We start from the raw sequence: 97,949 nt of genomic DNA on the forward strand, positions 1-97,949 counted from the left end.
TCAAACCGACCTTGGCGTCACTCACTTGGCTGTAGCGAGGCTTCGGTTGCGCGCCGCGCGGCATGACGATCACGTCCATATTCAGCTTTAGGCGGTGTGGGGCATGAGTTGCCCGAGGGGCAGAGGCCATAAAAAGGGGGCGAAAATCGCACCCTGGTCTGATTTCCGACGAGTTGCTTACTGGTCGAGGAAGCTGCGCAGCTTGCGGGACCGGCTCGGATGTTTCAGCTTTCTCAGCGCCTTGGCTTCGATCTGACGGATCCGCTCGCGGGTGACCGAGAATTGCTGACCAACCTCTTCCAGCGTGTGGTCGGTGTTCATGCCGATGCCGAAGCGCATCCTGAGAACCCGCTCTTCGCGCGGCGTCAGCGAGGCGAGAACCCGGGTCGTGGTCTCTTTCAGGTTTTCCTGAATCGCCGAATCCAGCGGCAGGACCGCATTCTTATCCTCGATGAAATCGCCAAGCTGGCTGTCTTCCTCGTCGCCGATGGGCGTTTCAAGGCTGATCGGCTCCTTGGCGATCTTCATCACCTTGCGGACCTTCTCAAGCGGCATTTGCAGCTTTTCGGCCAGCTCTTCCGGCGTCGGCTCGCGGCCGATTTCGTGCAGCATCTGGCGGCCGGTCCGGACCAGCTTGTTGATCGTCTCGATCATATGGACCGGGATCCGGATCGTGCGGGCCTGGTCGGCAATCGAGCGGGTGATCGCCTGACGGATCCACCAGGTCGCATAGGTCGAGAATTTATAGCCACGGCGATATTCGAACTTATCGACCGCCTTCATCAGACCGATATTGCCTTCCTGAATAAGATCAAGGAATTGCAGGCCCCGGTTGGTGTATTTCTTGGCAATCGAGATCACCAGGCGCAGGTTGGCCTCGACCATTTCCTTCTTGGCCTGGCGGGCTTCTTTCTCGCCCTTCTGCACCTGGTTCACGATGCGGCGGAATTCGCCGATATCGACGCCGATATACTGGCCGACCTGGGCCATATCGGCGCGCAGCTCCTCGACCTTGTCGCGGCTCTTTTCGATCAGCGTCTGCCAGCCACGGCCGGCTTTTTCCGCCATCCGCTCGACCCAGGACGGGTCCAGCTCATAGCCCTGATATTCTGCGATGAATTCCTGGCGGTTGATCCGCGCGCCATCGGCCAGTTTCACCATGCCGGAATTGATCGACATGATGCGCTTGTTGATGCCGTAAAGCTGGTCGATCAGCGCTTCGATCCGGGAATTGTTCAGATGCAGCTCATTGACCAGCAGCACCATCTCGCCGCGCAGTTTCTGATAGGCACCCTCTTCCGAAGTGGTGAAGCGGGTCGAGGACGACATGGTTGCCGCCATCCGCTGTTCCTGCATCCCCGAAAGCTCGGCGTAATTGGCGGCGATCTGCTCAAGGATCTCCAGCACTTTGGGACGAAGCGTCGCCTCCATCGCGGCCAGCGACATATTCGAGCCGTCATCATCCTCGTCGTCATTGTCTTCACGCGAAAGCGGATTGCCATCGGCATCCAGCTCGGGTTCGTTCGCCGAACGGCGCGGCGCGGCATCGGCCGAGACCACGCCCATCTCATCCAGCGGCGGGCCTTCGAGGTCCTCGTCGCCGTCGAGATTGCGCCCGAAGGTCGCCTCAAGGTCGATCACGTCGCGCAGGAGGATCTCTTCGGACAGAAGTTCGTCGCGCCAGATGGTGATCGCCTGGAAGGTCAGCGGGCTTTCGCAAAGCCCGGCGATCATCGTATTGCGGCCGGCCTCGATCCGTTTCGCGATGGCGATCTCGCCCTCGCGCGACAACAGCTCGACCGAACCCATTTCACGCAGATACATCCGGACCGGGTCATCGGTGCGATCCAGCGTTTCCGTTGCCGGGCCGGCCAGGGCGACCTCGCGCGAGCCGGAGCCGGAATTCGGATCGACCAGCTCGGAGCCGGTGCCACCGTCCTCGCCTTCCTCGGCCTCGTCGTCTTCGACAACGTTGATGCCCATCTCCGAGAGCATCGACATCACATCCTCGATCTGGTCGCCAGAGACCTGATCGGGGGGCATGACGGCGTTCAGCTGTTCCATCGTGATATAGCCGCGCTCACGAGCGTCGGCGATCATCTTCTTGACGGCAGCCTGCGACATGTCGAGCGAGATATCGGCCTCGTCGCCATCCTGCTTAACGTCGTCTTGTTCCTTGAGGGCCATGGATGCTCCTGTGGGGATGGTGCGAATCGCGATTGTATCAGTTCGAATCAATAACGCGAATCACAGCGGGGGAAAGGGCGAATCATACGAATCAACCGGGGCGGGCCTTACCGCCCGCACTGAAATCAATCGAATCGAACAATTTTCGGCGTCTTTCAAGTTCATCGCGGTCCAGTTCGACGCCATTGGGCGCAATGACCGATTCGGTTTTCTGGTCCTGCGGGCCCCGGCTGGCGCTGGCCTTTGCCTCGGCCGCTTTCGACAGCCGCCAGGTCAGACCCTCATCCACAAGGCCCGAGAGGTCCTCGACCGCCTCGGCAAGTTCGACCCGGTGACCGCGATCGGCCTGAAGACGCGCCAGCGCCTCCTCGACACAGGCGGCGGCGAAGTCCTCATCGGCTTTCGGCTGCAATCCGGGATTGGAGCGGACATGGTTACTGCGGGTCAGTTCGTCAAGAAGGCCGGGGCTGTCGGTCTCGATCAGGTCGCGGCAATCGGGGGCGTGGAAATGCGTCAGGATCAGATTGCGCAGGCGGAAATGGGTCTCATTGCTCAGCTCAAGCCGTTCCAGATCATGTTCGAACCGGGCAATCAGGCCCGGAAACCGCATCAGGATCGCCAGCGCCACCGCTTCGCGGATCCCCTCCGAGACGCGGCTGGGGTAGAGCAGGTCGGCTTCCGTCCCGGCCAGCGCCGAGTTCTTGGCCGCATCGCTTGCCGGCAGCGGCGGCGGCACGAATTTGCCGTTCCGCATCTGCCCGCGCGGACCCGGCTGCCAGGGCCGGCCGGGAATACGGGTGGCCGGGCGGCGGCCCTGGCGGAACAGCTCCCAGCGAAGCTCCTTGATATCCTCGCCGTAATGCGCGCGGATCGAGGGATCCTGGATGCGTTTCAGTGCGGCGCGCAGTTTCTTGTCCAGCGCCGCCTTGCGCTCGGGGCTGTCGAAGACCTGGCCCTCGGTCTCGCGGTTCCACAACAGCCGCACCATCGGCTGCGCGGCATCAAGCACCTCCTGCACTGCGGGGGCGCCGCGCGCCCGGATCAGATCATCCGGGTCCATGCCCTCGGGCATCATGGCAAAGCGCAGCCCCTTGCCGGCCTCCAGCAAGGGCAGCGCGAGGTCGATCACCCGCAAAGCCGCCCTTACCCCCGCCTTGTCGCCATCCAGCGCGATCACCGGTTCATCCGCGATCCGCCACAGCAGCCGCAGCTGATCCTCGGTGACGGCGGTGCCCAAAGGCGCCACGGCGGCCCCGAACCCGGCCTCGGACAGCGCGATCACATCCATATAGCCTTCGGCCACGATCAGGCGCTGACCCTTGCCGGCGGCCTCGCGCGCGGGGCCGTGATTGAAGAGGTTACGGCCCTTGTCGAACAGTTCGGTCTCGGGGCCGTTGAGATATTTTGCCTGGTCATTCGGGTCCATCGCCCGGCCACCAAGGCTGATCGCCCGGCCGCGCCCGTCGCGGATCGGGAAGATGATACGATTGCGGAACCGGTCATAGGGCTCTTTCCCCCTGGCCGAGGCCGCACAAAGCCCGGCATCGACCAGCAGCTCTTTCGCGATGCCCTTGCCGGTCATGGCGGTGAAAAGCGTTGACCAGCCATCTGGGGCGAAGCCGATCTCCCACCGCTCCTGCGCGGCTTCCGACAGGCCCCGTTTCGCGAGATAGGCGCGGGCATCCGATGCCGCCTGCGTCTTCAGCTGCAGGCGGAACCATTTCACCGCCTCTTCCACAATCTGGGTCAGTTCGGTGCGGCGATCGGCTTTTTCCGCCGCGCGCGGGTCGCGCTCGGGCATCTGCATCCCGGCCTCGGCGGCCAGCACCTGCACTGCCTCCATAAAGCCGAGATTCTCGCTTTCCTTGATAAAGGTCAGCGCGTCGCCCTTCGCATGGCAGCCGAAGCAATAGTAAAATCCCTTGCGGTCATCGACATGGAAGCTTGCGGATTTTTCCTGATGGAAGGGGCAGGGCGACCACCAGTCCCCTTTGGCCATATTGGATTTGCGTAAATCCCAGGTGACCTTCCGCCCGACAACGGCGGAAAGCGAGACGCGGTTGCGCAATTCATCAAGGAAACCGGGGGGCAGGCTCATGGATGCGAATATGGGACGAGAGGCGTCCGGATGCCAGCCCCAACCGCAGGCGCGCGCGAGGCGGTAAGGTCTTGTTAATCACCCTGCACAGCAAGCGCCCGATCCTGCGGGATTTCCCTGTCGGGGCCGGAATGCGGGTTTCCCGCCGAGGGAGGTGCGCGCCCACCGTGCCGATGCGGGCTTCCCCTCAGCCGCGCATCCTGCGAAACCAGAGGGCCTCGCCCCTGATCCGGGCGGCGCAGGGGGACAGGGGGAGGCTATGGCGGATCTGCCGGGGGCTGGTTTTACGATCGGCGACGTGATCCGCGACCGCGGCTCGCGTTATGCGGTTTCGGGCGGAGAGGTGGCGGATAAAGCCGCAGCGCTGGCCTTTCTTGCCGTGCTGAGACGCGACAAGAAATTCGCCAGAGCCACGCATAATTCCTGGGCCGCCGATACGGTCAGTGATGGGCCCTTGCGCAATGATGATGGTGAAAGCGGCGCGGCGGCGATCATCCTGAGGATGCTGGAACGCGAGGGGCTGAAGGATCATATCATCGTCGTCACCCGCTGGTATGGCGGCGTGCATCTGGGCGGCGACCGTTTTTCGCATGTCACCGCCTGTGTCCGCGCCTGGCTGGAGGCGCGGAGGGATCGGGGGCGGGATCAGGGCTGATCCGGCGCCGGCCCGCTCTCTGCAACCTTATAGGCCACCACGCTCCAGACCACGCTTTGCAGGTCGATATTGTCGCGCGGACCCAGCTCTGCGAGATGGTCGCCAAGCTCGGCCATCATATCCAGCAGTGCCGCATAGCTGCCGGCATTCGGCTTTGGGTCATAGCTGTGCAGGAAGGAATGGCCCACCCGTTCGGCGAAAAGCTTCGAGACCTCGGGCTTGAGGAACATATGCTGCTCTGGCCGCCAGAAATAGGGCAGGTAGGTGACAGCCACCCAGGAGGCGCCGCCATCGCCGTGAAAGCCCGCATTCAGGCCGCGACAGGCGCCGTCGATATCGCCAAGCGCGAAATCGCGTATATATTGCAGCCAGTCACCCGCCCGGGGGCCGCGCAACAGATCGGCAAGCCGGGCTTTGCTGTGCGGGTCGACGAGGTTGGTCTTCTGAAAGGCCTTCAGCGCAAGCTGGCCCTGACCCTCTGACCCATCCACCTGTTCAGGCGGCAATTCCCGGGCGAGGAAATCGCGGGCGATATCCTTATAGGCGCGCTCGCCGGTTTTCGTGTGGCCGATATAGGCGGGGTCAGCGAAGCCTTGCGGGAACAGCGTCAGAAAGCGGCTGCGGGCGCCGGCATAGCCGATAAAGCCGCTGTTGCTCCCGGCCAGTTTGCGGCGGAGCGCCGCCTCGACCTCGCCGGCGGTGGCGCCGCTGACCGGCTCGTTCGAGCGGCCGAGAATGATGCCGCGCCAGCTGCCATCCTTCTGCGCCAGGATGCGGAGCAGATGTTTGCCGACCTGGATCTCGCCCCGCAGCAGCCGGCTCATACCAGCCGGCCCCAGAGGTCATATTCGCCGGCCTCGTCCACCTCGACCGTGACGATATCACCGGGGGCGAGGCTCTCGAAACCCTCGTCGATAAAGAGATTGCCGTCGATTTCCGGTGCATCGGCTTTGGTGCGGCAGGTGGCACCGTCTTCGTCGACCTCATCGACGATCACCTCGATGCGGCTGCCGATCTTTGCCGCCAGCTTCGCCTCGGAAATCGCCTGGGCTTTCTCCATGAACCGCGCGAACCGCTCTTCCTTGACCTCATCGGGGACATGGTCAGGCAGGGCGTTCGAGCGCGCGCCGCTCACATTCTCATATTTAAACGCGCCCACCCGGTCGAGCTGCGCCTCATCCAGCCAGTCGAGCAGCGTCTGGAACTCTGCCTCGGTCTCGCCGGGATATCCCACGATAAAGGTCGAGCGCAGCACGATATCAGGGCAGGCGGCCCGCCAGGCGGCGATTTCATCCAGCGTCCTTGATGCCGCCGCCGGCCGCGCCATGCGTTTCAGCACCTCGGGATGGGCATGCTGGAAGGGGATGTCGAGATAGGGCAGGATCAGGCCCCCCGAAGCGTCTGACTGGGCCACCATGGCGGGGATCAACTCGCGCACATGCGGATAGGGGTAGACGTAATGCATCCGGACCCAGGCGCCCAAAGACCCAAGATCGCGCGCCAGCGACAGGATCGGGAATTTCTCATCACGCCCCTTCCAGTCGGTGCCGTAAGCCGAGGTGTCCTGGCTGATCACCAGCAGTTCCTTCACCCCGGCCTGAACCAGCTTTTCCGCCTCGCGCAAGACCGCTTTCGCCGGACGTGACTGCAGCTTTCCGCGCATGTCCGGGATAATGCAGAACTTGCACTTATGGTCACAACCCTCTGAAATCTTGAGATAAGAAAAGTGTCGGGGCGTCAGGCGGATGCCGCTTGCCGGCAGCAGGTCTATAAACGGATCGGGCGAGGGCGGCACCACGCCATGCACCGCATCCAGCACCTGCTCATATTGATGGGGGCCCGTCACCGCCATGACCTTGGGATGCGCGCCGGTGATGTAATCGGGCTCGGCTCCCAGGCAGCCGGTGACGATCACCCGGCCATTCTCGCGCAAAGCCTCGCCAATCGCATCGAGGCTTTCGGCCTTCGCGGAATCCAGAAAGCCGCAGGTATTGACGATCACCGCATCGGCGCCCTTGTAATCGGGCGAGATCGCATAGCCCTCGGCTCTGAGCCGCGTCAGGATCCGCTCGGAATCCACCAGCGCCTTGGGACAGCCAAGCGAGACCATGCCAATCGTGGGTTGCCCTTCGCGCCGCGCCATTTCAGGAACGGTTGCACGGGCAAGATCAGGGCGGAGGAGGGGCGGATTTTGCGACATTCGCGCGCATATAGGCCATTCGCGCCCCTTCGGATAGAGGGATCAGAGACCTGCGGCCTGCAAAGCGACAAAGACCTGTGCCGGCTTCCTCCTGACAAAAATACTCCCGCCGGAGGCTCCCGCAGCCAGGCAGGCGCGCGTCCCGCCCCCCGGCCGCCCCGCCCCCCGGCCGCCCCGCCTCCCGCCCCGCCTCCCGCCCCGGCCGCTCCTGGCAATTTGATGCCAGAGCCATCCGCCGCCCTGTCGCGCGTCTTGCTCCGGGAACCGCTCCGCTCCTAAACTCGTTACCAGAGCATAAAAACAAAAGCTGGAGGCGGTGATGCGGTGGATCTGGCGGGCGCTGGCGGGGCTGATGGTCCTCGTGGTGATCCTGGTGATCGGGGTGATGATGATCCCGGCAGAGCGGATTGCCCGGCTGGCTGCGGATCAGTTCGAGAAAGCGACCGGCCGCAGAATGCAGATCGAGGGCGAGATTTCGCCGCGCTTCTGGCCGGTGCTTGGTGTGAAGACCGGCAAGGTCACCATTGCCAATGCCGCCTGGTCCGACAGCGGCACGCCGCTTTTTGCCGCCGACAGCGTGATGATCGAAATCAACACCTCGGCGCTTCTGGGGGGCGAGGTGAAGATCCTCGGCCTCGAATCCGAGCGCCCGCGCCTTTTGCTTGAACGCAGCAAAGAAGGGGCGGCGAACTGGGAATTCACCCCGCCGGCCCCCGCCGAAGCCGATGCCGTTCCGGGTGCCGGAGAAGCGGGCCCTGATGCCCCCTCTGGCCCAACCGTCTTCTCGCTGGAAAACGGCATCATCACCGGCGCAACGCTGCGCTATATCGACCATGCCTCGGGTCAGGATCTTGTGCTGGACGGGGTTGATGCCGAAATTGCCATTCCCGATTTCACCGGCCCCTTCACCCTGAATGCCAGTGCGGTAACCTCCGGTCAGAGGCTTTCTCTCAAGGCCGAAGGCGGCGTGTTTTCGGCTTTCTCCGAGGGGCGCGTGGTGCCGCTGAAGCTGGACCTTGCCATCGGGAACAGCCGGATCGGTTTTGACGGGCGCGGCGGCTGGGATCCTGCTGCGGCCGAGGGCGCGTTGACCGCCGATCTCTCGGATCTGGCCGCCATCGGCGCCGCTTTCGGGGCGACGGTCTCACCGCCTCCGGCGGGTTTCGGCGCGAAAACACTGACCATTGCCGGCCAGGTCGTGCTGGATGAAAGCGGTGCGCTCTATCTGCGCGGGGCCGAGATCACCGCCGACAGCAACCGGCTGCTTGGCGATCTCGACCTCAGCCCGGGCGGGCCGCGCCCGAAACTCTCGGGCAATCTGCGCGCCGATGCGCTTGATTTCCGGGGGTTGTCGGGGGGCGGCGCCGGTGAGCCATCGCTGGGCGGCGGCGCGGGCGGGGGCATGGAGGCCGCAGGCTGGCCCAAAGACCTTATCGACGTCTCCGCCCTTGGCCTGGCCGATGCCAATATCAGCCTCGCCGCCAATTCGGTCGATCTGGGCGTGGTGAAATTCGGCGAGACCCGCTTCATGCTGACCATAGACCGCGCGCGCGCGGTGTTCGATCTGCGCCAGCTTGCGGCCTATGGCGGCGCGATCAGCGGAGAATTCGTGGTCAACGGGCGCGGCGGGCTGTCTGTCGGCGGCACGCTCGCGCTGGTCGGGCTCGATTCCGCGCCGCTGATGATGGATCTTGCCGGCTGGGACCGTCTGGTCACCAAAGCCAGCCTCAATCTGAAATTCCTCGGCATCGGCAATTCCATCGACGAGATCATGCGCTCCCTGAAAGGCGATGGCAGTCTGACGCTGGGCAAGGGCGAGCTGCGGGGGCTGGACATTGCGGGGATGCTGCGCCGGCTCGACACCTCTTATGTCGGCGAGGGGCAGAAGACGATTTTCGACGGTATCGCCGGCACCTTCACCATTCTGGACGGCGATCTGACCACCGGCGACCTGCGCCTCGTCGCCCCCTATCTGACCGCCAGCGGCGCCGGGCGGATCGGGCTTGGCGGTCGCGATCTTGACATGCGGCTGCGCCCGACCGCTTTCCCGGGCGACAGCGAGGGCACCGGTGGCGTGATGGTGCCTTTGCGGATCACCGGCTCCTGGGCCGATCCGACCTATCGGCTGGACCTTGAATCCATCGCCCGCGAGAAGATGGAGGCAGAGGCGAAGGCCGCCGAAGAGCGGCTGAAACAGGAGGCGAAAGAGGCCGAGGCCCGCGCAAAGGCCGAGCTGGAGGCAAAACTGAAATCCGAGCTGGGGGTAGAGGCGGCGACAGGCGAAAGCCTGGAAGACGCCGCCAAACGCCGCGCCCGCGAGGCGGTGTCGGAAGAGGCGGGGCGCTTGCTGGAGGGTATTCTCGGCGGCAACTGAGGCGCCATCCGCCCTGGGGCTGCCAGGGCGCGGCCCCGGTCGGGGGGGCGCCGGGGCGGGCCTTTCCCTGCCGGGAAATCAGCGGCCTGGCGACCAGGCGCCCGGTCAGGCACCCGGCTTGGCATTTTGCGCGAATGAACGGAAATCCTCTTATCTGGCTGAATTTCATGCGGTTTCGGAAACTGTTCGCAAAATGGGTCTCTGTTGGCCCGGTTCCTGCCAGCTCCCGGCCATGGTCCTGCCGCGCTCTGCCGGACACTCGATCCGGGGTGTTTTGTGGAGCGCGTGAAAGAGTATGTGTGAGATTTGTGAGGAGCCGCCGAAGAAACGACTGGGCCGGCGCGAATTTTTTGGAGTAGCCGCGTTGCTGGCGGGCAGTGGTGCCTTTGCGATTGCCAGCAATGCCATGGATAACGGTGCGCGCCAATGTGCGCCCCTTCTGGCCGATGCCCGGAAAGCGATCAGTCCTGACCGGGCGATCTCGATGCTGGCCGAGGGCAATGCCCGCTATATTGCCGGCAAGCCATTGAATTGCGACAATCTCGGCGCGATGCGCGCGACTGCCGAAAAGCAGACCCCCTTTGCCTGCGTGCTGGGCTGCATCGATTCCCGCGCCGCGCCCGAGCTGGTTTTCGACCAGAAGATCGGCGATGTCTTTGTCGGCCGCGTCGCCGGCAATATCGCAACGCCCGAGATCATCGGCAGCCTGGAATTCGCCACGGCGGTTGCGGGGACAAAGGCGATTGTCGTCCTGGGCCATACCCATTGCGGTGCCATCAAAGGGGCGATCGACCAGGCCGATCTCAGCCCGAACCTGACCGCTTTGCTGGACGGGATCGAGCCGGCGGTACAGGCGACCCCGCGCGAGGGCGCGCGCTCCTCGGCCGATCAGGGCCTTGTCGAGGCGGTGGCGCTCACCAATATCCGGCTGACCGTCGCTGCGTTGACGCAACGCAGCGCGGTGCTGCAGGGGCTGGTATCCGAAGGGAAGCTGCGCATCATCGGCGCGCTTTATGATGTCGGGACCGGCCGGACTCATTTCCTGGCCTGATCCCGGGCAGACGTCACAAGGGCGGCGCTCAAATGAAAAGGGCCGGGAAAGACCCGGCCCTTTCGCGATCTTACCCGGCTCAGTTGGTCGGGCGGATATAGATCTCGACGCGGCGGTTCTGCGCGCGGCCTTCGGGGGTGAGGTTCGACGCCACCGGGACATCCTCGCCCCGGCCCATGGCCGAGATGCGGCCCGCCGGCACGCTGTTGTTGCGCAGCACTGCGGCGACCGAATTGGCGCGACGCTGCGACAGGTCGAGGTTATAGGCGGCGGCCCCGGTCGAATCGGTATGGCCGATGATCTGGATCTGGCTGTTCGGATAGCGGATCAGGCTTTGGGCGACGGCGCGCAGATCGCCTTGCAGCGAACCCGAAAGCGTCGCGCTGTCGGTTGCGAACAAGAGATCCTGCGGCATGTTCACCAGCAGGTAATCGCCGTAATTGGTGACATTGACGCCCGGGGACATCTGCGAACGCAGCTCTGCCGCCTGCTGATCCAGCGTCGCGCCAATGGCGCCGCCGGCCAGAGCGCCGATCACGCCGCCAACTGCGGCCTTGGCCAGCCGGTTGTCGCCGCCCGAGCTTGCACCCGCCGCCGCGCCGACAAGACCGCCCATGATCGCGCCCTGCTGGGTGCGCGCATTGGGATTGTCGGGATAGGCATTCGGGTCGACGCAGCCCGAAAGGGCGATGGCGCAAACCGATGCGAGAAGAATGGAAATCCTGGTCATGTTTCTGCTCTTGTCTGACAGAGGTGCGGCCCGCAAGTGCCGGGCTTGCGGTATCCTATACCACCTGGACCGGATGGGTGACAGTAGGGTGACGCTTATATGTCTGATGCGCGGCTCTGCGCCGATAGCCCGCGAAGAGCACCCGCTGCCGCTTTCATCCCGGCAATAATACGTCCGCGCGCGCGCATCCGCCGGCAGCCAGAACCATTTACTTCGGCAGGGGGCGCAAAACGCTTGTTTCCCGCCCACGCCCCATGGCAAAGCGATCCGCATGGTACGCCAGCTCGATTATACCGCGATGCAAGCCGTCTTCACCCGCTTTCGGGAAACCGAGGCCGAGCCGAAAGGCGAGCTTGACCACACCAACGCCTTCACGCTGCTGGTGGCGGTGGCGCTGTCGGCCCAGGCGACGGATAAGGGCGTGAACCGTGCGACCCAGGGTCTGTTCCCCATCGCCGATACGCCGGAAAAGATGCTGGCGCTTGGCGAAGAGCGCCTGATCGACCATATCAAAACCATCGGGCTCTACCGCAACAAGGCGAAGAACGTGATCCGCCTCAGCCAGCGCCTGATCGAAGAATATGGCGGCGAGGTTCCGTCGTCGCGCGCCGCGCTGATGACGCTGCCGGGGGTGGGCCGCAAGACGGCCAATGTGGTGCTGAATATGTGGTTCCGCATTCCCGCCCAGGCGGTCGATACCCATATCTTCCGCATCGGCAACCGCAGCGGCATCTGCCCGGGCCGTGACGAGGCCGCCGTCGAGCGCGCCATCGAGGATAATGTTCCCTCCGAATTCCAGCAACACGCGCATCACTGGCTCATCCTGCACGGGCGGTATATCTGTGTCGCGCGAAAACCCAAATGCGGCATCTGCCCGATCAGCGAATGGTGCCTTTTCGAGGAGAAGACATGAAGAATTACCAGGTTGTGGGCATCGGCAATGCCATCGTGGATGTGCTTTCCACTGCCGATGACAGTTTTCTCACCCGCACCGGCATCGAGAAGGGCATCATGCAGCTTGTCGAGCGCGAGCGCGGCGAGTTTCTCTATGACGCGATGGACAATCGCCGCGAGGCGCCGGGCGGCTCGGTCGCCAATACCATCGCGGGGCTTGGAAGCCTCGGCCTCTCGACCGGTTTCATCGGCCGGGTGCGGGAGGACGAGCTGGGGCGCTTCTATGCGAAAAGCATGGCGGATGAGGGCACCGATTTCGTGAACCCGCCGGTGGCGGGGGGCGAGCTTCCGACCTCGCGCTCGATGATCTTCGTCTCGCCCGATGGCGAGCGTTCGATGAACACCTATCTGGGGATCTCCTCGGAACTGGGGCCGGAGGATGTGTCGGATTCGGTGGCGGGCGGCGCCGGGATCCTGTTCCTCGAAGGGTATCTCTACGACAAGGACAAGGGCAAAGCCGCGTTCGAGCGCGCCGCGAAACTGACCCGCCAGGGCGGCGGCAAGGCCGGGATCGCGCTCTCGGACCCGTTCTGCGTGGATCGCCACCGTGACAGCTTCCGCGGGCTGGTGAAGGATCTCGATTACGTCATCGGCAATGAACATGAATGGGCATCGCTTTATCAGACCGATCTGTCGGCGGCGCTGGAGCAGGCAGCGCAGGACGCCGGGCTGGTGGTCTGCACACGCTCGGGATCCGAAGTGATCCTGATCCGCGGTGATGAGCAGGCAGTGGTGCCAGTGACCCGGGTGGTGCCGGTGGATGCGACCGGGGCAGGGGACCAGTTCGCGGCAGGTTTCCTTTACGGGCTTGCGACCGGCGCCTCGCTGGAGGTTTCCGGCCGCATGGGCTGCGTTGCCGCCGCCGAGGTGATCAGCCATTTCGGCGCCCGCCCCGAGGCGGATGTTAAGGCGCTGTTCCGCGCAGCCGGTCTGATCGCCGGTTGAGCAGAGCGGGATCGGGCGCGCCCTTGCGCCCGATTTCTGACCAGAAATCGGTCCGGAGCCTTGAAGGCTCCGTGCCGGAGTTTTGAGAAAAACTCCGGCTGCCAGTGGTTACGGTTGCGGGACCGGGCCGGCTGAAAGGCAATCTGAGATGGTTTGCGCGGTCGAGATCAGCAGCAGCGGATAGAGGTCGGCACCCGGCTCCATTGCGGTGCCGACCGGATTCAGCGCCTTGCCGAGTCTGACGCCGGTATTCTCGGCCACGCGTTCCGCCAGGGCGGGGTCCTGGCCAGTCTCGGGGAAGAGGCAGACCACTTCTCCTGCCGCGACCTTCGCCCTGAGTTCCGTGAGATGTTTCGCACCTGGCGCGCTGGCATCGCCGGGCGAGATTGCTCCGACGGGGTTCAGGCCGTAATGCGCGGTGAAATAACCATAGGACTCGTGAAAACTCACAAAGGGCTGGTTGCTGACGGGCGCCAGCAGCATCCTGGCATCGCTATCGGCCTTGTGGATGGTTTCGGCTGCCGCATCCGCATTGGCCGCATAGGTCGCCGCGTTGTCCGGGTCCAGCCGCGCCAGCTCTGCTGCGATCAACTCCAGCCACAATGCGCCATTCGCCGGGTCGAGCCAGGCATGGGGATCGGTGCCCTCATGCGAATGGCCGTGTTCGTCCTGGTCGTCACCTTCTTCCTGCCCATGATCGGGTTCCTGCCCGTCCTCATGGGCTTGTTCATGGTCGTGCTCTTTGCCCTCGTCATGCCCCCCTTTGGGATAGGCCTGCAGATGGGTGCCCCTGGCCGCCAGCAGCCCCAGCACCGCCGCGCCTTCAGGCCGCATCGCCAGAGGCTGGTCAATCCAGGGCGTCAGTTCCGGCCCGATCATCACCACCAGATCGGCGGCAGACAGCGCCTGGGCCTGCGAGGGGCGCAGCTGGAAATGATGCTCGGACGCGCCCGGCTCCAGCAAAAGCTCCGGCGCCCCCAGATCGCCCATCACCATCGCCACCAGCGAATGTACCGGCGGTACATCGGTCACCACTGTCGGGACTTCGGCAAAGGCGGCAGAGCCCAGCAGCATGGCGGCGCTGGAAAGCGTTGTTGATATGATATAACGCATGGATCAGGTCTTTCGCTTGAGGGGCGCATGATCTATGTATGTAATACCATAACACGTCAAGGGGCCGATATGGCACATGATCATGCCTCGGATTGTCCTTCCTGCCAGGAACCGGCAGCGGCGTTCTCCCGCCATGACCATGCCCATTGCGCCCAGGATGTGCTGGAGCGCGCCGATGGGCTGGTGGCGCAAAGCGGGGCGCGGCTGACGCCGGTGCGGCGGCGGGTGCTGGAGATCCTGCTGGAGGAACACCGCGCCATGGGGGCCTATGATGTGTTGAAACGTCTTGCGGCCGAGGGCTATGGCAATCAGCCCCCCGTTGCTTACCGCGCGCTGGAATTCCTTGTGGAACAGGGTCTTGCCCACCGCATTCGCCGGCTGAACGCATTCGCCGCCTGCATGCATCCGGGCGAGGCCCATGCGCCGGCCTTTCTGATCTGCCGCAATTGCAACATCGTGGCCGAGGCTCCGGCGGCAGCCGTGCGCAAGGCGCTGGATGCGGCGGCGGATATGCTTGGCTTCCTGGTCGAGCGCTCCACCGTCGAGGCGCTGGGCCTTTGCCCCGCCTGCCGGGATCAGGCAGCGTGATGGCGCGGGCAAACGCGGGTGCGAAGGGGGATCCGGCCGTCCCCTTGCTGCGCGCCGTCGGCATCTGCATCCGCTTTGGCGGCGATGAGGTTTTGCATGACATCTCTCTGGCCATCGAGCCGGGCGAGATTGTCACCATTCTCGGCCCGAACGGCTCGGGGAAATCGACGCTGCTCAGGGCGTTGCTGGGGATCCTGCCGCTCAGCAAGGGCAGCATCGCGCGCGCGCCGGGGCTCAGCATCGGCTATGTGCCGCAACGGCTGGTGATCGAGCGGACGATGCCGATCAGCCTGCGCCGCTTCCTGTCGCTTCCCGCGCGGGTCAGCGACGGTCGCGCGGCGGCGGCGCTGCAGCGCGTCGGGCTTGAGGGCAAGGGCGGTCTGCAGATGGCAGCGCTGTCGGGTGGCCAGATGCAACGGGCGCTGCTGGCGCGGGCGCTCTTGTCCGGGCCGCAGCTTTTGATCCTTGACGAACCGACGCAAGGGCTGGACCAGCCCGGCGAGGCGGGTTTTTACCGGCTGATCGGGGAGGTCCGGTCAGAGACCGGCGCCGCGATCCTGATGGTCAGCCATGATCTGCATGTGGTGATGGCGGCAAGCGACCGGGTGATCTGCCTGAACGGTCATATCTGTTGCCAGGGCACCCCTCAGGTGGTCTCGACCGCGCCGGAATACCGGGCGCTTTTTGGCATGGGCACCAGCGGCGCGCTGGCGCTTTACCGCCATGACCATGATCACGACCATAACGGGTCGCAGGATCACCATTGCGGCCATGACCATGATCACCACCATCATCACGGAAATCCCCCGCATGTTTGACGATCTGGTAACCCGCGCCACGCTGGCGGGGGCGGGGCTTTCGCTGGCGACTGGCCCTTTGGGCTGTTTCGTGATCTGGCGGCGGATGGCCTATTTCGGTGATGCCACCGCCCATGCGGCGATCCTTGGTGTCGCGCTGGCGCTTGCGACCGATCTGCCGGTGAGCCTTGGCACCCTCGTGGTGGCGCTGGCGATGGCGGTGACGGTTGCCGCGCTGGCTGCAAAGGGCTGGGCGATGGATACGGTGCTGGGGGTGCTGTCGCATTCGGCGCTGGCCTTTGGGCTTGTCGCGGTCAGCTATTTCCCGACGGTGCGCAGCGATCTGTCCTCCTGGCTCTTCGGCGATATCCTCGCGGTCGGGCGCGGTGATCTGACCTGGATCTGGCTGGGATCGGGGCTTGTGGCCGCGCTGATCGCCTGGCGCTGGCAGGCGCTTTTGACCGCCACGCTGAGCGAGGATCTTGCCCAAGCCTCGGGCCTGAACCCCGCGCGTGAGCGGCTGGTCCTCGTGGTCGCCCTGGCCGTGGTGGTGGCGGTGGCGCTGAAAGTGGTGGGTGCGCTTTTGATCGCCGCTATGCTGATCATCCCCGCCGCCAGCGCGCGCTGGCTGGCGCGCGGGCCCGAGCGGATGGCGGTGCTGGCGGTGGGGTTTGGCCTCGTGTCGGTGGTGCTTGGGCTACAGCTCTCGCTCTGGCAGGATACGCCGGCCGGGCCTTCGGTCATTGTGGCCGCTGCAGGGCTTTTCGCGCTGTCCGGGCTCTGGGCGGCATTGCGGGACCGCTGAGGGGCCACAGAAAGGAACACAGAAAGGACCACAGAAAAGGGTCACCAAAGGGCCAGCAAAGGGGCACTGACGGGCCACCTGGGGGGCACAGGCGGGGGCAACAGGGGCGAATGCGGCAGAAAACTGCCGCGCCTTCGCCCGAGACCTGCCCGATTCCTTCGGTAACAGCTGAACGGGCAAGGCGTTGTGCCGGACGGCTCTGAAGGTGTGGAATGCGTTTTATCAATATATTGGTCGGGATCATCCTGCCGGCGGCGGCGCTGGCCGCCTGGCTCTGGTTCGGCTTTCAAAAGACCAACCAGGCCAATCTGGAAGAGGGGCTCGACCAGGTCACCTTTGATCAATATGTGATCGCCTGGGTATCGGATTTCGGCAAACCCGACACGTCGCATCTGCCCGGCGGTGGCGTGACCGATCTGGCCGAAATGCTGCCGGTGGCGCCCGAGGGCTGGACGCGGCGCGCGGTTGGCAAACCGGACAGCCGCGCGCTTGGTATCAAGGGGCTGGATGACCGGCGCCAGGCGCTTTTGCGCGATGCGGCCGTTGCAGACAGCGGCGAGGGGATCGAGCAGGGCAATGCGGCCTGGGATACGCCCGATGGCACGCTGGTTGCAGAGCTTGTGCGCTATCCCGACACGCTTTTCGCCACCCCGGCCGGCGAGGAGTTGCGGGCAAGGAACAGCGCGCCCTTCGGCTCGGTCGGCAATGACCCTTTCCTGAACATCGCGGGGCTGGAAATCCGCGAGGCGCAGCTGGCGCCGCATATCCCGGCGCGGGTGCTGCGGGCGACGCTGGGAGATCAGATCGTGCTGCGCGTCACGGCTCCGAAATCCATGTCGGATGAGGTGCTGCGCGGCTTCTTCTCGACGCTGAATGTCGCGGCGATGAATGGCCGCCTCGCGGCGCCGATCGCGGGCATGGGCGAGGTGAGGGTCGATAAAAAACGCCTTGCCGTGCTGGTGGATCAGATGACCGATTCCGAGCGCGCCCTGCTGGAAGAGGCCGGCGCCGGTTTCAGCAATGAACGTGCCCGGATCGAAGCGGGGCGCGAGGCACTCTGGGCCGGGCTGAGCAGCGAGGATCTCGCCGCAGGCGCCGCAGCGGCGGCGGCAACCGGCGGGGCCGTGGCCGCCGATCCGGTCGCGGTGCGGCGCGGGGTCGGAAAGACCGATCCGGGCCGCAGCAGTTTCAAGACCGGGGGCAAAGGAAACCGAATGCAGGATGACTGCAAGAAGGTCGACGGACGCAAGACCTGCGGCGTGGCGGCGCCCCAGGAGGAATAGCGCCCGTCGCCGCCGGCTGGCCCGGCAAGGCCCGCGCTTCCCGACCGGGGGGCAGCCGGGCGGGGCCGGCCGGCGGAACACTCAATCGTCCTGAACCCCGGGTTTCCTGATGCCAGGAATTCCTGAGGACCCCGAATGGGAGGTCCCGGAGCGTGACGCCCCCGAACGAGAGACCCCCAACGAGAGACCCCCGAACGAGAGACCCCGGAGCGTGAGATCCAGGGCACGCGAGACCCGGGGCGGGGCGGATAACCCCCTGCTGCCCGCTGCGACCTCTTTCGCGCGAAGTGAGGCGATGTCGCTTTTTGACGCTATGGGTCGCGCGGTGCAGCCCTGTCCCCTGTCGCTCTGGCAGAAATGAACCTGTACTGACGCCAGGATCATCCCGCTGGAGACGCGCCCTATGAAAACCCATGTCAAAGCTCTCGTCGTCGGCGGCGGTGCCGTTGGCACTTCGATCGCCTATCACCTGCAAAAGGCCGGATGGGAGACGATGCTGGTTGAACGCGACGAGCTGACCTCCGGCTCGACCTGGCACGCTGCGGGGCTTTTGCCGCTGTTCAACATGGGCTATGCCACCACCCATATCCACAAATATTCGGTCGATTTCTATAAGGGGCTTGAGGCCGAGACGGGCCTCAATGCCGGCTTTTCCGTCTGCGGCAACCTGCGCATGGCGCAGACCGATGCGCGGATGGATGAGTATATGCTCTATTCCTCCGTGGCCGAAACCGCCAACGTCTATCACGAATTCCTGACGCCCGCGCAGATCAAAGAGCGCTGGCCGCTTTTGCGCACCGAGGATCTGAAAGGCGCGCTCTTCCACCCGCAGGATGGCTATATCAACCCCGCCGATGTGACCCAGGCCATGGCCAAGGGCGCGCGCCAGCTTGGCGTGACCATCGAGCGCAAGATCCAGGTCGACGGCTATCGCTGGACGGGCTCGGAATGGATCGTCTCGGTCACCCGCATGGCCGATGTCGGCGGCAACCTGGTGCCTACGGAGGAGAAATTCGAGATCCATGCCGAACATGTCGTCACCGCGACCGGCAACCATTCGCAGCGCACCGCGAAGCTGCTGGGCATCAAAATCCCCGCGATCCCGGTGGAACACCAGTTCATCGTGACCGAACCCGACCCTGCCCTGGTCGCCTACCGCGCGGCCGGCAACCCGGAACACCCGGTTCTGCGCGATGCCGATGCGAAATGGTATGTCCGCGAAGAACGCGGCGGCTGGATCCTTGGCCCCTATGAGCGCGGCGCGCCCGCGCGTTTCCCCTACGGCGTGCCCGACAGCTTCCGCGCCGACCTCTTCCCGCTGGATCTGGAGCGGATCGAGGCGGAATATATGTCGATGATCCACCGGATCCCGACCTCGGAAGTTGTTGGTCTGAAAGACGATTTCAACGGTCCGATCTGCTATACGCCCGACGGCAACCCGCTGGTCGGCCCGGCGCCGGGCCTGCGCAATATGTGGCTGGCGGAAGGCTTCAGCTTCGGCATCACTGCCGCTGGCGGCACCGGCTATTACCTCGCCCAGATGATGGTGAATGGCGAGGCTGAGATCGACATGGCGTCCCTTGACCCGAAACGCTACGGCTCCTGGATGACGACCGAATATGCGGTGAAGAAGAATGAGGAATGCTATGAGCATGTCTTCATCCTGCACCACCCGGATGAGGAACGCGAAGCGGCCCGCCCCTTGCGCACCGCGCCCGCCTATGACCGCCAGCTGGCGCTTGGCGCACAGATGGGCCAGGTGAATGGCTGGGAACGTCCGAACTATTACGGCCCGGTCGATGCGCCCGCTGATTTCGACCACAACTCGCGCAGCTTCCGCCGTGGTGCCTGGTGGGATTATGCCGAACGCGAGGCGAAAGCCGTGCGCGAAACCTGCGGCATCATCGACGCCTCAGCCTTCACCAAGCACCGGGTAGCGGGGCCCGGCGCTACCGCTTTCCTGGACCATTTCACCTGCAACAAGCTGCCGAAGATCGGCCGCATCAACCTGACCTATGCCCTCACGGATGCTGGCACCACCCGCACCGAATATACCATCGTGCGGCTGGCCGAGAACGAATATTACCTGATCTCCGCTGGTGCCTGGACCGCCTATGACGCTGATTTCCTGCACAAAGCGGCGGAAGATTTCATCGCAGCCGGCGGCGGTCACCTCGACATCCATGACATCACCACGCAATGGGGGGTCTTTGCGCTTGCCGGCCCGACCGCACGGGCAATCCTGAATGAGATCGTCAAAGACGCGAACCCGGAAACGGTTTTGTCCAACAAGCGCTTCCCCTGGCTCTCTTACCGGGACATCGAACTGGGTATGTGTCCGGTCCGCGCGATCCGGGTTGCCTATACTGGCGAGCTTGGCTGGGAACTCCACTACCCGATCGAATTCGGCCGCTACCTCTGGGACCTGCTGATCGAAGCCGGAAGGAAACATGGCCTCGCCCCGGTCGGAGCCCGCGCGCAGAACTGGCTGCGGCAGGAGAAGAGCTACCGGGCCTTCGGCACCGAGCTTGGCCGCGACGCGACGCCGCTGGAGGCCGCGCTGGACCGCTTTGTCGATCTGGAGAAAGACTTCCTGGGCAAACAGGCAATGCTTGATACCGGCATCCGCGCGAAATGCGTGACCGTGCTGATTGACGGCCCGTCGGACACGGATCCCTGGGGCAAGGAGGCGCTGCTGCTGAACGGTGAAAAGATCGGGCGCCTGACCTCGGGCGGCTGGTCGGTGGTGTTCGGCAAACAGATCGGCATGGGCTATGTGCGCCCCGATCTGGCAGAGGTCGGCACGAAGCTGAAAGTAAAGATGCTCCTGAAAGAATGGGATGCGGTTGTGGTTGAGGACAGCCCGCATGATCCGACCAATATCCGTATTCGCGTCGACGGCTGAGCCCTCTGCGCGCCGGGTCCTGCGGAATTTGGGTCCGGAGGAAGTATTAAGGCCGGTATCCGCTGCGGATACCGGCCTTCTCTTTTGGTTTCCTCTTGATGCAAATACTCCGGGGGCGCGGGGGCTGGCCCCCGCCTGCCGGTGCTTAAGGCGCGCGCGCCGCCAGCCAGGCGTTCCACTGCGCGGCATTGCCTTCATAGACGTTGATATCGACCTGGCCTTTGATGCCGGGGATCAGCCCGGTTGAAGTATATTGCCAGAACAGCCAGCGATGCCCGTCATAGAGGTCTTGCGGATGTTTCGCGACCGCACGCAGCCAGAAATCGGCGCCGGTGACTTTCCACATCTGATTGTCCTCGAAGAAATCAATCGAGGTATAGAGGATCGGCTTTTGCCCGTAATGGCGGGCGATGATGTCGATGAAGATGCGGGCATCCTCGCGGATCACCGATGCCTCTCGCCGGATGGTGCAGGTCGGAGAGAACGGCGTCCATTCCATATCGAGCACCGGCGGCAGCCCGCCTGCCACTTTCGGCACATTGCGGATGAACCAGCGCGCCTGTTCTTCGGCCGAGCGGCAGTGATAGTAGAAGTGATAAGCACCGCGCCGCACTCCTGCGCGACCGGCGCCGCGCCAGTGTTCCTCAAACATCGGATCAACGCGGTCGGCGCCCTCGGTCGCTTTGATGAAGGCGAAATTCACCCCATTCGCCCGCGCGGTCTCCCAGTCCACATCGGTCTGGTAGCGGGCAAGGTCGATCCCGTGCACCGCGTAATTCTGCGGCGGCTTGCCGCCCCAGCCAGTGACCGGCTTCGCATCGCCGAAATTCGGCGCGGTCACGACGGTGGGCGCCACGGGGCCGGCCGGTCGGGCATCGGGTTTCTCTCGCGACCCGCCGCCCCCACAGGCGGCGAGGGTCAGGCTCAGGGCGATGGCGGTCAGGATACGATTCATGGTGCGGATCGTCGCCGATCCGGGCCTGGCTGTCACGGGCTGATTTTGGCTCCACCGAGCCGCGCCGGGGCAAGCGCCGCGACAAGGTCGGCGGAAAGCGCCGGCGCCTCGCCGAGGATCAGGCTTGCGGCCAGCCGGCTTGCAGCGGGGCAGGTCTGGAACCCATAGCCGCCCTGGCCCGCCAGCCAGAAGAACCCTTCCGCGCCGGTGTCAAAGCCGATCACCGGCTGGCGGTCTGGCGAGAAGGTGCGCAGGCCCGCCCAGTTCGACAACAGCCGCGTAACCGGCTCGGTCACGCATTCCTCATAGCGCGCGAGGCCCTCGGCCAGCACCATATCATCGGCCCAGGCGTCATGCGGGCCATCGACCGGGTCCTCCTCGGCCGGCGAGACGATCAGCGCGCCGGCATCGGGTTTCATATACCAGGCCTCATCAGGGCCGAAGACCATCGGCCAACCCGCCACATCCATGCCGGCGGGTGCCGGGATTCGCGCCATCGAGCGGCGCAGCGGGGTGAAACCGAGACGGGGGAGGCCGGCCAGCGCGGCCACCTCATCCACCCAGGCCCCGGCGGCATTCACCAGAACACCCGCCCGGGCCTCATTCCCGGCCCATGTGACGCGCCAGCCGGTGCCGTCGCGATGGATTGCCTCCACCCGCGATCTGACGCGGATATCAGCCCCTCCCGCCCGCGCCTCGCGCGCGAAATGCTGCAGCAGCAGATCGGTGTCGATATCTTCGGCCGAGGGCGAAAAACCCGCGAGGGTGATCCGGTCGGGACGCAGGATAGGCACCCTTTGCCGCGCCTCGTCCGGAGAGATCAGCGCCAGCTCCATGGCGGCGGCATCAGTCGCGAAGGTCTCTTCCTCGCCAGGACCCGCCACCAGCAGCAGGCCGCGCGGGCTGAGGATACCGGGCGTGGCGCGGAACTCCGCCTCCGAGGCTTTCGAGAGCGCCACCACCGCCGGGGGGCCGTAATTCGGCTCATAAAGCGCGGCTGACCGGCCAGAGGCGTGATGGGCCAGATGTTCCTCGGCTTCGAGCACCAGAACCCGTCCCGCCGGAGCAAGCCGTGCTGCAAGCGAAATACCCGCAATACCGCCCCCGATGATGATGAAATCGTGATCCAGCGCCGCCTCCCATGCTTTGCCTGCCTGCGGGATATGCCCATTGTTTCGGCTGCGTCGCAAGTGGCCGGGGGCTGAGGGCTCTGTAGCACAGCCAGTGGGGAAATTAACCAGCCCTGCAATCAGGAGTCAGCACGGCGCCCGGATTGCGTTAATCTTTTGTTAACCTTTGCGATTCGCCGAGGGGTTTTATGCGTCCTGTTCCGTGGCGGTTTTCTCCCGCTGTACCCCGTAACCAGTTCCGCTCCTGTTGTGAGTATCGTGCCAGCATCGCCCGCATCTGCCGCGCAATCCGCGCTGATCATCCATATAGGCCCGCATAAGACCGGATCCACTGCGATCCAGAATATGCTGACGCAAAACACCGGGCTGCTGCTTTCAGCCGGGGTTTCCTCGGTTACCGGGCCGCTACCCTCGAAAGCCGCAATGGCGCTTGCCGGGAAGGATTTCGACCAGGCAAAGGCGCTTCTGACCCGGCTGGAGCATGAAATCAGCCGCAGCCCGACGCCGGTGACCATCCTCTCGCAAGAGGATTTCTGCGGCGAATTGCCGGGCCGGCGCAATACGGCGCAGATCTACCCCACCCTGGTCAAGAATATCCGCATCATGTCGCGCATCTTCGCGCGCCACCGCCCGATCTTTGTCCTTTTCCGCCGCGACGAAGAGGAATGGCTGCGCAGTTGCTATGCCCAGAACCTGCGCTATCGGCCGAAATTCTGGCGTTTCGAGGATTTCAGCGACGGGCTGCTGGATTTCCGCTGGGAGGATCTGACCGACAAGCTGCGCGAGACCTTTCCCGATACGGTCTTTGTCGAGGATTATCGCCGCGAGCCGGAACATGGGGTGACGCGGCTGTTATCCTATGCGGGGTTTCAGGCGCTGCCGCAGGGTTTCGACTGTTCCGCCATGGTGCAGAATGTCTCGCTGCCCGCCGATATGCTGCGCCGGCTGGAGCGGCTGAATCGCTTTGCCGATAATCCCAAGCTGTTGCCGGTCTATAAGGACAGGCTGCTGGCCGCACCGCGCGATCCCGTGCCCGAAGGCCGTGATCCGGCCTGGCCGCCCGCGCCGCAGCCCGATGTTCCCGGGCTTTCGGCGCTGGCCCGCCGCGCGGCAGAGCGGGTGGGGGAGCCCTCGGTCGTTGCCGATATCCTGCCCGATCCGGATGTCGATCTGGCTGGCTTAGGCGCGCGGATGATGCCGGCCGATGCCGAGATGCCCGAGGCCAGCCGGGTCGATATGCGCAACCAGGCCGATATTCTGCGCTATCACTTCCGGGGCCGCAGCGAGCTGGCCTGGACGCTGGGTCTGGTGATCTCCTGCTTGCGCCGCGACACGCAGCTGACCGAAAAGGCGCGCAACCTCTTTCACCGCATCTGGCGCGAAGAGGGGCAAAACCTCGTGGCGGAACTCAGCACACGCTGGCTGATCTCGACCCTGCAAACCTTCCTTGATCACGGAAGGGGCGAGGCGCAGCGGCTGATCGGCGGTATCGGCTATTTCTACGCCAATATGATGAAGATCTATGAGGGCGAACGCGCCATTGAAGGGCTGGAGACTGATGCGGTCTATCCCGGCAGCGAGGCGCAGACGAAGAACGGCTTTCGCGGCATGGACCGCTATACCCTTGGCGGCACGGATCTTTTGCTCAACACCAATGCGCTGGCGCTGAGCTATGCGGCGGCCGATCCGGTGGCGGGGCTGATCCTCGAAGAGCTGCTTTTGCGGGTGAAGCACAGCCATTCGGTCTTTTCCCGCAATGACCTGAGCCGCGCCGGGCTGGGGGTGTCGCAGCCCGGGTTCAGCAATACCTGGACCTTTTTCGAGGAAGTGGCGCCAGGGGGCGATGACGCGGCGCGGGTGCCGGGTCAGGCATAGGCCTCCCCCGGTGACAGGGGGCGCTCAGGCGCTATACTCCGGCACAGGATTTGCAGGAGCATGCAAGGATGAGATGGGGATTTTCCTCGACCCCGCTGCGCTGGATCATCGTCTGGGTCTTTGTGGCGCTGATCATTATCGGGGCGGCCATGGGCTGGCTGAGCTGAGGGCCGGCTGAGCTGGCAGGCTGCGGGGCTGCAAGCCGGCTTGCTGCCGGTCCGGGCCATTGCTAACAACGGCGCGTCCTGACGGGAGAGCCCTGATGCCGCTATCCGACCCGATTTCCGCAACCGCCGCGCGCTTGCGCGCCGCAGCCGGCTGAGCGATGTTCGCCGCCGCCCTTGTCGCCGCGCTGATCGGCTTTGGCTCCAGCATCGCGATCGTGTTGTCGGCTGCGGCTGCGGTGGGCGCAAGCCCGGCCCAGACCACCAGCTGGATCCTGGCTTTGTGTCTGGCGAAAGCGGCGGGATCTGCCTTCCTGTCCTGGCGCTACCGGGTGCCGGTGGTGCTGGCCTGGTCAACACCGGGCGCGGCACTGATTGCGGCCAGCGCGGGTGTGGGCATGGCCGAGGCTGCGGGGGCCTTCATCGTCGCGGGGCTTCTGGTGGCGCTGACCGGGGTGATCGGGCCGCTGGGAAGGCTGGTCCGCGCGATACCCGACGGCATCGCCGGTGCCATGCTGGCGGGGGTTTTGCTGCCCTTTTCGATGGCGGGGGCAAAAAGTGCCGGGCAGGATCCCGGGCTGGTTCTGCCGATGGTCGCGGTCTTTGCGCTGGTCAGGCTGGTCAATGCGCCGATGGCTGTGCTGGCGGCGCTGCTTACAGGGCTGATTGCAGCATTCGTGACCGGCGCGGCGGGCTGGCCGGGCCTGACCCTCACTCTGCCGGGCCTGGTCCTCGTCGCGCCGGAGTTTTCGCCCGGGGTGATGATCGGCCTCGCCGTGCCCTTATATCTGGTGAATATGGCGTCGCAGAACCTGCCGGGCTTCGCGACGATGCGGGCGGCGGGCTATGAGCCGCCGGTCTCGCCGGCGCTTGGGGTGACCGGGGGGCTTTCGGTGCTGTCGGGGGTCTTCGGCGCGCATAGCACAACGATGGCAGCGATCACGGCGGCGATCTGTATGGGGCCGGATGTGCATCCCGATCCGGCGCAGCGCTGGAAGGTCGGGTTCTTCTATGCGGCGATCTGGGTGTGCCTTGGGCTGGCAAGCCCGGTCATCCTTGTGTTGCTGACCGCTTTGCCGCCTGCGGTGATGGTGACCCTGGTGGCGCTGGCGCTGCTTGGCCCGCTGACCGGGGCGCTGACAACCGCCTGCGCAGCACCCGACCAGCGTTTTGCGGCGACGCTGACCCTTACGGTCAGTGCCTCCGGAATGGTGGCTTTCGGAATCGGCGCGGCGTTCTGGGGGCTGATGGCGGGCATTGCCGTCTTTACGCTGGAAAGGCTGTACGCCACCCGCCAGAGGTGAGCACCGATTTCTTCAAAGAAATCGGGCCAGAATTTTGAAAAATTCTGGTTCCGTCTCTGGTCAGGGGCGCTCAGAAGGGGATTTCGTCATCCGCTTTGGCGGGGGTCACGAAACCGGCTTTCACATGTTTCACCCCGGCCTTCTCAAAGGCGATCTCGACCGTATCCACCTCTATATCAATGATCCGGCCATAGCCGAATTTCTGATTGAACACCCGGTCCCCGATCTCGAAACCGGCGCCGGCCTCCGGATCAATCGTCATCGTCCGGCGCGGGGTTGCCGGGCGCGGACCGGCATTGTTCTGCAGCCGCCGCCAGCCTGGTGAGTTATAGACATCGGCCTTTGTCGCCCGCGCCTCGATATCCGAGCCAAAGCTGCCCATGGCCGCCCCATAGCCACCGCCCATCAGACCCGGTGGTGTCAGGATCTCGACATCCGCCACCGGCAGTTCATCAACGAAACGCGAGGCCATCTGGCTTTGCCATTGCCCGTAAACCCGGCGGTTCGAGGCGAAAGAGATGTAGCAAAGCTCCTCGGCCCGGGTGATGCCGACATAGGCGAGGCGGCGTTCCTCCTCGATGCCCTTTTGCCCGGCCTCATCCATGGCTCTTTGACTGGGGAATAGCCCTTCCTCCCATCCCGGCAGGAAGACCGCCGGGAATTCCAGCCCTTTGGCGGCATGCAGCGTCATAATCGAGACCTTCTCGGCGGCCTCTTCGCTGTCATTCTCCATCACAAGCGCGACATGTTCCAGAAAGCCCTGGAGGCTGTCGAACTGCTCCAGCGCCTTCACCAGTTCCTTGAGGTTTTCCAGCCGGCCCTCGGCCTCAGGGTTTTTGTCCTTTTCGGCATTCTGCCACATCGAGACATAGCCGGATTCTTCAAGGATGGTTTCGGCGAGCCGGACATGGCCCGATTGCGTCGCGGGTGGCGTGTCGGGCAAAAGCGGCTCGATCAGCTGATCGGCGGTATCGGGACGCGCGCCCAGCACGGCCGCATGCCAGCGGTCGATCCCCTCGACGAATTGCCGCAGCTGTCCCGCCCCCTTGCCGCCGATGCCGCCGGTTGCAACAAGGCTCCTCGCGCCCTCATGCTGGCTCATCGAAATCCGCCGCGCCTCGGTCCGGATCGACGCGGTCGCCCTGTCGCCAAGCCCGCGTTTGGGCAGGTTCACCACCCGTTCAAACGCCAGATCGTCATCGGGCGAGACCGCCAGCCGGAAATAGGCCATGGCGTCGCGGATCTCTTGTCGCTCGTAGAAACGCGGGCCGCCGATCACGCGGTAAGGCAGGCCGATGGTCAGGAAGCGGTCCTCAAAGGCGCGCATCTGATGCGAGGCGCGGACAAGGATCGCCTGCGCGTTCAGCCCGACCGGCAACCGGCCGCGGGTTCCGCGCGCGAGCGATTCGATCTCTTCGCCAATGGCGCGCGCCTCTTCCTCACCATCCCAATAGCCGGTGAGGCGGACCTTCTCGCCCTCTTCCACATCGGTCCAGAGCGTCTTGCCCAGCCGGTCCGCATTGCCCCGGATCACCCCGGAGGCCGCCGCCAGAATATGCGGGGTGGAGCGGTAATTCTGTTCAAGCCGGATCACCTTCGCGCCGGGGAAATCCTTCTCGAATTTGAGGATGTTCCCGACCTCGGCGCCGCGCCAGCCATAGATCGACTGGTCGTCATCGCCGACGCAGCAGATATTCTGATGACCCTGGGCCAAAAGCCGCAGCCAGAGATACTGGCAGACATTGGTATCCTGATATTCATCGACCAGGATATACTTGAACCAGCGCTGATACTGCGCCAGCACATCCGGGTGTGCGCGGAAGATCGTCACGCAATGCAACAGGAGATCGCCGAAATCGCAGGCGTTCAGCGCACGCAGCCGCTCCTGATACTGCGCGTAAAGCTCGGTCCCTTTGTTGTCATAGGCGCCGGCCTCGGAAGAGGGCACCTTTTCAGGCGTCCAGGCGCGGTTTTTCCAGGTGTCGATCAGCCCGGCCAGCATCCGGGGCGGCCAGCGCTTGTCATCCATATTCGCGGCCTGGATCAGCTGTTTCAGAAGCCGGAGCTGATCATCGGTGTCGAGAATGGTGAATGAGGGCTTCAGCCCCGCAAGTTCGGCATGACGGCGCAGGATCCTGACGCTCAGCGAATGGAACGTGCCCATCCAGGGCATGCCGCCCTCAGAGCCGCTCATGGCCTCGACCCGCGACTTCATCTCGCGCGCGGCCTTATTGGTGAAGGTCACCGCAAGGATCTCATTCGCCCGCGCGCGCCCCTCGCGCATCAGATGCACGATTCGCGCGGTCAAAGCCTTGGTCTTGCCGGTGCCGGCCCCTGCCAGCATCAGCACAGGCCCCTCCAGCGTCAGCACCGCCTCCAGCTGCGCGGGGTTCAGCCCATCCAGATAGGGCTTCGGCCGCGCTGCCAGCGCGCGCTGCGAAAGCGGCACCGGAGCAGAGGCGGCGGCCTCGAAAGCGTCATTTTCATCCCAGGGATCCATGGCCGGAACTTAGCGTGACCTGTAGCCGTGTTCAAGGAATGTTCCTGCCTTTTGCGCCATATTGCCCGTCATCCTGGCGAAAATACTCCGGGGCGAACCAATAGGGAGGTGCAACACCTGCGGTATTGCACCGGGGGCGGGGGCCCCGGTTTTGTGACGCTTATTTCACAACTGCCTGCAATCCGACGTAACGAATTTGCAACTGCAAAGCCCTGTTGAATATTTCGCAAAATTTGCAGGTTTTCCCGGATGCGGCCTTGCGCTGCAGTGCAGCGCCCATAGAGTGCCCGCAAAAGCAACAGTTCCGGGGAGGTCTGCCATGCCCGAATTCCGCAAAATCCTGATAGCCAACCGGGGTGAGATCGCCATCCGGGCGATGCGTGCCGCCAATGAAATGGGCAAGAAGACGGTCGCCGTCTATGCCGAGGAAGACAAGCTCTCGCTGCACCGGTTCAAGGCGGATGAGGCCTATCTGATCGGCCAGGGGCTCTCGCCGGTCGGTGCCTATCTCTCGATCCCGGAAATCATCCGCGTGGCGCGGCTTTCGGGTGCGGATGCGATCCATCCGGGCTATGGGCTGCTCTCTGAGAACCCCGATTTCGTCGAGGCCTGCGACGCCGCCGGCATTACCTTCATCGGCCCGCGCGCTGAAACCATGCGCGCGCTTGGCGACAAGGCCTCGGCCCGCAAGGTCGCGATTGAGGCGGGCGTTCCCGTCATCCCGGCGACCGAGGTGCTGGGCGATGACATGGCAGTGATCCGCAAACAGGCGAAAGAAGTCGGCTATCCGCTGATGCTGAAAGCCTCCTGGGGCGGCGGCGGTCGCGGCATGCGGCCGATCAATTCCGAGGACGAGCTGGAAGCCAAGGTGCTGGAAGGCCGCCGCGAGGCCGAGGCCGCTTTCGGCAATGGCGAGGGCTATCTGGAGAAGATGATTCTCCGCGCCCGCCATGTCGAGGTGCAGATCCTTGGCGATAAAGAAGGCAATGTCTGGCATCTGTGGGAGCGGGACTGCACCGTGCAGCGCCGCAACCAGAAAGTGGTCGAGCGCGCGCCGGCGCCGTATCTGTCGCAGGAACAGCGCGAAGCGGTCTGCGAAATGGCCCGCCGCATCTGCGCCCATGTGAATTACGAATGCGCCGGCACTGTCGAATTCCTGATGGATATGGACAGCCAGGACTTCTACTTCATCGAAGTGAATCCCCGCGTCCAGGTCGAACATACCGTCACCGAGGAAGTCACCGGCATCGACATCGTTCAGGCACAGATCCTGATCGAAGAGGGCAAGAGCCTGCCTGAGGCGACCGGCGTGGCCTCCCAGGCCGAGGTCAAACTCAACGGCCATGCGCTGCAATGCCGGGTGACGACCGAAGACCCGCTGAACAACTTCATCCCCGATTATGGCCGCCTGACCGCTTACCGCTCGGCGACCGGCAACGGCATCCGTCTCGATGGCGGCACGGCTTACGCGGGCGGCGTGATCACGCGCTATTATGACAGCTTGCTGGTCAAGGTCACCGCCCATGCGCAGACGCCGGAAAAGGCGCTGTCCAGGATGGACCGGGCTTTGCGGGAATTCCGGATCCGGGGGCTTGCGACGAATATCGAATTCGTCATCAACCTGCTGAAACACCCGACCTTCCTCGACTATTCCTATACGACCAAATTCATCGACACGACGCCGGATCTGTTCAGCTTCAAAAAGCGCCAGGACCGGGCGACCAAGATCCTGACCTATCTGGCGGATATCTCGGTCAATGGTCACCCCGAGACCAATGGCCGCGCCAAACCGGCCGAGGCAAAGGCGCCGAAAGCCCCGGTCGCGCAGCCCGGTCAGCCCGCTTACGGCACCCGCAATTTGCTGGAGCAAAAGGGCCCGCAGGCGGTTGCCGACTGGATGAAGGCGCAGACCCGGGTTCTGATCACCGATACCACCATGCGCGACGGCCACCAGTCGCTGCTCGCGACGCGGATGCGCTCGATCGACATGATCAAGGCGGCACCGGCCTATGCCGCCAACCTGCCGCAGCTTTTCTCGGTTGAATGCTGGGGTGGGGCTACCTTCGATGTGGCCTACCGCTTCTTGCAGGAATGCCCCTGGCAGCGGCTGCGCGACCTGAGGGCGGCGATGCCGAACCTGATGACGCAGATGCTGCTCAGGGCGTCGAACGGCGTCGGCTATACCAATTATCCCGATAATGTCGTGCAGGCCTTTGTGAAGCGGGCGGCCCTGACCGGGGTGGATGTGTTCCGCGTGTTCGACAGCCTCAACTGGGTTGAGAATATGCGCGTCGCGATGGATGCGGTGCTGGAGGCGAACAAGCTTTGCGAAGGCACCATCTGCTATACCGGCGATATGCTCGACCCGGATCGCTCGAAATACGATCTGAAATACTATGTCGAGCGCGCGAATGAACTGAAGGCGGCCGGCGCGCATGTGCTGGGGCTGAAGGACATGGCGGGGCTGCTGAAGCCCGCAGCGGCCCGGGTGCTGATCAAAACGCTGAAGCAGGAAATCGGCCTGCCGGTGCATTTCCACACCCATGACACCTCCGGCGCTTCGGCGGCGACGGTGCTGGCGGCCTGCGACGCGGGCGTCGATGCGGTCGATGCGGCGATGGATGCGTTTTCGGGCGGCACCTCGCAGCCCTGCCTCGGTTCCATCGTCGAGGCGCTGCGCCACACCGACCGCGATACCGGTCTCGATATTGGTGCCGTGCGCGAGATGTCGAATTACTGGGAGCATGTCCGCGCGCAATATGCGGCCTTTGAATCCGGCACCGCCGCGCCGGCCTCCGAGGTCTGGCTGCATGAAATGCCGGGGGGCCAGTTCACCAATCTCAAGGCCCAGGCCCGCAGCCTTGGCCTCGAAGAGCGCTGGCCCGAGGTCGCCCAGGCCTATGCCGATGCGAACCGGATGTTCGGCGATATCGTCAAGGTGACGCCGTCCTCCAAGGTCGTCGGTGACATGGCGCTGATGATGGTGGCCCAGGGGCTGAGCCGCGCCCAGGTCGAGGACCCCGCAACCGATGTGGCCTTCCCCGACTCGGTCGTCGATATGCTCAGGGGCAATCTGGGGCAGCCCTATCAGGGCTGGCCGCAAGGTATCCTGAAAAAGGTCCTGAAAGGCGACAAGCCGAATTCCGAGCGCCCCGGCGCCCATCTGCCCCCCGTCGATCTGGAAGAGACCCGCGCGAAAGTCTCGGCAGAACTCGGCGGCATGAGGATCGACGATGAAGACCTGAACGGCTACCTGATGTATCCCAAGGTCTTCCTTGATTACATGGGCCGCCACCGGGTTTACGGCCCCGTCCGCACCCTGCCGACCCGCGCGTTTTTCTACGGGATGGAAGCCGGCGAAGAGATTGCGGTCGAAATCGACCCGGGCAAGACGCTGGAGATCCGCTTCCTGACGCTGGGCGAGGTGGATGATGCGGGCGAGGTCAAGGTCTTCTTTGAGCTGAACGGCCAGCCCCGGACCATCCGGGTGCCAAACCGCGCGGTGAAGGCCAAGACGGCCGCACGGCCCAAGGCCGTTGACGGCAACCCCGCCCATATCGGGGCGCCGATGCCGGGCTCTGTCGCGAGCCTCGCGGTGACGGTCGGGCAGATGGTCAGGGCAGGGGATCTCCTGCTGACGATCGAGGCGATGAAGATGGAAACCGGGCTTCACGCTGACCGCGAGGCGGTGGTGAAAGGGGTCCATGTCAGCCCCGGCTCGCAGATCGAGGCCAAGGATCTCCTGATCGAGCTGGAGTGAGGCAATGGCCCATGCTGAGGGGGATGGGCGAGCGGCAATCAAGGGCGTGATGACCGCGCGCTACACGCTGGAAAACCGGAAGTTCGAAAGCACGATCCGGGTGCGGCGCGAGGATATCGAGGATGATCGGCTTGGCGTCTATTCGCCCCAGATCAGCATGATGGCACATGCCGCGGCCTCGCATCCAGACGAGCTGGTCTTCGAGGTGCTGAAGAAGGGCTTCACTGCCGAGAGCTATGACGGTCACGGCGAAGGAAATGGCGTCCAGCTAAATGAAGCTGCTGACCGAGCTTCATGACGACAAGGTGGAATCCGCCCTTGAGCGCGCCCGCGCATCGGGCAAACTCATTCCTGCTATGGAGGGCTGGGCGCAGGAACTGGCTTCCAGCAACCTTGCCTCCTTCGAGGCATGGGCGGATTGCGCCCGCCCTGCCGTCCATCTTGGCCCGCCCTTGCTGGCGGGCCGGACACCGCCGCCCGAATTGCTGGAACGCGGGCGCTTCCGGGGCAGCAATGAGCGGATGGCAATCTGTTCGCAACTCGGTCTCGACCCCGACCAGATCGAGGACAAGGAATGAGGCGCGCGGTTCTGGCGAGTTGACGCGCAGCCTCCGGCCCATGGCGGTGTTTGACGGCGCTGCCATGGGCCACCCCATCGGAAAGAAGGCAACCATGGCACCCGGCACCGGCGATCACCTTATCCAGGCACTGGCCGAAATGCGCGCCAGCCATGCCGCGCAGGGCCGGGCAATCACGGCCCTTGAAACCGCCATTGAAGCCAGCCTTCAACGGGGCTTGAACGCGCTGCCGCTGCCCTCCGCGCCGATCAGCGCTCACCGCCGTGAACACCGATTAGGCCCGCCGCCCAAGATTGCAGGGGATGCCGAACTTCAAGCATTCATCATGGCGCGCCTTGACCGGCTGACCTTCGAAGGAATCGCTGCCGAAGTCGCGCAGCACTTCCCGGCCAACCGCCGCGTTGGCAAGACAGCCATCTGGGAATGGTGGCGCAAAAGCCATGGTTCTGATCGCCGGAAACGGCGTTGACGCCGGACCATACGGGATAGCCTGCGGACCCACGTCCTCTTCCGTCATTGCGGCCCAATTGGTGACATTGCGGTATAATTAGTTACACAACAACACGCAGCGAAATCCGGCGCCTTCCGGGAAAAGATCCGGGGGCGCTGTCTGATTTACCTGTCACTGTCTCCCCTGGTGGCGGGGGGCAGAGCTGGCCGCGCTGCGGCTTGCAGGCAACCCATTGATTTTGTCCGGAGCCATTGTTCCGGTGAAAGCTGCTTCAAAACCTCTGCGGCCTCTCTGCCGGGGTTCTTTCTCCGGGAATGGGGCGATCCCGACCTGCCGGATCGCGGCTTCCGGCTGCGAAGCCTGTCCCGGTACGTCACTTTCCACAGGGACTTGTTCCCGGGCCAATGCCACAGACAGCGCTTCGGTTCTTTAGGGCCGATCCGTCAGATTGAACGGCGGATCGGGAGGGGACTGGCTTCACCAGCGAGCGGAATCGCGCCGGCCTGAGGCCGGCAAGGGAAACAAACGGCATTCGCGGGCGGGCGGATCATCGACATCCTTGCCGGGAATGATCGGGCATATCCGCGACAGGGATCACTGCGGCGAGATGCAACATTTTCCCCGGCCAGCTTCTCTGGCCAGTGGCTTTCTCTGGCCCGCCTCACGGCGTGTGACGAGGGCTTTGCGCGTCGGACGATTGTTTATCCCGGTAGCGGGCACGGCAACAGACCGGCCGGGATCAGGTCGTCACGACATAAACAATGGCAGATCCCCCAGAGCTTCACTCAGCCGGCAGAGGCGGCGTTTGGACGGCTCCGGGCGGCGCAGCCTGACCGGCTGATCCAGGAAACAGCCGCAGATTTCCGGCCGCCAACGGCAAAAATTCCGGGCGACGGAGAAACTGGTTACACGACATCAGGATGAAATGAGAACCCGGAGCGGCGGGCGCGGATTTTTCGCTTGCGGTGACCGGGCGCCTGGACTAAATCCGCGCTCACCGAAACGGTGCGGGCGTAGCTCAGGGGTAGAGCATAACCTTGCCAAGGTTAGGGTCGGGCGTTCGAATCGCCTCGCCCGCTCCAGATCGGATCCGCAAAGGGCGCCACCACGGCGCCCTTTTGCATTTCACACCCTTGCCGCGCGGGGGAGGGGCGTTTAATGCCTCGCCCTGCAAGTCCGGAGGCAGATGAGATGCGCAAAGCCACAGTAAGCCGCAAGACGGCAGAGACGGGGATCGAGGTTGAGATCGGTCTCGACGGCAGCGGTCGCTATGACTGCCAGACCGGGATTGGCTTTTTTGATCATATGCTGGACCAGCTGGCACGCCATTCGCTGATTGATATTACGGTGCGCGCTGCGGGCGATCTGCATGTCGACGACCATCACACGGTCGAGGATACCGGCATAGCACTTGGTCAGGCGCTGGTGCAGGCGCTTGGCGACAAGAAGGGGATCCGGCGCTACGGCCATTTCCGGCTCGCGATGGATGACACCCAGGTGGCGGCGGCGCTGGACCTGTCGGCGCGACCATATCTTGTCTGGAATGTGGACTTCCCGAGCGCGAAGATCGGCACTTTCGACACCGAACTGGTGCGCGAGTTTTTCCAGGCGCTTTCGACCCATGGCGGCATCACGCTGCATGTGGACCGCATCCATGGCATCAACAGCCATCATATCGCCGAAGCGAGCTTCAAGGCGGTTGCCCGGGCCCTGCGCGAGGCGGTCGAGCCCGATCCCCGCATGGCAGGGGTGCTGCCATCGACCAAGGGTGCCCTGTGAAGGAGCGCTCCGTAAACGCCGCAAATTTCTTGCAAGAAATTTGCCCGGAATTTTCGAAAATTCCGGGTTGGCGCCTGTGACAAAGGGAATGCCCCGATGAGCCTGACAGTCCTTGTGGATTACGACAGCGGCAATCTTCATTCCGCCGCCAAGGCTTTTCAGCGCATGGCCGATGAGACCGGAGCGGGTGAGGTGATTGTCTCGGCGCGACCGGAAGATGTCGCGCGGGCCTCGCGCATCGTTTTGCCGGGGGATGGCGCCTTCCCCGCCTGCCGCAGGGCGCTGGCTGACCGCGAGGGTCTCTGTGATGCGATTGAAGAGGCGGTCATCCGCAAGGCGCGCCCCTTTTTTGGCATCTGTATCGGGATGCAGATGCTGGCGTCGCGCGGGCTGGAACATGGCGATACACCCGGTTTCGGCTGGATCCCGGGCGAGGTTGACCGTATTTCCCCGGCTGATCCGGTGCTGAAAGTTCCGCATATGGGGTGGAATGATCTGCAGATCGGGTGCAGCCATCCGGTGCTGTCCGGGGTGAAATCCGGTGATCACGCCTATTTCGTGCATTCCTACCATTTCCGCACGGCATCCGCTGAGACCCGTATCGCCTGGGTCGATTACTCGGGTGAGGTGACGGCGATCGTCGGGCGCGACACTATTTTCGGGACACAGTTTCATCCCGAGAAAAGTGCGGCGACCGGGCTCAGGATCATTGCGAATTTCCTCAGCTGGAAACCCTGATCCGCAGCCCCTTCGGGTCTCTGCTGCGATGGTGGAATTTTCCGTCCGCCGTTTCGCGATGAGCATCGTATTGCCGCAAAAACTTCTCCCCGGCCCGAAAGCCCCCGGCCTGATACAGAGTTTCCCGAACGGCCCAGCACTGTGTTGCCTGGCGGTGATCGGTCACGGCATTGCTGCCAACGGGCCGCTTCAACACCCGCGCCGCAAAGCTTGTGCCGTTGATCCCGCCGCCCCGGCAGCTTAGCCCTGACCTCCGATCCGGGCGCTGCTGCTGCCGCGCGGTGTATTCCCTTCCGGTTCTCCGATCCGGTGTCAACACCCCCCCATTTGCGCCTTGCCGGGGCGCCACCGGCGCAACCGGGCTGCCTTTGCCCCGTCAAGCGGCAGGGGCATGCTCTGCAACGGATAACGGGACTTGCATGCTCCCGCCCCCTGGGGTCTGGTTCGTGCCGGGCGCGGAAGGCGCGGGGAGAATGTCCGGATGAAGATTCTCATCCTTGGCGGTTATGGGGTTTTCGGGGGCAGGCTGGCGGAGTTGCTGGCGGATTGCCCGGGACTGGAGCTGCTGATCTGCGGTCGCGATGCTGCGAAGGCCCGGCAATTCTGCGCCCGGCAGCGGGGCGGCACGGTGATGACGCCACTGGCGCTGGATCGCAGCCGGATTGCGGAGGCTTTGCGCATGCAGGCGCCAGACATGGTGGTCGATGCCTCGGGCCCGTTCCAGAGCTACGCTGCACAAAATGCCGGCCACGATCCCTGGCTGGTGATCCGCGCCTGTATCGCGGCGCGGATCGACTATATGGATTTCGCCGACAGCGCCGATTTCGTCTTTGCTGTGCCCGAATTCGACCAGGCCGCGCGTGAGGCGGGCATCTTCGTGCTGGCCGGGGTCAGCAGCTTTCCCGTCCTGACCGCCGCCGTGCTGCGGCGCCTGTCGCAGGGGATGGAGCTGCGCAGCGTCGAAGGCGGCATAGCGCCTTCACCCTATGCCGGGATCGGGCTCAATGTCATGCGCGCGGTGGTGAGTTACGCTGGCGCGCCGGTAAAGCTGACCCGGGGCGGGCAGGCGGTCACGGCCCGGGGCCTGACCGAAAGCCGGCGCTACACGATCACGGTGCCGGGGCGGGTGCCTTTGCGCAATCTGCGCTTTTCGCTGGTGGATGTGCCGGATCTGCAGGTGCTGCCGCCGGAATTCCCCGGGCTGCAAGAGATCTGGATGGGCGCCGGGCCGGTGCCTGAAAGCCTGCACCGCATCCTCAATCTGCTGGCAAAGCTGCGCGCGGCGCTGTCGTTGCCCTCGCTGGTGCCGCTGGCGGGGCTGTTTTACCGCGTGCTGAACCTGATGAAATTCGGAGAGCATCGCGGCGGCATGTATGTCGCGGTGACGGGACGCGCAGACGGGCGGGAGGTCAGCCGCTCCTGGCATCTGCTGGCCGAGGGGGATGACGGCCCCTATATCCCCTCGATGGCGATCGAGGCACTGGTGCGGCGGCTCTTGCAGGGAGAGCGGCCGGCGCCGGGCGCCCGGGCGGCGACGGCAGAGCTGGAGCTGGAGGATTACGACCGGCTCTTTGCCGGGCGCACCATCTATACCGGCCTGCGCGACAGGCCAGGCCCTGAGGCACCGCTTTACGAGCGTATCCTTGGCCCGGCGCTGGCCGGATTGCCGGACCCGATCCGCCGGCTGCATGACCTGCACCGCCCGGCCAGCTGGTCGGGAGAGGCCAGTGTCCGGCGCGGCCGGGGGCTGATTGCGCGGCTTTTATGCCGGGTTTTCGGTTTTCCGCCCGAGACCGCGCAGGTGCCGGTCACCGTGCGCTTCACCCCCGGCCCGGAGGGCGAGGTCTGGGAACGCGACTTCGGCGGGCGGCGGTTCCGCTCGCATCAATCCGAGGGCAGGGGGCGCAATTCCCGCCTTATCGTCGAGCGCTTTGGCCCGTTCTCATTCGGAATTGCGCTGGTGGTGGAAAAGGGGCAGCTTATTCTGCGCCCGCGCCGCTGGTCGTTTCTGGGAATTCCGATGCCGAAATTCCTGTTGCCCAATGGGCATACATTCGAACAGGAAAGCGACGGGCAATTCCAGTTCAATGTGGAAATTGCCGCGCCGCTGATTGGTCTGATTGTCGCCTATAAAGGCCATCTGCAACCCGGTCAGGGATCAGATCCGGGCTGACCGGGGTGCAGTTTTTATCGGATCAGAACCGGAAACCGGCCAGCAGCTGAGTGCTTTCGCCAGTGGCCCTGACGCCAAGAGACAACCGGTCGAACGAGAAATTCACCACGGCGCCGATATTGGCCTTATATTCTGTATCCGGATCGGTATTGGCATAGCACTGGTAACCAAGATAAGAGGCGGGGCAATCGCTGGTATTCTCACGCACCCCCAGCAGAAGGGCGGCATCTGTCCGGAAACGCTCGGATTCAACGATATTCGCCCCGACCAGAAGATTATACGAGGTCGCCTGTTTCACCGCCTGGTTCTGGCCCCAGGTCGAATCCAGCAGCGTGCCCTCGCGACCGATATCGGCGCCGAGGATCAGCTTGCGGCCCTGCAGCTGATGCATAAGGCCAATAGAAAATGGCGTACGGTCGGATTCATTCGGACCATCGGCATCACCCGATCCGATTCCAATATAAAATGTGGTTCGCGCCAGGCTGACGGATTGATCCTGTGCCAATGCGGGGAGGCCGGCAATACAAAACGAAGCGGCAAGAAGCGCTGTTTTAAACATGATTATATTACTTTCCAAATTACTGCTCTTCTCCGGACTATAATCTTCCCGTGAATGCGACAAGCCAATGGGATGCAACGCCCGGATTGTTGTTGCAGCAAAGTGACAGGGATTGTCGGGATATCGCAGACCGCTACAGTTTCCCGGATTGTAGCCTGGCATTCGGCATCGGAAATCCTTTGAGCAAGTTACAACTTTGCGAAACCGCCCATTCCGCCTTAGCCTTCCTGTGTCTGGAGGGAGGACGGGATGACAGCAACCAGTGAGACCGGAGCTGAGGCCGGAGTTGAGACCGGGGCTGAAACCGGGGCCGGGATGGCGGCAAAGGGGGCAAGGCGCCCCGGTGGCAGGCCCGAAATCCTGCGGCTTGACCAGAGCGATCTGCGTTATGCGCTGGCAAAGGGCTGGCAGGATTTCCGTCATGCGCCGGCCTGGGGGCTGTTCTTTGCGCTGATCTATGTGCTGGGCGGCTGGCTTGTCTTCTGGGCGCTGACCACCCAGGGGCAATTCTGGTGGACCTTGCCCGCCGCCGCCGGCTTTCCGATCCTTGGCCCCTTTATCGTCTGCGGCCTTTACGAGGTCAGCCGCCGGCTGGAAACCGGTGAGCCGTTGCGGGGAGGCGCGATTCTGGGTGTTATCTTCGCGCAAAAGGACGGGCAGATCCCGTCAATGGCGGCGATGATCGTCTTTTATTTCCTGTTCTGGAACTTCTTTGCCCATATGACTTTCGCGCTGTTCATGGGCAATGTGACCATGACCAATGTGTCGCAATCGCTGGCGATCTTTGCGACGCCTGCCGGCATTGCGCTGCTGGTTTTCGGCACGATCACCGGGGCGGCGATTGCGGCGCTTCTCTTCGCGCTGACGGTGGTGAGCCTGCCGATGCTGCTGGACCGCGATATCGACTATGTCACCGCCATGCTGACAAGCCTCGGGCTGGTGCGCGAGAACCCGGTGCTGATGCTGGGTTGGGGGGCGTTTATCGCGCTTGTGCTGTTTCTGGCGATGCTGCCGGGGTTTCTGGGTCTGTTTCTTGTGCTGCCTCTTTTTGGGCATGCAAGCTGGCATCTCTATCGCCGGGCCATCGACTGGCCGGACGAGGCCGCAGCCGGTGTCACAGCGGCGTGACCGGCAACGGCCGGTTGCGCGCCAATGTTGCCGCCCGCCCGATCAGTCTGTAGAGACGGGGGGCAGACCCGGAGAGAGGACAGCCCCATGCGCATGATCGACACTTTCGTCAAGCCGATGCATCGCGAAGGGATCCCCTTCGTGGCGATTTTCGCGCTGATTACCGCAGGCCTGTTCTTCCTGTGGGAGCCGCTGGGCTGGCTGGGGGTGGGCCTCACCATCTGGTGCTATTATTTCTTCCGCGACCCGAAACGGGCGGTGCCGGAAAACAAGGGGCTGCTGGTCAGCCCCGCTGATGGCGTCGTCTCGATGATCACCCCGGCCGTGCCGCCGGTGGAGCTTGGGCTGGGGAATGAGCCCCTGACCCGGGTGTCGGTCTTCATGTCGGTGTTCAACTGCCATGTGAACCGCACGCCGATCACCGGCAAGGTCACCGCCGTGGCCTATCGGCCGGGGAAATTCTTCAACGCCTCGCTGGACAAGGCCTCGGTCGATAATGAGCGCAATGCGCTGGCGATCCGGCTGGAGGATGGCCGCCATATCGCGGTGGTGCAGATCGCGGGGCTTGTGGCGCGCCGCATCGTCTGCTGGACGAAGCCGGGCGATACGCTGCGCACCGGCGAGCGGTTCGGCCTGATCCGCTTTGGCTCGCGCCTTGATGTCTATCTGCCCGAAGGGGTAGAGCCGCAGGTCACCCTTGGCCAGACCGCCGTGGCCGGCGAGACGGTGATCGCGCTGATCGGAACCGACGCCCCCGCGCGCCATGCCCGGATCGAATGATGGGCGAGGATGACCACGACCCGCTGTCTGAAGAGGGCGCGCCCGAAGCGCGCCGCAGCAGGGGAGAGCGCGGGCTGCTTTTGCTGCGGCTGTTGCCGAACCTGGTCTCGATCCTCGGTCTCTGTGCCGGGCTGACCGCGATCCGCTTCGCGATCACCGGCAATGTGAATATCGCGGTGCTGCTGATCGTGCTGGCGGCGTTTCTGGACGGGCTTGACGGGCGGCTGGCGCGGATGCTGCGTTCGGAAAGCGCCATCGGCGCCGAGCTGGACAGCCTGTGCGATTTCGTCAATTTCGGCGTGGTGCCGGCGATGGTTCTGTGGATCTGGGGCCTCAGGGCCGAGGCCTCGATGGGCTGGATCGCGGTGCTGATCTATGCGGTCTGCTGCATGCTGCGGCTTGCGCGGTTCAATGTCGGCAATCGCGAGGAAGTGCCGAAGGAGAAAACCGGTTTCATCGGCGTGCCGTCCCCCGCCGGTGCCATGCTGGCGCTGACGCCGATTTATGTCGCGCATGTGACCGGCTACCGGCTGCATGAGGCGGTGATCACCTTCTGGATGGTGGTGGTGGGAGCGATGATGATTTCGCGCCTGCCAACGCCGAGTCTCAAACGCGTGCGCATCCCGGCCTCTTCGGCGCCTTTCGCGCTGGTGGCCGCAGTGGCGGCGGTGGCGCTGGTGCTGACCTATCCCTGGGTGATGCTGCTCTTGTTTTCCATCTTCTACGCCACGGCTCTGGCCTGGCACGCGCTGCGGCATCTGCGCCGGCGTGAGGTCTGAGCAAGACGGGCAACTTTGCGGGACGGAGCGGACATAAAAACGCCTGAGTGCCGCAATAAGCTCTGCGCGTTAAGCGTCACCAAGAGACATACTGCCATGCACCTAACTAGTGCCTACCCTCATATTGTCGGGATTCCGAGAGTCGTGGTCTTGATCCTAGTTGGGCTCGGCGTTGCCAACTATGCAATAAGGCTTGGCGGGGCATATTTTCCAGACATTTCAGCATCGCTTTCGCCCGAGAGAGGGGACATCGTCATCCCGGAACTTTACCCGTGGATAGAGTTCAGACTGTTCAACTATGCCCTTTCAGCAGCAGCATTTTTCCTGTGGAGTACCATAATGCTGCGCGAAATCGGGAGGTTCTTCCGTTACGGGAAAACAGGCTGGCGGCTACGGGGCAGCCGCTGCGCTTGTCTGGGCCAGAAGCTCGCAGACGATGCGGTGCAGCGCAGCACCTCTGTTGCGCTCCTGATCCCAACCGGCATCGGGGAACGACCGGCCAACCGCGCCGCGAAGTCGCTCGAAAACCTCGCCTATCGGCAGGATGAGGCCATGCGCCGGATGGTCAATTGGGCTGACAGTCTGGGCTAGGTTCGCTCCTGCCCGGGTGTGGGGGCGGAGGGTGTCGGTGTCTTCCGGGGAGATCAGCTCAACGCTTGCTGCACCGGGAATCAGCCGAGCCTGATACTTCTGTGTCAGTGTTCCCGTGGTGTCGAGTTGGGCCAGTTCTTCACCGTTGACCACCTTGATCCGCGCGATCTGGTCTGCCTCATCCACGCGCAGGATGACATAGCGCCGCGTCGGGGAAAGCTCCTCATTACAGACTTGGAGGTTGTTGGCTTCGCGGAATCGGAACGGTTCGCCCTGAATCGTTTGGCATGGCTGCTGCCGAAGCTGGTGCAGATGGAAGCCAGCCCGAAGAAGCTGCCACCGATACTGGGAAAGCCGACCCTTCCGACCCCTGAGGATATGGAACTGCTGCGGAGGGTGACGCGGTTACTCAATCCCGAGGGATAGATGACTCTGCGCCGATAGCCTGCTACTGGTATGGATCAATTTATATCAGAAGGAACTCCCATGCCTTCCCCATTCAGGCTGACATTTTTGGACAACGGAGGAACAGGGTTTCTCGTCACGAATGATACCGATACTTGGCTCTTAACCTGTCTGCACCTCGTAACTGAACTTATCGACACACCGCTTACCCATCCGATGCCCCTTCAAGGCGTATTCGGCATTCCAGATTTGGGATTGTCCATCACCGTCAACTTTGAGGTCGGACGAGTTCTGCTCGTCCCAAGGGGCGATGACCTCCATGATATTCTAAGGATTACGCTCACCGAAGCCGAACGAGCAGCCTTCGCGCCGTTCGGAGCTTACAGGGTTGCGGATATTTCGCTCGCCCAAGTCGGTGAAAGCTTGGAGATGCGAGGCTTCCCGATCATTGCTGGGCACCAAGGCGCTATGAGAACTGCACCTGTCACTGTTGAGCAAATCGAGGGGGTCAGCATTAAGATGCACCAACCTGCTGTCGGCGGCGGCATGTCCGGCGGTCCATTGGTGAGGGGGAATGCTCTGATCGGCATTGTGCATGGTTCAGTTGGACCGGCACCCGGATACGAGAATGCACTTGCAAACTCGTTTGCAGTCCTCGGGCCAACGCTCTTTGGTCAGCCTGCGGATAACTGATGCCCATGAACAATGGTGTGGCTGGATGGCCAGATACGATTCCAGCCGCCCCGTCCTGCTTGCGCAGTGCTTACACCGCAAAAGAAGAAGGGGTCAGCTTTTCAGCTAACCCCTTGATCTTATTGGCTCCGGCGGTAGGGGGCGCAGCCGGAGCCAAATTCAAGCGCAAGTTATTGATAGTAAACGTGAATCCGATATGCGTCCCTGCGCTTTGTATGGCAGTTTTGTATGGCACTTGTATGGCAGTAGTTTCGGCGGGTTAGATGTCTCCTGTCTCCTATTACGATGGCTTCTGCTCCACGGGATCGTCAAGCCGTTCCGTGGCGAGACATTCGTTGGCACAGCACCCCCAACGGCCTATGGTTCCGCTACGAGCATGGGAGATAGGCGGATGGCCAGCGAGCTGCGTGACACCGATGGGTTTTCCGAGCTGAAGAAGGTCTTGGCTGACTTTCCGCTCCGCAACGGCGAACAGGAGTTCGCGTGTGTCGCCGCCGCGTTCCTGAGGCGCCATGGCGACCGCTTCCGGCTGCTGGCCGTCCCCGAGCCGCTGTCGGGGGCCGAGGCCGAAGCGCTCCGTTCTGTGGGGGTCGCGCCTAACTTGGGGAGTGCGGAAGCGGCACCACTGCTCCAGTCCAAGGCCAATCATGCGGCCCTGGTCGTCACCGCCCTACCTATCGCCGAGGTTGCCGGGCGGCTCGGGGTGACGGAAGCCCACCTGCGTCGACGGATTGGCGAGCGCACGCTGTTGGCCGTTCGCGGACCTGACGGGCGCGGCCTGCGCGTGCCGGCGTTCCAGCTGACCGGGACCGGGGAACTGCCTGGCCTCAGGGTGGTTCTGCGCGCAATCCGGCCCGGCCTGCGTCCATTGCAGGTGACCGCTTTTTTCGCCACACCGCAGCCCGATCTCGAGGATGCCCAAGGAAAACCGATGGCGCCGGTCACTTGGCTTCTGGCCGGGCATGATCCAGAATCCGTGCGGGATCTGGCTAGGGACCTTTGACGGCCAAGCACCCGAACCAGCATCGGTCGCCGCCTGCGGGCGGGTCTGGCAGCGGAGACGCTCCTGTAGAATAAGGTATCATATTTTATCCCTATATTGTCAGATGAGCATATAAGGGATAATATGTGATCCGCATTTAATTTGGACAGCCGATGATCCCCGTTCTCGACACCGCGCCCGATCTCCGCGAACACGTCCGGCAGGCCGCCCGCAACCGGCGCATCGCGCTCGGTCTCACGCAGGCCGATCTGGCGGGACGTTCGGGCGTTCCGCTCGGCAGTCTCAAGCGGTTTGAGAGGCTCGGCGAGGTCTCGCTGTCCGCGCTTCTGGCCATCGCCGAGGCGCTGGACGCGTTTGAGGGGTTCCGCGCGTTGTTTCCGCTCCCTGAGGCGCGCAGCCTCGATGAGGTGGAACATCAGGCCAGCCTGCCGAAGCGGGCCCGGCGGAGGGCGCGTGGATGACGGTGCGGCGGCTCCATGTCTCGCTCGATTTCGGCAATGGCGAAGAAGTGCCGGTCGCGCGGCTCGGCTGGGACGGGGCTGCGCGCCAGGCGGTGGCCGAATGGGATCCCGGCTTTGCGGCGGCTCCGCTGCCGGTCAGTCCGCTGCTGATCAGGCAACCGGTCGGCCTGCTGCGGGCCAAAGCACGGGCCTTCGGCGATCTTCCTGGATTGTTCGGCGACAGCCTGCCCGATGGCTGGGGCCGGTTGCTGATCGACCGCGAACTGGCAGCGCGCGGGCGCGCGGTTATCGACATCACCGATCTCGACCGGCTCGCCATGGTCGGGCGCGATGGCATGGGCGCGCTGACCTATCGCCCCGAGGACGGCGGTGGCACAGCTTCAGTTGATGGGGGAGGCGCGGACAAAGGTGTCGTCGCAACAGTCGCCGGCGGAAACGCGCCCTGAGTGGCATGTGCCGAGTCCGGCTGGTCCTGCAGGAACTCCTCGAAGATGGCGGCGGCCAGCGCATCCGCCTCGTCCATGTCGGTGCTGGCACGGTCTGCCATGAGGTGGTGGGCCGCACCTCGCGCGCGAAGCATGATCTGTCGGGCCTGGATCAGGTCTGTCGCGGAGGGCGATGCCAAAGAGAACTGATCGCGCAACACCCCGGCGATGCGCCGCATCCGCGTGTCGGACCAATAGTCCTGCCGGAAGAGCTCAAGAAAATTGTCTAGGCGGGCGAGGTCCGTATCTGTCAGATCTGCGGCCCTCATCGCTTCAAGCTCGGCTGCGGACAGGCTGGCTGACCGGCCACGTTCGGCAAGCAAGCGGTAGGCCTTTGCCGCCATCTGATCGCGGCTCTGGTTGGCGGCCCAGGCATTTTCTTCCCGGTCGTCGCTCTCAACGACTCTGCGGCGCTGGATTCGCTCAATCTCGTCCCGGATCACCTGATCGAGCAGTTTGCGGGCATTTTCACGTGTAAGGCCGGTATTGATCATGTGTTCGAACAGGTTGTTGCTTGCAACGGTGACCTTCGCCGCAATGCTGCGCGCGAGCAACGGCTCATTGGTGCGAAGGCTTACCTGCAGGAGGGCACCGCCCAAAGCGGTGGGGAGCCGACGACGCCAGACATATGTGGCACCGCGTCTGAATACGAAGTCTGTGATACCCATTTGCTTCCGATTTCCGGAACGCGGGGATTTCACTCCGGTGCATCGTGTATGGCACCTTGGTATGTCACTTCCAGAAATTATCTGGAAAATGCCAATCCTATCAATGACTTGATGTAGGATTTGGCTCCGGCGGTAGGGATCGAACCTACGACCAATTGATTAACAGTCACAAAATCCGATATTTGCGAGGCGTTGCGAGGGGTGCCGAGGGTATCCATCTAGTATATTGAAAACACGCTATTTTCATTGTCTGACACATTGCATTGCGTTATCGTACGTTGCAAGCGAAAGCGATGCGTGAGACGTAAAATTGTCTGCTATATGTCTGACGGCAGACACCGGAGCGAGGTGGCCCATGTCGCGTGTGAGATTGACGGATAGAGCGGTGGCGGCATTGCAGCCGCAGGAGAAGCGGTATGATGTGTCCGACGCCTTGCGGGTCGGGCTGCGGGTCCGTGTCGCGCCGACAGGGATCAAGACATGGGTGTTCGAGAAGCGCATCCGGGGCGAAAGCAAGCTGCGTAGCCACACGCTCGGGCGGTTTCCGGCCATCACCTTGTCCGAGGCGCGGGAGAAGGCCCTGACCCTCGAAAAGGAGGCGATTGAGGGCGTGGACCGCAAGGCCGAGGTCAAGAACCTGCAAACGGTGCGGGCGATCCTCGACCGCTACGACGAAATGCACCTAGCCCAGCTTCGGACGGGCCGGCAGCGCCGGAAGCAGATCGAGGTCGCCTTTGGCAACCGGCTGGACGACCCCTTGAACAAGGTCGAGCGGCGACACCTGCAAGAGTTTATCGACAAGGTGGCAGGCAAAGGGACCAAGGTTCTGGCGAACCGCTACAAGGCGGCAATCAGTGCGTTCACCGCCTTCGCATGGAAGCGCGGTTACATCGACCACAATATCGGCGCGGGTCTTGCCAAGGCCCCCGGCAAGGAAAAGCCCCGCGACCGATTGCTGACCCTGAGCGAGGTTCGCGCAATCTATGACGCCGCCGCGCTTCTATCCCCCCTGTGGACGCCGATCATCCGTCTCCTGATCCTGACAGCGCAACGTCGGGGGGACATCGTGGGGCTGCGTCATTCGGAGATCGACTTTGACAAGCAGCGCATTGACCTGCCGGGGGCGCGGACCAAGAACGGCAAGGCGCACATCGTCCACCTGTCAGAACCCGCCCTTGAAGTCGTCAACGGCGTGACCCCGAAGAATGACCTGATGTTCACGACCACAGGCACGACCCCGGTTTCAGGCTTCTCCAAGGTCAAGGTAGAGATCGACAAGCTGCTGCCCGACGATATGGAGCCTTGGACGTTCCACGACTTCCGCACCGCCTTCGCCACGATCATGGCCGAGGGCGGCGCAGATGAGGGGATCGTTGACCGCATCCTGAACCATTCGGCGAGCGCATCCGCAGCCAGCGCCGTTGCCCGCGTTTACAACCTGTCGGCCCAACTCGACAAAAGGGCCATCGTCCTTGATCGCTGGGCCGAGTTGGTGACGAAACGCACCGCCAAGGTGGTGAGCATCGCATCGTGACGCGCCCGTGCCTCCCCCCTGTGGAAATTATGAAGCAGCGCGTCCGCGAGCGGCTGGCTGAACTTGCTGGCCAGCGCGACGAAGCGCAAATCCCCTTTGATCAACGCCAGCCTCTTGGGCGTTTTTTCGACCTTGATCCGTTTATGCAGGAAACGGCGCAGATCATTGGCGCGGCGAGCGAAGGCGGTCCGCAAGGAGAGTGGGGGGCAAAGCGGCTATTTCAGAAATTCTTGTATGGTTATGAGGCAGACATTGAACCCCATTATGGGGTGGGCAACGATCAGGATGCCGCTGAAATCGACGCTCAAAGAGAACGTCTGCGGGTCGCCCATGTCGGTTATCAACTTTTGGCTATCGCGCAGTTTTCCGAAGGTGCGCAAAACTATCCCTTTATCTATGACCTTGTGGTTCGCTATCTTAACGAAATTGACGATTCCGAGTTCCAGATTGATCCTAAGGTAAGGTCCGCGTTTCGGAAGATTGTTCAGTTGCCGCGCCCACAGGGAGCAAGCGGTGCGAAGAAGGCGACGAATGTAATTCGTGACCTGATTATTATTGATCTGGTTTCAGACCTGATAAAAACTTTTGAAGGTTTGCCAGTCACATTCAGCCGAGCTAAGCTCGGCAACGAAAACGCTTGTGATATTGTCACGGCGGTTTGGGATGAAGAGTTTAAGTACATTAAGCGGCGTCATGGTACTTCTGTCGTGGTAATAGATCATAGGCTAAACGCTGAAAGCGCGGTGCGTAATGTGTGGGAAAAACGTAACAAGAAATCTTCTGTTTAAGCAGGCTTAGATTTCGTCCCTAAAGTCGTTGTTGTCGTTATGTGCGACATATGTTTCGGGGCGCTGCATATTGATTTCCATGAGACGCACAAAGGTGTGACATGGAACAGAATGACCCCCATAGACTAATTCGCGCCAAGCAAGTTGCAGAAATGACTGGGCTTTCGGTCAGCACCTTCTACGCCCAAATCCGGCGCGGCGTATTCCCCAAACCCTTGCAAACCGGCCCGAACACCGTGGCATGGCGCTACAGTGATATTGTCGGCTGGATCAATTCCCTTCAAGAGGTGGCCCGATGAACAACGAAATCCTTCAACGTGTTCGGGTGGTCCTACAGGGCAGCACTTCCCTAACGATGGAAAACATCGTTTACCTGATCGGCGAGGCCGAGGGTGAAAGAGATCGCCTCACGCGCGAAATCGCAGCGGACGGTAAGTTGCTCATCGAGCATACTACCTTGGAAGATCAGTATCCCGAAATCCGTCAACGGATGGAAGGCAACACCGAAAACCGCGACCGTCTCACCCTGTGGCTGCCCAAGCTGCATGACCTGCAAGCAGAAATGGCGAAGGCCGAACTGGCTGCGTGGCAGGATGGGCGCCATAAAAATACGGGCAAGCGTGCCAAGAACTTCGACAAGGTGATGGATCAGTATTTCGAGCTTCTGCCGTCCCTGATCGCCGTTCTTCTCGACTACCCTGCGCTGCGGCAGGAGATCAATGTGTTCAACAACCCGGCCCAGCCGCATACGCTGGTCAATCCGAAAGATCGTCTGGTCAACAGGTATCCGCGTATCAGCATCTCGACGCCCGATGCGGTTATCAGGGGCTTGAAGCTCGTTGATCGCGCTGGCACCACCGTTTACTCGAATCCTGACCCGTTTGATCGTGGTCCGGTCACGATGGTCGGCCCCATGCAAGCAGCCGCGCAACCTGTGGTCGCCGGACACTTTGCCTCGGTCGTCGCGGACTACGAGCGGGAAAAGGATCAGTTTGACGCCGCACAGTACCAGTATGGCGAGTGGGAGCGCGAGGCAGCGCACACCGGCCTGACCGTCGAGAAGGTGGCGATGCAAAACGGCCTTACGGACGGTCAGTTCAAGACTGTGTTGGAGCGTGCGACTGGCAAGCCGCTGGAGCAGGCTAAGTCGGCGGTTGTTTCGAGGATCAATACCGTTGTCGCCGCTTGCCCAGCGAGCGGCCCCGATGCCGCAATCAAAGCTCAGATCGAAAATGCAAAAGCGGCCATCGGTGCGACCTCCTGACATAGAGGCACCGAGTCGATCTAAAATTTACCTTCGGACAGAATGGGTTATGTTCCGGCGGGTGTCTCGCGCAGACATATGCTGGACATTCTCCCATTCTGCCGGGCTTTCGAGGCAGCAATGACCGATCTGAATTTCCACGCGGGTGACGTGTCTCCATCCTCCGCAGCGCCCACGGGTGTCCCTGATCGTTACAGGCGCATCCCGCCCGAAATGCGAGACATCCCCTGCTGGATGGTCGCGCGGGACAAGAAGCCGTATAGCGTCACGCCCAACACGCTGATGCAGGGCAAGGTCGTCGTCTCCGACTTCCATGTCAATGCGCACAACCCGGCCAATCACTGCACGTTCGATATGGCCGTGCAGGCGATTGCGGCAGACGCGACCCTTGCACTCGGCTTTATGATGGGCGTTGGCAATGACCTTGTCTGTGTTGATAATGACGACCCTGCGAAGGCCCGCCCTGAGCATCAGGATGAAGCGCGCGAACAGCAACGACTTATCCGGGGCCATTTCGGCCCGATGACCTATAGCGAGGTTTCGCAGTCGGGAAACGGCCATCACTTCATTGGCCGGTGGCCCAATGCCCCGGCAGGCTTGAAAAGAAAGAAGCAGGCCAAATTCCAAGTCGAACTGCTCGTGCAGCAATTTGTGGTCATCACGGGTACACAGCCCTATGGTGAAAGCACGACGACCGGGATTGGCGATATTTCGAGCGACTGCGCGGCCATGTATCGAAAGATGATGGCGGATGAAAGTCCAGATGGGCAGCCCCACACCGCCCCACCTGTGGTCGCCTCAATCACCCCTGCCCAATGCAGCGAGAAACGCCTTCTTTCTCGTCTGGGAGGGGAATGGGAACTGGGGCCAGCCTTCCATGATGGCAACAAGGCGCATAATTGGTCTGATACCCTATTCGGCTTCTGCTGCTCTGCTGCGGCGATCACCACAGACGGCGAAATGGTCTATCGTGTCATTGCCAAAAGCGGGTTTGCGCTTCGGGCTGACGATAAGGGTGGGGAGGTTCGGCTTGATAAGCTGGCTCGGACCTTCAAGGATACTTGGCAAAAGGCTCTGGTGGAGAAGGAACCGGAGCGTCAGAAGGCAGCATTCGCGTCCGACGATGAGATCGACTTTGATCGGCAATATACGCGGGCCGATCTCTGGCAGGACGAGCATAAAGCCGTCTTGAACCAGTATGTCATTCATCTGGTCCGCAAAGAAGCAGAACGAATGATCCGTGATGAGTTGCATAGCAATTCATCCGCCGAAGTCATCGCTCCGCTTTTCCTTTATATCTCCGAAAGGGAGCGGGGAACGCTCGCCAATCACTATGCCAAGGTTGAGCAGCATGAATTGGCATCGGCTTGCACTGACGCGCAAATCAAATCCCTTCACTTGGGTGAAGACATTTCCGTGCCGCAACTCGACCAGTACATCAGCCAAGCGGTTCAGTGGGTTCACCGGGATCGGAGTTTCGGCTACCTTAAAGATTGGTTCGATGCCCGGTTCTACATCGTCAAGAACCACTTTGGAAAGCCAGTTGTGTTTCAGGTAGATGATCCAGATGCACCTGAACAACTGCTTAGCGACTTCCAGAAAGCCTTTTCTGAGCATGTCTATTACGGTGAAATAGACCACAAGAAAGATGAGATCGAGAAGAAACCTTTCGTTGGCGCGTGGATCACAACAGCGGGCGACCATCAGTATATCGGCGCTCGTATGATGTATGAAACGACCGAAACCACTGTGAACACCTCGACCGGAAGGATCAAGAACATATTTACGGGATTTGCCACCGATGCGGCCACGAGTCTGATTGAAGCCGACAATGATTGGCCACTCATATCCGCGCACCTTTGGCATGTCATATGCTCCGAGGATGGGCCGAAGGCGGATTATCTAATCAGGTATTTGGCGCATCTCGTGCAGCGTCCTTGGGAGCTTCCAAAAGCTGCAATCGCAATCTATTCTTCGGAGCAAGGTTCGGGTAAGTCGCTGCTTTACAACGTGGTCAAGGAGTTGGTTGGTGCGAAGTACTGCTTTGAGACAAGTGACCCAAGACATATCTTTGGGCGTTTCACCGATGGCATGATGGAAAAGCTAGTTATTCACGGGGCGGAGATGCTGGCCGCGGCGGATGACGCCTCCAATGCGAGGGCAAAGAACATCATCACTGATCCAAGCATTTCCATTGAGGGGAAGAACAAGAAAGTAATCACCGCAAAGAATTACACCCGGCTCTTTTTGACGACAAACAAGCCCCACGCAGTTCAAGTGGAAGCGAGTGACCGCCGATTTCTTGTCCTGCGGGCATCGCCGATCTATGGCCCAACTCATGAGTTCTGGAGCCGATACTGGCCTAATGATCAGACTGGGTATAGTGGCTATCGCGGTGAACTCCCCGCGTTCATGCGCTTTCTTCTCGGGCTGGACATTTCGACTTTCAATCCTCGGGATATTCCGCAGACGGTCGAAAAGGGAGAGCAAAAGCTGCTCTCGCTGGCTGGCGCGGACCAAATCCTGTTTGCGATCCTGTCAGAAGGGCAGTTGCCCATTTGGTCGGAGCGTCAGGCGCACAGCACCCACGGTGATGTTTGGGTCACGCCGATTTCGGAATGGAAGCGGTGGCTCAAACTGCAACCGACGATAAAGGCTGTCCCGGCGCAGGTCGGGACGATCTTCAAGTCGATCCTAGTCGTAGCAAACAACACTATGCGTATGAGCATCGGCGGGATCGAGAAGGGGCAGATTCCTGCGTCCTATCACTGCACTTGCCTGCCGCCCTTGGCTGATGCCCGCCGCCGCTTCTTGGAACACCTGAACATCGAGCACTACAACTGGGGCGACGGCCCGGAAGTCGAATGGGTGCGGGGCTGACCCTGCACATCCCCGAAGACGCGCTGTGGGGCGGTTGCAGAGCGTCCATGCTTCGCAGCGCCCCCGCCTGTCTCACATGGCCTCCCGCGCTGTAGCGACCCCCGTCACGCCAAGCCGCCCCGCACACGCGCTGTAACCTGTATTACAGCGCGTTCTGCGTTCGCTGCGCAGTGGGCGCGTCGATGCGAGACAGCGCGTATGGGGCGGTATTTTTGGGGCTGCGAGCGGCGTCGATGCTCACTCACATTTTTGGTCAGAATAGCCTTCTGGCCGACCGATGTATCTGGTGTTTGTGTCCAGCAAGGGAAGCTCTACGGCGTCGAAGGCGTTAATCATTCGGGTTTCGACAAAGGTTTTTCCGGCCTCACCCATTGGCCCGTGATAATAATACGATAACGACTTTGTCTCTCCGGGTTCAATGCCGCCGGAAACAGAAAAAGAACCGTCATCTTTATTGATTGGAACCGATCTTCCTTCTTGCTTCACGACATACTCAAACTGAACCCCGCTGATAGCAAAGGCGAGATTGTTTTTAATATCGAATTCCAGATTGTTCGAGTAGTCACCCTTCTCTACTCGAATATTGGAGACCACAATCCTATCATTCAAGCAATTCTGCTGATCCAAGAGATTGTCTTTGTTTTCTTGGTTTTCTATTTCAGCGATTTCGTCTGCTATAGCTTTTGATACTTCTTGAGAGGAAATCAGAGTTGCCTTCGCCTTCACCTCTTCGATTGTGACGCCGGACATCCATACGCTCATGCCATCATAGAATTTATCGCCAAGCTGGCCCATAGCCATGAATTGGGGCAACCCCGGCTCGGCGGCACCAGTCACAGGGTGTCTCTCCATAAGGATTGCCAGCAGGGCTTTCCCAAATGCTTCCTTGTCAGCCTGAGGCATGTCGCTTGTTGCGTCCTTCACTGACTCCTGCATCGCTTCTATGGATGAAAAGTCCAGGTCGCCGCTGCCGCCCCACAGCCAAGCCATTGCAGGGCTGGAAAAAATCAATGATGCAACGAGTGTAATTGCGGCGGATTTCTTGGAAAATATCGACATGCTTATGCGTCCCGGCTGTTATCTTGCCATGGTGCGTTCGCATGGGATTGTGGCATTTGCGGGCAGAAAGGGTGGCGCGTCTCGGGATTGTTTCCTAGGTTGTCACGCCATCAGGGCGACCACCGGGTTGCGGGGGTTTTCCTCGCCCGCGACCGGGAGCGAATAGAACTGCTCAACGCTGCTGAGGATGACCCGCATGTGTTCCTCGCTGACGGGCTGCGGGACGGTGCGGCACATGCGCTTCACGCCGTTGACGCGATAGGTCAGCTCCCCCGCCCATGTCCAGCAGCTTGCCTGACGGCAGTGGTGGGCCATGTCGTCATAGAGCGCCCGCCACTTGTCGAAAGCGGCTTGAGCTTCGGGGGTCAGCTTCGGCTCGTAGGCCGCGAAGTCGAGTTTGATCACTTGGAGAGCCATGTCGCGTCCTTGTCATAGATGCCGAGGTGTTCGACCATCGTGAAACGGCCAGTCGGGGAATAGTTGGAGGGATCGTCCCGAGAAAAGATCAGCGGTTCGGTCTGCATCATCGTCTTGAGAGCGTTATGGAGCAGCACCGTGTGGGTCTCGTCGCTGGCTCCGGCCCCAAACCGCTTCACGGCCAAGGGGAGCGCCCGCTTCACCACTGTGGACGCCTTCACGGCCTTATTCTGCGCAAGCAGGGCGTCAAGGATGCAGCCCGGATACGAATTGTACCGATCAAGGGGATCGACAGCGCGGCCGTAATCAAGCGGCTGCATCGTGTCGCCTGTCTCTGGCTTCCACAGGTAGGCATGAAACTTGATCGTTCCGGCCCGACCGTCAAAGGCATAGATCAGCGCATGATCCAGCCCGTGGGTGTCAGGGTGTTCTTGGCAGTATCGCCACATGCTGCCCAAGGCATCGTGAAACTCTTCGGTGGAGTACCAAAGCCGCCCGTCGAGCAGGTTAGATTGCGGCATATTTTCAATCGCGGATGGGCCATACCATTGTATGCCGCCCATCAATCGAAAGTGCGCGGCGGAATGGTCGAGCGTAACCCGGAACTGGTGTTCTTCAATTTTGACGCCGCTTGCCATATTCAATTCCCCTGATTGCGACGATGTTAATTGACCCACCCATATCGTTCAAACGGTAATTTCGACATATCCTGGTGATTAAGATTGTGGGAGATTGTGCAAATGTCGACTTTGCGTATAATCGGGTGAATTACGATTGCGAGGGCGATATGAACGATCAGGACGAGGAGCGGATTATTGCTGGCCTGACGCTTCGGGCTAAAGGCGGTGACGTTGACGCCGCCAAGCTGCTGTTTGTCGAAAAGGGCAAACGTATCCGACCTATCAGGTTTCAGGAGTGCCAGACACTCGACGAACTCAAGAATGAGTTTGAAAGCTATATGGGCATGGAGAATGTGACCCATGCTGAATCCGATCACGCGACCAAAGCGTTTGATCGGCTTTTCAAGTTGATCACCGCTCGGGACACATCTCGCAAGCAGGCCGAGGCGGCATTGATCAATACTTCCGGCCTGTTGCTCGTTCCGATGGCTGATCCGCTCAATTGGGAGGTCATGGCCGAGAAATCTCAGGCCGCGCTCAAGGAGCACGCTCGGACGTAGCGCGAAGCGTTAATGGCATCCACAGTGTGGATGGCGCAAAGATCAGGGGGCTTCGGCCTCCTTTTTCATGGCAGATCGGGCTTAACGAGAAAATGGTTCATGGGCAAGATGGCGCGGAATTGAGGTAGTGTTGCGCAACGCATAACGAATAAAGCCGTATCACGAAGATAACGAATAAGTGCCCAGATGCCCTATGTGCCGACCCTGTTAGAGATTCCATAATGTCAAAATCTAACACAGAACCCATTGATTTTAATGATCGAATTAGTGGTTTTTCGATTTGTTAGACTTTGTTCGGAACCCTATTTTATTTTTTCACCACCTCTATTTTTCCTATATTTAATAATTCCAATCTAACAATCTTACAGAATTGATTATATTGAGATATTTTCGATAGGATTATTATGGGATTGTTAGAAAGGTGCAAGAGGGCTGGTTTCAAGGCTGGTTTTGCTGTTAGCCCTATGCGGGTCCGACCTGACTTCCCTGTATCGCTCAAGGCCCGATCAGCCGCACGGCCCGCATGTGGGCGCTGAGGGGGTGGGCGTGATGCGATGCGCGGGGGCATGCTTGATCGTCGTCGGCGTGGGAGAGGTGCGGTGCTGCCGTGCGTCTCGATGCAGGGCGAGGGACGCGCGTTCGCGCGTGAGGGCCGTGCGCTGTGTGTCGTGCATCGTCGTCGCGCTGTGACGCGGATTTGCGCGCGTGTCGTGGGGCGTCGCATGTCGTGCGTCATGCGAACGTCAACGCCGCTGCAATCCAGGTATCACGTCATATCTGATTCTGGCGGTCGGCTGTCTGCTTGACTGTCCGCTGTGCCGAATCCGATTGTTTCGACCTTTGGTGGTGCGGGGCGCTCGGTGGTCGTGTATGATCGAGGCAGGCTGATGCGACCCGAGGCCCCCCCTAGGTAGGTGGGGGCGGGGGCAGGCCCTCCCCGGATACTCGACTTACATATGCGGCGGTTTTTCGTCCGGGTTTTCTGCTGGTTCAGGATTTTCGTAGACAGAACAGCGTCTTACGGGGTGTCTGACCGGGCCGTGCCGCCACCTGTGGCCGCTCCCGAATGTCTGCTATATGTCTGACTGACCTTGAAATGATACGGGGTGGCGTTTCCGCCACCCCTGTAACTCTTTGAAATCTTTTAGGATTTCTGGCTCCGGCGGTAGGGATCGAACCTACGACCAATTGATTAACAGTCAACTGCTCTACCGCTGAGCTACGCCGGAACACGGGGCGGTGTATAGCCAGAGGATATCGGGGCGGCAAGAGGCAAAACCGGCAAAAGGGGGGAAATTGTTACCTGGCTTCATCGCGCCGTTACCAGGGGGGTGGGGCCGGGCCATTGCGTGGTTCGCACCATGTCGCGGCTGGTCAGATCTGCGATATGGGCCAGAAGATTGCGTCTTGCGGCGGGCCAGAGGGCTTCATTCGTATCGGCATAGACGATGGGCAGCAGGTCGTCGGGGCTCATCCCGGGGGCGGTCAGCGCGGCGAGGATTTTCGCCTCACGCTGACGGCGGTGGTTGATCAGGGCGTCGATTCTGGCGGTGGAATCGGTGATCACCGCGCCATGAGCGGGGATGAGGCAGGTCCAGGCCTCATCCCGCAGCCGATAGAGCGAATCCATATAGGCCCCCATATCGCCATCGGGCAGGGAAACGAGGCTCGGGGCCCAGGCCATGACCTGATCGCCGCAGAAAAGCGCACCGCGCCAGGCGAAGCTCAGATGTTCGGCGCTGTGGCCGGGCGTGTACAGCGCGCGAAACTCTTCCTGGCCAACCTGGAAGACCTCGCCATCCCGGCGGCGGATATCCGGGGCGAAGGCGCGGTCGAGCCCTTCGCCTCCCGTGAAACCCGCTTCCGCCAGCGCCTGCATCGCCTCTGAGCGACCCGATCCGGCGGGGCCAAAGCCGATGACCGGGGCGCCGGTGGCCGCAGCCAGCGCCGGCACCAGGGCCGAGTGATCAAGATGGGGATGGGTCACGAGGATCGCCTCGATTCGCTCGCCCGGGGCGAGGGCGGCGAGAACAGCCTCCAGATGCGCGGGCAAAGCCGGGCCGGGGTCGATCACGGTGACAGCGCCCTGACCCACCAGCCAGGTCGTGGTGCCCGGGCCGGTGAGTGGCCCGGGATTATCGGCCAGAACCCGGCGCAGCGGCAGCGAGGTCAGGTGTTCCGGCAGCTCAGGCTCCGGCTTTTCTTCCGGGACGGACATGTCTAGCCTCTTTCGCATGATCACATTGAAACATCTGCTTCCGCGCGGGATCTATGGCAGGGCCGCCCTGATCCTGGTGCTGCCCATCGTCATCATTCAGCTTGTGGTGTCCATGGCTTTCATCCAGCGCCATTATGAGGGGGTGACGCGGCAGATGACCGGCGGTGTGGCGCTGGATCTGGCCTTTCTGTTGCGCGAATTCGAGGCCGGAACCACGCCGGAGGCGGCGCTGGCGCGGGCTGAGGCGGTGGGTGGGCCGCTGCAGATCACCGTGAGTTTTCCGCCGGGGCCTCAGGCGCCGGTCAGCGATACGGTCTCGATGCTGGATTTCTCGGGGCGGGCGATTGTCGAGACGCTGCATGCCGATATCCCGGCGATGCGCGCCGCCGATGCCTCGGGCGATGACCGGATCGTGCGCACAAGGATCACGACCGCATTCGGGGATATCCAGGCCGATATCGCGCGGCGGCGGATGTCGGCGACCAATCCGCATCAGCTTTTGGTGCTGATGGTGCTGACCTCGGTGCTGATGACGGTGATCGCGTTCTTCTTCCTGCGCCGGCAGCTCAGGCCGATCGCGAAACTCGCCGAGGCGGCCGAGGCATTCGGACGGGGGGAGCGGGTCGCCTACCGGCCGCGTGGCGCGCTTGAGGTGCGGGCGGCGGGTCGCGCTTTTCTGGAAATGCGCGACCGGATCGAGCGGCAGATCGAACAGCGGATGCTGATGCTGTCGGGGGTCAGCCATGATCTGCGCACGCCGCTGACCCGGATGCGGCTGGCGCTGTCACTGATGCCTGAGGATGAGGACAGCCGCGATCTCCAGGCCGATGTGATCCAGATGGAGCGGCTGGTCGATGAGTTCCTCGCTTTCGTGCGCGGCGATGCGACCGAGGGCGAAGAGGACTGCGACCCTGCGGAAATCGCGGCCGAGGTGATCCAGGCGGCAAGGCGCGGTGGCGGCGCCGTGGCGGATCTTGTGGTGACCGGATCGCGCCGGCGGGCGAAGCTGCGCGTCCAGGGGGTGCATCGTGCGCTGGAAAACCTGGTGGCCAACGCGTTGCGCCATGGATCGCAGGCCCGGGTCAGTGTGAATTTCGCCCCGCAAAACCTTGTTTTCGCGGTGGAAGACAATGGGCCGGGAATCCCCGAGGCCGAGCGCGAGAAAGCGGTGCAGCCCTTTACCCGGCTGGGGAGCGAGCGCGACCCGAACCGGGGGGGCGGTGTGGGGCTCGGCCTGTCGATCACCGCCGATATTGCTGCAAGCCATGGCGGCGCGCTCTGGCTGGGGACCAGCCGGGAGCTGGGCGGGCTGCGTGCCGAGATGCGGCTCCGGCGCTGAGCGGGCAGGCTCCGGCGGGGGGAAACTGGGCGGCCTCCCTTGCAGCCCCTCTTTCGCATGACTAAGATTCCGGAAACTTTCCGGCAGTAACACAGATTTCGAACCGAAGAGGCAGGCCCCCGATGCGCGATCCCGTTGAGCACTATATGAACACGCTGGTCCCCATGGTCGTCGAACAGACGAGCCGGGGCGAGCGCGCCTATGACATCTATTCGCGCATGCTGAAGGAGCGGATCATCTTCCTCTCCGGCCCGGTGCATGACGGCATGTCCTCGCTGATCTGCGCGCAGCTTCTGTTCCTTGAGGCGGAGAACCCGACCAAGGAAATCTCGATGTATATCAACAGCCCCGGCGGCGTGGTGACCTCGGGTCTCTCGATCTATGACACGATGCAATATATTCGCCCCAAGGTCTCGACGCTGGTGATCGGTCAGGCGGCCTCGATGGGGTCCCTGCTGTTGCAGGCGGGTGAAAAGGGCATGCGTTTCAGCCTGCCGAATTCCTCGGTGATGGTGCACCAGCCTTCGGGCGGCTACCAGGGCCAGGCGACCGATATCCTGATTCACGCCCGCAACACCGAGCGGCTGAAACGGCGCCTGAACGAGATCTATGTCAAACATACCGGCAATGACCTCGCCACCGTCGAGGCTGCGCTGGAGCGCGACAACTTTATGACCGCCGAAGAGGCCAAGGCCTGGGGGCTGATCGACGAGATCGTCTCCGAGCGTGGCAAGGCCGACGATCTGAGCAAGTGAGAATCGGGCACTGTCCGTGGCACGGCAGGGTCATGCCCTGCCGTGACCGCAGAATGACAGTGTTGTGAAGATTGGCCCCGGCGCGGGCAATCCTCGGGCGATTTGGCGTTGTGGAGGTTTCGGACCTGTCCTAGACTTCCGGGGAAATGGCCGTGATCATTCGCGGCGACTGCAAAGGGTTACGCATGGCCACCAATTCGGGCGACAGCAAGAACACGCTTTACTGCTCGTTCTGCGGCAAAAGCCAGCATGAGGTCCGCAAGCTGATCGCCGGGCCCACCGTGTTCATCTGCGATGAATGCGTCGAGCTTTGCATGGATATCATCCGCGAAGAGACCAAGACTTCGGGGCTGAAAACGGGCGAGGGCGTGCCGACGCCGCGCGAGATCTGTAAGGTTCTGGACGATTATGTCGTCGGCCAGGCCCATGCGAAACGCGTGCTCTCGGTCGCGGTCCACAACCATTACAAGCGGCTGAATCACTCGTCGAAACAGGATATCGAACTCTCGAAATCCAACATCCTGCTGATCGGCCCGACCGGCACCGGCAAGACGTTGCTGGCGCAGACGCTGGCACGGATTCTGGATGTGCCGTTTACGATGGCGGATGCGACCACGCTGACCGAGGCCGGCTATGTTGGTGAGGATGTCGAGAATATCATCCTGAAACTGTTGCAGGCGTCGGAATACAATGTCGAGCGCGCGCAGCGCGGCATCGTCTATATCGACGAGGTCGATAAAATTACGCGTAAATCGGATAATCCCTCGATCACCCGCGACGTCTCGGGCGAGGGGGTGCAGCAGGCGCTCCTGAAGATCATGGAGGGCACCGTGGCTTCGGTGCCGCCGCAGGGCGGACGCAAGCATCCGCAGCAGGAATTCCTGCAGGTGGATACGACCAATATTCTCTTCATCTGCGGCGGCGCTTTCGCCGGGCTGGACCGGATCATTGCGCAGCGCGGCAAAGGCTCGGGCATTGGTTTTGGGGCTGCGGTGAAAGGGCCGGATGAGCGGGGCGTCGGGGAGCTTTTCAAAGAGCTGGAGCCGGAAGACCTGCTGAAATTCGGTCTGATCCCGGAATTTGTCGGCCGTCTGCCGGTGGTGGCGACGCTGGAAGATCTGGACGAGTCGGCGCTGATCACCATTCTGACCGAGCCGAAAAACGCGCTGGTGAAACAGTATCAGCGCCTGTTCGAGATCGAGAATGTGAAGCTGACCTTCACCACCGAGGCGCTTTCGGCGATTGCGCAGCGGGCGATCAAGCGCAAGACCGGTGCGCGTGGTCTGCGTTCGATCATGGAGGATATCCTGCTTGATACCATGTTCGAGCTTCCTGGCATGGAAGGCGTGCAGGAGGTTGTGGTAAATGAGGAGGTCGTGGGCGGCAAGGCGGTGCCTTTGCTGGTCCATACCGAGGCGCCCAGCAAGAAGAAACAGGCCGCCAGCGCCTGAGGCACTGGTCGGTGATTTTAAAGGGGCGTGCCGGGGACGGCGCGCCCTTTTTCTATGCTGCGGCTGTCGCAGCTGCGGAAGCCTCCGGCGGGGATATTTAAAGACAGATGAAAGGCGGAACAGTGCAGCTGAGGGGGAGGACGGCGCGCTGGCTCTGGACCTTTGGCTTTGGCTGGGTCATATGGGGAAGCGAAGATATGCCCGGAGAAACAGGTATGAAGAAGTTCCTGCTCAGCTTTCTGACCTGGTGGAACAGCGAGACGCTGAACACGCGGTTCTTTACCTGGAGAAACGGGGTGAAGGTGGGCGAAGACGATCAGGGTAACGTGTTCTACCAGTCGAAAGACGGCAAGAAACGCTGGGTCATCTTCAACGGTGAGATGGAGGCGAGCCGGGTTTCGCCCGACTGGCATGGCTGGCTGCATCACACCTGGGAAAAGCCGCCGACCGAGGCGCCGCTGGCCCATAAATCCTGGGAGAAGCCGCATCACGAGAATCTCTCTGGCTCGGATCTGGCCTATGCGCCGCCCGGCTCGATCCGGCGGGGCGTGCCGGCAGAGCGCAAGGATTACGAGGCATGGGCGCCCGAATGAGCGGCTTCGGAATGAGCGGCGCTGAAACGAGGTCTGCGGCATGAGTCATTCTGTTGCCGAAGTGCTGACCGGCGCGGCTGTGCTGGTCGTAGGGATCGGTTTCGCCGTCTGGGCCGCCGACAGCGCCGGGCGCGGGTTCGGCACGACGAAGACCTATCCGCTGACGGCCTCCTTCCGCGCGGTCGACGGGATCCAGGTCGGATCGGATGTGCGGCTTGCCGGGCTGAAGGTCGGCACCATCACCAAGCTTGAGCTGAACCCGACCACCTTCTTTGCAGATGCCACCATCGCGATGCAGGAGGGAATCCAGCTGCCCAGCGATTCCGCTATCCTGATCTCGCAGGACGGTCTTCTTGGCGGCAATTATGTCGAGATTCAGCCCGGTGGCATGGATGATGTGCTGGGGCCGGGCGATGAGATCGAGGATACCCAGGGCTCGGTCTCGCTGATCTCTCTGCTGATGAAATTCGTGGGCGGCTCGTCTTCGGACAGTTCTTCTGCGGGCGCCGCCGCTCCGGTGGATGGCGGCTGATGCTGCGGCCGGCGCTGATCGCGGTCTCGCTTTGCCTTTCCGGCGCAGCCGGGGCCCAGGGATTTTCCGAGGGTGAGGGGGCCGAGATCCGCTGGCTCGATACGCTGACCGGGCGCAGCGGCGATCTGGAACTGTCGCGCGGCCAGGCGGCGACCAATGGCCGGCTGACCATCCAGCTGAACCAGTGCCGCTATCCAAGTGACAACCCGGCTGCAGAGGCCGAGGCGCATCTGACCATTCTCGATTCCAGTCGTCAGGACCCGGTTTTCTCGGGCTGGATGCTGGCGTCGAGCCCGGCGCTTTCGGCGATGGATCACCCTCGTTACGATGTCTGGGTGCTGCGCTGCATCGTGCCGGGTTACAAGCCGCCGGAAACCGTCGATACGCCGGAAGAAACCGAAAGCGGCGAGGCCGAATAGCCTTCGGGGGAAAAGCTGGCCTCGACCGCCAGCGCCGCGCGCAGGCGCGTGTGGTAGGCTGCCCTCGCGATCTCGATACCGCCAAGGCTTGCCAGATGTGGCGTGATGAATTGCGTATCCAGCAGCTGATAGCCGCCCGCCCGCAGGCGGTGAACCAGATAGGCCAGCGCCAGTTTCGATGCATCGGTCCGGCGCGAGAACATGCTTTCGCCGAAAAACGCGGCCCCGATGCTGACGCCGTAAACACCGCCGATCAGCGTCTCACCGTCACGCACCTCAAGGCTATGGGCGAAACCCATGCCATGCAGCGCTTCGTATAGGGCGAGGATCTGCGGGTTGATCCAGGTTTCCTCGCGATCGGCGCAGGCGAGGACGGTGGCGCGGAAATCCTCATTCACCGAGACCCGCCAGGGCGCGCGGCGGATGCTCCGCGAGAGGCTGCGCGAGATATGGAACCCATCCAGCGGCAGGATCCCGCGGCGGCGTGGATCGACCCAGTGGATCTGGGGATCGTCGCGCGACTCCGCCATGGGAAAAACTCCCGCCGCATAGGCGTGCAGCAGGAGTTCCGGGGTAATCGCCGACATCGGGGATCAGTCGCGTGGGGCCAACTGGGCCGCGAGCCATTTCTCCAGCCAGTGGATGTTGTAATCCCCGCTCTGGATATCGGGCTCGTTGAGCAGCGCCTCGAACAGCGGCACCGTGGTCTCGATCCCGTCTACGACCAGCTCACCCAGAGCGCGGCGCAGACGGGCCAGCGCTTCGGGACGGTCGCGGCCATGCACGATCAGCTTGCCGATCAGGCTGTCGTAATAGGGCGGGATCGAATAGCCGCCATACAGTGCCGAATCCATCCGCACGCCAAGGCCACCCGGCGCGTGGAAGGTCTTTACCCGACCGGGAGAAGGGGTGAAATTCGGCAGTTTCTCGGCATTGATCCGCACCTCGATGGCGTGGCCGTTCACTTCCAGATCCTGCTGGCGGAAGCTCATCGGCAGGCCGGCGGCGACGCGGATCTGTTCGCGGACAAGATCGACGCCATAGATGAATTCGGTCACCGGGTGCTCGACCTGGAGGCGGGTATTCATCTCGATGAAGTAGAATTTGCCATCCTCATAGAGGAACTCGATGGTGCCGGCGCCGATATAGTTGATCTTTGCCACCGCATCGGCGCAGACCTTGCCGATCTCGGCGCGCAGTTTCGGCGTGATCACCGGGCCGGGCGCTTCTTCGAACACCTTCTGGTGGCGGCGTTGCAGCGAGCAGTCGCGCTCCCCCAGATGGACCGCATTCCCCTTGCCGTCACCGAAGACCTGGATCTCGATATGACGCGGTTTTTGCAGATATTTCTCGATATAAACCTCATCATTCCCGAAGGCGGCTTTTGCCTCCGAGCGCGCGGTGCGGAAGGCGATCTCAAGATCGGCCTCGGAGAGGGCGGTCTTCATACCGCGCCCGCCGCCGCCGGCCGTGGCCTTGATGATCACCGGATAGCCGATCTCTTTCGCCACGCGCTGCGCGGTTTCATAATCCGGCACGCCGCCATCCGAGCCGGGAACCACCGGGATCCCCAGTTCTTTCGCGGTCTCTTTCGCGGTGATCTTGTCGCCCATGATGCGGATATGCTGGGCGGTCGGACCGATAAAGGTGATGCCGTGATCTTCCAGCGCCTGGGCGAAATCGGCATTTTCCGACAGGAACCCATAGCCAGGATGCACGGCCTGGGCGCCGGAAATCTCGCAGGCCGAGATCACCGCCGCCTTGTTCAGATACGAGCCCGAAGAGGCCGCCGGCCCGATACAGACGGATTCGTCCGCCAGCCGCACATGCATCGCATCGGTATCGGCGGTGGAATGCACCGCGACCGAGCGGATGCCCATTTCGCGACAGGCCCGGATCACGCGCAGCGCAATCTCGCCCCGGTTGGCGATCAGGAGTTTCTCAAACATCCCTGACCTCACTCGATGATCATCAGGGGCGCGCCATATTCGACGGGGGCGCCGTCATCGACGACGATGCGCTTCACCGTGCCGGATTTCGGCGCCGGGATGTGGTTCATCGTTTTCATTGCCTCGATGATCAGAAGGGTCTGACCCTCTTTGACCTGGGCGCCAACGGTGACGAAGGCGGCGGCGCCGGGTTCGGCGGCAAGGTAGACCGTGCCGACCATCGGCGAGGTAACGGCGCCCGGGTGCTGGCTCGGGTCTTCCGACACCACGGGTGCGGCAGCAGCCGCAGGGGCAAGAGCAGCCGGGGCGGCGGCGTAGACCGGCGCCGGGGCAGCGATGGCGGTGGTCACGATATTGGCCTGTTTGACGACCTTGACCTCAAGGCTGTCATCTTCGCCATATTCGCGTTTGACGGCGATCTCCGTCAGCTCGTTCTTGTTCAAAAGCTCGGCCAGGGCCGAGATGAATGCGACGTCTGCGTCGGAAGAATGTTTGCTCATGCCGTCCTCTGATGGCGTTTCATCGCCTGTTGACTTTGTTGCACCTGGTTGAACGGCGCGGATATGGGCGCGGCTGGCAGCGCGCACAAGGCCCCGTTTCTGCTGATCCCCGCTTATAGGGCAGGCTCTCCCCGGAGAAAAGCGCCGATCCATCCGCTGCGCAAATGCCGGTTTTTCTGGCGGGAAACGGGCAGGGGAGGCCGAAGGACCGGGGCAGGGCGGCATCTGGATTTGTTCATCTGGTGATGTCCGGCCCCATAAGACGCCGAAAACCGGAAATGCGGGCCGATAAGTGCCCGGATCCCAATGGCGCGGTCTTGCACGAAGAGTGGCCCGCCGACCGCCGGCATCGTATCGGGTGGTTTGCCGGCCCGGATTTATGATCGCAATTTTCCTGATCCTGCGCCGCCGTCCGGGATCCATGAGGCGGCGGGCCAGATCATTGTTACCGGATCGCTGTTCCTTTTGCCGGGACGCGCTCTGTATGACGGGCTGTCCGACCCTGATCCGTCATCCGCCGGATCGCGACCGCCACGCCCGAGCTTCCGGCTGGAACCATATGCGTGCAGAGCATTTCCGGCGGCCTGCGCGTCTGCCTCTGTCAGAGGGAGAGCGGGCGGGAAGGCGCCTCTGTCCACGGCGGTCGAGGGGAAACCGGCAGAATTCGGCCTTTTGCAGTGTTTCTCCAGCGGTTTTTCCATGGCGAAGCGGCATGCCGTTACCCGTGACGGGGGCGCTGGCATGGGGCGGCGTGGCCGATGCGGGCTGAACGAACAGGGTATCGCCAGCCATAAAACGTCCGCAGGTTTCGCCCGGGCCGGGCGTGACTGAATTCTGCAGATCGGCGGCATTGAGTGGTGGTGCAGGGCGCAGGCAGGCCGCGATAGCGCGCTGACCGCGCCGCGACAGGAGTGTGATGCGATCTTTCGCGGCATCGGGGCGCAGGGGGGATGCCATACGGTCGGCGGAGCGGATCCTGTAGCTGTCGCCCATGCCGTCGGTTTCATCGCGTCCTTGCGGCAGGCGGGGTGATCCCCCGGTCCTGCCGGGGGGAGGGCGATGTGGGGGGAGATCGGCGGCGGCATGACAGTGGTGCGGTTGCGGCTGCCCGGGAGGGCTGACTGCCACCATCCTCTGCGGCCTGGAGAGGGTGCCGGCTTCCGCCCATGAACGGGAGCCCGCAGCCGCCAAGGCGTTCGAATCATCCCTGTTGCCGAACCTTTTGCGGGGGAGCGGCGAGATCCGCGCCGAGGCGGTCGAACTCGCCTGTGCCGAAGAGGGGAGGGGCGGCTGAAACACCTGCCCGGGACCTTATCGCTGAGGGCAGGTCGGGGCTGTGCCACCCGCCAGCGTTTTAACGGGGTTCCCGAAGGAAGAGGTCTCTGGCGGCAGGATCAACCCCGCCCGGCCAGTGGCCGGGATGGCGACGACCGCACAGCGGGTGGCGCAGATCCTGGCGTTACTGCCCTGGCCGAAGGGGGCGATGTCGCGACCTTGATCCTGCGGCAGTTTTCGGGCCTGCGAAGATGCCCGCGCCGGGGTATAGCCACGCCGATTTTGCCCGGGACCGGTCCTGGTTCCGGTCCCGGTTCCGGAGGGTTCACGCGAAGTTTCGGTAACAGCAGCAACGCCGAGGTGCTTCTGTCTTGCCCTGGGGCGACTTCTCGTCCAAAGGTCTCTCATATTGCGAGGGCTTATGACGGATCTGATCAACCAGGTAATCGACTTTATCGAGCGCCATCATGCGTTTGCGCCCTGGATCATGCTGATCTTCGCGGCGGCCGAGACCACGGCCTTTCTGTCGATCCTGATCCCGTCGACCGCGATCATGGTGGCGGTGGGCGCCTTCGCGGCCAATGGCGTGCTGGATTTTACCGCGCTCTGGATCGGCGCCTCGATCGGCGCGATGATCGGGTCGTTCTTTTCCTACTGGCTGGGCTGGCGCTACGGCGCGGCGATCCTGAAGATGCGGCCGATGCGCGACCATCCGGAATGGAAGGTTCAGGCGAACAAGGCCTTTCTCAGCTGGGGGCCGGTGACGATCTTTGCCGGCCATTTCGCCACCGTGCTGCGCCCCGTCGTGTTCCTGATGGCGGGGATGAGCGGCATGACCCTGCCGCGTTTTGCCTTCTGGAACATTCTTGGCTGCATCGCCTGGGCCGGGATCGTGCTGAAATTCGGCGAGGTCGGCGGCTGGGTCATCAGCTGGGCCTGGGGCTGGCTTTTCGGCTGAAGTGCCGCTTTGGTTCTGCGCGTGGTGCGGGGGGGCGATATCGTGCAGATCACGCCCTCACCGATCCGGAGCAGCTGCGCAGGTCAATCGCCAATGCAGAAGGTCCCGACCAGCCTCTGGGTGCGGTCGCAGCCTGAGGCGTCTGTCGGGATCCCGCCGGAGGAGAGGTCAGGACCGTCATCTTCGCCATCTGGCGCTTGATCTGTGCGCTGGAGGAAATGCTGACAGCCGAGCGGGGTAAAACCCTCAGCGCCCGGCTGAGCGCGCATCATTCGCGCCCTGGACCACGATCGAGCGCACATTCGCCAGCTTGATATTCGACAGATGCAGCGCCACCGTCACCTCGCGCGAGCGCTGCGTGTTGACGGCTTTGTCTTCAAAGGGGGGCGAGATGCGGAAATCCAGGACCAGTACGCCGTCCTGGGTCACGGGTTGCGCCACCAGCTCTGCTTCCCACCAGCCCTGGGTCGGGGTCAGCCCGGTGGCGCGTACGATGGCACCCGAAGAGACCTGCTCGACCTTCATGTCGAGCACGGTCTGCACCCGCTCGCGGCGGTCCTGCGGCTTCTCGTCAATCACGACTTTCTCCGCCGGCTCTGACCTTCCGAACCAGTTGAACGGGTTCAGGCGGCTGTCGCGCAGTCCGCCACAGGCGGCAAGCGTCAACAAAAGGCAAACAGCGGTGGCTTTGCGGATCATCCGTCATTCTCCATCTTCCGCCCCTTCGGTAGCGCGAAAGCGGCGCTTTGAAAAGGCAGAGCAGCGCAACCTTGCCCATTCAGCGCTCTGGACCTCTGGCGCGCCCGGGGCTAGGCCAGTCTGACAGAAGGAGAACCGCCATGGCCACGCCCGCTTTCGAGGAAATCGCCGAGACCCTGGAATTCCTGGAGGACTGGGAGGAGCGCTATCGCCATGTGATCGAGCTGGGCAAGGCGATGCCGGCGCTGGAGGCGAGTTTCCACGTTCCCGCCTATAAGGTCGAGGGCTGCGCGAGCCAGGTCTGGCTGCGCCCGCAGATCACGCCGGAGAGGTTCGATTTCCAGGGCGACTCGGATGCGATGATCGTGCGCGGGCTGATCGCCATCCTGCACGCGCTTTATGCCGGTCTGACGCCGGCCGAGGTGCTGCGTGTCGATGCGCTGGCCGAGTTCGGCCGGATAGGGCTGAAAGAGAATCTCTCTGCACAGCGCTCGAACGGGCTGCGCGCAATGGTCGAGCGCATCCGCCATCTGGCGGCTGCCTGATCAGGACTGGCTGATCAGAACTGGCTGATCAGAACTGGTCAGCCAGGCTGTCAGATCAGAGCGGCGCACAAGCCGCGCTGAGCCAGGCAAGCGTCTCGCCCGAAACGCGCGGTCCGATCAACGCCAGAACCCGGGCGTGATACTGGTCTAGCCAGGCGCGCTCCTCTGCCGACATCTGGCCGGCAAGGATCAGCCTGCGGTCAAACGGCACCCAGGTCAGGGTGCCAAAGCACAGCTGATCGCGATTGTCGCCAAGCGCCGGCGCCTCTTCGACCAGGATCAGGTTTTCCAGCCGGATGCCAAACGCCCCCTCGCGGTAATAGCCGGGCTCGTTCGAGAGGATCATCCCTGGCTCCAGCGCCACTTCCGAGATGCGGGAAATCCGCTGCGGCCCCTCATGCACCGAGAGGAACACACCGACGCCATGGCCGGTGCCGTGATTGTAATCCAGCCCGCGTGACCAGAGGAATTGCCGCGCCAGCGGGTCGAGATCGCGTCCTGACAGCCTACGCGGCCAACGCGCGCGCGACACCGCGATCATGCCGCGCAGAACGGCGGTATAGCAGTCGCGGGCCTCTTCTCCGGGATCGCCAATCGCGATGGTGCGGGTGATATCGGTGGTGCCATCCTGGTATTGCGCGCCGGAATCGACCAGCAGCAGCTCGCCGTTTTGCAAACTGCGGTCGGTCTCTTCGGTCACCCGGTAATGGATGATCGCGCCATCCGGGCCGGCACCGCAGATGGTATCAAAGCTGATATCATGCAGAAGATTGGTCGCACGGCGGAAATCCTCCAGCGCTTTCACCACCGCGATTTCGGTCAGATCACCCGGCGCCTCGCGGTCAAGCCAGGCAAGGAAATTACAGACCGCCGCGCCATCCCTCAGATGCGCCTCGCGCGTCGAGGCGATCTCGGCGGCATTCTTGCGCGCCTTCGGCAGGATACAGGGATCCTCGCCCCAGGCCACAGTGATCCCGGCCGCAGCCAGCACCTGGCTGATCGCCAGCGGCGCGGTGTTGCGATCGACCCGCACCGGGCCTTCCAGCGCTGCCAGCGCCGGCACCAGGTCTTCCACCGGCCGGATGGTGACCTGCTTGCCCAGTTCCGCACGAAGCTGAGCAGGGAATTTCGCGTCAGCGGCAAACAGCGTCACCGCGCCGGTATCCGAGAGGATGGCAAAGCCCTGCACGACCGGGTTGCGCGCCACATCACCGCCCCGGATATTCAGAAGCCAGCAAAGAGAATCAGGCAGGGTGATCACGGCGGCACGTTGCCCCGCCACCTGCAGCACCTTTGCCAGCCGCTGGCGCTTGTTGCCGGCAGTTTCGCCCGCCAGCGCCTCGGGCCGGATAAAGGCCACACTCAGCGGCGGCGCCGGCCGGTCGGTCCAGATCCGCGCCACCAGATCGCCGCTCTCGTGCAATGAGATGCCGCCTGCCGCCAGCCCGGCCGAGAGCCGCGCGATTTCATCGGCGGTATGCAGCCAGGGATCAAACCCGACCATATCTCCCGCCGCCAGATGCCGCAGGATCCAGGGCGCCGGCAGCTCTTCCGGCCAGGCGACCGGCGTAAAGGCCGCAAGATCGACCTGAGATTTCACCTGCACCCGGTAACGCCCGTCGATAAAAACCCCCGCAACCTCCGGCAGCGCGATGCAGAACCCGGCTGATCCGGTGAAACCCGTCAGCCAGGCCAGCCGCGCATCGCAATCGGCGACATATTCCCCCTGATGCGCATCGGCGCGCGGCACGATGAAGCCCGAAAGCCCCTCCGCCGCCATCACTGCGCGCAACGCAGCCAACCGCCCCTGACCCTCTTCCGGCGAGGCCGGATTGTCGAAGCTCTGGAACATCGGGGAAGCCCCTTTCATCTGTCTGTAAATATCCCGGGGGAGGCCGAAGGCCGTGGGGGCAGCGCCCCCTTACCCCGATTTCCGCATACCCGCCCGTTTGGCAGCCCGCGGATCCTTGTCAAACAGCCCCGCCAGCTGCTCGGTCATCGCCCCCGCCAGCTGCTCGACATCGGTGATCGTCACCGCGCGCTGATAATAGCGCGTCACATCATGGCCGATGCCGATCGCGATCAGCTCGACCGCGCGGCGTTTCTCGACCATCGCAATCACATCGCGCAGATGTTTTTCCAGGAACGAGGCCGGGTTCACCGACAGGGTCGAATCATCCACCGGCGCCCCGTCCGAGATCACCATCAGGATCCGCCGCGCCTCAGGCCGCGCCAGCATCCGGCGATGCGCCCATTCCAGCGCCTCACCGTCGATGTTCTCCTTAAGGAGGCCCTCTTTCATCATCAGGCCCAGATTGGGCCGCACCCGACGCCAGGGCGCATCGGCGCTTTTATAGATGATATGGCGCAGATCATTCAGCCGCCCCGGCTGCTGAGGCCGCCCCTCGGCCAGCCATTTCTCACGGCTCTGCCCGCCCTTCCAGGCCCGGGTGGTGAAGCCGAGGATCTCGGTCTTGACCTGGCAGCGCTCCAGCGTACGCGCCAGCACATCGGCGCAGATTGCCGCGATGGAGATCGGCCGCCCACGCATCGACCCCGAATTGTCGATCAACAGCGTCACCACCGTATCGCGGAACTCGGTATCCTTTTCCCATTTGAACGACAAAGGCGTGGTCGGGTTGGCGACAACCCGCGCCAGACGCCCGGCATCCAGCACACCTTCCTCAAGATCAAACAGCCATGAGCGGTTCTGCTGCGCCTGCAAGCGCCGCTGCAATTTGTTCGCCAGCCGCCCCACCGCCCCTTTCAGCGGGTCCAGCTGCTGGTCGAGATAGGCGCGCAGCCGCTCCAGCTCGGCCGGCTCCGCCAGTTCCTCGGCGCGGATTTCCTCGTCGAACCGGGTGGTGAAGACAGTGTAATTCGGATCGGCATCGGAATGGGGGGCAGGGGGCGGCGGCTCCAGCGGAGCCTCACCCTCGGGCATCTCGGTCTCATCGCCGAGCTCCATCTCGGCATTGTCCTCCATCTGGACCTGCGCCTGGGATTCGTCCTGCTGCTCTTCCTGGCTGCGCTCGGGGGAGGCCTCGGCCTCTTCGCCCTGCTCCTCCTCGCCTTCCTGGTTTTCGGGGCTTTCCTGATCCTCTTCCGCCTCGTCGCCAGCCTCGTCATCCTCGGGGCGATCCGGGTCATCGCCCAGCTGGTCGCCATAACCTAGATCCTGGATCACCTTGCGCGCCAGCCGCGCGAAAGCCGACTGATCCGAGAGCACATCATCAAGCGTCTCCAGCGTGCCGCCGGCCTGGTCCTCGATAAATCCGCGCCAGAGGTTCATCACATTCTCGGCGCTCGCCGGCAATTTGCGCCCGGTGGCAAGCGCGCGGACCAGATAGCCCGCAGCGACCGGCAAAGGCGCGTCCTGGGCCGAGGTGATCTGGGAATAGCCCTTGCGATCCGCCTCCTGGGCGATTTTCGCGTCGATATTGGTGGCTGTGCCGGGCATCACGCGGGCGCCCATCGCCTCGCAGCGCGCGGTCTCCATCGCGTCATAAATATCGCGTGCGAGCTGCCCGACCGGCGCATATTTCGCCGAGGTCGCCTCGTCATGGAACTTCCTGCGCATCGCGAAAGCGTCGGCGGTGCCGCGCGCCAGCAGCACCTCGTCGCGCGTCATGCGTCGCGAGACCTGGGGCAGGCGCACCCCGTCACGGTTCATGCCCGGCGGATCGACCGAATAGGAGACCGACATCTCCGGATCGTCGGCCAGCACTTTCGTGGCCTCGGCCAGGGCTTTCTTGAAGGGATCGGCGGGATTGTCGGCGGGTTTGCTCATGGGTCGACCCTGTCACCGGCGCTGGTGGAGATGCAAGGGAAATGCCGCTGGCCGGGTAGGGGGGCTGTCTGCCCCCCGGTCCGCTGCGCGGCCCTCCCCCCGAGGATATTTAAGGACAGATGAAAAGGGCTTTCCTTTCTCCTGTCTGAAAATATCCCCGGGGGGAGGCCGAAGGCCGCAGGGGGCAGGCAGCCCCCCGTCTTTTCTTACTTCATCGCCATGGAGGCGGCGGATTCCGGCAGCTCTTCATTGAAGCAGCGCTGATAGAACTCGGCGACGGTCTGACGCTCCAGCTCATCGCATTTGTTCAGGAAAGAAAGCCGGAACGCATATCCCACATTGCGGAAGATCTGCGCGTTTTGCGCCCAGTTCAGCACGGTCCGCGGCGACATCACCGTCGAGAGATCACCATTCATAAAGGCGGTCCGGGTCAGATCGGCAACGGTGACCATCTGGCTCATGGTCTTGCGGCCTTCGGCGGTGTTGTAATGTGGGTTCTTTGCCAGAACGATGGCAGTTTCCGCGTCATGCGACAGGTAGTTCAGCGTCGCCACCAGTGACCAGCGGTCCATCTGGGCCTGGTTGATCTGCTGCACGCCGTGATAGAGGCCGGTCGTATCGCCAAGGCCCACCGTGTTTGCAGTGGCGAAGAGGCGGAAGGACGGGTGCGGCGTGATGATCTCATTCTGATCCAGCAGCGTCAGCTTGCCGTCATGCTCCAGCACGCGCTGGATCACGAACATCACATCGGCGCGGCCGGCATCATATTCGTCGAAGACGATGGCAACGGGATTGCGCAAAGCCCAGGGCAGGATACCCTCCTGGAATTTCGTCACCTGGCGGCCATCTTCCAGCTTGATCGCATCCTTGCCGATCAGGTCAATCCGCGAGATATGGCTGTCGAGGTTCACCCGCACGCAGGGCCAGTTCAGCCTCGCGGCGACCTGTTCGATATGCGTGGATTTGCCGGTGCCGTGATAGCCCTGGATCATCACGCGCCGGTTATAGGCAAAGCCTGCCAGAATCGCGAGCGTGGTATCGGGGTCGAATTTATAGGTGCTGTCGATCTCGGGCACGCGATCAGTGCGATCGGCGAAGCCCTTGACCCGCATCTCGGTATCGATGCCGAACACTTCACGGACTGAGATTTCTTCGGTCGGCTTGATCGCATTATCGGGCATGGTCAGGTCCAGGGTTCGGGCAGATTTCGGGCAATTTCAGGCGGTCCCTGGTTCATGGAACATTCCGGACAGACGTGCAAGGGCGCCTTTGGTCGGGAGCGCTGTGACCGCCTGGCCCTGGTCTTGCCACAGACAGAGGCCAATATGCCGGTGATCCGTGGTGGCGCGCTTCATGCGCCAGGCTGCGTGAACTGGCGGGCGGAGGATATTGCCATGCATTATCGGCTGGTTTTCAGCCTGATCACCGCTGTCGCGGCGCTGATCGTCTTTCATCCCCTATCTTTCATACAGTTCGCAAATCCAGGACCGACACCTCTCATGCCGCCGCCGGTCCCGCCGGTGGCGCGGTTCTTTCCTGCGCTCTGGCCTTACGCGGCCATCACTCTTTCTGCCGGGTTGACAGGGGCGGCACTGGCGCCGCTCTGGTGTTCGGGCTTTTGGGGGCGGCTGGTTGCAAGCCTGATCACGCCGGGCCTCGTGCTCGGGCCGGCGGCCCTTGTCCTGGAGCTGCTCAGCAGGGCGCCTGATCTGGGCCTTGTGCTGCTTGCTTTCGTCTGTCCGCCCGTGCTGATCGTTGCGGCAGCTGCAGAGATCCCGTCGGGCCTGATGGCCTGGTCCGGCGGAGTGCTGGCGGCATGGATCTCCGGCAGGACCATTGCCACGCGCCGCGCCAGGGCGGCGCGCCTGGCGGCAGGTCTCAATTTTTGAGCCTCAGTCCCGGAAGTAACGGCTGTCCTTGATCTGATCCCAGGCCCAGACCACTTCTTGCAGCATCTCTTCCTGGCTGCGGTCACCGCCATTCATATCAGGGTGAAGAACCTTTATCAGGGCTTTGTATTGTTTGCGGATTTCTGTCTTTGTCATCGTGTCGCGGGAATCCAGGATCTCCAGCGCCTTGCGCTCGGTCGGCGGCAGTTTCCGCGTCGCCCCTGTCGACGCTGTCGAGGGCACCGAGCGGGTGCCCTTCTCGCCAAGCAGTTCCAGCGGGTCATTCACCCCCATCCGGGCCCAGGAATTGCCGTCATCCTTTTTGGAAAACGGCTTCGTCTCGCGCTCCCAGAGGCGGTCCTTTTCGACGATGCGGCGGAATTCCTCATCCGAGGTGCCGTCGAAGAAATTCCATTTCAGATTGTATTCGCGGATATGGTCCTTGCAGAACCAGAAAAACTCATCGAGCTGCTCGCGCGATTTCGGCGCGCGGAACTCGCCGGTCTTGTCACAATCGGGATAGTCGCAGCCGCGCGCCGATGTCGCTGCGGCCGACACGCCGGCGCGGCGGCCGGCGGATTTGCGTTTCTTGTCCGTGGAAACACGGAGATCGAATTCGAACGGGTTCTTGCTGACCATTATACGCTGACCATAGTTCGGGGGGCCTCGTGCTGCCTTTTCAACGTGCTGCCTTCTTGCCGTGACGACTTCTCGACTCGGGCGCCCAAGTTTAGGTGTTTTGTCAGCAGATTGAAGAGGGGGTTCACGAAAATGCCCGTGATCGGTGAAATCGAGACGCGGCTGAGGGCGGCTTTTGCGCCTGTTGAGCTGGAGGTGCTGAATGAAAGCCACCGTCATGCCGGCCATTCCGGCGATGATGGCAGCGGTGAGACCCATTTCGCGGTCCGGATCCGCGCCGATGCCTTTGCCCCGATGAGCCGCATCGCGCGCCACCGCGCTGTGCTGGCGGCGCTTGGCGATATCCCGGCGCGCATTCACGCGCTGGCGCTGGATATCGGCTGAAATCCGGCAGCGGCATCGGCATGTCGCGGATCGCAAGCGCAGCACCGGCAGAAATCTGTCAGACTGATCGCAGGGCCGCTGGCCCCGTCTGCGTGAGTGACCATCGGGAGTGAGTATCATGCATTTCAACCCTGACACCGATCTGCGGATCGAGCGCCGGTTCCAGGCCACGCCCGAGCGTATCTGGCGCTGTCTGACCGAGCCCGCGCTGATCGAGTCCTGGTTCGCACCGCGCCCGGTGGTGACGCGCGATGTGAGCCTCGATCTCAGGCCGGGGGGATCTTTCCGCTCGGTGATGGATGTGCCGGGCCATGGCGAGATGCCGGGCCATGGCTGCGTGCTTGAGGTGGTCGGGGGCAGGCGCCTGGTCTGGACCGACCTGATGCGCGGCGGCTGGCATCCGAATGCCGGGAGCTTCGGCTTTACCGCGGTGATGGAGCTGTGGCCGGACGGGGCGGGTACGCTTTACCGCGCCAATGCGCTGCATCGCAGCACGGCGCAGAAGGCTGACCATGAAAAGATGGGGTTCCATGAGGGCTGGGGCGCTGCTGCCGATCAGCTGGGCGAGCTGGCGCTGACGCTTTAGCCCCTGGGGGCGACGTCGTTGCCTGAGACCCTGGTGGCGATCTCATTGGTGGCGACCTCGTTTCCGGCGGCTTTCCAGGCGGTAAAGCCGCCGCCGAGGCTGGCACAGCGCAGCCCCATCTGACTTGCGACCTCGGCCGCCAGCGCCGAGCGCCAGCCCGAGGCGCAGTAAAAGACATAGAGCCGCTCTTCCGCCAGCCAGGCCTTATGATAGGGGCTTTCCGGGTCGATCCAGAATTCCAGCATGCCGCGCGGCGCGTGGCGGGCGCCGGGGATCATGCCTTCGCGCTCCAGCTCGCGCGGGTCGCGGATATCGACAAACACCGCTTCGCCCGCCGCCTGCAGCGTGGGGGCTTCCTCGGGCGCAATGGTCGTGATCGCGGCAGTGGCCCGCGCCAGCAGATCGCGGTAGCCGAGTTTTTTGCGCGAGCCAGCCATGGACATCCCCCCTGATTCTGTTGCCATTCTGCCGGGCCGTGCGCCGTCTGACGAGGGTTCAGATGTCGGTGCGGCCGGAGAAAGGCCGGAGAACGCACCATGACCCGAGCTCCCGCCCCCGATCCCGCCCCCGCGCCGCTGCCGCGCCTCGCGGCACTTGCCGTGGTGGTGCATCAGGGGAAGGTGCTGCTGGTGCGCCGCCGCAATCCGCCCGATCAGGGGCTTTGGGGCTATCCGGGCGGCAAGGTCGAGTTCGGCGAGGCGGTGGCCCGCGCCGCCGAACGCGAACTGGCCGAGGAGACCGGGATCCGCGCCAGGGCCACCCGCCCGTTGCCCGGGCTGGATATTATCGGCCCCATTATCGGCCCCGGCGACGGGACAGCCTGCGGAACAGGCCGCGCCGCCTGGCATTATTATCTGGTGCCGGTGGTCTGCCGCTATCTCTCTGGCGTGCCGCAGGCGGCGGATGACGCCGACGAGGCCGCCTGGTTTCCCATTCCCGATGTGCTGGCCCGCCGCCATCCGATGAGCGCCGATGTCGATGCGGTTTTGCGGGCCGCTCTTCACGAGGAGGGGATCGGGACAGGCGGCGGGGCAGAGATAGGGGCGGGCGCCCCCTTGTAACCGCCCCGGCCCGGGTCCAGGTATTTGTGTATAAGGAAAGGGAAATCGCCATGACCGCCGATCATTCCAGCCCCGCCGCCAATGCCGGATCCGATCCTGCCGCCGATCCCCGCCCGGCCGATCCGCGTACTGTCTGGCTGTCCGATTACCGCCCCTTCAGCCATTTGCTTGACCGGGTCGAGCTGACCTTCCGCCTCGCGCCCCGGCGCACGAAGGTCGCCGCGCGGCTGCATCTGCGCCCGAACCCGGCCGCGCGTGGCCAGCATGTGCTGCGCCTTGACGGCGAGGATCTGCGGCTGATCTCTCTGAAACTCGACGGCACCGTGCTGGACCTGACCCCGGACGAGACCGGTCTGACCATCCCGGGCGATCTGTTGCCAAATGGCCCTTTCACGCTGGAAACGCTGGTTGAGATCGACCCCGCCGACAATACCGCGCTTGAGGGGCTTTACATGTCGAATGGCATGTATTGCACCCAATGCGAGGCCCAGGGCTTTCGCAAGATCACCTTCTGCCCCGACCGCCCCGATGTGATGGCGCGCTTTCATGTGCGGGTCGAGGCCGATGCAGCAGCCGATCTGCCGGTGCTCCTGTCCAATGGCAACCCGGTTGCTGCGGGGGCAGGCTGGGCGGAATGGGATGATCCCTGGCCGAAACCCACCTATCTTTTCGCGCTGGTGGCCGGCGATCTGGTGGCGCATCGCGCGCCGTTCACCACAAAATCGGGCCGCTCCGTTGACCTCGCGATCTGGGTGCGCCCCGGTGACCAGGACCGTTGCGCCTGGGCGATGGACAGCCTGATCCGCTCGATGCAATGGGATGAAAAGGTTTACGGCCGCGAATATGACCTCGACACCTTCAACATCGTCGCCGTCGATGATTTCAACATGGGCGCGATGGAGAATAAGGGGCTGAATATCTTCAACTCCAAATTTGTGCTGGCCTCGCCCGAGACCGCCACCGATGACGATTTCGCCCGGATCGAGGCGATCATCGCACATGAATATTTCCACAACTGGACCGGCAATCGCATCACCTGTCGCGACTGGTTCCAGCTTTGCCTGAAAGAGGGGCTGACGGTTTTCCGCGACCAGCAATTCTCGGGCGATATGCGCAGCCATGCGGTGAAACGGATCGAGGATGTGGCGCTCTTGCGCGCCCGTCAGTTCCGCGAGGATCAGGGGCCGCTGGCGCATCCCGTCCGCCCCGAAAGCTTTGTCGAGATCAACAATTTCTACACTGCCACCGTCTATGAAAAAGGCGCCGAGCTGATCCGGATGCTGAAAGTGCTGGTGGGTGATGCGGCCTATGCCGGGGCGATTGACCTTTACTTCAGCCGCCATGATGGCGAGGCGGCCACCATCGAGGACTGGCTGAAGGTCTTTGAGGATGCGACCGGCCGCGATCTCAGCCGCTTTGCCCGCTGGTATAGCGAGGCCGGCACACCGCGGCTGAACCTGACCGAGACATGGGAGAACGGGCGCTACTCTCTGACCTTCCGCCAGCACACGCCGGCCACGCCCGGCCAGCGGCATAAATCGCCCAAGGTGATCCCGATTGCGATTGGCCTGTTGAACGCCGATGGCAGCGAGGCGATCCCGCCGCAGGTGCTGGAGATGACCGAGGCGCAGCAGAGCTTCCATTTCGACGGGCTGGCCGCGCGTCCGGTCCCCTCGATACTGCGCGGCTTCTCGGCGCCGGTGGTGCTGGAGCGCATAGCCACCGCTGAGGAACGCGCCTTCCTGCTGGCCCATGACAGCGACCTCTTCAACCGCTACGAATCCGGGCGGGCGCTGGCGCGCGAGATGCTGACCGGGCTTGCGCGCGGGCAGGGTGATCTGCTGGCGGGCTGGATCGCGGCGCTGGCGCCGGTGATCCGCGATCAGGCGCTGGATCCGGCCTTCCGCGCACTGGTGCTGCGCCTGCCGGGCGAGGATGACATCGCCCAGGCGCTGCATGATCAGGGCGTCCCGCCCGATCCCGACAGGGTCCATGCCGCCCGCAAAGAGGCCGGGCTGGCGCTGGCCCGGGCGCTTGCGCCGGATCTCGACGCGCTGATCGCGGCTTTGCACGACAGCGGGCCCTTTGCGCCCGATGCGGCGGGGGCAGGGCGGCGGGCGCTGAGCAATGCGCTTCTGGCGCTGTTGTCGCGGCTGGATGGCGGCGAGGCGGCGCGCGCGGCTTTCAAAGACGCGAACAATATGACCGCGACGACCGGCGCGCTGGTGGCGCTGCTGGATATCGGTGGGGCCGAGCCCGAGCTGGCGCAATTCGCCTCCCGCTGGGCGGGGGATCGCAATGTCATGGATAAATGGTTCATGCTGCAGATCGCCTGTGCCGCGCCCGCCCGGGTGGCGGGGCTGGTGGCCGATCTGACCCGGCGGCCGGATTTCGACCTGAAGAACCCCAACCGCTTCCGCGCGGTCTTCGGCGCGCTTTCGGCGCATCATGCGGGCTTTCATCGGGCGGATGGTTCGGGCTACCGGCTGCTGGCTGACTGGCTCTTGCAGCTTGACCCGCTGAACCCGCAGACCGCCGCCCGTCTCTCGACCGCCTTCGAGACCTGGCCGCGCTATGATGAGGCGCGTCAGCACCTGATCCGAACCGAATTGAGCCGCATCCTCGACGCGCCCGGCCTCAGCCGCGACCTGTCGGAAATGGCCGGGCGGATGCTGGCGGCCGGGTAAGGAGTTCCATAGCCCGGGCAGATAAGGATATCAGGTGGTTGACCTTTGCGGCGCCTCGGTCTCACTTGGGTGTGATATTGTTGTGAAAGGTGCCCCATGCCTGTTCTGATCGCGCTTCTCGGGATCATCGCCACCGCCGCCATCTGGTATTGGCGCATGAAAGCGGCAGGCCAGGCGGCACAGGATCTCGCAGGCGTGGCGCAGGATGTGATGTCGGCCGCGCGCCGTTTCGGCTTTCGCCGCCGCTATAATGAACATCCGGTCGAAAGCCTGCAGGACGGCGATGTCGCCATCGCATCGGCGGGGCTTGCCTTTCTCGAACTCAGCGGCCTGCCCACCGCCGAACAACAGGATGCGCTGCTGATCTCGTTGCAAAGCCATCTGGGCTTTGACCGCGCAAAGGCCGAAGAGGCGGTGATCCTTGGCCGCTGGCTGATCAATGAATCGCAAGGCCCCGAGTCCGGGCTGAAACGCCTGACGAAACGGGTCTGGAAACTGAAAGGCGCCGGGGGCTTCGCGCCGCTGATGCAGGTCATCCGTGATGTGACAGCCGCCTCGCGCGATGGTCAGCTGGCGCCGCGCCAGCGCGATGCGCTTGACGACATCGCCCGCCAGTTCCGCGTCAGCTGAGGCGCTGCTGACTTCCTCTTGACCCAAATACTCAAAAACGGCCCCGAAAGGGGCCGCTTCCGTCCTGAACCATCGAATGACCGGTCAGAGCTTTGCCGAGCCCGAGCACCAGGGCTGAGCCGAGGTCCAGGCCGCCATCTCGGCGCGTTTCGAGGATTTGCGGAACGGGCCCCAGTCGCGGCCGACACCTTTATTGCCAGATCCGGCAACCACACCGTCCCGCGCCACCGCTTTCGAGAAGATCTCGACCGCGCAGCTGAGATTCTCGCCGCCATCCTTCAGCGCCGCCGCCGATTGTGCGTCGCAGCCATGCGAGGCCGCCGTGCGCGGCGAGATCTGCATCAGCCCGATATAGCGGCCACCGCCGCCCGAGGCTTTCGGATTCCAGGTGCTTTCATGTTTCGCGACCGCATGCATCAGCCCGACCCAGAAGGCGCGGCGCTGCTCGACCGGGGCCGCCTTATAGGCGGGGCACCAGCTGTCGATATCGGCCGGAACAAGGGCCGAAAGCTGCGCATCCTTTTCGGTGACCGCCTGCAATGCCTCATAGGTCCATTCTTTGGAGCCGGTATACCGCTCCCATCCCATCGAGGATTTGGAGATGAAGCTCTCCGAGGGGGCTGCAGGGTTGCTGCCGACCGCCTGAACGCAGGCGCTGAGGGACAGAGCAACCGTAAGTGCCGCAAGGGCGCGCAGACCCGACCTGGAGGTATTCATACTTTCTTGCCTTTTATGGCCTCGGGACAATGCCGAACGGGCGAACCGGAAAACGGGCAAACCTGGGGTATCGACGGTGCGGCAATTAACGGCAAACCCTGGTTCTGCAAAGTTCTGTGCGAAAAGCAGGCGGGAACCCGCCACTCACCCTGGGCGGCACCTGGCGAAATTCTGCCAGAAACGGTGGTTTTCGGCGCTTTGACCCCCGTTCAGACCCCGTTCACATCCGGGTTTCCCCGCGCCACCGGGCCGTCTGACCCGGCCCGGCCAGCTCCTGCCCCGGGTCTTGCCCAGGTCTTGCCCCCGGCCCGCGCAGGGCCTAAACACCGGTAAAACGCTCGCCCGGGCGCGCTTTCGGGCGCCTGCAGCGAGGTGATTCTGTCACCGGACCCGATCCCGACCTGCCTCAGAGGTGGACTATGCTCGATCTGACCTATACGCCCCCCGTTCCCAAAATCATCGCCGGCGCGAAACATGACTGGGAACTGGTGATCGGGATGGAGATCCACGCCCAGGTTGCCTCGAATTCGAAACTCTTCTCGGGCGCCTCGACCACTTTTGGGGCTGAACCGAACACCAATGTCAGCTTTGTTGACTGCGCCATGCCGGGGATGCTGCCGGTGATCAACGAATTCTGCGTCGAACAGGCGGTGCGCACCGGGCTCGGGCTGAAAGCCGCGATCAATCTGCGCTCTGCCTTTGACCGCAAGAACTATTTCTATCCCGACCTGCCCCAGGGCTATCAGATCAGCCAGCTCTATCACCCGATCGTGGGCGAGGGCGAGGTGATGGTCGAGATGGGGCCGGGCGTTGGCCGCCTCGTGCGGATCGAACGCATCCACCTGGAACAGGATGCCGGCAAATCGATCCACGACATCGACCCGAATCTGAGCTTCGTCGATTTCAACCGCACCGGCGTGGCGCTGATGGAGATCGTCTCGCGCCCCGATATCCGCGGGCCGGAAGAGGCCGCGGCCTATGTCGCGAAACTGCGCCAGATACTGCGCTACCTCGGCACCTGCGACGGCAATATGCAAAACGGCAATCTGCGCGCCGATGTCAATGTCTCGGTCTGCCGCCCCGGCCAGTATGAGAAATATCAGGCCAGCCAGGACTTCAGCCATCTCGGCACCCGCTGCGAGCTGAAGAACATGAATTCCATGCGCTTCATCCAGGCCGCGATTGATTACGAGGCGCGGCGCCAGATCGCCATTCTGGAAGATGGCGGCACGGTGGTGCAGGAAACCCGGCTTTACGATCCGGACAAGAACGAGACCCGCTCGATGCGCTCGAAAGAAGAGGCGCATGATTACCGCTATTTCCCATGCCCCGATCTCCTGCCTCTGGAGATCGAACAGGGGTGGGTTGACGGGATCGCGGCCTCAATGCCGGAACTGCCGGATGCCAAAAAGACGCGGTTCATGTCGGATTACGGTCTGACCGATTACGACGCATCAGTGCTGACCGCCGAGCTGGAAAATGCCAGCTATTTCGACGCGGTGGCAAAGGGCAGGGATGGCAAGCTCTCGGCCAATTGGGTGATCAACGAGCTTTTTGGCCGGCTGAAAAAGGAAGGCCAGGAGATCGCCGGGAGCCCGGTTTCCAGCGCGCAGCTCGGCGGCATCGTCGATCTGATTTCCTCGAATGTGATTTCCGGCAAGATCGCCAAGGATCTGTTCGAGATTGTCTGGACCGAGGGCGGCGATCCGGTCGAACTGGTCGAGACGCGCGGCATGAAACAGGTGACCGATACCGGCGCCATCGAGGCGGCGGTCGATCAGATCATCGCGGAAAACCCGGCCCAGGTGGAAAAGGCGAAGCAGAACCCGAAACTCGCGGGCTGGTTCGTCGGCCAGGTGATGAAGGCGACCGGTGGCAAGGCGGCGCCGGCGGCTGTCAATGATCTGGTGATGAAAAAGCTCGGCCTCTGACCGGCCCGTCAAGGGTGGTTGCCCGCAGGCCACAGACACAGCACAGGCTCCGGCATGGCTTGACCGCCTCGGAGCCTGTGTTAATTTTTGGCCAGGGTGCATGAAACCGTTGCCCCGATGGCATGGGGACGACCCTGTTGCCTCAGGTTCTGACCGGGACGGCCCGGCTCTTCTGGAGGCATGGCCGAATGGCATGGATCTATCTTATCGTCGCAGGTCTGCTGGAAATTCTCTGGGCCTATAGCATGAAGCTGTCCGAGGGATTCTCGCGGTTCTGGCCCAGCACTGTCACCATCGTCGCGATGATCTTCAGCTTTGGCCTGCTGTCTCTCGCGATGCGGACCTTGCCGCTGGGCACCGCCTATACGATCTGGACCGGGATCGGCGCGATCGGCGCCTTTGTCGTTGGGATCCTCGTCCTCAACGAGCCCGCAACCGCCATGCGCATCCTGGCGGCGGCGATGATCATTGGCGGCCTTGTGCTGATGAAAATCTCGTCCTGAGCGCGCTCTTCCCGGCCTCTTATACCACAGCCAGGGCACTCTGGCTGTGGTCATACCAGATATCAGGATTGTTGCGATCCAGGATCGGAAAACGGAAAAAACCTTTTGTGATTTGGACTTACGGAGAAAAATTCACTAAGATTGCGGTCAATGGCCCAGGCCCAGATCACACAGCCGGAGAGCAGGATGCAGCGGTTCGAGTATAAGGTGGTTCCGGCGCCCCGCAGGGGTGAAAAGGCGCGGGGGGTGAAATCCACCGAAGACCGTTTCGCGCTTGCGCTGAGCACGGTGATGAATGAGCTGGGCGCCGAGGGCTGGGACTATATCCGCGCCGATGCGCTGCCCTGTGATGAACGCTCTGGCCTGACCGGCACCAAAACCAGTTTCCAGAATATGCTGGTGTTCCGGCGGGCGCTTGAGGCGCCGCGCGCACCGGTCTTCGTGCGACAGGCCTCTGCTGCGGCCGAGGCCGTCGCCCCGCCCCCGCAGGAGCCGGCCGAACCCGTCGCTGCGGCAGACCCTGCAGTGGTGTCTCCGGTTCTGCATGCGCAGCCCCGGCAGGTGAATTCCGCGCCTGCGCTTGGGCCGGCCCGTCCGGAAATGGCAGCCGAGTAAGCCCTATCCCCGGGCTGCGCGCAGCGCCTCGGGCAGGATTTCTGATACCAGATCCAGCATCGGCTCTGGGCCGAGGCTGATGCGGATGCAGCGGTCCAGCGGCGCGACGCCAGGCATCCGGATGAAAAGCCCGCGCACCTCGCATTCCGCGAGAATCCGGCGCGAGAAATCGCCATCCCGCCCGCAATCCATGGTCACGAAATTGGTGGCCGAGGGCAGCGGCTCCAGCCCGTTTTCGCGTGCAATCCTGCCCATCCGGTCGCGCGCAGTGGCGATTTTCGCGCGGATTTCCGGGATCCAGGCCGTATCCTGCACCGAGGCAAGCGCGCTTGCGAGGCTGATCCGCCCCATGCCGAAATGGTCGCGGATCCGGTCGAAGCTGCCGGCGAGATCGGGTGCCGCAATCGCATAACCGACCCGCGCGCCGGCCAGCCCCCAGGCCTTAGAAAAGCTGCGCAGCCGGATCACCTGCGGGTGATCGGCGGGAATATCCGGGATCGCCTCATCGGGGGCGAGTTCGGCATAAGCCTCATCGAGCACAAGGAGCGTCTCTGGCGGCAGCGCCCCGGCAAGCGCGCGGATCGTGGCCCCACTGTGATGGCTGCCCATCGGATTGTCGGGATTGGCGAGGTAAAGGAGCCTGGCGCGATGCACCTTAGCGGCGCCCAGCAGCGCCCCGGGGTCCTCATGCGCGCCGAGATAGGGCACCCGGATCAGGTCGGCGCCTGCGCCCGCGACATGGAAATTGAAGGTTGGATAGGCGCCGAGACTGGTCACCACCGTCTCGCCGGGTTGCAGCGTCAGGCGACACAACAGGCCCAGCAGCGTATCGACCCCGGCCGCGATGGCGATATGGCCGGGCGAACAGCCATGACGCGCGGCAAGCGCCTGTTTCAGATCGTAATTTTCCGGATCTGCATACATCCAGGCCTCACCCGCCGCTGTCTGCATCGCAGCCAGCGCGCGGGGCGAGGGGCCAAAGCCGCTCTCATTGGCGCCAAGCCTTGCGCGGAAGGCGCGAGTGTTGCGGCGCTCCAGCGTTTCGGGGCCGGTAAAGGGCACGGTGGCGGGCAGGGCGGCAATGCGGGGCGTGAGAAAGCGGCTCATGGCGGCAGAATGGCCGCCTTCACGCGCCACTACAAGGGGGAGCCCAAGAGGACGGACCGGTGTTCAGACAGAGGGAAGGCGCGGCGCGATCAGCCGCGTAACAGGCCCGCAAGCTGGCTGAAGATCTGGTCATTGGCGGCAATGACAGAGCCGCTTTCCAGCGGGTCCTGATCTTCGCGGATGCCCTCGACCAGGCCACCGGCTTCCTTCACCAGCAACAGCCCCGCCGCCATATCCCAGGCCTTCAGCTCGCGCTGGAAACAGCCCTCATAGCGCCCCGCCGCTACCCAGGCGAGATCAAGCGCCGACGAGCCCGAAGACCGCACGCCAGCGGTGCCGGGGCTGACCAGCGACAGGTCTTTCAGCGTGGCGGGCAGCGTCTTTTGCGCGCCATGCGGGATGCCGGTGACAAACAGCGACTCATGCAGGCTGCGCCGCCCCGAGACCCTGAGCCGGCGATTGTCGTTCAGCCAGCAGCCCGAGCCCTTTTCGGCATAGAACATCTCGTCTTTCGGCGCGTCATAGACCACCGCCGAGACGATCTCGCCCTTATGCTCCAATGCGATGGAGATCGACCAGTGCGGGATGCCATGCAGGAAATTGTTGGTTCCATCCAGCGGATCGACGATCCAGCGCCGGGTCGGGTCCTGGCCCTCGGCGCCGCCGGTTTCCTCGCCCAGCCAGCCATAGGAGGGGCGCGCGCCCATCAGGTCTTCCTTGATGATGCGCTCGGCCTCGCGGTCGGCTTTCGAGACGAAATCGCCCGGGCCCTTGGAGGAGACCTGCAGGTTCTCGACCTCGCGGAAGTCCTTGATCAGCGAGCGCGCGGCCTTGCGGGCGGCCTTGATCATCAGGTTCAGGTTGGCGCTTCCCTGCATGGGCGGACTCCGGGTCAGGCATTGGCTGGAACGCAAGGGCCTTACAGGGAAAGCGGCAGGAAGGAAAGGGGGCGGGGTGGCTTCCTGCAGCCGTGGCGGTTGCGACCATTTGCGCGGCTGCGCGGGGCGGATCAGTCTGCGATACTGGCCGCGCGACAGATGGAGGGCATGGGGGTGGAGGCGCCGGAAAGGGTGACGCTGGACTCCAGCGGGCGGCTGGATTTTTACGACCGCGCCGAACTGACCTTGCCCGAACCGATTTCCGCGCTGGAGGTGTGGAACCGTATTATGGCGCGCCCACAGCCTGTGATGGCGTTGGCATTCCGGATCCGGGATGCGATTTCGGCGCGTTTTGGCGTCAGGCGGATTGGTGGCTTTTCTGGTATTCCCCGCACGGAAGTCGCCGTTGGCGACCGGCTTGATTTCTTCCTGGTCGAGCGCGCAGGCCCGGATCTTCTGGTGCTGACCGAAAGGGACCGCCATCTTGACGTGATGACCTGCATATCGACTGCCGGGCGGCAGGTGGCGATCACCTCATCGGTGATCACCCACAATTTGTTCGGCCGGCTCTATATGATCCCGGTCGGGCCGGCGCATCGCCTTATCGTCAGGCGGATGCTGCGCCGCCTGGCCGCCGCACCGCCGCGCCGCTGAGCCTCAGTCGAGGATCTCGACCTTCATCTTCGACTTACCCTCCTGCTGCACCATCGCGAAGAGGATTTTCGCATTGGCGCGGCTGAGGCGGACGCAGCCGGCCGAGGCGGGGCGGCCGAGTTTCGATTCCTGATCGGTGCCGTGGATCGCGTAATTGCCGCTATAGAAGATCGAATAGGGCATCGGCGCGTTGTTATAGAGCGATGATTTGTGGTTTTTGGACAGCCATTGCGGCTTGAAGCTGCCTTTCGGCGTCACCTTGCCTTTACGCGCGGTCGAGACCGGCCATTCATGGATCATCTCGCCTTTGTACCAGACCTCCATCATCTGCTGCGAGATCGAAACGCGGACTTCGATCGTTTCGCGGGTCAGTTCTTCGACAATGGCGACGGCGCGGTTCACGCCGGAACTGGTGACGGCCAGCACGACATCTTCGGGAATGGCGGGCGCAGGCGGAGCCTTCGTCGGCACCGTTGCAACCGCAGCCTGACCGGATTTCGGTGCGGCATCCACCGCTGCGGCAGTCTCAGCCACTTTTGGCGCGGTTTCCTCTGCGGTGGCGGTCTCCGCCGCTGCGGGCGGCGCTGCTCCCTCCGCCGCAGCGGTCTCGTCTGCTGCGGGCGCAGCGGGCTCTTCGGGCGGCAGCGTCGCGGCCGAGAGGATCTCCTCGGCAATCGTTGCTGCGCGCTGCACAGGATCCTCAGCTGCCGGGTCAGAGGTGATGATTTTGGGCTTAACAAATTTCGGGCCGGTCTCGGCAGCGGGAGCATCCGTGCCGCCCTGAGGCTGGGTTTCTGCCCGCAGCGGGGTGCTGGCCAGCGCCAGGATAAGAGCCAGAGCGGGCATCAGGTCTGCGCGCATTTTTCTCTCCGTCATCGCCCCGGCAATGGTCTTGCCGTAAATCCGTTTTTCGGGGTTCAGCTTTTGGCTGCCTTGCGCATTAGTCAACGTCGATTCGGTCAATAGCAGGTTATGAATGCCGGACTTTTACAGCGATTTCCTGCTTATGCGCTGTAAAGTTGCAGATCAGCCACGCTGCAGCCGCACGGCCTCGATCCGGGCAAGCCGCAGGAAATGCGCCATAAAGGGGCGGGCGCTGTCTTCTTCGCGGGTTGCCGCATACATGCGTTTAAGGACCGGATCGGGCCCCAGCGGACGGGTGACATAGTCGGATGAGCTGCGCACCTCGCGCATCACCCAGTCGGGCAGCACGGCAACGCCGCGGTTCGATCCGACCAGCATCAGGATCACGGCGGTCAGCTCGGCGGTGCGATGGCCGCGCGGCTCGACCTTGGCGGGGGTCAGGACTTCGGTGAAGAGATCCAGCCGGTCGCGGCTGACCGGATAGGTGATCACCACCTGGTCGCGGAAATCCTCGGCGGTGATGACGTCTTTTGCCGCCAGCGGATTTTGTGACGAGGCCACAAAGGTCGGATGATAGTCGAAAAGCGGGTTGAAGGTGACGCCGTTCTGCGCCGCCGGATCCGAGGTGATCACCAGATCGACCTCTTCGCGGTTCAGCGCCGGCATCGCGTCGAAGGCCAGCCCCGCGCGGATATCGACATCGACCTCGGGCCAGGCACGGCGGAACATCTCCAGAACCGGGAACAGCCAGTCGTAACAGGCATGGCATTCCAGCGTGATATGCAGCCGACCCGATTTGCCCGAGCGCAGCGCGATGAACTCCTCCTCCAGCGCGTCGATCTCGGGCAGGATACGGTCAGCGAGCTTCAGCATCCGAAATCCGGCGGCGGAAAGGCGCATCGGCTTTGATCGGCGCACGAACAGTTCCATCCCGGCCTGATCCTCCAGCCCCGCCACCTGATGCGACAGCGCCGACTGGGTCATGTTCATCATGTCAGCCGCGCGGGCCAGGCCGCCGGCGGTGTGGATGGCGCGGATGGTGCGCAGGTGGCGGATCTCGATATACATGTGTTATTTTCATAAAGATACTGAGGATTATGAATTTGTCTCACATTGTCGAATCTGCGACAAGGGGCTTGTTCACGGAGACAGATCATGACGAAAACGCCGCGCATCTCGTTTGAATTCTTCCCGCCGCAGGGGCTCGATGCCTCGTTCCGGCTGTGGGAAACGGTGCAGGCGCTGGCGCCGATGCAACCGGAATTCGTCTCGGTGACCTACGGGGCCGGCGGCACCACCCGCAAGCTGACCCATGAGGCGGTGGGCACCATCCACCGCAATTACGGGCTGAATGTCGCGGCGCATCTGACCTGTGTGGATGCCTCGAAAGCCGAGACGATGGAAATCGTCGAGAGCTATTATGACGCCGGTGTGCGCGAGATCGTGGCGCTGCGCGGTGATGCACCCAAGGGCGCGGCGAAATGGGAAAAGCACCCCGAGGGCTTTGCATCTTCGGTCGAGCTGGTCGAAGCGATTGCAAAGACCGGCAAGTTCAAAGTGCGTGTCGGCGCCTATCCGGAGCCGCATCCCGACAGCGCCTCGACCCAGGCAGATGTCGAATTCCTCAAGCGCAAGATTGATGCCGGTGCGACTTCGGCGATGACCCAGTTCTTCTTTGAGGCGGATACCTTCTTCCGCTTCCGCGATGCCTGTGTGAAGGCCGGGATCTCTGCGCCGGTCATTCCGGGCATCCTGCCGATCATCTCCTGGGAAGGCGCGAAGAAATTCGCGAAACGCTGCGGAACTGATGTGCCGGTGAAACTGGACGAGGCCTTTACCCGCGCGGCGCGTGACGGGCGAGAAGAGCTTTATTCGCTGGCGCAATGCACCCAGCTTTGCGACCGCCTGATCGAGGGCGGTGTGGAAGACCTGCATTTCTACACGCTGAACCGGCCGGAGCTGACCCGTGAAGTGGTGCGCGCGCTTGGCATCCAGCCGCAGGTCGTGCTGGAAAACGTCGCCTGAGGCAGGCAGGCCCGGGCAAGGGATCGGGCAAGGGATCTCCCTGGCGGCTCCATTCTGTGGCTGAGGCTACAGGGTGGGGCCGCATTTTTATTGCGCAGATGGGGGGTGCCGCCGGGGTAAGGGCTCGGCTATTCTTTCGCGGTGAATGCGATATTGCGGGCCGCTTGCGGCGAGACGGGGAACTGAGATGGCAAAGCGGGTTACGCTTCTGAACGGGCCGAACCTCAATCTGCTGGGCAAACGCCAGCCAGAGATCTACGGGCATGAAACGCTGGCCGATATCGAGGCGGCGGCGTCACGGCTGGCGGCGGAGCTGGGGCTTGAGCTTGTGGCGCATCAGTCGAACCACGAGGGCGCGCTGGTCGATTATATCCAGGCGGCGCGGGATGGGTCGGATGCGATCATCATCAATCCGGGTGCCTATTCGCATACATCGGTGGCGATCCTTGATGCCCTGAATGCCTTTGAGGGCGTGGTGATCGAGGTGCATATCTCGAACATCCATAAGCGTGAGGCCTTCCGGCATCATTCCTTTGTATCTTCCCGCGCCGACGGCGTTATCGCCGGCTGCGGCACAGAGGGCTATCTGCTTGCCCTGCGGCGTATCGCAACGCTGACCGTCTGAACCGACCGCGCCCGGAGCATGCTCAGGGCGCCGTTTCCTGCACAGGAAACGCACCGATTTCTGTTTCAGAAATCGGCCGTCTCTGGTCAGGCGCGTGACAGAAGTGAGGCCGGGCGCGCTTTGGCAAGCGAGGCGGTGATCACGCCTGCAAGCACTGCCTTGATCATGTCGCCCGGCAGGAAGGAGCCGCAATAGAAAGCTGCTTGCGCCAGCGAGATATCAAGCACCCAGGCCATGGCCGGAATGCCGCTGAGATAGAGCACGCCTATGCCTCCGATGACCGAGGCCGCGCCCGCAGCCCAGCCCACCGGAAGGGTGGTGCGCTCGACCAGCCAGCCGATCACAAGAGCGGTGATCGGGTAGCCGATCAGGAAGCCGGCCGACGGGCCCATGAAGGGGCCGATACCCGATTTGCCGCCAGCAAAGACTGGCAGGCCGGCAAGGCCCAGCAGCAGGTAAAGCAGCACCGCCAGAAAGCCGTTGCGCGCGCCCAGCACGGTGCCGCAAAGCATCACACCCAGCGAGGTTGCGGTGATCGGCACGCCAAAGGGCAGCGCGATCTGCGGCATGACCGCCAGAGCCGCAAGAACTGCTGCCATCAGGGCGATATGGGTGAGGCTGCGTTCCATTCCATGCTCCATTGTGCATTTGCGGCACGCTATGCTGCAGCAGGGCATGGCATCAAGTGCAATGTTGCACAGGACTGTCAGGATTCTTTGCCGCCGGGGCTTCCATCTGCACCGCCCCGCGCCCGCAGCGCATCGGCGCTCTGATCGGCGATATCCAGCGCCCCCAGCAGGACCGGCATCACGATATGCCAGGCCGGGCGGCGCGGCGATCTTGCCCGCCAGGCGTCGCGCAGCCGCGCCGTGGTTTCCGCCATGACCGGCACGAACCGAATCACCAATGCGAAAGCCATGGCCAGACGGCGCGGCGGCAGCAGCGGCGCCAGCGGGCGGGCCAGTCGTTCAAACACCGCGAGCATATCGGTGAGCCGTGTCGTCATCGTCACCAGATTTGCCGCCGCCACCAGGGTCAGCATCCTGAGCGTGATCAGGCCGGCATGGCCGGGCCTGCCGTCCCACCAGCCAAAGACCATAAGCGCCAGCGCAAAGGGCCAGAGCGGCCAGAGCATCCGCGCGCCCTGCGCCAGCAGCAGACGCCCCCCGGGCAGATAAAGCGCCAGCACAAGGAGCGCCGCAGTACCGATTGGCAGCAGTTTTTCCGATGCCATGACCAGAAGGCCGAAGAGCATCAGCGCGGCAAGTTTCGCCCCCGCCGGCAACCGGTGCCAGGGGGTCTCAACCGGCGAGGTGAGTGTCAGCATCGACCTCTCCCAGCCGGGTCATCTCGGCGCTATAGGCTGCCAGAACCTCCCGGGGCGGGCCATCCATCCGCAGCGCGCCGGCCTCGAACCAGAGCACCCGGTCCTGATCCGTCAGATCGCGCGGGTCATGGCCGATGGTGATGATCCTGAGGGGCAGGGCGGCAAGGCGGCGCTTCAGCCGCAGGCCCGTCGGCAGGTCGAGGCCGGAAAACGGCTCGTCCAGCAAGAGCGTCTGCGGCGCCATCAGCAAAAGGGACAGGAGGCAGAGATATTGTTTCTGTCCGCCCGAAAGCGTGCTGACCGGGGCTTCGGCCCAGTGGCTGCGGGCCTCGTCCAGCAGGAGCCGGTCCACCTTTGCCCGCGCCTCGCTGCGGCTGAGCCCCTGCTGGGTCAGGCCGAAGCCCAGCTCTTCGGCCACGGTCGGGAACAGGATCTGGTGGTCCGGGTTCTGAAACAGGATACCGATAGCGTTCAGCGCGGCGCGGCGGTTTTTGTACATATCCTTGCCGCTGATGCTGACGCTGCCGCTTTCGGCGGCGATCAGCCCGGCCATCAGCCGTATGAACGTGCTCTTGCCCGAGCCGTTGCGGCCGATGATGGCGATTCTCTGCTCGGACAGTTCCAGATCCAGCGCGCCCAGGATGCTGCGCCCGCCAGGCACCCGCACCTCTCCGGTGCGGATGAGCAAGGGCGGGGGCTGATCGGGCCGGCTGGTCATATCGGCGGAGCGTTCCGGAACGGGGCTGAGGGAGGGCAGGGCGCGGCCCCGGCTGAGGCCCGTCATAGGCGGCGCGTGCGGCGCTGCCAAGAGCCGCTGTCGGCAGTCGGGCCGGAGATCAGATGGGCTGTAGATCAGATAGCCGGAGATCAGATGGGCGGTAGATCATCAGATGGGCGGGGCTGCCCCGAAAGAGCCGCGCCTTGTGAGAGCCGCGCCTTGTGCAGCCAGGCCCGAATGAAACAGCCCCGGCCTTGCGGCGCGGGGCTGTCTTTCGATTGCTCAGATGCAGGCCGGGCCCGCCGTTCAGCAGGCAGCGACGTAGCGCTGGCCGGCCGAATTGCGGTAGTAGCACTGGCCCGCGGTCGAGGTCTGGCCAAGATAGGTGCCGGCGGCGGCGCCAACGGCCGCGCCGATCAGCGCCCCTTTGCCCATATCGTCGCCCGACGACAGTGCGGCGCCGGCTGCTGCGCCGGCAACACCGCCCAGAATGGTGTTCTGGGTGGGCGTGGTCTCGACACAGGCGGAAAGCGCCAGCGCGGAGAGGGAGAGAGCAAGGACGATCGCTTTCATAACAACCTCATATGGTTTGCTCCGCAGAGCGGTGTTTCAGGGCTGCGTGGTTAACGCAGCCCGATGCCGTCAGGTTCCCCGACTCCGCGCCCGGCGTCAATTCACGCTTTCTGACAGCGCTCAGGCCTGGCGGGCTGCTGCTACCGAAGCCTCAAGAATTCCAAGCGCTTCGGTGAAATGCGCCTCGGCAATGGTCAGCGGCGCGAGGAAGCGCACCACATTGCCGTAAACGCCGCAGGAGAGCAGGATCAGGCCGCGCTTCAGCGCCTCGGCGATGATGCGTTTCACGATTTCGCCATCGGGCTCGGTCGTGCCGGGCTTGCCGAATTCCGCCGCGATCATAAAGCCGGGGCCACGGATGTCGATGATCTCGGGCGTGGTGGCGCGGATCTCTTCCAGCTTTTGCTTCAGACGCGAGCCCATTTCCGTGGCGCGGGCGTTGAGGTTCTCCTCCTCGACCACATCCAGCACCGCATTGGCCGCCGCAACCGAGAGCGGGTTGCCGGCATAGGTGCCGCCAAGACCGCCGGGCTGGCTGGCATCCATCAGATCGGCGCGGCCGGTGACCGCCGAGATCGGAAAGCCGCCGCCAAGGCCCTTGGCCATGGTGGTGAGGTCCGCCGAAACGCCATGCGCTTCCATCGCAAAGAGGGTGCCGGTGCGGGCGATGCCGGTCTGCACTTCGTCGGCGATCATCACGATGCCATATTGGTCGCACAGCGCGCGCAGCGCTTTGATCAGATCGGTCGGCAGCGGGTAGAAGCCGCCTTCGCCCTGGACCGGCTCGAAAATGATTGCGGCAACGCGCTCGGGATCGACATCGTTTTTGAAGAGCTTGGTGATGCCGTCCAGCGTGTCTTTGGTGGTGATGCCGTGGATTTCCTGCGGGCAGGGGACGTGGAAGACGTCGGGCATCATTGCGCCGAAGCCCTTCTTATAGGGCTCGACCTTGCCGGTCAGGGTCATGCCCATGAAGGTCCGGCCATGGAAGGCGCCGCCAAGGGCGATCACCGCATTGCGGCCGGTGGCGCGGCGGGCGATCTTGATGGCGTTTTCAACGGCTTCGGCGCCGGTGGTGACGAAGATCGTCTTCTTTTTGAAATTGCCCGGAACCTTGTCGTTCAGGCGCTCGGCCAGGCGGATATAGTTCTCATAGGGCAGCACCTGGTGACAGGTATGGGTGAAACGGTCCAGCTGCGCCTTGACCGCCTCGATCACTTTCGGGTGGCGGTGGCCGGTATTGACGACCGCGATGCCGGCGGCGAAGTCGATATAGCGGTTGCCCTCGATATCCCAGACCTCGGCGTTTTCGGCGCGGTCGGCATAGATCTGGGTCGACATGCCGACGCCTTTCGAGATGGCATCCTCGCGGCGTTTGGCGACTTCGGCGTTTTTCATGGCAGGCTCCTCATGGCCCCGGACCAGGGCGCGGCAACGGCAGCGGCGGCGGTGCAGCCCCGCTTTCTTGCGCGCATTCGACCAGATCGGCGGGCGCGGATCAATCAAAGCCATGAGGCCAGATCGGCGCATTCCTTCGCGCCAGTAGGGCCAGTTCGGCGGGGCGTACGGGGGATGCAAAGCAATTTAGGAATTCTGCCTGAAATCGCCGGAAAATCGCTCTGGAGGGGGCGAATCTTCAGCTTTCGTTAACCAGGAGCCGCCATTGTCGGAGCTGCGAATGAGGCGAGGTGACATGGCGGACGGTCAGCTTTCGAACCCCACACACCCCACCCCACCCCGTACGGAGGAGGAACGTCTGGATGTTCTTCGTCTCATTCGTTCCCGCAGGGTCGGCGCGGTCACCTTTCACCGGCTGATTGCCGAACATGGCTCGGCGCGTGCGGCGCTGGCCGAATTGCCCCTGATCGCGCGCAGCGCCGGGGTTGGCGATTATGAATCCTGTCCCGAGGGTGTCGCCCGCGCCGAGCTGGCCGCTGGCCGCAGGATCGGTGCGACCCCCTTGTTTCATGGTGATCCGGGCTATCCCGACCGTCTCGGCGCGACAGAAGATGCGCCTCCGGTCCTGTGGTTGCAGGGCGATGCCCGGCTGCTGATGCAACCGATGGTGGCGATAATCGGCGCGCGCAATGCATCTTCGCTGGGGGTGCGCATGGCAAGGCGGCTGGCCCGGGATCTGGGCGCGGCCGGTTTTTGCGTGGTCTCGGGGCTGGCGCGGGGCATTGATGCCGAGGCGCATCAGGCGGCACTGGAGACCGGCACCGTGGCGGTGCAGGCCGGTGGCGTCGATGTGATCTACCCCCAGGAAAATGCCGTTCTGGCCGCTGACATCGCCCGCCAGGGGCTGCGGATATCGGAACACATGCCGGGAATGCAGCCGCAGACCAGGCATTTCCCGCAGCGAAACCGCATCGTGGCAGGGCTGTCGCGGGCGGTGCTGGTGGTCGAGGCGGCGGCGCGCTCCGGCTCGCTGATCACCGCGCGGATGGCGCTGGATCTGGGGCGCGAGGTATTGGCGGTGCCGGGCCATCCGTTTGACGCGCGCTCGACCGGCTGCAACCATCTGATCCGCGACAGCGCGACGCTGTTGCGTGATGCCGGTGATGTGCTTGAGGCGCTTGGCCTTGAGCGTGACACGCTGGCACAGGCCCCGCAGCCTCCCGATCCGGCAAGGCCAGCAGTAAGGGCTGTTTCCGGACGGGCAAGCCCGCATGCCATGCCGCCCGGTAATCCTCCCCGCAACACGGTGCCTGGCGATACGGTCAGGCTGCATGGAATGATCCTTGACCGGCTCGGCCCCAGCCCGCTGGCCGAGGATCAGCTGATGCGCGATCTGTCGCTTTCCAGCGCAGCCCTGGTGCCGGAATTGCTGACGCTGGAGCTGGAGGGGCGGATCCTGCGCCAGCCGGGAGGGTTGCTGTCCCGGCGCTGAACCGGCCCCGCCACTATCCGATTATGAGCAGCGCAGTTGACAATTCCCCCTGTTGCACCACATCTGGGTCCGCCCATATTGCCTGTATAAGATACGCTCCGGAAAGGGATTCATGCCTGTCGTCGTTGTAGAATCTCCTGCCAAGGCCAAGACAATCAACAAATATCTCGGTCCGGATTACACCGTTCTCGCCTCTTACGGCCATGTTCGCGATCTGCCGCCCAAGGATGGCTCGGTGGATACCGAACACGATTTCGCGATGAAATGGGAGGTCGCGGCCGAGAGCAAAAAGCATGTCCGCGCCATTGCCGAGGCGTTGAAAACCGATGATGCGCTGATTCTCGCCACCGACCCCGATCGCGAGGGCGAGGCGATTTCCTGGCATCTGAAAGAGGCACTCGCGTCTTCCCTGAAAAAGGGCAAGACCGTCAGCCGCGTGACCTTCAACGCGATCACCAAGGACGCGGTGACGAAAGCGATGAAGGAGCCACGCGAAGTCGATGAGCCGCTGGTCCATGCCTATCTGGCGCGGCGCGCGCTGGATTATCTGGTGGGATTCACACTCTCGCCGGTCTTGTGGAGGAAACTCCCCGGTGCGAAATCTGCGGGCCGCGTGCAATCAGTCTGCCTGCGCCTGATCGTCGAGCGCGAGATGGAGATCGAGGCTTTCAAGGCCCGCGAATACTGGTCGGTCAAGGTGATCCTGACGACACCGCGGGGCCAGGAATTCGAGGCGAGCCTTGTCGCCCTGGCCGGTGCGAAATTGCAGAAATTCGACATTCCGACCCTGGCGGCGGCGGAAATGGCGGTCCATGCGGTCACCTCGCGCCAGTTCACCGTCGCGGGTGTTGAGAGCAAACCCGCCAGCCGCAACCCCTGGCCGCCCTTTATGACCTCGACGCTGCAGCAAGAGGCCAGCCGCAAATTCGGTATGGGCGCAAAACAATGCATGAATGCGGCGCAGCGGCTCTATGAAGCCGGCTATATCACCTATATGCGGACCGACGGCATCGACATGGCGCCCGAGGCGGTGATGGCCACGCGGGCCGAAATCGGCCGGCGCTTCGGGGATGCTTATGTCCCGAAAAGCCCGCGCATGTATAAGAACAAGGCGAAAAACGCCCAGGAGGCGCATGAATGCATCCGCCCGACCGATATGTCGGTGGATCCTGGCAAGCTGCGGGTCGAGGAGGATCAGCGCCGGCTTTATGACCTGATCTGGAAACGCACGATTGCCAGCCAGATGGAAGCCGCGCGGATGGAGCGCACGGTGGTCGATATCACCTCGCCCGATGGTCAGGTGGGCCTGCGCGCCAATGGCCAGGTCGTGCTGTTCGACGGCTTCCTGCGCGTCTATGACCAGGGCCGCGATGATGAGGATGAGGATGAGGGCCGCCTGCCGCAGATCATGCAGGGCGAGGCGGTCAAACCGGCCAGCGGCGCGCTGAAAGAGGCGTTTTCCAAAGCCGCCGCCCGGGCTGCGGGCGAGCATGAGGACCGCATCGCCTCGGCGGTTCTGGGCGAGGGCGGCGCGGTTCTGGCGACGCAAAGCTTCACCCAGCCGCCGCCGCGCTATACCGAGGCCACGCTGGTCAAACGGATGGAGGAACTCGGGATCGGGCGCCCCTCGACCTATGCCTCGATCCTGACGACGATCGTTGATCGCGAATATGTCCGCAAGGATAAGAACCGGCTGATCCCCGAGGATAAGGGGCGGCTGGTCACGGCGTTTCTGTCGAATTTCTTCCACCGCTATGTTGAATATGATTTCACCGCCGCGCTGGAAGGCGAGCTGGATGATGTTTCGGCGGGGGAGCGCGATTACAAGGATGTTCTGGCGCGATTCTGGCGCGATTTCTCGGCCGCGGTGGCCGAGACCGCAGATCTCAGGATCGGTGAAGTCCTTGACAAGCTGGATGATTTTCTGGCGCCGCATCTCTATCCGCCGCGTGCGGATGGCGGTGATCCGCGGATCTGTCCGACCTGCGGCACCGGCCGTCTGCATCTGAAAACCGCGCGCTCGGGCGGCGCGTTTATCGGCTGCGGCAATTATCCGGAATGCCGTTACACGCGCCCCATCGCGGGGGATGCGGAATCGGTGGCCTCAGATGGTCGTATTCTGGGCCAGGATGATCAGGGGAATGAGATCAGCCTGCGCGCTGGCCGCTTTGGCCCCTATGTGCAGCGCGGCGAGGCGACCGAGGCGCAGCCCAAACCCGACCGCTCCAGCCTGCCCAAGGGCTGGTCGCCGGATACATTGACGCTGGAGCGGGCGCTACAACTCCTGTCGCTGCCGCGCCAGATCGGGCCGCATCCCGAGGATGGCGAGATGGTCGAGACCAGCCTCGGTCGCTTTGGCCCCTATGTTAAGCATGGCAAGACCTATGCAAATCTGGCTGACGCGGAAGAGGTGTTCAGTCTCGGCATGAATCGGGCGGTCGAGTTGCTGGCGCAGAAAAAAGCGCGTGGCCCCGGGGGGCGGGGCGCTGCGGCGCAGCCGCTGAAATCGCTGGGCCAGCATCCTGAAGGCGGCGAGATCCAGGTGATGCCGGGTCGCTATGGGCCTTATATCAAATGGGAAAAGGTCAATGCGACGCTGCCGAAAGACATTGCCCCCGAGGCGGTGACGCTGGAGGAAGCGCTGGCACTGGTCGCTGAAAAAGCCGCGAAATCGCCGGCCAAAAAGGCGAAAAAAGCTCCGGCGAAGAAGGCGGCAGCTGAAGGCGCCGCCAGGCCGGCAGTCAGAAAAGCGGCGGCCAAAAAGCCGGCCGCGAAAAAGCCGGCTGCAAAGAAAGCGCCATCGAAAGCCGCAGTGCCCTGAGGTCTTCAGTGTCTGAGGCCTGAAGTATCTGAGCCT

90 protein-coding genes and 2 tRNA genes are annotated in these 97,949 nt (G+C 63.1%); 57 read left to right on the top strand and 35 right to left on the bottom strand.

The window, feature by feature from the left end:
• Positions 1-177 precede the first annotated feature (177 nt).
• Positions 178-2,187, bottom strand: coding sequence for an RNA polymerase sigma factor RpoD (gene rpoD / locus DRF71_RS03495; RefSeq protein WP_112309168.1), 2,010 nt, complete (start codon positions 2,185-2,187; stop codon positions 178-180).
• A 91-nt stretch (positions 2,188-2,278) separates the two neighbouring features.
• Complete coding sequence (dnaG, locus tag DRF71_RS03500; RefSeq protein ID WP_112309169.1) at positions 2,279-4,285, bottom strand: DNA primase; 2,007 nt, start codon at positions 4,283-4,285, stop codon at positions 2,279-2,281.
• Positions 4,286-4,544: 259 nt separating this feature from the next.
• Here dnaG and DRF71_RS03505 point away from each other — a divergent pair, with 259 nt between their 5' ends.
• Positions 4,545-4,940, top strand: a complete 396-nt coding sequence (locus DRF71_RS03505) for a YigZ family protein (RefSeq protein WP_112309170.1) — start codon at positions 4,545-4,547, stop codon at positions 4,938-4,940.
• Here the strand turns inward: DRF71_RS03505 and DRF71_RS03510 are convergent.
• Positions 4,931-5,764, bottom strand: coding sequence for a hypothetical protein (locus DRF71_RS03510; protein ID WP_112309171.1), 834 nt, complete (start codon positions 5,762-5,764; stop codon positions 4,931-4,933). The genes DRF71_RS03505 and DRF71_RS03510 overlap by 10 nt on opposite strands.
• On the bottom strand, positions 5,761-7,140 hold the full coding sequence (gene rimO / locus DRF71_RS03515) for a 30S ribosomal protein S12 methylthiotransferase RimO (RefSeq protein ID WP_112309172.1): 1,380 nt from the start codon (positions 7,138-7,140) through the stop codon (positions 5,761-5,763). The genes DRF71_RS03510 and rimO overlap by 4 nt, the downstream gene beginning before the upstream one ends.
• A 319-nt stretch (positions 7,141-7,459) precedes the next feature.
• Here rimO and DRF71_RS03520 point away from each other — a divergent pair, with 319 nt between their 5' ends.
• Complete coding sequence (locus tag DRF71_RS03520; RefSeq protein WP_112309173.1) at positions 7,460-9,514, top strand: AsmA family protein; 2,055 nt, start codon at positions 7,460-7,462, stop codon at positions 9,512-9,514.
• A 295-nt stretch (positions 9,515-9,809) separates the two neighbouring features.
• Positions 9,810-10,565: a carbonic anhydrase family protein gene (locus DRF71_RS03525; RefSeq protein ID WP_112309174.1), complete on the top strand. Its 756-nt coding sequence runs from the start codon at positions 9,810-9,812 to the stop codon at positions 10,563-10,565.
• A gap of 79 nt (positions 10,566-10,644) precedes the next feature.
• Here the strand turns inward: DRF71_RS03525 and DRF71_RS03530 are convergent, their stop codons facing one another.
• Positions 10,645-11,295, bottom strand: coding sequence for an OmpA family protein (locus DRF71_RS03530; protein ID WP_112309175.1), 651 nt, complete (start codon positions 11,293-11,295; stop codon positions 10,645-10,647).
• Positions 11,296-11,566: 271 nt separating this feature from the next.
• On the opposite strand from DRF71_RS03530, the gene nth reads away from it, so the two are divergent.
• Positions 11,567-12,208: an endonuclease III gene (gene nth, locus DRF71_RS03535; RefSeq protein ID WP_112309176.1), complete on the top strand. Its 642-nt coding sequence runs from the start codon at positions 11,567-11,569 to the stop codon at positions 12,206-12,208.
• Entirely contained in the window at positions 12,205-13,194 is a 990-nt protein-coding gene (locus DRF71_RS03540) for an adenosine kinase (RefSeq protein WP_112309177.1), read from the top strand. The genes nth and DRF71_RS03540 overlap by 4 nt, the downstream gene beginning before the upstream one ends.
• A 108-nt stretch (positions 13,195-13,302) precedes the next feature.
• On the opposite strand, the gene DRF71_RS03545 is transcribed toward DRF71_RS03540, so the two are convergent.
• Positions 13,303-14,307 (bottom strand): zinc ABC transporter substrate-binding protein, encoded by a 1,005-nt coding sequence (locus tag DRF71_RS03545; protein WP_112309178.1) that lies wholly within the window; start codon positions 14,305-14,307, stop codon positions 13,303-13,305.
• Between the two features lie 69 nt (positions 14,308-14,376).
• On the opposite strand from DRF71_RS03545, the gene DRF71_RS03550 reads away from it, so the two are divergent.
• From DRF71_RS03550 to DRF71_RS03570, 5 genes are all read left to right on the top strand, one after another.
• Positions 14,377-14,895 carry a transcriptional repressor gene (locus DRF71_RS03550; RefSeq protein WP_112309179.1) on the top strand — a complete coding sequence of 173 codons (519 nt, stop codon included), beginning with the start codon at positions 14,377-14,379 and terminating at the stop codon, positions 14,893-14,895.
• A complete protein-coding gene (locus tag DRF71_RS03555) occupies positions 14,895-15,713 on the top strand; it encodes an ATP-binding cassette domain-containing protein (RefSeq protein WP_112309180.1) in 819 nt (272 codons plus the stop codon). Before DRF71_RS03550 ends, DRF71_RS03555 begins: the two co-directional genes overlap by 1 nt.
• A complete protein-coding gene (locus DRF71_RS03560; RefSeq protein ID WP_112309962.1) occupies positions 15,706-16,497 on the top strand; it encodes an iron chelate uptake ABC transporter family permease subunit in 792 nt (263 codons plus the stop codon). Before DRF71_RS03555 ends, DRF71_RS03560 begins: the two co-directional genes overlap by 8 nt.
• A gap of 212 nt (positions 16,498-16,709) precedes the next feature.
• Positions 16,710-17,780 (top strand): hypothetical protein, encoded by a 1,071-nt coding sequence (locus DRF71_RS27190; protein WP_157970909.1) that lies wholly within the window; start codon positions 16,710-16,712, stop codon positions 17,778-17,780.
• Positions 17,781-18,183: 403 nt separating this feature from the next.
• Positions 18,184-20,685 (top strand): GcvT family protein, encoded by a 2,502-nt coding sequence (locus DRF71_RS03570; protein ID WP_112309181.1) that lies wholly within the window; start codon positions 18,184-18,186, stop codon positions 20,683-20,685.
• A 145-nt stretch (positions 20,686-20,830) separates the two neighbouring features.
• Here the strand turns inward: DRF71_RS03570 and DRF71_RS03575 are convergent, their stop codons facing one another.
• Both DRF71_RS03575 and DRF71_RS03580 read right to left on the bottom strand, forming a co-directional pair.
• A complete protein-coding gene (locus DRF71_RS03575; RefSeq protein ID WP_112309182.1) occupies positions 20,831-21,640 on the bottom strand; it encodes a glycoside hydrolase family 25 protein in 810 nt (269 codons plus the stop codon).
• A 32-nt stretch (positions 21,641-21,672) separates the two neighbouring features.
• Positions 21,673-22,770 (bottom strand): NAD(P)/FAD-dependent oxidoreductase, encoded by a 1,098-nt coding sequence (locus tag DRF71_RS03580; RefSeq protein ID WP_198672102.1) that lies wholly within the window; start codon positions 22,768-22,770, stop codon positions 21,673-21,675.
• 258 nt (positions 22,771-23,028) lie between these two features.
• On the opposite strand from DRF71_RS03580, the gene DRF71_RS03585 reads away from it, so the two are divergent.
• Positions 23,029-24,645 carry a hypothetical protein gene (locus DRF71_RS03585; RefSeq protein WP_157970910.1) on the top strand — a complete coding sequence of 539 codons (1,617 nt, stop codon included), beginning with the start codon at positions 23,029-23,031 and terminating at the stop codon, positions 24,643-24,645.
• Positions 24,646-24,970: 325 nt separating this feature from the next.
• Positions 24,971-26,113, top strand: a complete 1,143-nt coding sequence (locus tag DRF71_RS03590; RefSeq protein WP_112309184.1) for a benzoate/H(+) symporter BenE family transporter — start codon at positions 24,971-24,973, stop codon at positions 26,111-26,113.
• 70 nt (positions 26,114-26,183) lie between these two features.
• On the opposite strand, the gene DRF71_RS03595 is transcribed toward DRF71_RS03590, so the two are convergent.
• Positions 26,184-28,613, bottom strand: coding sequence for an ATP-dependent helicase (locus tag DRF71_RS03595; protein WP_112309185.1), 2,430 nt, complete (start codon positions 28,611-28,613; stop codon positions 26,184-26,186).
• 319 nt (positions 28,614-28,932) lie between these two features.
• On the opposite strand from DRF71_RS03595, the gene DRF71_RS03600 reads away from it, so the two are divergent.
• From DRF71_RS03600 to DRF71_RS03635, 8 genes are all read left to right on the top strand, one after another.
• Entirely contained in the window at positions 28,933-32,373 is a 3,441-nt protein-coding gene (locus DRF71_RS03600; RefSeq protein WP_112309186.1) for a pyruvate carboxylase, read from the top strand.
• A 4-nt stretch (positions 32,374-32,377) separates the two neighbouring features.
• Positions 32,378-32,671 (top strand): Mu-like prophage major head subunit gpT family protein, encoded by a 294-nt coding sequence (locus DRF71_RS03605; protein ID WP_112309187.1) that lies wholly within the window; start codon positions 32,378-32,380, stop codon positions 32,669-32,671.
• Positions 32,646-32,951 (top strand): phage protease, encoded by a 306-nt coding sequence (locus DRF71_RS03610; RefSeq protein WP_112309188.1) that lies wholly within the window; start codon positions 32,646-32,648, stop codon positions 32,949-32,951. The genes DRF71_RS03605 and DRF71_RS03610 overlap by 26 nt, the downstream gene beginning before the upstream one ends.
• A 40-nt stretch (positions 32,952-32,991) precedes the next feature.
• Positions 32,992-33,420, top strand: coding sequence for a hypothetical protein (locus DRF71_RS03615; protein ID WP_112309189.1), 429 nt, complete (start codon positions 32,992-32,994; stop codon positions 33,418-33,420).
• 989 nt (positions 33,421-34,409) lie between these two features.
• Positions 34,410-34,484 (top strand) — tRNA-Gly (locus tag DRF71_RS03620).
• Between the two features lie 109 nt (positions 34,485-34,593).
• Positions 34,594-35,181, top strand: a complete 588-nt coding sequence (hisB, locus tag DRF71_RS03625) for an imidazoleglycerol-phosphate dehydratase HisB (protein ID WP_112309190.1) — start codon at positions 34,594-34,596, stop codon at positions 35,179-35,181.
• A gap of 96 nt (positions 35,182-35,277) precedes the next feature.
• Complete coding sequence (gene hisH, locus DRF71_RS03630; RefSeq protein ID WP_112309191.1) at positions 35,278-35,919, top strand: imidazole glycerol phosphate synthase subunit HisH; 642 nt, start codon at positions 35,278-35,280, stop codon at positions 35,917-35,919.
• A gap of 481 nt (positions 35,920-36,400) precedes the next feature.
• A complete protein-coding gene (locus DRF71_RS03635; RefSeq protein ID WP_112309192.1) occupies positions 36,401-38,092 on the top strand; it encodes a DUF4166 domain-containing protein in 1,692 nt (563 codons plus the stop codon).
• 22 nt (positions 38,093-38,114) lie between these two features.
• On the opposite strand, the gene DRF71_RS03640 is transcribed toward DRF71_RS03635, so the two are convergent.
• The gene (locus tag DRF71_RS03640) at positions 38,115-38,813 is read right to left on the bottom strand and encodes a hypothetical protein (RefSeq protein ID WP_157970911.1); all 699 of its coding nucleotides are present in this window, start codon (positions 38,811-38,813) and stop codon (positions 38,115-38,117) included.
• Between the two features lie 153 nt (positions 38,814-38,966).
• On the opposite strand from DRF71_RS03640, the gene DRF71_RS03645 reads away from it, so the two are divergent.
• The 9 genes from DRF71_RS03645 (at position 38,967) to DRF71_RS03685 (ending at position 44,937) form a co-directional block, all read left to right on the top strand.
• Entirely contained in the window at positions 38,967-39,779 is an 813-nt protein-coding gene (locus DRF71_RS03645) for a DUF2189 domain-containing protein (RefSeq protein WP_112309964.1), read from the top strand.
• Positions 39,780-39,803: 24 nt separating this feature from the next.
• Positions 39,804-40,559 carry a phosphatidylserine decarboxylase gene (locus DRF71_RS03650; RefSeq protein WP_112309194.1) on the top strand — a complete coding sequence of 252 codons (756 nt, stop codon included), beginning with the start codon at positions 39,804-39,806 and terminating at the stop codon, positions 40,557-40,559.
• A complete protein-coding gene (gene pssA, locus DRF71_RS03655) occupies positions 40,559-41,338 on the top strand; it encodes a CDP-diacylglycerol--serine O-phosphatidyltransferase (RefSeq protein ID WP_112309195.1) in 780 nt (259 codons plus the stop codon). The genes DRF71_RS03650 and pssA overlap by 1 nt, the downstream gene beginning before the upstream one ends.
• Before the next feature lie 339 nt (positions 41,339-41,677).
• Positions 41,678-41,929 carry a hypothetical protein gene (locus DRF71_RS03660; protein ID WP_112309196.1) on the top strand — a complete coding sequence of 84 codons (252 nt, stop codon included), beginning with the start codon at positions 41,678-41,680 and terminating at the stop codon, positions 41,927-41,929.
• Between the two features lie 126 nt (positions 41,930-42,055).
• Positions 42,056-42,355, top strand: coding sequence for a hypothetical protein (locus tag DRF71_RS03665; RefSeq protein WP_157970912.1), 300 nt, complete (start codon positions 42,056-42,058; stop codon positions 42,353-42,355).
• A 60-nt stretch (positions 42,356-42,415) separates the two neighbouring features.
• Positions 42,416-43,027 carry a hypothetical protein gene (locus DRF71_RS03670; RefSeq protein ID WP_157970913.1) on the top strand — a complete coding sequence of 204 codons (612 nt, stop codon included), beginning with the start codon at positions 42,416-42,418 and terminating at the stop codon, positions 43,025-43,027.
• A gap of 391 nt (positions 43,028-43,418) precedes the next feature.
• Positions 43,419-44,030, top strand: a complete 612-nt coding sequence (locus tag DRF71_RS03675; protein ID WP_112309199.1) for a hypothetical protein — start codon at positions 43,419-43,421, stop codon at positions 44,028-44,030.
• Positions 44,031-44,182: 152 nt separating this feature from the next.
• On the top strand, positions 44,183-44,491 hold the full coding sequence (locus DRF71_RS03680) for a helix-turn-helix domain-containing protein (protein ID WP_112309200.1): 309 nt from the start codon (positions 44,183-44,185) through the stop codon (positions 44,489-44,491).
• Positions 44,488-44,937, top strand: a complete 450-nt coding sequence (locus DRF71_RS03685; protein WP_112309201.1) for a HipA N-terminal domain-containing protein — start codon at positions 44,488-44,490, stop codon at positions 44,935-44,937. Before DRF71_RS03680 ends, DRF71_RS03685 begins: the two co-directional genes overlap by 4 nt.
• Here the strand turns inward: DRF71_RS03685 and DRF71_RS27195 are convergent.
• Positions 44,841-45,644, bottom strand: coding sequence for a DUF6538 domain-containing protein (locus tag DRF71_RS27195; protein ID WP_157970914.1), 804 nt, complete (start codon positions 45,642-45,644; stop codon positions 44,841-44,843). The genes DRF71_RS03685 and DRF71_RS27195 overlap by 97 nt on opposite strands.
• 355 nt (positions 45,645-45,999) lie before the next feature.
• On the opposite strand from DRF71_RS27195, the gene DRF71_RS03695 reads away from it, so the two are divergent.
• From DRF71_RS03695 to DRF71_RS03715, 5 genes are all read left to right on the top strand, one after another.
• Positions 46,000-47,178: a tyrosine-type recombinase/integrase gene (locus DRF71_RS03695; protein ID WP_112309203.1), complete on the top strand. Its 1,179-nt coding sequence runs from the start codon at positions 46,000-46,002 to the stop codon at positions 47,176-47,178.
• A gap of 29 nt (positions 47,179-47,207) precedes the next feature.
• Complete coding sequence (locus tag DRF71_RS03700) at positions 47,208-47,966, top strand: hypothetical protein (protein ID WP_112309204.1); 759 nt, start codon at positions 47,208-47,210, stop codon at positions 47,964-47,966.
• Between the two features lie 101 nt (positions 47,967-48,067).
• Positions 48,068-48,265: a helix-turn-helix transcriptional regulator gene (locus tag DRF71_RS03705; RefSeq protein WP_112309205.1), complete on the top strand. Its 198-nt coding sequence runs from the start codon at positions 48,068-48,070 to the stop codon at positions 48,263-48,265.
• The gene (locus tag DRF71_RS03710) at positions 48,262-49,230 is read left to right on the top strand and encodes a hypothetical protein (protein WP_112309206.1); all 969 of its coding nucleotides are present in this window, start codon (positions 48,262-48,264) and stop codon (positions 49,228-49,230) included. The genes DRF71_RS03705 and DRF71_RS03710 overlap by 4 nt, the downstream gene beginning before the upstream one ends.
• A gap of 120 nt (positions 49,231-49,350) precedes the next feature.
• Positions 49,351-52,110, top strand: coding sequence for a DUF5906 domain-containing protein (locus DRF71_RS03715; protein ID WP_157970915.1), 2,760 nt, complete (start codon positions 49,351-49,353; stop codon positions 52,108-52,110).
• 237 nt (positions 52,111-52,347) lie between these two features.
• Here the strand turns inward: DRF71_RS03715 and DRF71_RS03720 are convergent, their stop codons facing one another.
• The 3 genes from DRF71_RS03720 to DRF71_RS03730 all read right to left on the bottom strand — a co-directional run bounded on the left by DRF71_RS03720 (position 52,348) and on the right by DRF71_RS03730 (position 54,224).
• Positions 52,348-53,169 (bottom strand): hypothetical protein, encoded by an 822-nt coding sequence (locus tag DRF71_RS03720; RefSeq protein WP_157970916.1) that lies wholly within the window; start codon positions 53,167-53,169, stop codon positions 52,348-52,350.
• 102 nt (positions 53,170-53,271) lie between these two features.
• The gene (locus tag DRF71_RS03725) at positions 53,272-53,586 is read right to left on the bottom strand and encodes a hypothetical protein (RefSeq protein WP_112309209.1); all 315 of its coding nucleotides are present in this window, start codon (positions 53,584-53,586) and stop codon (positions 53,272-53,274) included.
• On the bottom strand, positions 53,571-54,224 hold the full coding sequence (locus DRF71_RS03730) for a hypothetical protein (RefSeq protein WP_112309210.1): 654 nt from the start codon (positions 54,222-54,224) through the stop codon (positions 53,571-53,573). The genes DRF71_RS03725 and DRF71_RS03730 overlap by 16 nt, the downstream gene beginning before the upstream one ends.
• 149 nt (positions 54,225-54,373) lie before the next feature.
• Here DRF71_RS03730 and DRF71_RS03735 point away from each other — a divergent pair, with 149 nt between their 5' ends.
• Positions 54,374-54,766 (top strand): hypothetical protein, encoded by a 393-nt coding sequence (locus tag DRF71_RS03735; RefSeq protein WP_112309211.1) that lies wholly within the window; start codon positions 54,374-54,376, stop codon positions 54,764-54,766.
• Positions 54,767-55,920: 1,154 nt separating this feature from the next.
• Here DRF71_RS03735 and DRF71_RS03740 read toward each other — a convergent pair.
• Both DRF71_RS03740 and DRF71_RS03745 read right to left on the bottom strand, forming a co-directional pair.
• Positions 55,921-55,995, bottom strand: a tRNA-Asn gene (locus tag DRF71_RS03740).
• Positions 55,996-56,075: 80 nt separating this feature from the next.
• Positions 56,076-56,984: an MBL fold metallo-hydrolase gene (locus DRF71_RS03745; RefSeq protein ID WP_112309212.1), complete on the bottom strand. Its 909-nt coding sequence runs from the start codon at positions 56,982-56,984 to the stop codon at positions 56,076-56,078.
• A gap of 16 nt (positions 56,985-57,000) precedes the next feature.
• On the opposite strand from DRF71_RS03745, the gene DRF71_RS03750 reads away from it, so the two are divergent.
• From DRF71_RS03750 to DRF71_RS03775, 6 genes are all read left to right on the top strand, one after another.
• Positions 57,001-58,323 (top strand): ATP-binding protein, encoded by a 1,323-nt coding sequence (locus tag DRF71_RS03750; protein WP_112309213.1) that lies wholly within the window; start codon positions 57,001-57,003, stop codon positions 58,321-58,323.
• Between the two features lie 122 nt (positions 58,324-58,445).
• The gene (locus tag DRF71_RS03755) at positions 58,446-59,078 is read left to right on the top strand and encodes an ATP-dependent Clp protease proteolytic subunit (protein ID WP_112309214.1); all 633 of its coding nucleotides are present in this window, start codon (positions 58,446-58,448) and stop codon (positions 59,076-59,078) included.
• A 185-nt stretch (positions 59,079-59,263) separates the two neighbouring features.
• A complete protein-coding gene (clpX, locus tag DRF71_RS03760; RefSeq protein WP_112309965.1) occupies positions 59,264-60,529 on the top strand; it encodes an ATP-dependent Clp protease ATP-binding subunit ClpX in 1,266 nt (421 codons plus the stop codon).
• A gap of 215 nt (positions 60,530-60,744) precedes the next feature.
• Positions 60,745-61,122, top strand: a complete 378-nt coding sequence (locus DRF71_RS03765) for an NADH:ubiquinone oxidoreductase subunit NDUFA12 (RefSeq protein WP_112309215.1) — start codon at positions 60,745-60,747, stop codon at positions 61,120-61,122.
• 40 nt (positions 61,123-61,162) lie between these two features.
• Entirely contained in the window at positions 61,163-61,654 is a 492-nt protein-coding gene (mlaD, locus tag DRF71_RS03770) for an outer membrane lipid asymmetry maintenance protein MlaD (protein ID WP_112309216.1), read from the top strand.
• On the top strand, positions 61,654-62,073 hold the full coding sequence (locus tag DRF71_RS03775; protein ID WP_112309217.1) for a DUF2155 domain-containing protein: 420 nt from the start codon (positions 61,654-61,656) through the stop codon (positions 62,071-62,073). Before mlaD ends, DRF71_RS03775 begins: the two co-directional genes overlap by 1 nt.
• On the opposite strand, the gene aat is transcribed toward DRF71_RS03775, so the two are convergent.
• The 3 genes from aat to accB are packed head-to-tail and all read right to left on the bottom strand — an operon-like array spanning position 62,013 to position 64,522.
• Entirely contained in the window at positions 62,013-62,660 is a 648-nt protein-coding gene (gene aat, locus DRF71_RS03780; RefSeq protein ID WP_112309218.1) for a leucyl/phenylalanyl-tRNA--protein transferase, read from the bottom strand. The two genes, DRF71_RS03775 and aat, sit on opposite strands and share 61 nt — an antisense overlap.
• Before the next feature lie 6 nt (positions 62,661-62,666).
• The gene (accC, locus tag DRF71_RS03785) at positions 62,667-64,022 is read right to left on the bottom strand and encodes an acetyl-CoA carboxylase biotin carboxylase subunit (protein ID WP_112309219.1); all 1,356 of its coding nucleotides are present in this window, start codon (positions 64,020-64,022) and stop codon (positions 62,667-62,669) included.
• 8 nt (positions 64,023-64,030) lie between these two features.
• Complete coding sequence (gene accB, locus DRF71_RS03790) at positions 64,031-64,522, bottom strand: acetyl-CoA carboxylase biotin carboxyl carrier protein (RefSeq protein WP_112309220.1); 492 nt, start codon at positions 64,520-64,522, stop codon at positions 64,031-64,033.
• Between the two features lie 1,696 nt (positions 64,523-66,218).
• Here accB and DRF71_RS03795 point away from each other — a divergent pair.
• Positions 66,219-66,755 carry a DedA family protein gene (locus DRF71_RS03795; RefSeq protein WP_112309221.1) on the top strand — a complete coding sequence of 179 codons (537 nt, stop codon included), beginning with the start codon at positions 66,219-66,221 and terminating at the stop codon, positions 66,753-66,755.
• Positions 66,756-67,001: 246 nt separating this feature from the next.
• Here the strand turns inward: DRF71_RS03795 and DRF71_RS03805 are convergent, their stop codons facing one another.
• Positions 67,002-67,454, bottom strand: a complete 453-nt coding sequence (locus DRF71_RS03805; protein ID WP_112309223.1) for a hypothetical protein — start codon at positions 67,452-67,454, stop codon at positions 67,002-67,004.
• Positions 67,455-67,594: 140 nt separating this feature from the next.
• Here DRF71_RS03805 and DRF71_RS03810 point away from each other — a divergent pair, with 140 nt between their 5' ends.
• Entirely contained in the window at positions 67,595-67,999 is a 405-nt protein-coding gene (locus DRF71_RS03810) for a SufE family protein (RefSeq protein ID WP_112309224.1), read from the top strand.
• Positions 68,000-68,054: 55 nt separating this feature from the next.
• On the opposite strand, the gene DRF71_RS03815 is transcribed toward DRF71_RS03810, so the two are convergent.
• The 3 genes from DRF71_RS03815 to cobS form a co-directional block, all read right to left on the bottom strand.
• The gene (locus tag DRF71_RS03815) at positions 68,055-69,851 is read right to left on the bottom strand and encodes an aminopeptidase P family protein (protein WP_112309225.1); all 1,797 of its coding nucleotides are present in this window, start codon (positions 69,849-69,851) and stop codon (positions 68,055-68,057) included.
• A gap of 69 nt (positions 69,852-69,920) precedes the next feature.
• A complete protein-coding gene (cobT, locus tag DRF71_RS03820) occupies positions 69,921-71,789 on the bottom strand; it encodes a cobaltochelatase subunit CobT (RefSeq protein ID WP_112309226.1) in 1,869 nt (622 codons plus the stop codon).
• Positions 71,790-71,995: 206 nt separating this feature from the next.
• Complete coding sequence (cobS, locus tag DRF71_RS03825; RefSeq protein WP_112309227.1) at positions 71,996-72,970, bottom strand: cobaltochelatase subunit CobS; 975 nt, start codon at positions 72,968-72,970, stop codon at positions 71,996-71,998.
• A gap of 54 nt (positions 72,971-73,024) precedes the next feature.
• On the opposite strand from cobS, the gene DRF71_RS03830 reads away from it, so the two are divergent.
• On the top strand, positions 73,025-73,678 hold the full coding sequence (locus tag DRF71_RS03830; protein WP_112309228.1) for a hypothetical protein: 654 nt from the start codon (positions 73,025-73,027) through the stop codon (positions 73,676-73,678).
• Between the two features lie 3 nt (positions 73,679-73,681).
• Here the strand turns inward: DRF71_RS03830 and DRF71_RS03835 are convergent, their stop codons facing one another.
• Positions 73,682-74,317, bottom strand: coding sequence for a J domain-containing protein (locus tag DRF71_RS03835; protein ID WP_112309229.1), 636 nt, complete (start codon positions 74,315-74,317; stop codon positions 73,682-73,684).
• Positions 74,318-74,449: 132 nt separating this feature from the next.
• On the opposite strand from DRF71_RS03835, the gene DRF71_RS03840 reads away from it, so the two are divergent.
• Positions 74,450-74,701, top strand: a complete 252-nt coding sequence (locus DRF71_RS03840) for a BolA family protein (protein ID WP_112309230.1) — start codon at positions 74,450-74,452, stop codon at positions 74,699-74,701.
• 118 nt (positions 74,702-74,819) lie between these two features.
• Entirely contained in the window at positions 74,820-75,287 is a 468-nt protein-coding gene (locus DRF71_RS03845; RefSeq protein ID WP_198672054.1) for an SRPBCC family protein, read from the top strand.
• Here the strand turns inward: DRF71_RS03845 and DRF71_RS03850 are convergent.
• A complete protein-coding gene (locus DRF71_RS03850; RefSeq protein WP_112309232.1) occupies positions 75,284-75,724 on the bottom strand; it encodes a rhodanese-like domain-containing protein in 441 nt (146 codons plus the stop codon). The genes DRF71_RS03845 and DRF71_RS03850 overlap by 4 nt on opposite strands.
• Positions 75,725-75,823: 99 nt before the next feature.
• Between DRF71_RS03850 and DRF71_RS03855 the strand changes: the two genes are divergently transcribed.
• The 3 genes from DRF71_RS03855 (at position 75,824) to DRF71_RS03865 (ending at position 79,665) form a co-directional block, all read left to right on the top strand.
• Positions 75,824-76,348: an NUDIX hydrolase gene (locus DRF71_RS03855; RefSeq protein WP_112309233.1), complete on the top strand. Its 525-nt coding sequence runs from the start codon at positions 75,824-75,826 to the stop codon at positions 76,346-76,348.
• A gap of 50 nt (positions 76,349-76,398) precedes the next feature.
• Entirely contained in the window at positions 76,399-79,035 is a 2,637-nt protein-coding gene (gene pepN / locus DRF71_RS03860; protein WP_112309234.1) for an aminopeptidase N, read from the top strand.
• Between the two features lie 96 nt (positions 79,036-79,131).
• Positions 79,132-79,665, top strand: a complete 534-nt coding sequence (locus DRF71_RS03865; RefSeq protein WP_112309235.1) for a hypothetical protein — start codon at positions 79,132-79,134, stop codon at positions 79,663-79,665.
• An 84-nt stretch (positions 79,666-79,749) separates the two neighbouring features.
• On the opposite strand, the gene DRF71_RS03870 is transcribed toward DRF71_RS03865, so the two are convergent.
• Positions 79,750-80,382, bottom strand: coding sequence for a lytic transglycosylase domain-containing protein (locus tag DRF71_RS03870; RefSeq protein WP_112309236.1), 633 nt, complete (start codon positions 80,380-80,382; stop codon positions 79,750-79,752).
• Between the two features lie 419 nt (positions 80,383-80,801).
• On the opposite strand from DRF71_RS03870, the gene gatB reads away from it, so the two are divergent.
• From gatB to DRF71_RS03885, 3 genes are all read left to right on the top strand, one after another.
• Positions 80,802-82,313: an Asp-tRNA(Asn)/Glu-tRNA(Gln) amidotransferase subunit GatB gene (gene gatB, locus DRF71_RS03875; RefSeq protein ID WP_112309237.1), complete on the top strand. Its 1,512-nt coding sequence runs from the start codon at positions 80,802-80,804 to the stop codon at positions 82,311-82,313.
• Positions 82,314-82,501: 188 nt separating this feature from the next.
• On the top strand, positions 82,502-82,816 hold the full coding sequence (locus DRF71_RS03880) for a DMT family transporter (protein ID WP_112309966.1): 315 nt from the start codon (positions 82,502-82,504) through the stop codon (positions 82,814-82,816).
• Positions 82,817-83,002: 186 nt separating this feature from the next.
• Positions 83,003-83,431 carry a DUF4177 domain-containing protein gene (locus DRF71_RS03885; protein ID WP_112309967.1) on the top strand — a complete coding sequence of 143 codons (429 nt, stop codon included), beginning with the start codon at positions 83,003-83,005 and terminating at the stop codon, positions 83,429-83,431.
• Between the two features lie 3 nt (positions 83,432-83,434).
• Here DRF71_RS03885 and DRF71_RS03890 read toward each other — a convergent pair whose 3' ends face one another.
• Both DRF71_RS03890 and DRF71_RS03895 read right to left on the bottom strand, forming a co-directional pair.
• Positions 83,435-84,538 (bottom strand): pyridoxal phosphate-dependent aminotransferase, encoded by a 1,104-nt coding sequence (locus tag DRF71_RS03890; protein ID WP_112309238.1) that lies wholly within the window; start codon positions 84,536-84,538, stop codon positions 83,435-83,437.
• 89 nt (positions 84,539-84,627) lie between these two features.
• A complete protein-coding gene (locus DRF71_RS03895) occupies positions 84,628-85,416 on the bottom strand; it encodes an inositol monophosphatase family protein (RefSeq protein WP_112309239.1) in 789 nt (262 codons plus the stop codon).
• A 99-nt stretch (positions 85,417-85,515) separates the two neighbouring features.
• Here DRF71_RS03895 and DRF71_RS03900 point away from each other — a divergent pair, with 99 nt between their 5' ends.
• Positions 85,516-86,070, top strand: a complete 555-nt coding sequence (locus DRF71_RS03900; RefSeq protein ID WP_232831284.1) for a DUF2867 domain-containing protein — start codon at positions 85,516-85,518, stop codon at positions 86,068-86,070.
• 3 nt (positions 86,071-86,073) lie between these two features.
• Here DRF71_RS03900 and DRF71_RS27875 read toward each other — a convergent pair whose 3' ends face one another.
• Positions 86,074-86,931 (bottom strand): L,D-transpeptidase, encoded by an 858-nt coding sequence (locus DRF71_RS27875; RefSeq protein WP_232831285.1) that lies wholly within the window; start codon positions 86,929-86,931, stop codon positions 86,074-86,076.
• Positions 86,932-87,096: 165 nt separating this feature from the next.
• Positions 87,097-88,002: a LysR family transcriptional regulator gene (locus DRF71_RS03910; protein ID WP_112309240.1), complete on the bottom strand. Its 906-nt coding sequence runs from the start codon at positions 88,000-88,002 to the stop codon at positions 87,097-87,099.
• 87 nt (positions 88,003-88,089) lie between these two features.
• Between DRF71_RS03910 and metF the strand changes: the two genes are divergently transcribed.
• Together metF and aroQ are read left to right on the top strand one after the other, a co-directional pair.
• Positions 88,090-88,959: a methylenetetrahydrofolate reductase [NAD(P)H] gene (gene metF, locus DRF71_RS03915; protein WP_112309241.1), complete on the top strand. Its 870-nt coding sequence runs from the start codon at positions 88,090-88,092 to the stop codon at positions 88,957-88,959.
• 187 nt (positions 88,960-89,146) lie between these two features.
• Complete coding sequence (gene aroQ / locus DRF71_RS03920) at positions 89,147-89,584, top strand: type II 3-dehydroquinate dehydratase (RefSeq protein WP_112309242.1); 438 nt, start codon at positions 89,147-89,149, stop codon at positions 89,582-89,584.
• Positions 89,585-89,670: 86 nt separating this feature from the next.
• On the opposite strand, the gene DRF71_RS03925 is transcribed toward aroQ, so the two are convergent.
• From DRF71_RS03925 to DRF71_RS03945, 5 genes are all read right to left on the bottom strand, one after another.
• Positions 89,671-90,213, bottom strand: a complete 543-nt coding sequence (locus tag DRF71_RS03925) for a biotin transporter BioY (protein WP_112309970.1) — start codon at positions 90,211-90,213, stop codon at positions 89,671-89,673.
• A gap of 77 nt (positions 90,214-90,290) precedes the next feature.
• A complete protein-coding gene (locus tag DRF71_RS03930; RefSeq protein WP_112309243.1) occupies positions 90,291-90,911 on the bottom strand; it encodes an energy-coupling factor transporter transmembrane component T family protein in 621 nt (206 codons plus the stop codon).
• Positions 90,886-91,695 carry an energy-coupling factor ABC transporter ATP-binding protein gene (locus tag DRF71_RS03935; RefSeq protein ID WP_232831286.1) on the bottom strand — a complete coding sequence of 270 codons (810 nt, stop codon included), beginning with the start codon at positions 91,693-91,695 and terminating at the stop codon, positions 90,886-90,888. The genes DRF71_RS03930 and DRF71_RS03935 overlap by 26 nt, the downstream gene beginning before the upstream one ends.
• A 240-nt stretch (positions 91,696-91,935) precedes the next feature.
• On the bottom strand, positions 91,936-92,202 hold the full coding sequence (locus DRF71_RS03940) for a glycine zipper 2TM domain-containing protein (RefSeq protein ID WP_112309244.1): 267 nt from the start codon (positions 92,200-92,202) through the stop codon (positions 91,936-91,938).
• Positions 92,203-92,322: 120 nt separating this feature from the next.
• Positions 92,323-93,600, bottom strand: coding sequence for a 4-aminobutyrate--2-oxoglutarate transaminase (locus tag DRF71_RS03945; RefSeq protein ID WP_112309972.1), 1,278 nt, complete (start codon positions 93,598-93,600; stop codon positions 92,323-92,325).
• A 295-nt stretch (positions 93,601-93,895) separates the two neighbouring features.
• Between DRF71_RS03945 and dprA the strand changes: the two genes are divergently transcribed.
• Entirely contained in the window at positions 93,896-95,092 is a 1,197-nt protein-coding gene (dprA, locus tag DRF71_RS03950; RefSeq protein WP_112309245.1) for a DNA-processing protein DprA, read from the top strand.
• 112 nt (positions 95,093-95,204) lie between these two features.
• Positions 95,205-97,913, top strand: a complete 2,709-nt coding sequence (gene topA, locus DRF71_RS03955) for a type I DNA topoisomerase (RefSeq protein WP_112309246.1) — start codon at positions 95,205-95,207, stop codon at positions 97,911-97,913.
• Positions 97,914-97,949: the final 36 nt, after the last annotated feature.

This window comes from Pseudogemmobacter bohemicus, assembly GCF_003290025.1.
In the GTDB taxonomy this organism is placed as follows: Bacteria; Pseudomonadota; Alphaproteobacteria; order Rhodobacterales; family Rhodobacteraceae; genus Pseudogemmobacter; species Pseudogemmobacter bohemicus.

What these genes read in the sequence shown, in the direction of transcription:
- DRF71_RS03635 (WP_112309192.1), top strand. Translation starts at nt 36,401, where the DNA reads ATGAAGATTCTCATCCTTGGCGGTTATGGGGTTTTCGGGGGCAGGCTG.
- DRF71_RS03705 (WP_112309205.1), top strand. Translation starts at nt 48,068, where the DNA reads ATGGAACAGAATGACCCCCATAGACTAATTCGCGCCAAGCAAGTTGCA.
- DRF71_RS03650 (WP_112309194.1), top strand. Translation starts at nt 39,804, where the DNA reads ATGTTGCCGCCCGCCCGATCAGTCTGTAGAGACGGGGGGCAGACCCGG.
- DRF71_RS03865 (WP_112309235.1), top strand. Translation starts at nt 79,132, where the DNA reads ATGCCTGTTCTGATCGCGCTTCTCGGGATCATCGCCACCGCCGCCATC.
- DRF71_RS03605 (WP_112309187.1), top strand. Translation starts at nt 32,378, where the DNA reads ATGGCCCATGCTGAGGGGGATGGGCGAGCGGCAATCAAGGGCGTGATG.
- accB (WP_112309220.1), bottom strand. Translation starts at nt 64,522, where the DNA reads ATGAGCAAACATTCTTCCGACGCAGACGTCGCATTCATCTCGGCCCTG.
- DRF71_RS03870 (WP_112309236.1), bottom strand. Translation starts at nt 80,382, where the DNA reads ATGAATACCTCCAGGTCGGGTCTGCGCGCCCTTGCGGCACTTACGGTT.
- DRF71_RS03805 (WP_112309223.1), bottom strand. Translation starts at nt 67,454, where the DNA reads ATGATCCGCAAAGCCACCGCTGTTTGCCTTTTGTTGACGCTTGCCGCC.
- DRF71_RS03795 (WP_112309221.1), top strand. Translation starts at nt 66,219, where the DNA reads ATGACGGATCTGATCAACCAGGTAATCGACTTTATCGAGCGCCATCAT.
- DRF71_RS03555 (WP_112309180.1), top strand. Translation starts at nt 14,895, where the DNA reads ATGGCGCGGGCAAACGCGGGTGCGAAGGGGGATCCGGCCGTCCCCTTG.
- DRF71_RS03855 (WP_112309233.1), top strand. Translation starts at nt 75,824, where the DNA reads ATGACCCGAGCTCCCGCCCCCGATCCCGCCCCCGCGCCGCTGCCGCGC.
- DRF71_RS27875 (WP_232831285.1), bottom strand. Translation starts at nt 86,931, where the DNA reads ATGCGCGCAGACCTGATGCCCGCTCTGGCTCTTATCCTGGCGCTGGCC.
- DRF71_RS03750 (WP_112309213.1), top strand. Translation starts at nt 57,001, where the DNA reads ATGATCACATTGAAACATCTGCTTCCGCGCGGGATCTATGGCAGGGCC.
- DRF71_RS03590 (WP_112309184.1), top strand. Translation starts at nt 24,971, where the DNA reads ATGTTCGCCGCCGCCCTTGTCGCCGCGCTGATCGGCTTTGGCTCCAGC.
- DRF71_RS03670 (WP_157970913.1), top strand. Translation starts at nt 42,416, where the DNA reads ATGCCTTCCCCATTCAGGCTGACATTTTTGGACAACGGAGGAACAGGG.
- DRF71_RS03525 (WP_112309174.1), top strand. Translation starts at nt 9,810, where the DNA reads ATGTGTGAGATTTGTGAGGAGCCGCCGAAGAAACGACTGGGCCGGCGC.
- dnaG (WP_112309169.1), bottom strand. Translation starts at nt 4,285, where the DNA reads ATGAGCCTGCCCCCCGGTTTCCTTGATGAATTGCGCAACCGCGTCTCG.
- DRF71_RS27195 (WP_157970914.1), bottom strand. Translation starts at nt 45,644, where the DNA reads ATGGGTATCACAGACTTCGTATTCAGACGCGGTGCCACATATGTCTGG.
- DRF71_RS03550 (WP_112309179.1), top strand. Translation starts at nt 14,377, where the DNA reads ATGGCACATGATCATGCCTCGGATTGTCCTTCCTGCCAGGAACCGGCA.
- DRF71_RS03815 (WP_112309225.1), bottom strand. Translation starts at nt 69,851, where the DNA reads ATGTTCCAGAGCTTCGACAATCCGGCCTCGCCGGAAGAGGGTCAGGGG.
- DRF71_RS03925 (WP_112309970.1), bottom strand. Translation starts at nt 90,213, where the DNA reads ATGGAACGCAGCCTCACCCATATCGCCCTGATGGCAGCAGTTCTTGCG.
- DRF71_RS03830 (WP_112309228.1), top strand. Translation starts at nt 73,025, where the DNA reads ATGGAACATTCCGGACAGACGTGCAAGGGCGCCTTTGGTCGGGAGCGC.
- DRF71_RS03560 (WP_112309962.1), top strand. Translation starts at nt 15,706, where the DNA reads ATGTTTGACGATCTGGTAACCCGCGCCACGCTGGCGGGGGCGGGGCTT.
- DRF71_RS03640 (WP_157970911.1), bottom strand. Translation starts at nt 38,813, where the DNA reads ATGCCAGGCTACAATCCGGGAAACTGTAGCGGTCTGCGATATCCCGAC.
- accC (WP_112309219.1), bottom strand. Translation starts at nt 64,022, where the DNA reads ATGTTTGAGAAACTCCTGATCGCCAACCGGGGCGAGATTGCGCTGCGC.
- DRF71_RS03835 (WP_112309229.1), bottom strand. Translation starts at nt 74,317, where the DNA reads ATGGTCAGCAAGAACCCGTTCGAATTCGATCTCCGTGTTTCCACGGAC.
- DRF71_RS03745 (WP_112309212.1), bottom strand. Translation starts at nt 56,984, where the DNA reads ATGTCCGTCCCGGAAGAAAAGCCGGAGCCTGAGCTGCCGGAACACCTG.
- DRF71_RS03940 (WP_112309244.1), bottom strand. Translation starts at nt 92,202, where the DNA reads ATGAAAGCGATCGTCCTTGCTCTCTCCCTCTCCGCGCTGGCGCTTTCC.
- DRF71_RS03675 (WP_112309199.1), top strand. Translation starts at nt 43,419, where the DNA reads ATGGCCAGCGAGCTGCGTGACACCGATGGGTTTTCCGAGCTGAAGAAG.
- DRF71_RS03615 (WP_112309189.1), top strand. Translation starts at nt 32,992, where the DNA reads ATGGCGGTGTTTGACGGCGCTGCCATGGGCCACCCCATCGGAAAGAAG.
- DRF71_RS03715 (WP_157970915.1), top strand. Translation starts at nt 49,351, where the DNA reads ATGACCGATCTGAATTTCCACGCGGGTGACGTGTCTCCATCCTCCGCA.
- DRF71_RS03735 (WP_112309211.1), top strand. Translation starts at nt 54,374, where the DNA reads ATGAACGATCAGGACGAGGAGCGGATTATTGCTGGCCTGACGCTTCGG.
- hisB (WP_112309190.1), top strand. Translation starts at nt 34,594, where the DNA reads ATGCGCAAAGCCACAGTAAGCCGCAAGACGGCAGAGACGGGGATCGAG.
- DRF71_RS03680 (WP_112309200.1), top strand. Translation starts at nt 44,183, where the DNA reads ATGATCCCCGTTCTCGACACCGCGCCCGATCTCCGCGAACACGTCCGG.
- DRF71_RS03840 (WP_112309230.1), top strand. Translation starts at nt 74,450, where the DNA reads ATGCCCGTGATCGGTGAAATCGAGACGCGGCTGAGGGCGGCTTTTGCG.
- DRF71_RS03880 (WP_112309966.1), top strand. Translation starts at nt 82,502, where the DNA reads ATGGCATGGATCTATCTTATCGTCGCAGGTCTGCTGGAAATTCTCTGG.
- topA (WP_112309246.1), top strand. Translation starts at nt 95,205, where the DNA reads ATGCCTGTCGTCGTTGTAGAATCTCCTGCCAAGGCCAAGACAATCAAC.
- DRF71_RS03930 (WP_112309243.1), bottom strand. Translation starts at nt 90,911, where the DNA reads ATGCTGACACTCACCTCGCCGGTTGAGACCCCCTGGCACCGGTTGCCG.
- clpX (WP_112309965.1), top strand. Translation starts at nt 59,264, where the DNA reads ATGGCCACCAATTCGGGCGACAGCAAGAACACGCTTTACTGCTCGTTC.
- DRF71_RS03945 (WP_112309972.1), bottom strand. Translation starts at nt 93,600, where the DNA reads ATGAAAAACGCCGAAGTCGCCAAACGCCGCGAGGATGCCATCTCGAAA.
- DRF71_RS03730 (WP_112309210.1), bottom strand. Translation starts at nt 54,224, where the DNA reads ATGGCAAGCGGCGTCAAAATTGAAGAACACCAGTTCCGGGTTACGCTC.
- cobT (WP_112309226.1), bottom strand. Translation starts at nt 71,789, where the DNA reads ATGAGCAAACCCGCCGACAATCCCGCCGATCCCTTCAAGAAAGCCCTG.
- DRF71_RS03595 (WP_112309185.1), bottom strand. Translation starts at nt 28,613, where the DNA reads ATGGATCCCTGGGATGAAAATGACGCTTTCGAGGCCGCCGCCTCTGCT.
- DRF71_RS03645 (WP_112309964.1), top strand. Translation starts at nt 38,967, where the DNA reads ATGGCGGCAAAGGGGGCAAGGCGCCCCGGTGGCAGGCCCGAAATCCTG.
- DRF71_RS03885 (WP_112309967.1), top strand. Translation starts at nt 83,003, where the DNA reads ATGCAGCGGTTCGAGTATAAGGTGGTTCCGGCGCCCCGCAGGGGTGAA.
- rpoD (WP_112309168.1), bottom strand. Translation starts at nt 2,187, where the DNA reads ATGGCCCTCAAGGAACAAGACGACGTTAAGCAGGATGGCGACGAGGCC.
- DRF71_RS03725 (WP_112309209.1), bottom strand. Translation starts at nt 53,586, where the DNA reads ATGGCTCTCCAAGTGATCAAACTCGACTTCGCGGCCTACGAGCCGAAG.
- DRF71_RS03510 (WP_112309171.1), bottom strand. Translation starts at nt 5,764, where the DNA reads ATGAGCCGGCTGCTGCGGGGCGAGATCCAGGTCGGCAAACATCTGCTC.
- DRF71_RS03895 (WP_112309239.1), bottom strand. Translation starts at nt 85,416, where the DNA reads ATGCAGGGAAGCGCCAACCTGAACCTGATGATCAAGGCCGCCCGCAAG.
- DRF71_RS03685 (WP_112309201.1), top strand. Translation starts at nt 44,488, where the DNA reads ATGACGGTGCGGCGGCTCCATGTCTCGCTCGATTTCGGCAATGGCGAA.
- DRF71_RS03520 (WP_112309173.1), top strand. Translation starts at nt 7,460, where the DNA reads ATGCGGTGGATCTGGCGGGCGCTGGCGGGGCTGATGGTCCTCGTGGTG.
- gatB (WP_112309237.1), top strand. Translation starts at nt 80,802, where the DNA reads ATGCTCGATCTGACCTATACGCCCCCCGTTCCCAAAATCATCGCCGGC.
- DRF71_RS03755 (WP_112309214.1), top strand. Translation starts at nt 58,446, where the DNA reads ATGCGCGATCCCGTTGAGCACTATATGAACACGCTGGTCCCCATGGTC.
- DRF71_RS03660 (WP_112309196.1), top strand. Translation starts at nt 41,678, where the DNA reads ATGCTGCGCGAAATCGGGAGGTTCTTCCGTTACGGGAAAACAGGCTGG.
- DRF71_RS03910 (WP_112309240.1), bottom strand. Translation starts at nt 88,002, where the DNA reads ATGTATATCGAGATCCGCCACCTGCGCACCATCCGCGCCATCCACACC.
- DRF71_RS03545 (WP_112309178.1), bottom strand. Translation starts at nt 14,307, where the DNA reads ATGCGTTATATCATATCAACAACGCTTTCCAGCGCCGCCATGCTGCTG.
- pepN (WP_112309234.1), top strand. Translation starts at nt 76,399, where the DNA reads ATGACCGCCGATCATTCCAGCCCCGCCGCCAATGCCGGATCCGATCCT.
- DRF71_RS03540 (WP_112309177.1), top strand. Translation starts at nt 12,205, where the DNA reads ATGAAGAATTACCAGGTTGTGGGCATCGGCAATGCCATCGTGGATGTG.
- aat (WP_112309218.1), bottom strand. Translation starts at nt 62,660, where the DNA reads ATGTCGGCGATTACCCCGGAACTCCTGCTGCACGCCTATGCGGCGGGA.
- DRF71_RS03775 (WP_112309217.1), top strand. Translation starts at nt 61,654, where the DNA reads ATGCTGCGGCCGGCGCTGATCGCGGTCTCGCTTTGCCTTTCCGGCGCA.
- DRF71_RS27190 (WP_157970909.1), top strand. Translation starts at nt 16,710, where the DNA reads ATGCGTTTTATCAATATATTGGTCGGGATCATCCTGCCGGCGGCGGCG.
- DRF71_RS03575 (WP_112309182.1), bottom strand. Translation starts at nt 21,640, where the DNA reads ATGAATCGTATCCTGACCGCCATCGCCCTGAGCCTGACCCTCGCCGCC.
- cobS (WP_112309227.1), bottom strand. Translation starts at nt 72,970, where the DNA reads ATGCCCGATAATGCGATCAAGCCGACCGAAGAAATCTCAGTCCGTGAA.
- aroQ (WP_112309242.1), top strand. Translation starts at nt 89,147, where the DNA reads ATGGCAAAGCGGGTTACGCTTCTGAACGGGCCGAACCTCAATCTGCTG.
- hisH (WP_112309191.1), top strand. Translation starts at nt 35,278, where the DNA reads ATGAGCCTGACAGTCCTTGTGGATTACGACAGCGGCAATCTTCATTCC.
- dprA (WP_112309245.1), top strand. Translation starts at nt 93,896, where the DNA reads ATGGCGGACGGTCAGCTTTCGAACCCCACACACCCCACCCCACCCCGT.
- DRF71_RS03720 (WP_157970916.1), bottom strand. Translation starts at nt 53,169, where the DNA reads ATGTCGATATTTTCCAAGAAATCCGCCGCAATTACACTCGTTGCATCA.
- DRF71_RS03935 (WP_232831286.1), bottom strand. Translation starts at nt 91,695, where the DNA reads ATGACGGGCCTCAGCCGGGGCCGCGCCCTGCCCTCCCTCAGCCCCGTT.
- DRF71_RS03695 (WP_112309203.1), top strand. Translation starts at nt 46,000, where the DNA reads ATGTCGCGTGTGAGATTGACGGATAGAGCGGTGGCGGCATTGCAGCCG.
- DRF71_RS03530 (WP_112309175.1), bottom strand. Translation starts at nt 11,295, where the DNA reads ATGACCAGGATTTCCATTCTTCTCGCATCGGTTTGCGCCATCGCCCTT.
- DRF71_RS03600 (WP_112309186.1), top strand. Translation starts at nt 28,933, where the DNA reads ATGCCCGAATTCCGCAAAATCCTGATAGCCAACCGGGGTGAGATCGCC.
- DRF71_RS03850 (WP_112309232.1), bottom strand. Translation starts at nt 75,724, where the DNA reads ATGGCTGGCTCGCGCAAAAAACTCGGCTACCGCGATCTGCTGGCGCGG.
- DRF71_RS03765 (WP_112309215.1), top strand. Translation starts at nt 60,745, where the DNA reads ATGAAGAAGTTCCTGCTCAGCTTTCTGACCTGGTGGAACAGCGAGACG.
- pssA (WP_112309195.1), top strand. Translation starts at nt 40,559, where the DNA reads ATGGGCGAGGATGACCACGACCCGCTGTCTGAAGAGGGCGCGCCCGAA.
- nth (WP_112309176.1), top strand. Translation starts at nt 11,567, where the DNA reads ATGGTACGCCAGCTCGATTATACCGCGATGCAAGCCGTCTTCACCCGC.
- DRF71_RS03505 (WP_112309170.1), top strand. Translation starts at nt 4,545, where the DNA reads ATGGCGGATCTGCCGGGGGCTGGTTTTACGATCGGCGACGTGATCCGC.
- rimO (WP_112309172.1), bottom strand. Translation starts at nt 7,140, where the DNA reads ATGTCGCAAAATCCGCCCCTCCTCCGCCCTGATCTTGCCCGTGCAACC.
- DRF71_RS03610 (WP_112309188.1), top strand. Translation starts at nt 32,646, where the DNA reads ATGAAGCTGCTGACCGAGCTTCATGACGACAAGGTGGAATCCGCCCTT.
- DRF71_RS03700 (WP_112309204.1), top strand. Translation starts at nt 47,208, where the DNA reads ATGAAGCAGCGCGTCCGCGAGCGGCTGGCTGAACTTGCTGGCCAGCGC.
- DRF71_RS03710 (WP_112309206.1), top strand. Translation starts at nt 48,262, where the DNA reads ATGAACAACGAAATCCTTCAACGTGTTCGGGTGGTCCTACAGGGCAGC.
- DRF71_RS03810 (WP_112309224.1), top strand. Translation starts at nt 67,595, where the DNA reads ATGGCCACGCCCGCTTTCGAGGAAATCGCCGAGACCCTGGAATTCCTG.
- DRF71_RS03570 (WP_112309181.1), top strand. Translation starts at nt 18,184, where the DNA reads ATGAAAACCCATGTCAAAGCTCTCGTCGTCGGCGGCGGTGCCGTTGGC.
- DRF71_RS03845 (WP_198672054.1), top strand. Translation starts at nt 74,820, where the DNA reads ATGCATTTCAACCCTGACACCGATCTGCGGATCGAGCGCCGGTTCCAG.
- DRF71_RS03890 (WP_112309238.1), bottom strand. Translation starts at nt 84,538, where the DNA reads ATGAGCCGCTTTCTCACGCCCCGCATTGCCGCCCTGCCCGCCACCGTG.
- metF (WP_112309241.1), top strand. Translation starts at nt 88,090, where the DNA reads ATGACGAAAACGCCGCGCATCTCGTTTGAATTCTTCCCGCCGCAGGGG.
- mlaD (WP_112309216.1), top strand. Translation starts at nt 61,163, where the DNA reads ATGAGTCATTCTGTTGCCGAAGTGCTGACCGGCGCGGCTGTGCTGGTC.